Source organism: Alteromonas nitratireducens (assembly GCF_040812025.1).
In the GTDB taxonomy this organism is placed as follows: domain Bacteria; phylum Pseudomonadota; class Gammaproteobacteria; order Enterobacterales; family Alteromonadaceae; genus Alteromonas; species Alteromonas nitratireducens.
Genome location: NZ_JBFNPK010000007.1, coordinates 1 through 115,343, shown reverse-complemented (window position 1 = coordinate 115,343; position 115,343 = coordinate 1). Strand labels below are relative to the sequence as shown.

At 52.5% G+C, this 115,343-nt stretch carries 100 protein-coding genes and 5 tRNA genes (1 of these 105 running past the window's edge); 59 read left to right on the top strand and 46 right to left on the bottom strand.

Translation table 11 applies throughout. The features are described 5' to 3' along the window. The 3 genes from AB1N33_RS08485 to AB1N33_RS08475 form a co-directional block, all read left to right on the top strand. Window positions 1-297: the 3' portion of an RNA polymerase sigma factor gene (locus AB1N33_RS08485; RefSeq protein WP_411271110.1), read on the top strand. 261 nt of this gene lie to the left of the window's left edge; the window shows 297 of its 558 coding nt (coding positions 262-558); the start codon falls outside the window, past its left edge; the stop codon is at window positions 295-297. 2 nt (window positions 298-299) lie between these two features. Continuing rightward, on the top strand, window positions 300-1,361 hold the full coding sequence (locus tag AB1N33_RS08480) for a FecR family protein (protein ID WP_411271109.1): 1,062 nt from the start codon (window positions 300-302) through the stop codon (window positions 1,359-1,361). Between the two features lie 185 nt (window positions 1,362-1,546). Next, window positions 1,547-4,453: a TonB-dependent receptor domain-containing protein gene (locus AB1N33_RS08475; RefSeq protein ID WP_411271156.1), complete on the top strand. Its 2,907-nt coding sequence runs from the start codon at window positions 1,547-1,549 to the stop codon at window positions 4,451-4,453. 16 nt (window positions 4,454-4,469) lie between these two features. Here the strand turns inward: AB1N33_RS08475 and AB1N33_RS08470 are convergent, their stop codons facing one another. Then, on the bottom strand, window positions 4,470-4,664 hold the full coding sequence (locus AB1N33_RS08470) for a bacterioferritin-associated ferredoxin (RefSeq protein WP_411271108.1): 195 nt from the start codon (window positions 4,662-4,664) through the stop codon (window positions 4,470-4,472). Window positions 4,665-4,941: 277 nt separating this feature from the next. On the opposite strand from AB1N33_RS08470, the gene AB1N33_RS08465 reads away from it, so the two are divergent. Next, window positions 4,942-5,547, top strand: coding sequence for a peroxiredoxin (locus AB1N33_RS08465; RefSeq protein ID WP_411271107.1), 606 nt, complete (start codon window positions 4,942-4,944; stop codon window positions 5,545-5,547). Between the two features lie 58 nt (window positions 5,548-5,605). Here AB1N33_RS08465 and rnt read toward each other — a convergent pair whose 3' ends face one another. Beyond that, complete coding sequence (gene rnt, locus AB1N33_RS08460; protein ID WP_411271106.1) at window positions 5,606-6,247, bottom strand: ribonuclease T; 642 nt, start codon at window positions 6,245-6,247, stop codon at window positions 5,606-5,608. A 274-nt stretch (window positions 6,248-6,521) separates the two neighbouring features. On the opposite strand from rnt, the gene AB1N33_RS08455 reads away from it, so the two are divergent. Further along, window positions 6,522-7,328 carry a flagellar protein MotY gene (locus tag AB1N33_RS08455; RefSeq protein WP_411271105.1) on the top strand — a complete coding sequence of 269 codons (807 nt, stop codon included), beginning with the start codon at window positions 6,522-6,524 and terminating at the stop codon, window positions 7,326-7,328. Window positions 7,329-7,333: 5 nt separating this feature from the next. Here the strand turns inward: AB1N33_RS08455 and glpQ are convergent, their stop codons facing one another. From glpQ to AB1N33_RS08400, 11 genes are all read right to left on the bottom strand, one after another. Then, window positions 7,334-8,335 carry a glycerophosphodiester phosphodiesterase gene (gene glpQ, locus AB1N33_RS08450; protein ID WP_411271104.1) on the bottom strand — a complete coding sequence of 334 codons (1,002 nt, stop codon included), beginning with the start codon at window positions 8,333-8,335 and terminating at the stop codon, window positions 7,334-7,336. After that, the gene (gene gloA / locus AB1N33_RS08445) at window positions 8,335-8,721 is read right to left on the bottom strand and encodes a lactoylglutathione lyase (protein WP_411271103.1); all 387 of its coding nucleotides are present in this window, start codon (window positions 8,719-8,721) and stop codon (window positions 8,335-8,337) included. The genes glpQ and gloA overlap by 1 nt, the downstream gene beginning before the upstream one ends. A 79-nt stretch (window positions 8,722-8,800) precedes the next feature. Beyond that, on the bottom strand, window positions 8,801-9,436 hold the full coding sequence (gene nth, locus AB1N33_RS08440) for an endonuclease III (protein WP_411271102.1): 636 nt from the start codon (window positions 9,434-9,436) through the stop codon (window positions 8,801-8,803). 30 nt (window positions 9,437-9,466) lie between these two features. Next, window positions 9,467-10,159, bottom strand: coding sequence for an electron transport complex subunit E (locus AB1N33_RS08435; protein ID WP_411271101.1), 693 nt, complete (start codon window positions 10,157-10,159; stop codon window positions 9,467-9,469). Beyond that, the gene (gene rsxG / locus AB1N33_RS08430) at window positions 10,152-10,799 is read right to left on the bottom strand and encodes an electron transport complex subunit RsxG (RefSeq protein WP_411271100.1); all 648 of its coding nucleotides are present in this window, start codon (window positions 10,797-10,799) and stop codon (window positions 10,152-10,154) included. The genes AB1N33_RS08435 and rsxG overlap by 8 nt, the downstream gene beginning before the upstream one ends. A gap of 10 nt (window positions 10,800-10,809) precedes the next feature. Further along, window positions 10,810-11,892, bottom strand: a complete 1,083-nt coding sequence (rsxD, locus tag AB1N33_RS08425; RefSeq protein WP_411271099.1) for an electron transport complex subunit RsxD — start codon at window positions 11,890-11,892, stop codon at window positions 10,810-10,812. Next, on the bottom strand, window positions 11,889-14,000 hold the full coding sequence (gene rsxC / locus AB1N33_RS08420; RefSeq protein ID WP_411271098.1) for an electron transport complex subunit RsxC: 2,112 nt from the start codon (window positions 13,998-14,000) through the stop codon (window positions 11,889-11,891). The genes rsxD and rsxC overlap by 4 nt, the downstream gene beginning before the upstream one ends. Window positions 14,001-14,002: 2 nt before the next feature. Further along, on the bottom strand, window positions 14,003-14,569 hold the full coding sequence (gene rsxB, locus AB1N33_RS08415; protein ID WP_411271097.1) for an electron transport complex subunit RsxB: 567 nt from the start codon (window positions 14,567-14,569) through the stop codon (window positions 14,003-14,005). Next, window positions 14,566-15,150: an electron transport complex subunit RsxA gene (gene rsxA / locus AB1N33_RS08410; RefSeq protein WP_411271096.1), complete on the bottom strand. Its 585-nt coding sequence runs from the start codon at window positions 15,148-15,150 to the stop codon at window positions 14,566-14,568. The genes rsxB and rsxA overlap by 4 nt, the downstream gene beginning before the upstream one ends. A gap of 212 nt (window positions 15,151-15,362) precedes the next feature. Beyond that, window positions 15,363-15,439: transfer RNA gene (locus AB1N33_RS08405), tRNA-Asn, on the bottom strand. Between the two features lie 28 nt (window positions 15,440-15,467). Beyond that, a tRNA-Asn gene (locus AB1N33_RS08400) sits at window positions 15,468-15,544 on the bottom strand. 1,193 nt (window positions 15,545-16,737) lie between these two features. On the opposite strand from AB1N33_RS08400, the gene AB1N33_RS08395 reads away from it, so the two are divergent. The 3 genes from AB1N33_RS08395 (at window position 16,738) to AB1N33_RS08385 (ending at window position 21,148) form a co-directional block, all read left to right on the top strand. Then, window positions 16,738-18,051, top strand: a complete 1,314-nt coding sequence (locus AB1N33_RS08395) for an MATE family efflux transporter (protein WP_505433567.1) — start codon at window positions 16,738-16,740, stop codon at window positions 18,049-18,051. Next, entirely contained in the window at window positions 18,044-20,059 is a 2,016-nt protein-coding gene (uvrB, locus tag AB1N33_RS08390; protein ID WP_411271095.1) for an excinuclease ABC subunit UvrB, read from the top strand. The genes AB1N33_RS08395 and uvrB overlap by 8 nt, the downstream gene beginning before the upstream one ends. Before the next feature lie 159 nt (window positions 20,060-20,218). After that, window positions 20,219-21,148, top strand: a complete 930-nt coding sequence (locus AB1N33_RS08385; protein ID WP_411271094.1) for a LysR family transcriptional regulator — start codon at window positions 20,219-20,221, stop codon at window positions 21,146-21,148. 36 nt (window positions 21,149-21,184) lie between these two features. On the opposite strand, the gene queC is transcribed toward AB1N33_RS08385, so the two are convergent. After that, on the bottom strand, window positions 21,185-21,841 hold the full coding sequence (gene queC / locus AB1N33_RS08380; RefSeq protein WP_411271093.1) for a 7-cyano-7-deazaguanine synthase QueC: 657 nt from the start codon (window positions 21,839-21,841) through the stop codon (window positions 21,185-21,187). Between the two features lie 124 nt (window positions 21,842-21,965). Here queC and queE point away from each other — a divergent pair, with 124 nt between their 5' ends. Both queE and AB1N33_RS08370 read left to right on the top strand, forming a co-directional pair. Next, on the top strand, window positions 21,966-22,616 hold the full coding sequence (gene queE, locus AB1N33_RS08375) for a 7-carboxy-7-deazaguanine synthase QueE (RefSeq protein ID WP_411271154.1): 651 nt from the start codon (window positions 21,966-21,968) through the stop codon (window positions 22,614-22,616). An 8-nt stretch (window positions 22,617-22,624) separates the two neighbouring features. Beyond that, window positions 22,625-23,518 (top strand): transporter substrate-binding domain-containing protein, encoded by an 894-nt coding sequence (locus tag AB1N33_RS08370; RefSeq protein WP_411271092.1) that lies wholly within the window; start codon window positions 22,625-22,627, stop codon window positions 23,516-23,518. A gap of 52 nt (window positions 23,519-23,570) precedes the next feature. Here the strand turns inward: AB1N33_RS08370 and asnB are convergent, their stop codons facing one another. Then, window positions 23,571-25,241 carry an asparagine synthase B gene (gene asnB / locus AB1N33_RS08365; RefSeq protein ID WP_411271091.1) on the bottom strand — a complete coding sequence of 557 codons (1,671 nt, stop codon included), beginning with the start codon at window positions 25,239-25,241 and terminating at the stop codon, window positions 23,571-23,573. A 270-nt stretch (window positions 25,242-25,511) separates the two neighbouring features. Further along, window positions 25,512-27,182, bottom strand: a complete 1,671-nt coding sequence (locus tag AB1N33_RS08360) for a M28 family metallopeptidase (protein ID WP_411271090.1) — start codon at window positions 27,180-27,182, stop codon at window positions 25,512-25,514. 71 nt (window positions 27,183-27,253) lie between these two features. Here AB1N33_RS08360 and AB1N33_RS08355 point away from each other — a divergent pair, with 71 nt between their 5' ends. After that, complete coding sequence (locus tag AB1N33_RS08355) at window positions 27,254-28,114, top strand: DUF3025 domain-containing protein (protein WP_411271089.1); 861 nt, start codon at window positions 27,254-27,256, stop codon at window positions 28,112-28,114. A 7-nt stretch (window positions 28,115-28,121) separates the two neighbouring features. On the opposite strand, the gene AB1N33_RS08350 is transcribed toward AB1N33_RS08355, so the two are convergent. The 16 genes from AB1N33_RS08350 to AB1N33_RS08275 form a co-directional block, all read right to left on the bottom strand. Then, on the bottom strand, window positions 28,122-28,826 hold the full coding sequence (locus AB1N33_RS08350) for a Yip1 family protein (protein ID WP_411271088.1): 705 nt from the start codon (window positions 28,824-28,826) through the stop codon (window positions 28,122-28,124). A 113-nt stretch (window positions 28,827-28,939) separates the two neighbouring features. Beyond that, entirely contained in the window at window positions 28,940-30,667 is a 1,728-nt protein-coding gene (locus AB1N33_RS08345; RefSeq protein WP_411271087.1) for an SLC13 family permease, read from the bottom strand. 17 nt (window positions 30,668-30,684) lie between these two features. Then, entirely contained in the window at window positions 30,685-32,100 is a 1,416-nt protein-coding gene (gene cysN, locus AB1N33_RS08340; RefSeq protein ID WP_411271086.1) for a sulfate adenylyltransferase subunit CysN, read from the bottom strand. A 2-nt stretch (window positions 32,101-32,102) separates the two neighbouring features. After that, window positions 32,103-32,891 (bottom strand): 3'(2'),5'-bisphosphate nucleotidase CysQ, encoded by a 789-nt coding sequence (gene cysQ, locus AB1N33_RS08335; protein ID WP_411271085.1) that lies wholly within the window; start codon window positions 32,889-32,891, stop codon window positions 32,103-32,105. Then, on the bottom strand, window positions 32,891-33,484 hold the full coding sequence (gene cysC / locus AB1N33_RS08330) for an adenylyl-sulfate kinase (protein ID WP_411271084.1): 594 nt from the start codon (window positions 33,482-33,484) through the stop codon (window positions 32,891-32,893). The genes cysQ and cysC overlap by 1 nt, the downstream gene beginning before the upstream one ends. Beyond that, a complete protein-coding gene (cysD, locus tag AB1N33_RS08325) occupies window positions 33,484-34,398 on the bottom strand; it encodes a sulfate adenylyltransferase subunit CysD (protein WP_411271083.1) in 915 nt (304 codons plus the stop codon). Before cysD ends, cysC begins: the two co-directional genes overlap by 1 nt. A 185-nt stretch (window positions 34,399-34,583) precedes the next feature. Beyond that, the gene (gene putP / locus AB1N33_RS08320; RefSeq protein ID WP_411271082.1) at window positions 34,584-36,095 is read right to left on the bottom strand and encodes a sodium/proline symporter PutP; all 1,512 of its coding nucleotides are present in this window, start codon (window positions 36,093-36,095) and stop codon (window positions 34,584-34,586) included. A 201-nt stretch (window positions 36,096-36,296) separates the two neighbouring features. Beyond that, complete coding sequence (locus tag AB1N33_RS08315; protein WP_411271081.1) at window positions 36,297-37,004, bottom strand: DUF3379 family protein; 708 nt, start codon at window positions 37,002-37,004, stop codon at window positions 36,297-36,299. Then, a complete protein-coding gene (locus AB1N33_RS08310) occupies window positions 36,997-37,554 on the bottom strand; it encodes a sigma-70 family RNA polymerase sigma factor (RefSeq protein ID WP_411271080.1) in 558 nt (185 codons plus the stop codon). The genes AB1N33_RS08315 and AB1N33_RS08310 overlap by 8 nt, the downstream gene beginning before the upstream one ends. A 102-nt stretch (window positions 37,555-37,656) precedes the next feature. Continuing rightward, a complete protein-coding gene (locus AB1N33_RS08305; RefSeq protein ID WP_411271079.1) occupies window positions 37,657-39,528 on the bottom strand; it encodes a DUF885 domain-containing protein in 1,872 nt (623 codons plus the stop codon). A 50-nt stretch (window positions 39,529-39,578) separates the two neighbouring features. Further along, window positions 39,579-41,339, bottom strand: coding sequence for a BatD family protein (locus tag AB1N33_RS08300; RefSeq protein ID WP_411271078.1), 1,761 nt, complete (start codon window positions 41,337-41,339; stop codon window positions 39,579-39,581). Further along, complete coding sequence (locus AB1N33_RS08295; protein WP_411271077.1) at window positions 41,340-43,289, bottom strand: vWA domain-containing protein; 1,950 nt, start codon at window positions 43,287-43,289, stop codon at window positions 41,340-41,342. Beyond that, window positions 43,286-44,308, bottom strand: coding sequence for a vWA domain-containing protein (locus AB1N33_RS08290; RefSeq protein ID WP_411271076.1), 1,023 nt, complete (start codon window positions 44,306-44,308; stop codon window positions 43,286-43,288). The genes AB1N33_RS08295 and AB1N33_RS08290 overlap by 4 nt, the downstream gene beginning before the upstream one ends. Next, window positions 44,301-44,819 carry a DUF4381 domain-containing protein gene (locus tag AB1N33_RS08285; protein WP_411271075.1) on the bottom strand — a complete coding sequence of 173 codons (519 nt, stop codon included), beginning with the start codon at window positions 44,817-44,819 and terminating at the stop codon, window positions 44,301-44,303. The genes AB1N33_RS08290 and AB1N33_RS08285 overlap by 8 nt, the downstream gene beginning before the upstream one ends. Continuing rightward, window positions 44,819-45,775: a DUF58 domain-containing protein gene (locus tag AB1N33_RS08280; RefSeq protein ID WP_411271153.1), complete on the bottom strand. Its 957-nt coding sequence runs from the start codon at window positions 45,773-45,775 to the stop codon at window positions 44,819-44,821. The genes AB1N33_RS08285 and AB1N33_RS08280 overlap by 1 nt, the downstream gene beginning before the upstream one ends. 6 nt (window positions 45,776-45,781) lie before the next feature. Further along, on the bottom strand, window positions 45,782-46,738 hold the full coding sequence (locus tag AB1N33_RS08275; protein WP_411271074.1) for an AAA family ATPase: 957 nt from the start codon (window positions 46,736-46,738) through the stop codon (window positions 45,782-45,784). A gap of 323 nt (window positions 46,739-47,061) precedes the next feature. Between AB1N33_RS08275 and fadI the strand changes: the two genes are divergently transcribed. The 3 genes from fadI to AB1N33_RS08260 all read left to right on the top strand — a co-directional run bounded on the left by fadI (window position 47,062) and on the right by AB1N33_RS08260 (window position 50,904). Further along, window positions 47,062-48,372, top strand: coding sequence for an acetyl-CoA C-acyltransferase FadI (fadI, locus tag AB1N33_RS08270; RefSeq protein WP_411271073.1), 1,311 nt, complete (start codon window positions 47,062-47,064; stop codon window positions 48,370-48,372). 1 nt (window position 48,373) lies between these two features. Further along, on the top strand, window positions 48,374-50,527 hold the full coding sequence (fadJ, locus tag AB1N33_RS08265) for a fatty acid oxidation complex subunit alpha FadJ (protein WP_411271072.1): 2,154 nt from the start codon (window positions 48,374-48,376) through the stop codon (window positions 50,525-50,527). Between the two features lie 179 nt (window positions 50,528-50,706). After that, window positions 50,707-50,904, top strand: a complete 198-nt coding sequence (locus tag AB1N33_RS08260) for a hypothetical protein (protein WP_411271071.1) — start codon at window positions 50,707-50,709, stop codon at window positions 50,902-50,904. A gap of 50 nt (window positions 50,905-50,954) precedes the next feature. Here AB1N33_RS08260 and AB1N33_RS08255 read toward each other — a convergent pair whose 3' ends face one another. The 3 genes from AB1N33_RS08255 to AB1N33_RS08245 all read right to left on the bottom strand — a co-directional run bounded on the left by AB1N33_RS08255 (window position 50,955) and on the right by AB1N33_RS08245 (window position 58,742). Further along, the gene (locus AB1N33_RS08255; protein WP_411271070.1) at window positions 50,955-51,119 is read right to left on the bottom strand and encodes a hypothetical protein; all 165 of its coding nucleotides are present in this window, start codon (window positions 51,117-51,119) and stop codon (window positions 50,955-50,957) included. Window positions 51,120-51,260: 141 nt separating this feature from the next. Then, complete coding sequence (locus AB1N33_RS08250) at window positions 51,261-55,826, bottom strand: EAL domain-containing protein (RefSeq protein ID WP_411271069.1); 4,566 nt, start codon at window positions 55,824-55,826, stop codon at window positions 51,261-51,263. A 168-nt stretch (window positions 55,827-55,994) separates the two neighbouring features. Continuing rightward, window positions 55,995-58,742: an insulinase family protein gene (locus tag AB1N33_RS08245; RefSeq protein WP_411271068.1), complete on the bottom strand. Its 2,748-nt coding sequence runs from the start codon at window positions 58,740-58,742 to the stop codon at window positions 55,995-55,997. A gap of 149 nt (window positions 58,743-58,891) precedes the next feature. Between AB1N33_RS08245 and sixA the strand changes: the two genes are divergently transcribed. Together sixA and AB1N33_RS08235 are read left to right on the top strand one after the other, a co-directional pair. After that, complete coding sequence (gene sixA / locus AB1N33_RS08240) at window positions 58,892-59,404, top strand: phosphohistidine phosphatase SixA (protein WP_411271067.1); 513 nt, start codon at window positions 58,892-58,894, stop codon at window positions 59,402-59,404. Between the two features lie 86 nt (window positions 59,405-59,490). Then, entirely contained in the window at window positions 59,491-59,709 is a 219-nt protein-coding gene (locus AB1N33_RS08235) for a hypothetical protein (RefSeq protein WP_411271066.1), read from the top strand. Here the strand turns inward: AB1N33_RS08235 and AB1N33_RS08230 are convergent. Together AB1N33_RS08230 and AB1N33_RS08225 are read right to left on the bottom strand one after the other, a co-directional pair. After that, window positions 59,706-60,998 (bottom strand): HlyC/CorC family transporter, encoded by a 1,293-nt coding sequence (locus AB1N33_RS08230; RefSeq protein ID WP_411271065.1) that lies wholly within the window; start codon window positions 60,996-60,998, stop codon window positions 59,706-59,708. The two genes, AB1N33_RS08235 and AB1N33_RS08230, sit on opposite strands and share 4 nt — an antisense overlap. A 117-nt stretch (window positions 60,999-61,115) precedes the next feature. After that, on the bottom strand, window positions 61,116-61,907 hold the full coding sequence (locus AB1N33_RS08225; RefSeq protein WP_411271064.1) for a cytochrome C assembly family protein: 792 nt from the start codon (window positions 61,905-61,907) through the stop codon (window positions 61,116-61,118). 236 nt (window positions 61,908-62,143) lie between these two features. Here AB1N33_RS08225 and ffh point away from each other — a divergent pair, with 236 nt between their 5' ends. The 6 genes from ffh (at window position 62,144) to AB1N33_RS08195 (ending at window position 70,754) form a co-directional block, all read left to right on the top strand. Then, a complete protein-coding gene (gene ffh, locus AB1N33_RS08220; RefSeq protein ID WP_411271063.1) occupies window positions 62,144-63,523 on the top strand; it encodes a signal recognition particle protein in 1,380 nt (459 codons plus the stop codon). A 184-nt stretch (window positions 63,524-63,707) separates the two neighbouring features. Next, window positions 63,708-64,610, top strand: coding sequence for a WYL domain-containing protein (locus AB1N33_RS08215; protein ID WP_411271062.1), 903 nt, complete (start codon window positions 63,708-63,710; stop codon window positions 64,608-64,610). A gap of 89 nt (window positions 64,611-64,699) precedes the next feature. Beyond that, entirely contained in the window at window positions 64,700-68,383 is a 3,684-nt protein-coding gene (locus tag AB1N33_RS08210; RefSeq protein ID WP_411271061.1) for an ATP-binding protein, read from the top strand. Next, entirely contained in the window at window positions 68,380-69,015 is a 636-nt protein-coding gene (locus tag AB1N33_RS08205) for a hypothetical protein (RefSeq protein WP_411271060.1), read from the top strand. Before AB1N33_RS08210 ends, AB1N33_RS08205 begins: the two co-directional genes overlap by 4 nt. Further along, a complete protein-coding gene (locus AB1N33_RS08200; RefSeq protein ID WP_411271059.1) occupies window positions 69,012-70,232 on the top strand; it encodes a phosphoenolpyruvate carboxylase in 1,221 nt (406 codons plus the stop codon). The genes AB1N33_RS08205 and AB1N33_RS08200 overlap by 4 nt, the downstream gene beginning before the upstream one ends. A gap of 120 nt (window positions 70,233-70,352) precedes the next feature. After that, on the top strand, window positions 70,353-70,754 hold the full coding sequence (locus tag AB1N33_RS08195) for a TerB family tellurite resistance protein (RefSeq protein WP_411271058.1): 402 nt from the start codon (window positions 70,353-70,355) through the stop codon (window positions 70,752-70,754). A 5-nt stretch (window positions 70,755-70,759) separates the two neighbouring features. Here the strand turns inward: AB1N33_RS08195 and AB1N33_RS08190 are convergent, their stop codons facing one another. The 5 genes from AB1N33_RS08190 to AB1N33_RS08170 form a co-directional block, all read right to left on the bottom strand. Continuing rightward, window positions 70,760-71,974 carry a diguanylate cyclase gene (locus tag AB1N33_RS08190; RefSeq protein WP_411271057.1) on the bottom strand — a complete coding sequence of 405 codons (1,215 nt, stop codon included), beginning with the start codon at window positions 71,972-71,974 and terminating at the stop codon, window positions 70,760-70,762. A 161-nt stretch (window positions 71,975-72,135) separates the two neighbouring features. Continuing rightward, a complete protein-coding gene (locus AB1N33_RS08185; protein WP_411271056.1) occupies window positions 72,136-72,333 on the bottom strand; it encodes a hypothetical protein in 198 nt (65 codons plus the stop codon). Window positions 72,334-72,350: 17 nt separating this feature from the next. Then, entirely contained in the window at window positions 72,351-75,461 is a 3,111-nt protein-coding gene (locus AB1N33_RS08180) for an efflux RND transporter permease subunit (RefSeq protein WP_411271055.1), read from the bottom strand. Next, window positions 75,454-76,467, bottom strand: a complete 1,014-nt coding sequence (locus AB1N33_RS08175; RefSeq protein WP_411271152.1) for an efflux RND transporter periplasmic adaptor subunit — start codon at window positions 76,465-76,467, stop codon at window positions 75,454-75,456. The genes AB1N33_RS08180 and AB1N33_RS08175 overlap by 8 nt, the downstream gene beginning before the upstream one ends. A gap of 152 nt (window positions 76,468-76,619) precedes the next feature. Next, window positions 76,620-78,371, bottom strand: coding sequence for an ABC transporter transmembrane domain-containing protein (locus tag AB1N33_RS08170; RefSeq protein ID WP_411271054.1), 1,752 nt, complete (start codon window positions 78,369-78,371; stop codon window positions 76,620-76,622). 258 nt (window positions 78,372-78,629) lie between these two features. On the opposite strand from AB1N33_RS08170, the gene rpsP reads away from it, so the two are divergent. The 12 genes from rpsP (at window position 78,630) to AB1N33_RS08110 (ending at window position 90,476) form a co-directional block, all read left to right on the top strand. Beyond that, complete coding sequence (gene rpsP / locus AB1N33_RS08165) at window positions 78,630-78,881, top strand: 30S ribosomal protein S16 (RefSeq protein ID WP_411271053.1); 252 nt, start codon at window positions 78,630-78,632, stop codon at window positions 78,879-78,881. Window positions 78,882-78,904: 23 nt separating this feature from the next. Next, window positions 78,905-79,426 (top strand): ribosome maturation factor RimM, encoded by a 522-nt coding sequence (rimM, locus tag AB1N33_RS08160; protein WP_411271052.1) that lies wholly within the window; start codon window positions 78,905-78,907, stop codon window positions 79,424-79,426. 45 nt (window positions 79,427-79,471) lie between these two features. After that, a complete protein-coding gene (trmD, locus tag AB1N33_RS08155; protein ID WP_411271151.1) occupies window positions 79,472-80,188 on the top strand; it encodes a tRNA (guanosine(37)-N1)-methyltransferase TrmD in 717 nt (238 codons plus the stop codon). Window positions 80,189-80,206: 18 nt separating this feature from the next. After that, complete coding sequence (gene rplS / locus AB1N33_RS08150; protein ID WP_411271150.1) at window positions 80,207-80,566, top strand: 50S ribosomal protein L19; 360 nt, start codon at window positions 80,207-80,209, stop codon at window positions 80,564-80,566. A 291-nt stretch (window positions 80,567-80,857) separates the two neighbouring features. Next, the gene (locus AB1N33_RS08145; RefSeq protein ID WP_411271051.1) at window positions 80,858-81,949 is read left to right on the top strand and encodes a 3-deoxy-7-phosphoheptulonate synthase; all 1,092 of its coding nucleotides are present in this window, start codon (window positions 80,858-80,860) and stop codon (window positions 81,947-81,949) included. Between the two features lie 25 nt (window positions 81,950-81,974). Next, window positions 81,975-83,132, top strand: a complete 1,158-nt coding sequence (gene tyrA, locus AB1N33_RS08140) for a bifunctional chorismate mutase/prephenate dehydrogenase (RefSeq protein WP_411271050.1) — start codon at window positions 81,975-81,977, stop codon at window positions 83,130-83,132. Between the two features lie 128 nt (window positions 83,133-83,260). Then, complete coding sequence (locus AB1N33_RS08135; RefSeq protein WP_411271049.1) at window positions 83,261-85,585, top strand: methyl-accepting chemotaxis protein; 2,325 nt, start codon at window positions 83,261-83,263, stop codon at window positions 85,583-85,585. A 74-nt stretch (window positions 85,586-85,659) separates the two neighbouring features. Then, window positions 85,660-86,967 (top strand): pepsin-like aspartic protease, encoded by a 1,308-nt coding sequence (locus AB1N33_RS08130; RefSeq protein ID WP_411271048.1) that lies wholly within the window; start codon window positions 85,660-85,662, stop codon window positions 86,965-86,967. Next, window positions 86,960-87,775 carry an SAM-dependent methyltransferase gene (locus AB1N33_RS08125; RefSeq protein ID WP_411271047.1) on the top strand — a complete coding sequence of 272 codons (816 nt, stop codon included), beginning with the start codon at window positions 86,960-86,962 and terminating at the stop codon, window positions 87,773-87,775. Before AB1N33_RS08130 ends, AB1N33_RS08125 begins: the two co-directional genes overlap by 8 nt. Beyond that, a complete protein-coding gene (locus AB1N33_RS08120; protein ID WP_411271046.1) occupies window positions 87,772-88,320 on the top strand; it encodes a GNAT family N-acetyltransferase in 549 nt (182 codons plus the stop codon). The genes AB1N33_RS08125 and AB1N33_RS08120 overlap by 4 nt, the downstream gene beginning before the upstream one ends. 104 nt (window positions 88,321-88,424) lie before the next feature. Beyond that, complete coding sequence (locus AB1N33_RS08115; RefSeq protein WP_411271045.1) at window positions 88,425-88,634, top strand: hypothetical protein; 210 nt, start codon at window positions 88,425-88,427, stop codon at window positions 88,632-88,634. A gap of 6 nt (window positions 88,635-88,640) precedes the next feature. After that, window positions 88,641-90,476 (top strand): sensor domain-containing diguanylate cyclase, encoded by a 1,836-nt coding sequence (locus tag AB1N33_RS08110; RefSeq protein ID WP_411271044.1) that lies wholly within the window; start codon window positions 88,641-88,643, stop codon window positions 90,474-90,476. Here AB1N33_RS08110 and pheA read toward each other — a convergent pair. The 3 genes from pheA to AB1N33_RS08095 form a co-directional block, all read right to left on the bottom strand. Then, window positions 90,471-91,658, bottom strand: a complete 1,188-nt coding sequence (gene pheA / locus AB1N33_RS08105) for a prephenate dehydratase (protein ID WP_411271043.1) — start codon at window positions 91,656-91,658, stop codon at window positions 90,471-90,473. The two genes, AB1N33_RS08110 and pheA, sit on opposite strands and share 6 nt — an antisense overlap. Window positions 91,659-91,887: 229 nt before the next feature. Further along, entirely contained in the window at window positions 91,888-92,691 is an 804-nt protein-coding gene (locus tag AB1N33_RS08100) for a response regulator (protein WP_411271042.1), read from the bottom strand. A 63-nt stretch (window positions 92,692-92,754) separates the two neighbouring features. Then, window positions 92,755-93,078: an SUI1 family translation initiation factor gene (locus tag AB1N33_RS08095; protein WP_411271041.1), complete on the bottom strand. Its 324-nt coding sequence runs from the start codon at window positions 93,076-93,078 to the stop codon at window positions 92,755-92,757. Between the two features lie 147 nt (window positions 93,079-93,225). Here AB1N33_RS08095 and AB1N33_RS08090 point away from each other — a divergent pair, with 147 nt between their 5' ends. The 8 genes from AB1N33_RS08090 to AB1N33_RS08055 all read left to right on the top strand — a co-directional run bounded on the left by AB1N33_RS08090 (window position 93,226) and on the right by AB1N33_RS08055 (window position 101,777). Then, entirely contained in the window at window positions 93,226-93,531 is a 306-nt protein-coding gene (locus tag AB1N33_RS08090) for an STAS domain-containing protein (protein WP_411271040.1), read from the top strand. 14 nt (window positions 93,532-93,545) lie between these two features. Next, window positions 93,546-95,192, top strand: coding sequence for an ATP-binding SpoIIE family protein phosphatase (locus tag AB1N33_RS08085; protein WP_411271039.1), 1,647 nt, complete (start codon window positions 93,546-93,548; stop codon window positions 95,190-95,192). Window positions 95,193-95,354: 162 nt separating this feature from the next. Beyond that, window positions 95,355-95,750 (top strand): tellurite resistance TerB family protein, encoded by a 396-nt coding sequence (locus AB1N33_RS08080; RefSeq protein ID WP_411271038.1) that lies wholly within the window; start codon window positions 95,355-95,357, stop codon window positions 95,748-95,750. Window positions 95,751-95,785: 35 nt separating this feature from the next. Continuing rightward, window positions 95,786-97,867 carry a putative bifunctional diguanylate cyclase/phosphodiesterase gene (locus AB1N33_RS08075; RefSeq protein WP_411271037.1) on the top strand — a complete coding sequence of 694 codons (2,082 nt, stop codon included), beginning with the start codon at window positions 95,786-95,788 and terminating at the stop codon, window positions 97,865-97,867. A gap of 190 nt (window positions 97,868-98,057) precedes the next feature. Then, window positions 98,058-98,333, top strand: coding sequence for an EF-hand domain-containing protein (locus tag AB1N33_RS08070; RefSeq protein ID WP_411271036.1), 276 nt, complete (start codon window positions 98,058-98,060; stop codon window positions 98,331-98,333). Window positions 98,334-98,437: 104 nt separating this feature from the next. Next, complete coding sequence (locus tag AB1N33_RS08065) at window positions 98,438-99,832, top strand: sensor histidine kinase (protein ID WP_411271035.1); 1,395 nt, start codon at window positions 98,438-98,440, stop codon at window positions 99,830-99,832. 2 nt (window positions 99,833-99,834) lie between these two features. Beyond that, window positions 99,835-100,425, top strand: coding sequence for a YceK/YidQ family lipoprotein (locus tag AB1N33_RS08060; protein WP_411271034.1), 591 nt, complete (start codon window positions 99,835-99,837; stop codon window positions 100,423-100,425). Further along, the gene (locus AB1N33_RS08055; RefSeq protein ID WP_411271033.1) at window positions 100,422-101,777 is read left to right on the top strand and encodes a sigma 54-interacting transcriptional regulator; all 1,356 of its coding nucleotides are present in this window, start codon (window positions 100,422-100,424) and stop codon (window positions 101,775-101,777) included. Before AB1N33_RS08060 ends, AB1N33_RS08055 begins: the two co-directional genes overlap by 4 nt. Here the strand turns inward: AB1N33_RS08055 and AB1N33_RS08050 are convergent. Then, complete coding sequence (locus AB1N33_RS08050) at window positions 101,763-102,647, bottom strand: DUF72 domain-containing protein (protein ID WP_411271032.1); 885 nt, start codon at window positions 102,645-102,647, stop codon at window positions 101,763-101,765. The genes AB1N33_RS08055 and AB1N33_RS08050 overlap by 15 nt on opposite strands. A gap of 128 nt (window positions 102,648-102,775) precedes the next feature. On the opposite strand from AB1N33_RS08050, the gene aspS reads away from it, so the two are divergent. The 17 genes from aspS to AB1N33_RS07965 all read left to right on the top strand — a co-directional run bounded on the left by aspS (window position 102,776) and on the right by AB1N33_RS07965 (window position 115,279). Then, on the top strand, window positions 102,776-104,536 hold the full coding sequence (gene aspS, locus AB1N33_RS08045; protein WP_411271031.1) for an aspartate--tRNA ligase: 1,761 nt from the start codon (window positions 102,776-102,778) through the stop codon (window positions 104,534-104,536). A gap of 4 nt (window positions 104,537-104,540) precedes the next feature. Next, the gene (gene nudB, locus AB1N33_RS08040; RefSeq protein WP_411271030.1) at window positions 104,541-104,978 is read left to right on the top strand and encodes a dihydroneopterin triphosphate diphosphatase; all 438 of its coding nucleotides are present in this window, start codon (window positions 104,541-104,543) and stop codon (window positions 104,976-104,978) included. 2 nt (window positions 104,979-104,980) lie between these two features. After that, window positions 104,981-105,499, top strand: coding sequence for a crossover junction endodeoxyribonuclease RuvC (ruvC, locus tag AB1N33_RS08035; protein WP_411271029.1), 519 nt, complete (start codon window positions 104,981-104,983; stop codon window positions 105,497-105,499). A gap of 27 nt (window positions 105,500-105,526) precedes the next feature. Next, on the top strand, window positions 105,527-106,141 hold the full coding sequence (gene ruvA / locus AB1N33_RS08030) for a Holliday junction branch migration protein RuvA (RefSeq protein ID WP_411271028.1): 615 nt from the start codon (window positions 105,527-105,529) through the stop codon (window positions 106,139-106,141). An 11-nt stretch (window positions 106,142-106,152) separates the two neighbouring features. Next, window positions 106,153-107,160 (top strand): Holliday junction branch migration DNA helicase RuvB, encoded by a 1,008-nt coding sequence (gene ruvB / locus AB1N33_RS08025; RefSeq protein ID WP_411271027.1) that lies wholly within the window; start codon window positions 106,153-106,155, stop codon window positions 107,158-107,160. 370 nt (window positions 107,161-107,530) lie between these two features. After that, complete coding sequence (gene ybgC / locus AB1N33_RS08020; RefSeq protein WP_411271026.1) at window positions 107,531-107,929, top strand: tol-pal system-associated acyl-CoA thioesterase; 399 nt, start codon at window positions 107,531-107,533, stop codon at window positions 107,927-107,929. After that, window positions 107,919-108,602, top strand: a complete 684-nt coding sequence (gene tolQ / locus AB1N33_RS08015) for a protein TolQ (RefSeq protein ID WP_411271025.1) — start codon at window positions 107,919-107,921, stop codon at window positions 108,600-108,602. The genes ybgC and tolQ overlap by 11 nt, the downstream gene beginning before the upstream one ends. 28 nt (window positions 108,603-108,630) lie before the next feature. Further along, window positions 108,631-109,056: a protein TolR gene (gene tolR, locus AB1N33_RS08010; protein WP_411271024.1), complete on the top strand. Its 426-nt coding sequence runs from the start codon at window positions 108,631-108,633 to the stop codon at window positions 109,054-109,056. A gap of 15 nt (window positions 109,057-109,071) precedes the next feature. After that, entirely contained in the window at window positions 109,072-109,854 is a 783-nt protein-coding gene (tolA, locus tag AB1N33_RS08005) for a cell envelope integrity protein TolA (protein ID WP_411271023.1), read from the top strand. A 4-nt stretch (window positions 109,855-109,858) separates the two neighbouring features. Further along, on the top strand, window positions 109,859-111,214 hold the full coding sequence (gene tolB, locus AB1N33_RS08000; protein ID WP_411271022.1) for a Tol-Pal system beta propeller repeat protein TolB: 1,356 nt from the start codon (window positions 109,859-109,861) through the stop codon (window positions 111,212-111,214). Between the two features lie 40 nt (window positions 111,215-111,254). Then, window positions 111,255-111,821 carry a peptidoglycan-associated lipoprotein Pal gene (gene pal / locus AB1N33_RS07995; protein WP_411271021.1) on the top strand — a complete coding sequence of 189 codons (567 nt, stop codon included), beginning with the start codon at window positions 111,255-111,257 and terminating at the stop codon, window positions 111,819-111,821. Then, the gene (gene ybgF / locus AB1N33_RS07990) at window positions 111,821-112,594 is read left to right on the top strand and encodes a tol-pal system protein YbgF (protein WP_411271020.1); all 774 of its coding nucleotides are present in this window, start codon (window positions 111,821-111,823) and stop codon (window positions 112,592-112,594) included. Before pal ends, ybgF begins: the two co-directional genes overlap by 1 nt. Before the next feature lie 250 nt (window positions 112,595-112,844). After that, window positions 112,845-112,920: transfer RNA gene (locus tag AB1N33_RS07985), tRNA-Lys, on the top strand. Window positions 112,921-112,951: 31 nt separating this feature from the next. Then, window positions 112,952-113,027: transfer RNA gene (locus AB1N33_RS07980), tRNA-Lys, on the top strand. A gap of 453 nt (window positions 113,028-113,480) precedes the next feature. Next, a complete protein-coding gene (gene nadA, locus AB1N33_RS07975; protein ID WP_411271019.1) occupies window positions 113,481-114,542 on the top strand; it encodes a quinolinate synthase NadA in 1,062 nt (353 codons plus the stop codon). A 96-nt stretch (window positions 114,543-114,638) separates the two neighbouring features. After that, window positions 114,639-114,729: transfer RNA gene (locus AB1N33_RS07970), tRNA-Ser, on the top strand. Between the two features lie 94 nt (window positions 114,730-114,823). Then, window positions 114,824-115,279: a DUF6538 domain-containing protein gene (locus tag AB1N33_RS07965; protein WP_411271018.1), complete on the top strand. Its 456-nt coding sequence runs from the start codon at window positions 114,824-114,826 to the stop codon at window positions 115,277-115,279. Window positions 115,280-115,343: the final 64 nt, after the last annotated feature.

Below are 115,343 nucleotides of genomic sequence, written 5' to 3'. Positions count from 1 at the left end.
CCACATGAACTGGTGGGATACAGTCTTGACAAGCATGTTGAAAGTAAAGAGCGGTTTATTCATTTTTGCCGTGCAACAGACAAATTGTCACCCGATGTGAAACGGGTTTTTCTGTTGAAAAAAGTGTATGGCATGCGCCAAAAAGATATAGCAGAGCTGGTAGGGATCAGCGAAAGCACAGTAGAAAAGCATGTCGCAAAAGGGCTAATGCAGTGTGCCCGTTTTCTGGCAGAAGTGTCCGCGGAAAATACGGAATCTTCTTCGTCATATGTAGCTCAGGACATTAAAAAGCAGTAACCATGAATAACGTGCATCAGTTTTCTACGAAAGAAGATATCCAGGAGCAGGCTTATCTGTGGATCAGCCGGCTTGACCGTGGCCTGCGCGACGAAGAAAAAACGCAGCTTGATTTGTGGCTGGCAGAAAGCCAGGCACACCGTAAAACCCTGATGGATGCGGCCAGCCTGTGGGATGACATGAGCGTACTCAATGAACTCAGTGGTCTGTTCCCGCATTCATACAAAAAAGCGGATATGAGCCGTGTCAGGCAGCTTGTCAGCCAGGCGCGCTGGAGCGTGGCTGCCGGGTTTTTGCTGATGGCAGTGGCGGTGGGGCTGATGATAGACACCATGATGGTAGGTAAGCCTGACACGCTGGCACATGCCACACAAAAAATTACTACCGGTGTGGGCGAACAGAAAAACGTGGTGCTGGCCGATGGCTCGACCCTCCACCTGAACACCAATACGGTACTGACGGTTGACTACTCAAACAGCATGCGCTCGCTGGTGCTGCTGCGCGGCGAGGCGCACTTTGATGTGGCGCATGATAAAACCCGGCCGTTTGTGGTGACTGCAGGGGATAATACGGTCACCGCGGTCGGAACGGCGTTTAATATGCAGTATGTGGACGATAATGCGTTTGAGCTGGTGGTCACCGAAGGGAAAGTGCTGGTGAAAGACCGTTTCTCTCCCTACGCCGGTGCATCCTCATTGTTCAGTTCAGAGCCGGTCGCGGACGAAGGGTTGCTGATGTTCGCGGGTGAAAAGGCGAAAGTGAAGGGGGATCTTGAGGATCGGGAAAATCTGTCTAAAACCGACATCGATGATGATCTTGCCTGGCAACAGGGCATGATCGTGTTTAAGGGTGAGCCGCTTGACGCAGTCCTCAGTGAAATAGGCCGCTATACCAAGGTGCGCTTTTCCGTCGAGGATGGCGAACTTCGCAATACGCGGGTGGCGGGATATTTCCGTGTCGGTGATATCGAAGGTCTGCTGGCAGCCCTGAAAAACAGCTTCAGTATTGAACACCAGCGCGTGGGTGAAAATCGTATTATCCTGACGCAGATGCATCAGAGCTAAGCACTTGTTCAGCCTGCGTTATTGCAATTATGAGGCTGGCGATGTCAACAGGATTATGACAGTATAATTAAACCGTTTCATCGTCGTCAGCCAGTGATCATCCCTTGTTCAATTTGTCCGTTCTTCGAATTGCAAACAATGCTGACGTAAACCGCGTCCGGACGGGTGCCGGATATCGGGCTGTTATTTTTCTTTCTCTGCTTCTGCTTACCAGCAGTGTTGTTGCCCAGTCTGCTGATCGCGCCGCGGCTTCGGAGAGCACGTCATCAGGCCGTCCGGCTGACACCTTTCGCTTTGTTATTCCGGCACAGGATGCCAATACCGCACTGACAGAGCTTGCCAAACAGGCTGACACAACCCTGCTGTTTCCTTATGACCTTGCCCGCCGGGTGAGAGTGAATCCATTGGAAGGGGAATTTACCCTTAACGAGGCGTTGCAGAAGTTGCTAAAAGGTACCGAGCTTGCTGTTGTGACTGATGCCTCCGGAAAGCTGAGTATTCGCCCCAAACGACGTGTCAGAGCGGCCGACACCGCCCGCAACGACGATACAGCGAACAACGATAATACAGGCAGTGCCGTTGAGCGCATTGCGGTAGTAGGAACACGCAGTACGCCCCGTAGTGTGGCAGAGTCGCCTGTACCGCTGGATATTCTGTCTCAGGATGCGCTCAGTAATCAGGGGGACAGGGACATGCTGTCCATGCTCAGCGCGATGGTGCCATCACTGAATGTGAATGATCAGCCGATCAACGATGCAACCAGCCTGGTTCGGCCCGCCAACCTTCGCGGCATGGCATCTGATCACACGTTGTTGCTGCTAAACGGCAAGCGACGACATCGTTCAGCCGTGATTACGTTTCTCGGTGGCGGGCTGTCTGACGGTGCGCAGGGGCCGGATATTTCGGTGCTGCCGTCCTATGCACTCAAGCAGGTAGAGGTGCTGCGTGACGGTGCCGCGGCACAATATGGTTCTGACGCCATTGCCGGCGTCATCAACTTTGTGCTTAAAGACGCCAGGGAAGGTGGCAGCGTGTCACTAAGCGGTGGCCAGTTTAACGAAGGAGACGGTGAGTTACTGCAGTTCCAGGGCAACATAGGCCTGCCACTGCAAACAGACGGCTTTGCGAATCTGACGCTGGAATACCGGCAACAACAGGCGACGTCACGGTCGGTTCAGCGCGATGATGCGGCCGCACTTACCGCAGCCGGTAATCCGTATATACAAAACCCGGCGCAGGTCTGGGGCGCGCTGGATATCGATCACGATGTGAAATTTGCGGCCAACCTCGGCTGGGATATTACGCCGGACATCCGCGGGTACGGATTTGCCAACCTTGCACGGCGCGATATTCATGGTGGTTTTTATTATCGCCATCCGCACACCCGTCAGGGCGTGTTTAGTCAGGCGCGCGAGAACGATGGCGCGCTGTCGCTGCTGGTGGCCGATCTTGACGGACTGGGGCAGGGACTAAGTTGTCCGACGATTACTATTCGCGACGGTAATGTGCTCGACGATCCTGCCTACCGACTGATAGCCGATAACCAGACGGCGTTAGGACAAAACTGTTTTGCCTTTAACGAATGGTTCCCGGGCGGATTTACCCCGCGCTTTGGTGGCGTGGTTGAGGACGCCGCGGTATTTGTCGGGATGAAAACCGAACTCGACAGCGGCTGGTCGCTGGAACTGAGTGGCGGAGTCGGTTACTCAGGGATCGATTTTGAGCTCGAGGATACCGTCAACCCATCGCTGGGACCGGCATCACCGACGACATTTTCGCCGGGCAGCGTCAGCCAGGTTGAGCGGACGTTCAACCTCGATTTACGCCGCCTTATCAATACCGTCATGGATGAGCCCGTGAGCATTGCGCTGGGCGCAGAGTGGCGTCGGGAAACGTACTTCCAGCATGCCGGTGATACCGCAAGTTATATTGCCGGTCCGTTTGCTTATGATCCGGTCAGCGGTACCTCGCAGGGGTTTAGTATCGGTTCGAACGGTTTCCCCGGCTACCAGCCGCAATCTGCAGGCCACTGGAGCAGAAACAACTGGGCTCTGTACACCGACATTGAACTGTACCCGCAGCCAGACTGGCAGCTGGGCGTCGCGGTGCGCGTGGAGCATTTTACCGATTTTGGCTCGACATTTGACGGCAAACTGACGTCACGTTACCTGTTGAGTGATGCAGTGGCGCTACGTGGCTCTGTCAGTACGGGGTTTAAAGCACCGACGGTAGGGCAAAGTAATGTGATTAACGTGACCACAGCTTACGGACCAAACGGGCTGGAGGACCAGGCGACACTGCCGCCTACCGACCTGATTTCACAGCAACTGGGTGCCACGCTGCTGACCCCGGAAGAGTCTGTCAATGCCAGTCTGGGCGTGGTATTTCAGCCGTCACCGTCACTGTTAGTGACACTCGATTATTTTGCCATCCGTCTGGTTGACCGCATCAGCACGACATCCGCTATTCCTTTGAGCGAGAATGATATTCGCGTGCTCACATTGCAGGGGCGTCCGGAGGCGGCGTCGTATAATGCCGCGAAATTTTTCACTAATGACTTTGATACGCAGACGCAAGGGCTTGATATTGTTGTCCATTATGAAATGAAAACCGACACCTGGACACATCAGCTTGTGGGGGCGTTTAACTGGACGGATACCGAGGTTGAACGGGTGACCCTTTACCCGGCGGTGGTTGACGGTGAACGGGTATTACAGCCTAACCTGACCGCGCAGCGCATTCGAATGCTCGAAGATAATCTGCCGGCCGTTCGGGGCAGTCTGACACTCACGCAGCACCATCAGCCTGTGACGCTGGTCTGGCGACTGAATCATTATGGTGGCTTTTATGAGGATCATCTGGATGCGTCTGCCGGTTATGACATCGAGAGCGGCAGCACGACGACCGTTGATGCCAATCTGTCCTGGCAGGTCAGCCCGTCGTTACAGCTGACAATTGGCGCAAAAAATGTGTTTGATGCAAGGCCGGATGAAAATCCCTATGCCGGGATTGTCGGGGCCAAGTATCCACCAACATCACCGCTGGGTATCAACGGGGCATTTTACTACGCGTCAACGCAGTGGAACTTTTAGGTAAGGGGAAAGGAGGTTAGCAGACTTCTTTAAACAGGCTTTCGTCGATGATGGTGTCGTCGATTATCTGCTGCGCCATATGAATGCATTTACCGCACTGGCTGCCCAGTTCAAGGTGCTGCCGAAGATCCCGCAGATTTCCCACGCCTTCTTCTTTCACTGCCTGCCGGATGGCTTTGTCGGTTACTCCGAAGCACATACAAACGAACATCTTACACCTCATCTTCTTCAGTGATAATGATAATAGTTGTTATTTGGGTTTAATGCAATCGCTGGATCTTTTTTTTGTGTTGGAAATATGCGCAATGTGATGGGTTTTTCGTCATCAGACCAGATTGTGTCAGTATCGACCTTGTTATTCGTAAATAAGCACCAATAATACTCGTGGGGTTACTCCACCAGAGCCGCGTGCTGCCAGCCATGTTGTTGCATTGCGTCGCACGGCTGTGGTGAATCAAAACAATAATGACCATTAATTGGAGTGTAAAATGAGTGTATTAGTTGGCCGTCCGGCTCCCGACTTTACCGCCGCCGCAGTGAAAGGAAACGGCGAAATTGTTGATGAATTCAACTTTGCAGAAGCGATCAAAGGCAAAAAAGCTGTGCTGTTTTTCTACCCTCTGGACTTTACCTTTGTCTGCCCGTCAGAACTTATTGCGTTCGACAAGCGTTACGAAGAGTTCCAGAAGCGTGGTGTTGAAGTTATCGGCGTGTCTATCGACTCTCAGTTTTCTCACAACGCATGGCGTAACACACCGGTTAACCAGGGCGGTATCGGTCCGGTTAAATACACCCTGGTTGCTGATGTGAAGCATGAAATCTGCCAGGCGTATGATGTTGAGCATCCGGAGGCCGGTGTGGCATTCCGTGGCTCTTTCCTGATTGACGAAGAAGGTATGGTTCGTCACCAGGTTGTTAACGACCTGCCACTGGGTCGTAACATCGATGAAATGCTGCGTATGGTTGACGCGCTGGCGTTCCATGAAGAGCACGGTGAAGTTTGTCCGGCAGGCTGGACAGAAGGTAAATCAGGTATGGATGCCTCTCCGGAAGGTGTGGCTAAGTACCTGGCAGAGGAAGCGGACAAGCTGTAAGCGTCCTGTAGATACGAAAAGCCCGGCTGATGCCGGGCTTTTTTATATGCAAGGGGAGTCAGTCTGACTCTGGCGCCGGCAGCGGCCAGCCCCCCAGTGATTTATAGCGATTGACGATATAACAGAATAACTCGGTGGTTTTTTGTGCGTCGTACAGTGCGCTGTGCGCTTCTTTTTGATCGAATTCAATGCCTGCCGCGCGACAGGCTTTAACAAGAACCGTCTGACCCACCGCCAGGCCAGCCAGTGTCGTCGTATCAAACGAGACGAATGGATGGAAAGGGGAGCGTTTGATATTGCAGCGCTCGATGGCTGCATTAACAAATCCCTGATCGAACGTTGCGTTGTGTGCGACGATCACAGAACGCTGACAGTCTGCCGCTTTTTGCGCTTTGCGTACGCCTTTGCACAGTGCTTTCATTGCCTCGCTCTCAGCGATAGCACCGCGCAGCGCGCAGTGAGGATCGATGCCATTAAACTCCAGTGCAGCGGGTTCAAGGTTTGCACCTTCAAAGGGGGTAATATGATGATGAAACGTCTGATCGGGCACCAGAATGCCTTGCTCATCCATTTTTACCGTCACCGCTGCAATTTCCAGCAGGGCATCGGTAGCTGCGTTGAACCCCGCTGTTTCAACGTCAATGATGACCGGGAAATAGCCTCTGAATCTGGCGGATAACGTGTTGGTTTTTTCAGGCATATAACTCTTACGTTGGTGGCTGTGATAACAGGCGTCGTTTACACGGCGCGAGAGCCGGCAATTATTACAGGTTCGTCCGGAAGTATCCAGCCCGCACGGGCTGGCGAACCGGCGCAGAACACATTAAACTTTTCTGACCAGAAGACGATAACCAGAGAGTGCAGGAAAAAAACTGCACTGGTTTCATATCGTCAAGAAGTGAAGGGCTACATCCGTGATAATCAGAACGCTGCTAGTAGGAACCGTAATTTTCAGTACTGCTGTATCGGCCTCCATGCGTCAGTACGCTGCGCCGGTAGAGTCATCTGACTGGGCTGTCAGTCGTGACGGACGTTTGCAGTGTACGTTATCGCACAGTGTACCGGGTTACGGTGACGCCCTGTTTACCAGTGTCGCATCCAAGCAGCTCAACATGGAGTTTGAACTGGATATGCGCCTGTTACCGAAGCGCTTCGGTGTTGCCGCAGTGTATTCGGTGCCGCCAACCTGGATGCCAGGCAAAGTGCCTAAGCCCATTGCCGATATGACGTTACGTACCCAGTACAACGGTGATCTGCCAGAGACCGCCGCCTGGACCATGCTCTCAGAACTGGAAAAAGGCTACTGGCCAACGATTTTCTATCAGGACTGGTATAACCGCTACGACAAAGTCAGTGTCGCACTGAATGCGAGTAATTTTACGCCGTCCTACCGTGCCTTTATAGACTGCGTCTCCAACCTGCTGCCATACAGTTTTGAGGACATCGCCTACACCGTACTGTCTTATGAGAAGAACAGCACGGAACTCACCAAATATGCAGAGAAACGGCTCAGTATGATTGGCGAATACCTTAAACAGGACAGCGATCTTGAACTGGTCCTGCTTGATGGCTACACCGACAGTTATGGTGGTCGCTGGAACAATGAGCAGTTATCCATTCGCCGGGCGAATCAGGTTAAAGACTACCTGACCTCGATGGGGGTGCCTGCAGATCGCATTGAGGTCACGGGCCACGGTGAGAAGCGTCACATCGCACCCAACAACACCAGCGACGCGCGCGCGCAGAACCGCCGGGTTGTGGTCAGACTGTCTAAGTCCTGAGCCAGTCAGGGAGACGGCGCAGAAACCTGCTCAAGCAGAGTCATGATGGGCGGCACCTGATCGGTGAAAATCCCGTCAATACCAAACTGGCTGATAAGCACGCCAAGTAGCGCGCCCGCATCGATATCGGCTGGCAGTACGTCGTGACGATAGGTGTAAGGGTGAAGCAGCAGACCTTGTTTGTTGGCCTCATTCACCCATGCCGGCGGCACAGGCGTCTCGTTTAGCCCTGATGGCAGCATGGTAACTAAAGCCGGTCCAATGCCATTGACCAGCCCGGTCAGGCCCTGAATACCTTCTGGTGTGCGATAGACGTCGTAGTCCTTACCGATGCCAATCAGGAAAACCAGCTGACCGGTATAGCCGAATTCCTGTCGTAGTCGCCTGATCTCAGCAAAATCAAAGCACTGAAGAAACAGCCTGGCATTGGCAGACAGCAGGTCAAAACGCTTTACAGTATCCAGCACTATGGCGCTGATGTCCTGTCCGTGCTTTTTATGGAATGCGGGCGATTTTATCTCAATGTAGAAGCCAATCTCGGTGTTGCGCAGCCGGTTCAGCTCCTGAATCAGCTGAATGTGTTCATCCAGTGTGGCGATGCGCAAATCAACGCCGGTCGCGCTAAAACGGTGAGGGAACACGGGTTTGCCCTGCGGGTTAGTGCGCTCGTGGACGCGCAGGGTTTTCAGCTCGGCGAGGGTAAAATCGATCACATAAAAGCGTTCGTCTTCCCTGGCGCGGTCCGGGAAGACCTCTTCCACGTTAGTCACCGTTTCCAGATGAATGTCATGCAGCACAACGGGTTTACCGTCTTTACTCAGCACCACGTCCTGCTCAATATAGTCGGGCATCTGTGCGTGGGCCAGTGCGGCCGCTACCAGCGTATGCTCTGGTAGAAAGCCTGACGCGCCCCGGTGTGCAATGATGTCAAATGCGCTGGATGAAAAAGAACATACGAGCGCAAAGACGGCAAAAATTTGACCTGCCCTGGTCTTCCTGCCGGTCATTATGCCTTGGTCTCAATCAGCTCAATGGCATAACCATCCGGATCGCGGACAAACGCGATAACGGTTTTTCCGCCCTTTACCGGCCCTGGCTTTCGGTACACATCTGCACCTTTCGCCTCCAGGTGTTCGCAAAACGTATAGATATCATCAACGGCGAAAGCAACGTGCCCGTATGCGTTCCCTTTATCATAGGTATGATCGCCCCAGTTGTATGTCAGCTCCAGTACTGCCTGCTCACTTTCATCCGCGTATCCGACGAATGCCAGGGTGTATTCATACTCGGTATTGTCTGATTTACGCAGCAGTTTCATTCCCATCACATCCGTGTAAAAGTGCAGTGAGCGGTCGAGATCTTCAACCCGCAGCATGGTATGCAACATTCGCATAAGTCTCTCCTCAATGGTGTATTAAATCGGCCTGAGGCGTGTCAGCCTAGCAGATTGATTCAACAGGTGGAAACTGACCTTACAGATCAACTTTGTCTTTGTATTCGCACAGATCTTCAATAAGACAGGAGCCACAACGGGGCTTTCTGGCCAGACAGGTATAGCGGCCATGCAGGATAAGCCAATGGTGCACGTCGACTTTAAACTCTTTTGGCACGACTTTGAGTAATTTCTCTTCTACCTTCTCGACGGTTTTCCCCATCGCAAATTTTGTGCGGTTTGAGACACGGAAAATGTGAGTGTCCACCGCAATAGTGGGCCAGCCAAAGGCCGTGTTTAGTACCACATTGGCCGTTTTTCGGCCAACCCCTGGCAGGGCTTCCAGAGCCTCGCGGCTTTCCGGTACTTCACCACCATGCTTATCCAGCAAAATCTGGCTGAGTTTGACCACATTGCTGGCTTTAGAATTAAACAGACCAATGGTTTTGATGTATTCCTTCAGCCCGTCGACGCCCAAATCGACGATGGCCTGTGGCGTGTTCGCGACAGGGAACAGTTTGTCGGTGGCTTTGTTGACACTGACGTCAGTCGCCTGTGCTGACAATGTCACCGCGACCAGCAACTCGAAGGGGGTGGAAAAATTCAGCTCGGTCGTCGGATGTGGATTTGCATCGCGTAACCGGGTCAGGATCTCTTTGCGTTTCGTGTTATTCATAACAGCTCATGCTCATTGCTTCGGTCAGACTCAGCTTTCGGCCGTGACACGCGCACGTTGTGCTTTTTCTTTGGTTTTGGATTCACGTGCTGCCAGTCTGGCGTCGATGGTATTTTTAACGGCAATCAGTAATCCCATACCGAGAAATGCGCCGGGCGGAAGAATGGCCAGAAGAAACGGGGTATCAGTATGAAACAGTGTGATTGTCCAGTCGGTTGCCACTGCACCGAACAGCCGGTCAGCGCCCGCCAGCAGCGTACCGGCACCGAGAATTTCACGTAGGGCACCAAGGATCACCAGCACCAGGGTAAATCCCACTCCCATCATCAGGCCGTCAAACGCAGCGGCACCAGGCTGATTTTTTGATGCAAATGCTTCGGCACGGCCAATAATGGCGCAGTTAGTAACAATCAGCGGGATGAAGATGCCCAGGGCAAGATAGAGTTCGTAAGTAAACGCATTCATCAACAACTGAATGATGGTCACAAAGGCGGCGATGATCATCACAAACACCGGGATCCGGATTTCGTTGCGAACCAGATTTCTGATCAGCGATACCGTGACGTTGCTGCCGATCAGAACCAGGGTAGTGGCAATGCCCAGCCCGAGTCCGTTCACTACCGTGGCAGTCACCGCGAGCAGAGGACACAGCCCCAGTAACTGGACCAGTGCCGGGTTATTTTTCCAAAGTCCCTGCCAGCTTAAATCTTTAAAGTCACTCATTGGATGCCCCCGGGTTGATGCTGCATGCATTATCGGCCTGGGTGAGTGAGTTCTTATTATCAGACACAAACAGTAATGCATTCTTCACGGCACCGACAACCGCTCGCGGTGTGATGGTGGCGCCTGTAAACTGGTCAAAGTCACCGCCGTCCTTTTTTACCTGCCAGGGGATAAGATTGTCCGGGTCAAACTGCCTGCCAGTAAATCCGGTTATCCAGTCACTGACAGCGAGTTCGATTTTATCACCCAGTCCCGGTGTTTCTTTATGGTCAAGCACGCGCACACCCAGCACGTCCATCGTTTTGGAGACACCGACAATTAGCGCAATATTACCGCTGTAACCGTCAGGTGCCGTGGCCTCTACCGCAAATGCCTGTACCTCATTATTTTTAACTGCCAGATACACACGATGCGAAGCGGAGTTACCCAATAGCGGGTCGCTGACCACGGTACAATGCCGGTAAAGCGGTGAATCAAAATAGGTCGTTGGTACTACTTCGGTGAGCACGCCCAGAAGCCGCGCCTGCTTTTTCTCTTCTATTGTGGCCCGGGTACCGTTATAGGTCAGGCTGATCAGCGCGGTGGTTACAATGGCAAACGCTGCCAGCATGCCCCCATTTTTAGAAATCGTAGTTAGCATGGCTTCCTCATTACCTGCGCCGCCCGGTTTGTGCACGGTGACCGTAAGTCCGGGGACGGGTGTAATAATCAATCAGTGGCACGGCCATGTTCATGATGATGACCCCAAATGCAACGGCATCAGGATAGCCGCCAAAGGTGCGGATAATGACAACCCAAAAGCCAATGGCGGCACCGAATACAAGACGACCTTTTGCGGTGGTTGATGCCGAGACCGGATCTGTGGCAATAAAGAAAGCGCCAATCATGACCGCGCCATTAAACAGGTGAAAAACCGGGGACGCGTAGACATCCGCGTTGATAAGATACAAAAACAGTGAGGTAACGGCCACCCCGGCCAGCATGCTGCCCGGAATATGCCAGCTGATCACCCGCTGTTGCAGTAATACCAGTCCACCCGCAAGCCAGGCCAGACTGAGCCAGCCCCAGCCGGTGCCCATGGCATCGAGCAGACCGCCGTCAAAAGAGGCGGTTCGCAGCAATTCTGAGTAGGTCATGCCCTGCGTCAGCCCGGTTTTTACCGTATCCAGTGGTGTTGCCGCGGTAACTCCATCAGCCAGCGTACGTAATTGTGCAACATCATATCCTTCTACGGTAAAGCCAGTAAAAATCAAAGACAGCATGTCGCTGAAACTGGTCGGATGCAGACTTTGGGACTGCACCGGCAGCCATTGTGTCATCGCCGCGGGGAACGAGATGAGCAGGGCGACATAGGCAATCATGGCCGGGTTGAAGATATTAAACCCAAGTCCGCCATAGACCTGCTTCGCGACGGCAATGGCAAATACCGTACCGGTAATCGTCATCCACCAGGGCAGGGACGGCGGAATGCTGACAGCCAGCAACAACGCGGTCAGGACAGCGGAATAATCACTGAGCGTGCGTTCTACCGGACGTTTTCGTAGCCACACGATAACGCCTTCAGTGACAACGGCGGCGACACACGCAAGTAACGCCTGGATAATCACCCCCCAGCCAAACAGAGCCGCATGGGTGATAATGCCTGGTAGCATGGCGTAAATGACCAGACGCATTATCTGGCCAGTGTCACGCTTAACCCGCTGATGTGGTGAACTTGATAAACTTAGCTTCATGATGATTCGTCGTTGTTATCAGAGGTTTTGGCGGCCTTTTTCGCCTTCGCCCGTGCGACGGCGGCGGCAATACGTTGTCGTTTTTCGTCGTCCGCACTACTTGTTGTTTTGCTGCTTTCAGTGTCAGACGTAGTCTCTGCTGCGGCTTTTTTAGCCTTTGCTCTGGCTACGGCCGCGGCGATTTTTTGTTGTTTTTCATCGTCGGTACTCCCGGCAGAAGCTGTAGTCTGACCAGAATCATCCGCTTTATTTTCCCGCGCCGCTTTTTTTGCCTTAGCGCGGGCTATGGCTTGCGCGACACGGGCTTGTTTATCGTCATTCTGCGCAGTTTCAGTCTGGGAAGATTCGGTCTGAATGGACTCGGTCTGAATGGACTCGGTCTGAATGGACTCGGTCTGAATGGACTCGGTCTGAATGGAGTCGGTCTGAACAGATTCTGGCGTTGATGGTGTTTCATCTCGCTGGGCTTTCTTTGCCTTGGCACGCGCAATCGCAGCGGCGACCTGGGCCTTCTTATCTTCAGGTGCCGGTGCTGCCGTGTCTGCCTGCGCTGCCTTTTTCGCTTTGGCTCGCGCCAGTGCGGCTGCCACTTTATCTTTTGTTTCTGCAGGCGCCTGGGATGCGCTTTTCTGACGCGCTTCCTGAGCACGGCGGTGCCGCGCTTCGCGTTCTTGCTTCTCTTGTTCTAAGCGGGCTTTTCGGGCCTCAAAACGCTGTTTTGCTTTTTCTGCTTTATTTCGTTCATCACGTTCCAGCCTGATTGCCGACTTGGCCTGGCGATAATAATGCACCAGCGGGATCTCGCTGGGGCACACATAGGCACAGGCACCGCATTCGATGCAGTCGAACAGGTTATAGTCCTGCGCCTTGTCGTACTCCTTGGCCTTGGCATGCCAGAACATTTGCTGGGGAAGCAGACTGACCGGACAGGCATCAGCGCAGGCGCTGCAGCGAATGCAGGGTCTCTCTGCATCATCGTCAGCCAGTTCGTGCGCCGCGGGCACCAACAGACAGTTGGTAATTTTGACGACCGGAATTGATACGTCGGCCAGGGTAAAGCCCATCATGGGGCCGCCCATAATCACACGGGGGGACGTTTGCTGACCCGGATGGTAGCCAGCATAGTCAAGCAGGTGGCTGACAGGCGTGCCCAGTCTGGCCCAGACATTCCCCGGACGGGTGAGTGCGTCGCCGGTCAGTGTTACAACGCGCTCAATAAGCGGCTTGCCGCTGATAATTGCGTCTGCGACAGCAAAGGCGGTTCCGACGTTAAACATCAGTACGCCGACATCGGCGGGCAGACCATGGCGCGGCACCTCGCGACCGGTGATAACCTGAATTAACTGTTTTTCACCGCCAGCCGGGTATTTGGTCTCAACATCAACAACCCGGTATGCCGCCTTATCCTGACAGGCAACCTTCATCGCCTCAATGGCTTCGGGCTTGTTATCTTCTATCGCGATAATTACGGCTTTGGGCTCAACCAGATGAGAGAGAATGTCAATGCCCTGGCGGATTTGCCAGGCATGCTCACGCATCAGACGATCATCTGCTGAGATATAGGGCTCACACTCGACCCCATTGATAATGAGAAACTCAACTGGCTTGCTGCTCGAGGTTTTGATATGGGTTGGAAAGCCTGCACCGCCCATACCAGAAATACCGGCATTACAAATTGCTTCGACCAGCGTGGCTTTATCGACATGCTGATAATCCGCGATGGGTGTCAGCTCACACCAGCTATCGTGACCGTCTGGACGAATGCTGATACACATTTCTGTCAGGCCACTGGGATGGGCAATAACGTGCGGTGCAATCGCAATAACTTCACCGCTGGTAGGGGCATGTACCGGCACCGCGTAGGGGTTATTGCCTGCGGTCAGCGGCTGGCCTTTTTTTACAACATCACCCACCTCAACAAGGCATGTGCCTTCGCTGCCAACATGTTGCCGCAACGGCAGCGTGATGAGATCAGGCAAGGGCGGGGTAGTTATTGCTGTGGTATTGGACAGCGCTTTTTTGTCGTCAGGGTGAACGCCACCCGGGAATGTCCCGGTTTTACCCTGATTCAGTAAATCAATGATGTGTTCAAAACTGGGAGATAACACGGTCAGGACACCATCTTAATTGGAATGTCACCTTTCGGTGAAGAGGAGAAGTCCCACTTCCATGAGGCTGTTGTTGGCGTGACAGGGACCATATCAATACAGTCTACCGGACACGGATCGACACACAGATCACAGCCGGTGCACTCTTCTGCGATAACCGTATGCATTTGTTTCGCAGCACCTAATATCGCGTCAACCGGACAGGCCTGGATGCACTTCGTACAGCCGATGCACTCATCTTCCCGGATAAATGCCACTTTTTTTACATCTTCCTGGCCGTGGGCATCGTCGAGCGACTTCGGCTCAACGCCCATCAAATCAGCCAGCTTTTTGATGGTTGCTTCACCGCCCGGAGGACATTTATTAATCTCATCCCCCTGCGCGATTGCTTCAGCGTAAGGGCGGCAACCCGGGTAACCACACTGTCCGCACTGGGTCTGCGGCAATATCTCATCAATTTGATCTACCAGTGGGTCGCTTTCAACTCTGAAGCGGATACTGGCGTACCCAAGCAACAAACCAAAGCCCAGCGCCAGCGCGCCAATTGAAATCAGTGCGAATGTCATCATGAGTGGCTGACCAGTCCGCTAAAGCCCATAAAGGCCAGTGACATCAGGCCTGCGGTAATCATGGCAATGGATGCGCCTTTGAATGATACCGGTACATCGGCCGCGGCCAGTCGTTCCCGCATGGAGGCAAACAACACCAGCACCAGAGAAAAACCGAGTGCGGCACCAAAGCCATAAATCAGGCTCTCGGTGAAATTATGCTGCTCGGTAAGATTCAGCAATGCAACGCCGAGAACCGCGCAATTGGTTGTAATGAGCGGCAGGAATATACCCAGCAAGCGATACAGGGTAGGACTGGTTTTGTGAACCACCATTTCGGTGAACTGGACGACCACCGCAATCACCAGAATAAACGCCAGCGTCCGTAGGTAGCCAATACCGAGTGGTGCCAGCAGGTAAGTTTCGACAAGGTAGCTCGATGCTGAGGCCAGTGTTAATACAAACGTGGTTGCCATCGACATACCGATAGCGGTTTCAAGTTTTCCGGATACGCCCATAAACGGGCACAGTCCAAGGAACTTGACCAGAACAAAATTGTTGACCAGTACTGTACCAATAAGAAGTAATAAAAAATCTGTCATGAAACCGAAATTGCCTTGTCGGTGACGGACTATGCTACAAGCCGGCTCACATTCTGGCAGGCTTTAGCTCGAAGACGGCCACTATTATCGCTTGTTGAGCGAAGATTAACAACTTGATTGCAGTAAGGTTATTTCAGGAAAAAGATCAACCGAAGACGACTTTTCGTCGCAGCAATTTCAAATGAGAACACAAAGAACATGAGAAGAGAGGTTGGCTCCCCCTCCCCGACTCGAACGGGGGACCTGCGGATTAACAGTCCGTCGCTCTAACCAACTGAGCTAAGGGGGAATTGCCTTTGAATTGTTTGTATGAAAGTTGGCTCCCCCTCCCCGACTCGAACGGGGGACCTGCGGATTAACAGTCCGTCGCTCTAACCAACTGAGCTAAGGGGGACCTGACTTTCAACGGTGGCGAATATTAAAGACGTACTGGTTTGCTGTCAACAACCTTATTCGTATTTTTATGCTACTTGGATAAAAAATAACTTTTTAATCGTTTTGTGATGAAATAGTGCTCAAAGCGTCAAAAAACATGGTTAATTTATCAGCTAACTGGCTCGGGCCTGCCTGATTAGCGATATCACGGTGTGCGGAAAATCCCTGAAAAATTTTTCTTGAGTTTAGTTCTAAAAAATAAATTTAAAATAACCAAAAGCTATAAATATTCTTTTGACTACTGGTCAAATGTACAGAATTTCATAAATCTGTAACCTGTATGCTTTCATTGTGAGGTTAGTCATTACTTACATAAAATTGTGATCGTTGAGGCCGATCTCGCGTGGTTACTGGCCTTTGGACAGTTATCCACTAAAACTGTGGATAACTGTGTTGATAGTTGTGTTTTTCACTCTGAAATTGTGGCGATCGTCTGATGCAGTTAAGCTGTCTTGTTTCCAGAAATAAAATTAATTTTCAATTTAATCAATGAGATAATTAATATATCTGTGTTTTTCCCGAAATGGCGAATAACTTCACATAGACACTAAAAACCTTGTGTGTTAATGCACGCTGTTCGTATATAAGATACCCGGAACAGGCTGGATCGGCCTCATGGTATTAACATTTTTTTTACTTCTGTCGCCGGCATTTATTTTATCAATGAGCCGGCGTCTGACGACGTAATGGCCAAATTCTTGTCGTTAGGCTGTCAAAAGATTGTCATAAGCGAAACGCGGGTTCTCCGGAGGTAAAAACGAAGGAGAATTGCGGTAATGCCATCGCGATTTATATATAAATGTCATGAATGGAAGATAAATCTCATTTTCTGCACTTTTACAGCTCTACCACCTGTTTTTGCGGCCAGATACGCCAGATGATGATTAAAAGCAATCCGTTGGCATCTTGAGAAGCCGGTATTATCACCACCTTTTTTTTCGTCGCGTTGAGCGTATTGCCATAGCCATCTGGAGGTGGCTGCCTTAGACTACACCGCTATCACAGTTATCCCTGTTCACAGCGTGATATCACGTGTTCAGGCGAAACCAACAAAAGCGCAGCTGCAAGTTGAGAGTGCGAGTGAAGACAACGACCCCACAGCCAAGAAAATCTGACCTCACCGAAGGTGACATAGCCAGTACGCTGAAGCGAATGACCATTCCCATGATTCTGGGCATGGTGATGATGATGAGCTTCGGGCTGATCGATACCTTTTTTGTCAGCCTGTTGGGCACCGAGCAGCTTGCCGCGATCAGTTTTACCTTTCCTGTCACGTTCACTGTGATCAGTCTGAATATTGGCTTAGGCATCGGCACGTCGGCGGTCATCGGCAAGCTGCAGGGAAAACAGAATCATGATTTGTCACAGCGCTATGCAACCGGTGCCCTGATGATCTCACTGATCCTGGTTACTGTGCTCGCAGCGATTGGGCTTGTCACCATGACACCCGTATTCCGGGCGTTGAATGCGACTGAAAACCTGATGCCGTTTATTCATGACTATATGGGGGTCTGGTATTTTTCGAGCGTATTCCTGTCTTTGCCGATGGTCGGCAATAGCGTCCTGAGAGCCTGTGGTGATACCCGTACACCCAGTATTATTATGGCGGCGGGGGGCGGCCTCAATGCACTGCTTGACCCGCTTTTCATTTTTGGCTGGGGGCCCTTTCCTGCAATGGGGATCCAGGGGGCGGCGCTGGCGACGCTGATTGCCTGGATGGTGGGCGCCAGTTGGATCCTCTATGTACTGGCCGTGAAAAAAGGTCTGATGGTACCTCGTCTGTTAACGCTCAGCGAATTACAGGAGAGTGGCAAAGAGATTTTGCGTATCGGCCTGCCGGCGGCCGGTGCGAACATGCTGACGCCAATGGCGGGCGGCGTACTGACTGCAGTGGTAGCTAACTACGGCGCCGAAGCGGTAGCGGCCTGGGGCGTGGGGAACCGGATGGAGTCTATTGCCTGCATCGTGGTACTGGCATTGTCGATGACACTGCCACCTTTTATTAGTCAGAACATGGGGGCCGACAAGCCGCATCGTGTCGCCAGTGCCTATGCCGCCACAATGAAATTTGTACTGGGCTGGCAATTACTGGTTTATCTGGCGCTGTGGCTGTGTTCCCCGCTTATTGCTGCGGCCTTTGCAGAAGAAAAGGCTGTTGCGGAACTGATTCAGCGGTTTTTAATGATTGTTCCTATCGGGTACGGCTTACAGGGCATCATTATTCTGACCAATTCTGCACTGAACGCGATGCACCGGCCAATGTCGGCACTGGTGCTGAGTGTCATCCGCCTGTTTGTCTTTTACGTACCCATCAGCGTACTGGTCAGCCTGGCTTTTGATCTGACCGGTCTGTTTTGGGGCACCGTGGTTGCGAATACGCTAATGGCGTGTCTGTCTTTTACCATTTTCAAACGTGCACTCGCGCACAACGAAGTAAACGCAGAGGGTAAACAACTTCATGAGTAAAGGTTTTGAACTGGTTTCATCGTATAAACCGGCGGGTGATCAGCCCAACGCGATTGAGAAACTTGTTGATGGGCTGGAAAGTGGCCTGGCGGCACAAACACTGCTGGGTGTTACCGGGTCGGGAAAAACCTTCACCATGGCCAACGTTATTCAGCAGGTTCAGCGTCCGACCCTCATCCTGGCGCACAACAAAACACTGGCGGCGCAGCTATACGGAGAAATGAAAGAATTTTTCCCCAACAACGCGGTGGAGTATTTCGTGTCTTATTACGATTACTACCAGCCAGAGGCGTACGTGCCCAGTACTGATACCTTTATAGAGAAAGATGCGTCCATCAATGATCACATTGAACAGATGCGCCTGTCAGCGACCAAAGCCCTGATGGAACGCCGCGATGTTGTGATTGTGGCAAGTGTGTCGGCAATCTATGGTCTGGGTGATCCGGAATCGTATATGAAAATGCTGCTGCACCTGCGTCAGGGCGACACGATGGACCAGCGTGACATTCTGCGTCGTCTGGCCGAGCTGCAGTATAAACGAAACGATTTGGCGTTTGAGCGTGGTACTTTCAGGGTACGCGGTGATGTGATTGATATTTTTCCTGCAGACTCTGAGAAGCAGGCGGTGCGTGTCGAATTGTTTGACGATGAAATCGATAAAATCAGCTTGTTTGATCCGCTGACCGGTGCCGTTGAAAAATCGGTGGTAAGAGCCACCGTGTTCCCGAAGACCCACTATGTTACGCCGCGTGAAAAGATCCTGAATGCGATTGAAGAAATCAAAGACGAACTGAAAGATCGCAAAGCACAGCTACAGTCAGCTAATAAATTGCTTGAAGATCAGCGTCTGACACAGCGCACACAGTTCGACATCGAGATGATGATGGAGCTGGGTTACTGCAACGGTATTGAGAACTACTCCCGGTATCTGTCAGGACGTGCGCCTGGCGAGCCGCCACCGACACTGCTGGATTATTTCCCGGCTGACGGCCTCATGTTTATCGACGAATCACACGTGACCGTATCGCAGGTTGGCGCCATGTATAAAGGTGACCGGTCGCGAAAAGAAACGCTGGTGGAGTATGGTTTTCGTTTGCCGTCTGCGCTGGATAACCGCCCACTCAAATTTGAAGAGTTTGAGCAAACCTGTCCACAAACCATTTATGTGTCGGCAACACCGGGTGACTATGAACTGAAAAAGTCTGACGGTGATGTGGTTGAGCAGGTTGTCAGACCAACGGGGCTGCTGGATCCGGAAATTGAGGTCAGACCGGTGGCGACCCAGGTCGACGATGTACTCTCAGAAATCCGGTTACGGGTAGAACGCGATGAACGAACACTGATCACCACGCTGACCAAGCGGATGGCGGAAGATTTAAGTGAATACTTAAATGAACATGATGTGAAAGTCCGCTATCTGCATTCGGATATTGATACGGTCGAGCGCATTGAAATAATTCGTGACCTGCGACTGGGTAAATTTGATGTTCTGGTTGGGATTAACCTGTTGAGGGAAGGGCTGGATATGCCGGAAGTCTCCCTGGTTGCAATACTTGATGCCGACAAGGAAGGGTTTCTTCGCGCAGAGCGCTCCCTTATCCAGACTATCGGCCGTGCGGCCCGTCACATTAACGGTAAAGCCATTCTGTACGCTGATCAGATCACCAAATCGATGCGCAAGGCGATGGATGAAACGATGCGTCGTCGCGAGAAACAGGATGCCTACAACAAAGCCAATAACCTGACGCCGATGAAGCTTAACAAGCCGATTACCGACATTATGGATGTCGGCGATGGTGCACATCCTGCCGCGGGCAAAGTCAAACTGCGCAAAGTGGCTGAGAAGAAAAAGCAACAACAGGCTGCCAGTGCAACAGAGCTGATGGATCAGATTGCCGAGCTTGAAAAACAGATGTTTGAATACGCCCGGGAACTGGAGTTTGAAAAAGCCGCGTCGTTGCGTGACGACATTGAGGCGTTACGCAAACAGGTGGTAGCGCTTTCATAATCCAGACTGTATGCCATGAAATACCTGATGTGGGCATGGATGCCTGCAAACACACTAAAAATGCCTGACATATCGAAAAAAATCTGATTGTAATCGCAGGCTGACTTGCTATGATGGCAACATTGAGTATCCATAACTATACCTATAAATGGTGCTGCTATGTTAAATCGTCTGCAGGAATCCGATATCAAACTGCTTCGGGTCTTTTATGCGGTGGCCAGCTGTAATGGTTTTACAGCGGCGGAACCGGTACTACGTATGCAAAGGCCGAATATCAGTGCGGCCATCAAAAAGCTCGAAGAGCGTCTGGATCTCGTGTTGTGTCACCGTGGGCGTGGCGGTTTCCAGATGACAAAGGAAGGCGAGGTCGTCTTTCAGGAAACCAAGCGGATCTTCAACGCGTTCGATAACTTCGTGTTCAATCTTAAATCGCTGCACGATGATTATTCTGGTCACATTACCCTGGTGCTGATGGCGGGCCTGCCGTTATCCGTTCACCTGGCGGTCAGTAAAGCCGTTAAGAGCACCATGAAGAAGTTCGACGATATCCACGTCAACATCCAGACCCGTCTTTACAATGAAGTGGAGCACGTCGCGCTGTCCGGCGAATGTCACCTGGTTGTTTCAACGTATGATATGGTCAAGCCCGAGTCAGTGACGTTCCATCCTATCGGAACGTCATGCGCTGGCCGGCTTTACTGTGCGCCGACGCACCCGCTGGCCAAGTACCGCGACTGTGCACTGCCTGCTGACGTGAAAATTGAAGATTATCCGGCAATTGGTATTTCTGGCTTGTCGTCTGCGAATTACATAGAAGATGATCGTCGGCTGGCAATTCAGACATTCTCTGATTCTTATGACGCCGCTATGTCGGCTATGATGACCGGAGAATATGTGGGTTTGCTGCCTGATTATATGGCAAAAGAGCAGGGCGCGAGCCTGGGCCTGGTTCCGATTGCACAAGGCTCACTGTTTAACTTCAGCCACGAAATGTTCGTCATGAACGGCAAGAACACCCGTCTGAACCCGGTGTTACGGCACTGTATTAAAGAACTCAGCTACTTTATTTCAGAAAGTCAGAAAGGATAGTGGTATACCGGCGTCTGCTAAGCAGACGCCGTCAGCCTACTCATACGCCAGAGGATCTGTGGCGTTGTTGTCTCTGAACGCTTCAAGTCGCTCTTCACACGCACCGCATTTACCACAGGCCTTCTCGCGGCCGTTGTAACAGGTCCAGGTTTGTCCGTAGTCCAGCCCCATGTTCAGGCCGTCAGTCAGGATCTCGGTTTTGCTGTTGTGAATATAGGGTGTGACGATATCAACCGGAGTGTAATTGGCAATATGACAAACGTCATTCATTTTCTGAACAAATTCAGGACGACAGTCTGGATAAATCGCATGGTCGCCTGAGTGCGCGCCATAGTAAACCTGGTTGATGTCCAGGCTGACCGCGTAGCCCACCGCAAGCGACAGCAGAATCATATTGCGGTTAGGTACCACCGTCGTCTTCATACTGGGTTCTTCGTAATGCCCCTCAGGAACATCGATGTCTGACGTCAGTGCAGAGCCGCCTACCAGCGAGTTAATCGCACTGATATCGACCACTTTATGTGAGACGCCAAGTCCGGCACAGACACGGGCGGCATAGTCGATTTCTTTTTTATGGCGCTGGCCGTAATCAAAGGTCAGCGCATGAGGCGTTTTGCCTTCCCGGATAGCGCGGTGCAGGACGGTAAACGAATCCATCCCGCCAGAATAAATAACGACGACGTTTTCTGACATAGTAACCAAAGTATTTAAATAATTTACACGGAATTTTATGTGATCCTTGGTAAAATCCCAAGATGCAATTAGTTTGGAGTCCATCTTGTCAGCGTTACCAACGACAACACTAAAAATTAATGAAATGTTCGAGACCATCCAGGGCGAGGGGGCACATACGGGTATTCCGTCTGTCTTTGTACGTCTGCAGGGCTGTCCGGTTGGCTGTCCGTGGTGTGATACAAAGCATACCTGGACATTGGATCCGACATTTCAGACCAGTGCCGACGCCGTGTTGTCGAAGCGCCAGGAGAGCGAGGCGTTTTTCTCCCTTGATGATACGGCACTGCCTGCGTTGCTGACAAAGCAGGGCTATGTGGCCCGGCATATCGTCATTACCGGGGGGGAGCCGTGCATGTATGACCTGCGCGCCGTCACTACGGCATTACACGAGGCCGGTTACACCACACAAATTGAAACCAGTGGCACCTACGAGGTGTTATGTGACCCACGGACCTGGGTAACCGTATCGCCTAAAGTCAATATGAAGGGAGGGATGCCGGTACTCGACAGCGCGCTCAACCGAGCGAATGAGATAAAACATCCGGTCGCCATGGCACGCCATGTGGAGGAGCTGGACGAGCTGCTTGCCCGACATCAGCATCGTGATGACGTTGAAATTTGTCTGCAGCCCATCAGTCAGCAGCCGCGGGCAACCACGCTGGCGGTTGAAACTTGTATTGCCAGAAACTGGCGGTTATCGTTACAGACACATAAATATATCGGCATTGAATAAGGACAAGCATGATGCGTTCATGGGCTGGTAAGACTGCACTCAGGGTAACCACGCTGGTGTTGTTGTTACCTCTAACGCCCTTACTTCAGGCTGCGACCTGGTCGCTGACCTATCCCAGACCGCTCGATGAGCAGGATATGCGCAACGAGTACCCGGTTGCGTTGTTGCAACTGGCGCTGGAGAAAACCGGCGTCAGCTATTCGCTGTCACCGTCTGATCGCATTTTGTTGCAAGGCAAGGCATTACGACAGTTACGTGAAAATCGTGAAGTCAACGTGGTGTGGAGCATGACTGATGTCCAGCGCGAAAAAGATCTGCTGGCAATTCGCATTCCTATCGCTAAGGGCCTGATTGGCTTACGCCTGCCGGTGATAAATCGCCGCCACGCGTCGAAAATAGCGGCGGTGAATGACGCCGCCGGCCTGCGCCAGTTAACCGCAATACAGGGTGAAGAGTGGCCAGACACCAAAATACTGCAGGCCAACGGGTTCAATGTATTAACGGTGCGCGAGTACAACGACGGTTATCACGCACTGGCGCAGAACCGTGGAGACTTCTTTCCGCGTTCAGTGATTGAAGTGACCAGTGAACTGGCGGAAAAAGGGCGCGATGAAGATCTTATCCTCAACGACCGGCTGGCGCTTTATTATCCTTCCGCCATGTATTTTTTTGTTAACCGGGGAAATCCGACGCTCGCAAGGCTGATTGAAACCGGGCTGAAACGCGCAATTAAAGACGGAAGTTTCGATGTGCTGTTTAACGCCTCATACGCGCCGCTGTTAAAAGAACTGAATATCGACGAGCGCACGGTATTTGTGTTTGAGAATCCACTGTTACCGCCTAACACGCCCCTTGGGAATGATGCGCTGTGGTATCGCACCGAAGGCTTTGAGGAAGAGTAGTATACCGGCCTGACCCGCTCAGCAGGTCAGGCTGTATCAGAGGCCATGATGCTTATGCTTCTCCGGCATGAACCCCTTTCATAGAACGTCCGGATGGATCCGCATTGGCTTTAAAACTTTCGTCCCACTCCAGTGCTTCGGCAGTGCTGCAAGCGATGGACTTTCCACCAGGTACACAACGGGCAGCACTCTCCTGAGGAAAATAGCCTTCGAAAATACTGCGGTAGTAATAGCCCTCTTTGGTATCCGGCGTATTATGCGGAAAACGAAACTCGGCGGTAGCCAGCTGCTGGTCGGTGACTTCCGCGTCAACAAAGTCACGAATTGAGTCTATCCAGGAGTAACCCACACCGTCACCAAATTGCTCCTTCTGACGCCATAACACCTCTTCTGGCAAAGTTTTACCGTCATCAAAAACCTTACGCAGGATCCATTTTTCCATGCGTCCGTCGAGACACATTTTATCCTGTGGGTTCAGGCGCATCGCGACATCCAGGAAATGTTTGTCGAGAAACGGTACACGCGCTTCAACGCCCCAGGCTGACGTTGCCTTGTTGGCCCGGGCACAGTCGAACATGTGCAGGCGGTCGAGCTTGCGCACGGTTTCTTCATGAAACTCTTTGGCATTCGGCGCTTTATGAAAGTACAGGTAGCCGCCAAAAATTTCATCAGAGCCTTCCCCTGAAAGCACCATTTTAATTCCCATCGCCTTGATTTTTCGGGTCATCAGGTACATCGGCGTTGCTGCGCGGATGGTAGTGGTATCGTAGGTTTCCAGGTGATAGATAACATCCCGAATCGCATCAAGCCCTTCCTGAATTGTAAAATGGATCTCATGGTGTACTGTGCCAATCATGTCAGCCACTTTTTTCGCGGCTTTCAGATCCGGGGCGCCTTCAAGGCCAACCGCAAAACTGTGCAGACGAGGCCACCAGGCATCTGACTTGTCTTCATCTTCCACACGTTTGGCGACAAATTTTGCGGCCACAGCGGACACCAGCGACGAGTCAAGACCGCCGGACAGCAACACGGCGTAGGGCACATCTGACATCATGTGGGACTTTACCGCTTTCTCAAATGCGTCTTTCAGCGCGTCGAGGTCACTGGTATTGTCCTTCACGGCGTCGTATTGCATCCAGTCGCGCTGATAATAGCGTGTCAGCTTGCCGGTTTTACTCCACAGATAGTGCCCTGGCGGGAACTCACTGATAGTTTTACAGACCGGGGCGAGGGCCTTCATTTCAGACGCCACGTAAAAGTTGCCGTGCTCATCATACCCGGTGTACAGCGGGATAATGCCAATGTGATCGCGGGCAATCAGATAGGCATCCTGCGTCTGGTCATACAGGACAAACGCAAACATACCTTCAAGCTTATCGATGAAATTTACTCCCTCCTGCTGATACAGCGGGAGAATCACCTCACAGTCTGAACGGGTTTTAAACGGATAGGCCGGAGATAACCCGGCCTCAAGTGCCTTGTGGTTATAGATTTCACCGTTTACCGCGAGGATCTGCTGATTATCTGTACTGATAAGCGGCTGAGCGCCGGTGTCGACATCAACAATCGCCAGGCGCTCATGACAAAGGATGGTATTGTCATTGTTCCAAATTCCCGACCAGTCGGGGCCTCGGTGGCGTAGCAGTTTGGCAAGGTCCAGTGCCTGAGTTCGTAACTCAGACACATCGGTTTTGATATCCAGGATACCGAAAATACCACACATAAATCGGGTTCTCTCTTGTCACTTGTTGAAAAAAGGCGTTTTTTCTGTCGATCTCACTGGGAGACAGCGGAAGGTTTTTATTGTTATTGAGAAATCGCGCAATGCCCGTTTCTGTTGTGACCGCCTGTCACTGAATGTGCCAGTCTGACAATAAATTGCAAGCACATTCTGATGAATTCTGCTGACGATGCTTTCCCCGATGGAAAGTCGCCATGGCACGGGATAACGAGGAATAAAAAAGGCTGACAGAGTCAGCCTTTTCGGGGAGATTTATTGCTGGCGCTGGAACTCGCTGGTGCGGGACCATTCTGGCCAGTGGGTGTCTGTGGCAATGTGGTAGCCTACGTCGAACAGCATTTGCGTGTCCTGCGCAATACCGCTCAGGTCCCAGCTGTCACGGTATTGATCACAGACCTGATGGTAGCAACCGGTGACAATCACGTTCATGCGTTTGCGGTACGTAGCCGTCTCTTCATCGGCCGGCGTGCTGCCGCCTTCCGCGTACAGTGCCGGTACGCCTTTTTTGGCGAAGCTGAAGTGATCCGAGCGGTAATAATAGCCAGCTTCCGGTCTGTCCTCTTGGGTCAGGGTGCGGCCCTGTCTTTTCGCCGCTTCCTTCAGGTAGTTTTCCAGTTCAGACTTACCTTTACCGACCACGGCGACATCCTTGGTTTTACCAAGAATGTTCATGGCGTCCATATTGATATTCGCGACGGTTTTTTCCAGTGGGATGACCGGATTGTCAGCATAGTACTTAGAGCCAAGCAGCCCCTGCTCCTCGGCCGTTACAATCAGGAAAGTCACTGAGCGATCCGGGGCCGGAGAAAGTTTGCTGAAGGCCTGTGCCATGACCACACTGGCAGCCGTTCCGGTGGCATTGTCATGGGCACCGTTGTAGATCTGGTCGCCGTCGAGACTCTCGTCTTTACCCAGGTGGTCCCAGTGTGACGTGTAAATGATGTGCTCATCAGGACGTTTGGCACCCGGCAGCGTGGCAATTACGTTGTGGCTGGTTGATTTTTTAAAGGTGTTTTGTACCGTTACCGAAGCGGTCAGATCCAGCGCCTTGTGATAAGGCCCCTGCATTGCTTTGGCCTTTTCTGCATCAAAGTCGAGCCCCGCATCAGCAAACACTTTTTTTGTCGCATCCAGCGTCAGCCAGCCTTCAACCGCGACACGGCTTTGTCCCTGATCCGGACTGACCAGACCGTACTGTGGTCCGCTCCAGCTGTTCGCCACCACAGACCAGCCATATGAGGCAGGCGCGGTCTCGTGTACGATCAGTGCCCCTGCTGCACCCTGACGGCTGGCTTCTTCATACTTGTAGCTCCAGCGGCCATAGTAAGTCATGGTCGTGCCCTGAAACTTCCCGCTTTTCGGATTTTCAAAGCCTGGGTCGTTGACCAGAATCACGACGGTTTTTCCTTTAACATCCAGGCCCTCATAGTCATTCCAGCCATACTCAGGGGCATTCACGCCGTAACCCACAAACACCAGTTCTGAGTCGGTCAGGGCAACGGTTTCCTGTTCACGCTTGGATGAGGCGACCATGTCCTGCTTGTAGGCAAACTCATTTTTACCAATTGTCATGGTCATGTCCGGATTAGCGGTAATTTCCATGAGTTCGACTTCCTGCAGGTAACTGTCGCCATTACCAGGCTTAAGACCGGCTTCTTTGAACGCGTTGACCAAAAACTCCAGCGTTTTCTTTTCGCCTGCGGTGGTCGGAAGACGACCTTCGAATTCATCTGATGCCAGCGTTTTCAGCGGGCCGCGAATATCGTCGCCGGTAATGCTGGCGTATACTTCATCAAAATTACTTACCCCCGTGGCAGCAGTTTCTTTATCCTGCTCAGGGGCTGTGGTGCTCTGCTCTGCTGGCGTGCATGCAGCCAGACCAGCGAGAATAATCAGAAATCCAGGCAACGTTCTTTTTTTCATTTGTCATCCACGTTTGCTTTACAATGAAGCCTGAGTATAGAGAAAACCCTTTCGCAGTCCAATAGGTAGTCATGGTATCCGCAACACGAATCTGGCACCCCGAAACACTCAGACAGAGCGCCGCGCCGCCGGTCATTACGTTGCTTGACGAGATGACGCTATCAACCTCATCGACGTTCCCCTCCCCACAGCAATTAAGCAGGCTTGCTGCGCAGCAACACCATGGTAAGTGGTGCGGCCCCGAATTCGTTGGTCAGGCCCGGTTAGGTGACGATGAGACACGCTATTATGAAACGATTATCGCCGAAGATGGGGTGGTTCCTACACGTGAGGACAACTGGCATGACTTATTTAACGCGCTGATCTGGATACAGTTTCCAAAAACCAAAGCGCTGTTAAACCAGTTGCACAGGGAAGATATTCTTCATCATGGTTTGCATCCGCGTACCGCAAGGCGAAACCATATCACGCACTTCGATGAATGCGGTGTGGTGCTGGCAGTGCCCCAACAGCATGTGGATGAAGCCAGTCAGATATTGTATCTGCTGGATCAACATTGCTGGTCTGAAGCCTTTCTGGAAGCCGGTAACGCGTGGGGCAGGGTATTGTTGCCGGTGGTATTTGGTCATGCAAACCTGGAGATGATGCTCAACCCGTTCATCGGACTGACTGGCAAATGGCTTGCAGTCACTGTACCCGATAACTATATCGTGGCGTCGGCCGCAGCGAAGCGGGCAATGCTGGATGATGCGCTGACAACGCGCATAGCGTCACTGGACTATCTCCAGCATCGCAATACGCTCAAGCCACTGCCGTTACTCGGGGTGCCCGGGTGGTATCAGTCGCAGTCCCCGGCATTTTATCGTAATACGGATTACTTTCGCCCGAGAAACCCGGCGTTGCCGGTAACCCGGCAGTTACCATTACCCTGAAGAACGTTCAGACAATGACCAGCACTAACCAAATGCCAAGGATGACCGCACACGGTGCCAGAGCAATCGTAGTGGCTTTTTGTGCGTTGAAATGGGTCCACTGGCGAACCCCGACGGTCATCAGGTAGGCGGACCAGGCGACATCAAGACGCAGTGTTTGTGTTAATCCGAACCAGTCGGAGTCCATCGGGATATTAAGCAGATAAGCCAGCGACAGCGGCGACAACGCGGTAGGAGCGATCTCAGCAGTGTCAGCAAGGAACAACAGGGCAATGGCAACAATGCTGTTAAAAATCATCGGCATGCTTACCCACCAGGTAAATCCGTACCAGTCAGTAAAGCCCTGTACGCATTCTTCATCGCTACGGGTTGCGACATTCAGATAGCCGGCAAATACCGCATTCAGTATCAACACGCCCAGTACGGTGCCAATGATGGCAAAGGTGCTCATTGCCGTGCGCGTCATGCTCTGACGCATGGCGTCCCGCTCGGCCGGACTGGCATCGGCGTACTGTGATGACATGATGAGATCCTGATACCAGGTAATATCTACCGTACTGAAGTACAGGTATCCGGGCAGCACTGCCATGACGGTGACAATAAAGAAGGGCAGCCAGGACCAGTTATGCTTCTCACCAACGGCATGAAAAACACCGTTAGGTTTCAAAAAAATATCGTTACAAGCCTGAATGGGATTGGTGACCTGATGCATTCCTTTCTCCTTCACATGCGATCCTGAACCTGCCACTGTATCAGGCGCTGACAATAAAATCTGCCTGATAGCAGGTACAGCGTAAAATCGTAACTAAACGTGTCAGCGTGCGCTTATGACAGGTAAGTCATATTCAGCAGTGTCAGCACAATGGTGCTGTAGAGCAGGGATACCGGCAGGCCAACGCGTGCGAAGTGACTAAACCGGTAATTCACCGCGTTATACACCAGCAGGTTGGTCTGATAACCAAACGGAGAGATAAAGCTGGCACTGGCAGCAAACGCTACAGCAAGGGCAAATGGCATCAGGGGCGCCTGCAGCATCCCGGTCAGTCCGTAGGCAAACGGAAACATCAGTGCGGCGGCGGCATTATTGGTGACAAATTCGGTCAGCAACAACGTACTGACGTAAACGATAATCAGGGCCAGCAGCCAGTCTGTGTCAGCGAGGTAGGGCTTCATTAATCCTGTGGTCAGCGCGATTACGCCTGAGGACTCAAGTGCAGTAGCCAGACTGAGCGCACCAACGATGACGACAATCAGGTTGAGCGGCAGGTTGCGTTTCATTTCGCCATTGCTGCTGACATTAAACAGCAGTAATCCGGCTGCAAAAAAGAGCAATCCAACAGGAAGCGGCACCACGCTGAGTGCAGCCAGCGCCACGGTGAGAAGAAAACCGCCCAGGGTTATCCACTCTTGTGACAGTGACAACGGACGCGCAATTTCCTGCTCGGAAAGTACAAAAAAGTTTTTCGCGACATTCTTGCGACTGGCAAAGTCCGGCCCGACAGCCAGTAATAAAAAGTCACCTGCTTTTAGGCGGATATCCCCAAGTTTGCCGGACAACTGCTCACCGTCGCGGCGAATCGCAACGACGGCCGCGTCGAATAAGGCGCGGAATCCCAGCGCTTTGATCGTCTGATTAATAATTTGTGCACGGTTAGCGACCAGCACCTCTGTGAGGTTTTTGTGCATGATGCCATCGGCTTCAGCAAACGTTGTCAGGCCACGAATATGACTCAGGCTGTCCAGTTTCTGGACATTGCCGGAAAAGATCAGCTTGTCTCCCTCCATGATCATCATGTCAGGCGTGACCGGGGAAATCAGCTGTCCGCTGCGCACAATTTCAAGCAGGAAAAGCTCAGGGAGATTACGCAGGTGGTTTTCTTCAACGGTTTTGCCGATTAACTCAGAACCCGCCTCCACGTCGGCTTCCACCATATAGGCCCGGTAATTGTCGCGCTTGTTTTCAATCTCTGGCAGCAGTCCTGACAGCATAAAAAGCAGCAGGCCGCAGGCCAGGCCGGCAATCAGACCATAGAGCGTGAAGTCCCAAAAATTGAATCCCGGGTGGCCATGTTCCTGCATGAAACTGTCAACAATCAGGTTCGTTGAGGTACCAATCAGCGTCACCGTCCCGCCCAGTATGGCAGAGTAGGAGAGCGGAATAAGTAAGCGTGATGCCGGGTGATGCTGGTTTTGTTTAACCGGCCCGATGAGTGCCGCCACGACCGCGGTGTTGTTAAGCAGCGCGGAAGACGTGAAGGTTAAACCAAACAGTTTCCAGTAGGATGTGCTGAAGCTGGCAGTAACCAGTTTACGGCCAAGACGTTTAACCAGGGCGGTTTTGTCGACGGCACTGCTGACAAGGAGCAGGAGAACAAGTGTAATCAACCCTTTATTGGTCAGGTTGTGTAACACGCCGTCCAGCGATAGCTGGCCACTAACCAGTAACAGTAGTGTGGCAAAAGAAAATACCGCCGACGGTCGCTGGTTACTGAACACCAGCGCCGCGATGGTACTAAAGAAAATGCCCAGTACTATAAACTGGTTAATGTCCATATTGTCCAGCCTGGTGGTTAAAGTTTACTGATATCAACCGCGTTCCAATGTGGAAAATGTTTGCGAACAAGCGCATTAAATTCCAGCTCAAACTCAGAAAACTGCGGTGACGCGTGGTGAGCGTCCGCATCCAGCGCATCGATGATCATGCCGGCACCGACGGTACCATTTGTCAGGCGATCAATCACGATGAACGCGCCAGTAGGCCGGTTACGTTTATACGGGTCACAGGCTACCGGCTGTGTAAACTTGACGTCGACCACGCCAATTTCATTCAGATTCAGATGCATGGCATCGGCTTTTTTGAGCGTATTAACATCAATCTGATAGTCGATGTTCGCAACGGTTCCGGGTGTTGTTTTTGTCGCGAACTTGAAATTATATTGTTTGTTGGGCATCAGCGGTTCTTCTGACATCCATACAAGGTGCGACTTAAACTGCGTTGACAGGAGTGGCTGGTTGTCACTTTTGACAATCATATCACCACGAGAAATATCAATTTCATCCTCCAGCGTTAACGTCACAGCCTGAGGGACAAAAGCGCGCTCCTGCTCACCCTCAAACGTGACGATGGACTTCACCTTTGAGGTTTTGCCAGAGGGCAGCGCTGTGATGGCATCGCCTGGTTTAACCTGCCCTGATACCACGGTGCCGGCAAAACCACGAAAATCAAGGTTGGGACGATTCACATACTGAACCGGAAAGCGGAAATCATCGTGGTTATCGTCTTCGCCAATCTCAATGGTCTCCAGCAGTTGCATCAGTGGTGTGCCGTCAAACCATGGGGTGTTGGCGCTCTTGTTCACCACATTGTCGCCGTCAAGCGCAGAGATGGGAACAAAGCGAATATCCGGAATATCCAGCTGTTTGGCAAACTCCAGATAGTCATCGCGAATTTGGTTGTAAACGGTTTCTGAATAATCCATCAGATCCATTTTGTTAATTGCAACGATAACGTGTTTGATACCCAGCAGCGAAACCAGGAAAGAATGACGTTTGGTCTGGACTTTCACGCCACCGCGGGCGTCAACCAGAATAATCGCCAGATCACAGGTAGAGGCACCGGTCACCATATTGCGTGTGTACTGCTCATGCCCTGGTGTGTCAGCAATGATGAACTTGCGCTTGTCGGTAGAAAAGTAGCGGTAGGCAACATCGATGGTGATACCCTGTTCACGCTCTGACTGCAGGCCATCGACTAACAGCGCCAAATCGACTTTTTCACCGGTCGTACCCATTTTTTTACTGTCTTTGGTGATAGCGGCGAGCTGGTCTTCATAGATCATTTTAGAATCATGAAGCAAACGCCCAATCAGCGTACTCTTGCCATCGTCGACACTGCCGCACGTGAGAAAGCGCAGTAAGTCTTTTCGTTCATGTTGCTCAAGGTAGGACAGGATGTCTTCTTTCAATAAACTGTTTTCGCTATTCATTCCTAAGCGCTCACTAGAAAATAAGGGTTTAACACGGATTCTTTCTGGTTGTAGGTCAGCGGTGACGCGTCTTTATCGAACGGGTCGGCCGGATCGAGTACTGTCACCCGGGCACCAGCGGCAAGGGCGACCGCATGCGCTGCACCGGTGTCCCATTCAGATGTCGGACCCAGGCGAGGGTAGAGATGCGCGCGTCCCTCTGCGACCAGACACAGCTTCAGTGAACTGCCCATGGCGACAAGTTCATGTTCGCCGTCGAGCTTACCCAGGAATGCCTGTATTTCAGGACTCTGGTGTGAGCGACTGCCCACTACCTTCCAGGTTTCACCAGTCTGGTGTGGTGATGCTGCCAGCGGCGTTTTGTTCCCCTGCAGCTCACTCCAGGCGCCTGCACCGACCACGCCCACGTAGGCTTTTTCCAGTGCCGGGGCATAGACAATACCCATCACCGGCTGATGGTTGTCAATAAGTGCGATATTGACAGTGAATTCACCGTTCTTTTTCACAAATTCTTTGGTGCCGTCGAGCGGATCAACCAGCCAGTAACGCTGCCACTGGCGACGCTCATCCCAGGCAATCGATGCGGATTCTTCCGACAGAACAGGCAGGTCGGAGAGTGCACTCAGGCCCTGCATAATAATGTTATGGGCGGCCAGATCTGCTTCGGTTAAGGGACTGGCATCGTCTTTGGTATAAACGTCAAAATCCTGCTGGTAAATCGCCATGATGGCGTCACCCGCCTGCCTGGCAATAGCGAGAACCTGGTCGGCCAGCTTTATGTTTGCGTCCATCACACCAGTCCTTTTTGCTGCAATAACGAGAACAAGCGGTCCGCGGTTGCTTCTGGCGTCTCATCTGCCCACGTGAGGTGAACTTCCGGAGAAACCGGTGCCTCGTAGGCTGAATCAATGCCGGTAAAATCTCTGATTTCACCGCTACGCGCCTTCTTGTAAAGGCCTTTAGGATCACGTGCTTCACACACCTCAAGCGGAACGTCGACAAAGACTTCGACGAACTCACCGTCCTCAAGCAGACTACGGCAATAATTGCGATCGGCGGCAAACGGCGAAATAAATGCGGTCAGCACAATTGTCCCGGCGTCCACAAACAGCTTGGCAACCTCACTGATGCGCCGGATATTTTCAACCCGTTCTTTGTCGCTGAAGCCGAGGTCTCCACACAACCCGTGGCGAATATTGTCGCCGTCCAGCAGGTAGGTGTGTTTTCCCTGGTCAAAAAGTTTTTTCTCAAGCAGGTTTGCGAGCGTTGATTTACCCGAACCGCTTAGTCCCGTCAGCCAGATCACTCTGGGTGATTGCCCGAGCATGCCCGCACGGGATGATTTATTAACCTCATGCTGATGCCACACCACGTTTGTTGTCATCAGAAGTACCCTTCCATTTTCTTTTTCTCCATCGAGCCCGCGCTGTCGTGGTCGATAACCCGTCCCTGACGTTCTGACGTTTTCGTCAGCAGCATTTCCTGGATAACTTCAGGCAGCGTGCTGGCGGTCGATTCGACGGCACCGGTTAACGGGTAACAGCCAAGTGTCCTGAAACGGACAGAGCGCATCTCTGGCGTCTCACCGTCGTTTAACGGCATGCGGTCATCATCTACCATAATCAGAATACCGTCACGTTCTACCACAGGACGTGGTTTTGCCAGGTACAGCGACGGAATTTCAATGTTTTCAAGATAGATATATTGCCAGATATCGAGCTCTGTCCAGTTAGACATCGGGAAGACACGGATACTCTCACCGGCGTTAATCTGGGAATTGTAAATGTTCCATAACTCCGGGCGCTGATTTTTCGGATCCCAGCGGTGGTTGCTGTCACGAAATGAATAGACGCGTTCTTTGGCCCGCGATTTTTCTTCATCACGGCGTGCGCCACCAAACGCCGCATCAAATTTATATTTATTCAACGCCTGCTTCAGTGCCATGGTTTTCATGATATCGGTATGTTTCGCGCTGCCGTGGCTAAAGGGACCTACACCCTGTTCTACTCCCTCCTGGTTGATATGCACGAGAAGATCGAAACCATGTTTTTGTGCCTGCCGGTCACGAAATTCAATCATCTCGCGGAACTTCCAGGTGGTATCAACATGCAGCAGTGGGAATGGAATTTTTCCCGGCGCAAAGGCTTTGCGAGCCAGGTGAAGCAATACCGATGAATCTTTACCAACGGAATAGAGCATAACCGGATTATCAAATTCTGCTGCGACTTCACGGAAAATGTGAATACTTTCCGCTTCTAACTGCTTAAGGTGCGTGATGGACGGGATACTGTCAGTCATTTTCTGATCCGATGAAAACTGGGTTAGACAAAAGAATTATATGATTAGAAGACTATCATATTTGGCGATTCACTGTGTATGCCATTTTTGTCTTTCACATAACCGAATGATGTGAATCGGTCGCGGGGAGGGGAACCATCCACCTGCATGGTTTTCTGTGCAGGTGGATGGGTTAGTGGATTAATTTAGCCCAGCTCCTCTTTCATTTTCTGCTGGAACGCGTCAAAGGTTGCCTCAACGCCTTCTCTTGGCTTGCCGAATCGGCTCAGAATAACAATGGTCAGGCTCGAGAGGATAAAGCCGGGGACAATTTCATACATCCAGCTGCTCAGCGACTGACCGTCAATGGTCACCGGCAGATAAATCCACAACAGTACGGTTACGGCACCGACAATCATCCCACCCAGCGCTGCGCGGCGGGTCATGTCGCGTTTAAACAGACTGAAAATAACCAGCGGACCAAACGCTGCACCAAAACCAGCCCAGGCGTTACTGACCAGCGTCAGGATTGTACTGTCCCTGTCATAGGCCAGATAAATGGCGACCAGCGCGACTGCAACAACCGACACCCGCCCGGCAATAACCAGCTCTTTGTCTGAGGCATCGCGACGCAGGAACGCCTGGTAAAAATCGCTGGTCAGTGAACTTGACGTCACCAGCAACTGCGATGAAATTGTACTCATGATGGCAGCAAGAATGGCTGCCAGCAGGAATCCGCCGATGAGCGGATGGAAGAGGATCTGAGACAGGTAAATAAACACCGTTTCAGGATCTATCGTGTTGTTATTGCCGGTAACGTAGGCGAGACCAAACAAGCCTGTTGCCAGTGCGCCGACAATCGATACGACCATCCACCCCATGCCGATGTTCCGTGCGGTTTTAATGTCTTTAACAGACCGTATTGCCATAAAACGAACAATAATATGGGGCTGGCCGAAATACCCGAGCCCCCACGACATCAGGGAGATAATGCCAATTACGGTGATGGCTTCGTTCGTTGCAGCATCCATAAAGGGTTTGAACAGCGCCGGATTGATGGCATCGAGGGCATCACGGGAGGCGCCAGGACCACCCAGTTCACTGATCACAACGACCGGCACCATAACCAGCGAAATAAACATGATACAGCCCTGCACGAAGTCCGTCATACTCACTGCCATAAAGCCACCAATCAGCGTGTAAGTGACAACCACACCGGCAGTAACATACAGCCCTACTTCGTAGCTGAGGCCGAAGGAGGTTTCAAACAATTTACCACCGGCGACCACACCTGAGGACGTGTACAGTGTGAAGAAAATGACAATAACGACCGATGCGATAACCCGCAGGATGCGACTGTTATCGGCAAACCGGTTTTCAAAATAATCGGGAATGGTAATGGAGTTGCTGGCAATTTCGGTAAACACCCGAAGTCGCGGTGCAACGAGTAAGTAATTGGCCAGCGCCCCTAAGGTCAGACCAACTGCAATCCAGCCTGCGGAAATACCTGACACATACATAGCGCCGGGCAGCCCCATCAGCATCCAGCCGCTCATATCTGATGCGCCGGCCGACAGCGCGGTCACTGCGGGGCCTAATTGACGGCCACCAAGCATATATCCTTCAACGTTGGTGTCAGTCTGGCGGTAGGCGAAAAGCCCGATGCCAAGCATTGCGACAAAGTAAAGCGCCAACGAAATTATCGTACCTGTTGCCATAGAGTTTCCTTGTTTTTTTCTTTAATGCTAACAGGAACGACAGCAGTTCTCTATGTCAGTCTGGGATTTCCTCGCCCGCACTATGAGGGGCTGGTGGCCTGAAAGCAACGTGGCCGGGTTATCAACAAAACAGTGTTTTTACTGTCAGTGTTCACAATGAGATCGCCGGACCCTTAAAAAGGATCCGGCAGGTCGGGGACATTATGCTGAAAAGCGAAGATGCGATTTGACGTTATTGAGCAGGGCGGAGGTGTCGCTTTGTTTGTCACCGACAACCATAATACTGGCTTTTTGCAGTGCAATACCCTGGCCCTTGTAATGCGAGTCAGCAAAATCGAAGCGCTCCCGGGGGCTGTCGTCAGTTGGCGGGACAATAAACACGGACATCTTGCCATACTCGGTATTGACGATAAGGTGAAGGCTGCGGACTGAGCTTAAGTGGCAGTAATTCACCGTTTCCACATCACCAATCATCTCTGAAAATTCCGCGCCGAAACTGGCAAGTTTGGCATTCACCTGTTGCAGGTCAACCGGTAACGGGGAATGCGGGCGCTCAGATTCGGCATGCACCATGTGCGCGAGCGCCTGACCTTCCAGGCTCAATGGCTGTTGTGACCAGAGTGTAAAGCCTATACCAAACACAAACGCAACGGAGGCGGCCATGGCAATATGCCAGCGGCTTCGCCGCCGTTGACGGCTAAATTCTTCAGCCGTTTGCTGCCAGATTAGCTTGTGAGCCAGATCATCCGGCACGTCAACCTTTACCGCCTGCTTCAGTTTCATATCAAACTGCTTCTGCTCGTTCCAGAATGCACGTTTACTTTCATCGGCCCTGGCGGCCTCAATGACATCAGGATCGGTCGTGTCTGGATTGGCGTAGACACGACGCCGAAATTCTAATTCATCCATTTATACGACCTCGTTCAGATTCTTGTCTTTCAAGGGTTTCACGCAACTGATTTCGTGCGCGAAATAACCTTGTCATGACGGTATTTTTGTTCAGATTCAGCTGGGCTGCGATTTCGTCGCCGCTAAAGCCGAATATCAGTTGCAGTACCAGAGGCTCCCGGTACTCCTCGCTCAGCCCGGCGAGCAGCGTCTGCAGCTCGCGCTGGCTGACATCCTGCTCTGCATGACTGATTTCATCGCACACGGACACATCGTCTATGTCTATCGTATCGAACTGCTTGCGCTCGAAACGACGGGCATTTTCACGACGTAAAATGGTGATCAGCCAGGATTTGGCAGCCTGGGTATCCTTAAGTGAGTCGAGCGAGCGCCAAGCCCTTAAAAAGGTTTCCTGCACAACATCTTCTGCGGTTGCCTTGTCTTTTATCAGCCAATAGGCATAGCGGTAAATGTCGGCATGAAAGGCATGGACTAACGCTTCATAACGTTTTTGTTTTGCTTTCATATCCGCTAAGACCGGTGGGGCGCGATGATTATTTCGTTGCCACATAAAAAATCTGGCCATCAGAGAACAGGGAAGGGAGAAGAGTGCCATAAAAAAAGCGGCGCGAGAAATCCCGGCCGCCTTTTTCTTCGGTTAATGCACGTCGTGCTAGCTGCCGCTTTTCACACTGGCAATCCAGTTGTCGATATTTTCTTCTAGAATCGATAACGGCACGGGACCATACTTAAGAACTTCATCATGGAACCCGGCATAAGAGAACTTATCGCCCAGGGCGGTTTGCGCCTTGTCACGCAGTTCCATGATTTTGATTTTGCCAATCATATAGGCCGTGGCCTGCCCGGGCATTGCGATGTAACGCTCGATAGCTTTCACCGCGTCGTTTTTCGGGTTTGGCGTATTTTGAATCAGGTACTCAATGGCTTCTTCGCGGCTCCATTTTTTCGCATGGATGCCGGTGTCCACAACCAGGCGGCAGGCACGCCACAATTCCATGGCGAGGCGACCAAAATCGGAGTACGGATCTTTATAGAAGCCCATGTCTTTGGCGAGTTCTTCAGAATAGAGTCCCCAGCCTTCAGTGTAAGCGGTAAAACTGAGGAATTTCTGGAACTGAGGAACGCCCTCCAGTTCCTGGGCAATCGCGCGCTGCATGTGGTGTCCCGGGATACCTTCATGGTAGGCCAGGGCCTCAAGCTGATACTTGGGCATATCCTGCATGTTATACAGATTGGCATAGTAAGTCCCCGGGCGACTGCCATCCTGCGCCGGACTCTGATAAAACGCCTTACCGGCAGACTTTTCACGGAATGCCTCAACACGTTTAACCACAATCGGTGCTTTAGGCAGAATACCGAAATAGTCAGGAAGTGCCGCGCGCATCTCGTCGATAGCGCGTGTCGCCTCATCCAGGTACTGCTGACGTCCTTCGTCAGTATTGGGGTAATAGAACTGCTCGTCTTCACGCATAAACGTGAAGAACGCCTGCAGGTCACCTTCAAAACCCACCTGTTTCATGATGTCGCGCATGGCCGTATGAATACGCTCGACATTATCCAGCCCAATCTGATGCACTTCGTCGGCGGTCAGGTCGGTGGTGGTAAACCAGTTAAGGCGATTCTGATACCAGGCCTCCGCATCCGGCAGACGCCATACGCCGTCACCTTCCGGTGTCAGTTCACGCTGATGAGCCAGTTCTTCGATGAATTTATCGTAAGCAGGGCGCACTGATGTAAGCAGAGCCGCTTTGGCTTCTTCCAGCAGGCTGTCCTTTTCGGCCCCGTCGATGTCCAGCGCAGCTACCTTGTCCTGAAAATCTTTCCAGATTGTCGACGGTGTGTCTGATGTATCAAACGGCGCTCCGCTGATGACATTCTTTGAGGCTTCAATCATTTGATCGTAAGACCAGTCCGGCGGGAATACGCCTTCTTTTTCACGCAGGCGCATCTGTTCAATCACCTGGTCAAACATGGTGTCGACCTTATCGAGACGACTGATATAGGCCCTGGCGTCGTCCACATTTTTCACGCTGTGGATATTGATGAGGAAACTCGGCACCATGGTGTGGGCGGCACGGAACTGATGAACAATGTAGGTGTGGTGACGGAATTTATCGTTGGCCAAATCCCGTTCTATGCCCAGTTTATACAGGCGAAGACTGAGTTTCTCCTGCTCACTGAGTTTTTCGGTATCAAAGGTGTCTAACGTTTGCAGACGGTTTTTTGCGATGGCGATATCTTCGTCCTGTCGCGCTTCGGTGATTTCGTTCCAGTCACCGTAGTTCCACTTAATACCCAGATAACTCTGGAATAACGGAGAGCGCTCCAGATCTTCTTTGAACGTGCGCTCAAAAAACGCATTCAGGCGTTCTGATTCGGTCATTGCACTCTGCTGCGTCTGAGCCGACTCTGCCTGTGGTGCGGTTGACGCACTCTGCGTTGCCTGGTCGCTGGCTGGTGAGCACGCCGTCAGGCCCAGTACGGCCAGTGCGACAGGTGTCAGCTTCCTCATAACTGTTTTCATGTTGCCTCCCGGATTATGTCATGTGACTTGATGCCACTATTGTTGTTTTGCTACCGCGACGGTTCGCTGTCAGCAAACTCGCGTTGATCAGGGTATAAAGGTTTAAGTGCAAATGCCCGGCCACTTGTCTTGTCAAACAAGGCATTCCGCGCATTTTCGACTGTTTGCTTAAACGTTGGCCAGTCGAAAGCGGACCCTTCTGCATGCGGACTGAATCTCGCTGCCTGCAGCTGGTTAAGGAACGGCTGCAGCGCCTGCGTTGCTTGCAGGTCGCCTGGCTGCGTCGCAGAAACGCTGTTGGGTGTCAGGCTTTGCATCCAGGCCGACAGCGCCCGTGATGCCGCGGCCGCATCGCGCTGGTCAATACAGGCAAGCAGACTGTTGTAATGCGTACGCTCATGGTGATTCGCTGTGCCTCCGGACAGGGGCTGTCGCACTGCCGGTGCGCTGCGCTGCCGGCGATAATACACCACGGTGACCAGCCAGCCCGCCACACAAAACGCCAGCGCAACCGATAACACCAACACGGTTGTGGAGTCTGCCGGCTTGTCACTGCCTGGCTCAGTCAACGGCGATGCTGTGGTATCGGTAGCCGGTTGTGCAGGCGTCTTTGTTTGCGCAATGTCTGTCGGCGCACCGGGCTGTGTCTGGCGCTCCGTGGAAGATGCGGCGGGTTCCACCCGAATGCTGCGTGCTGGTAACGTCGCGTATTCGACCTTTTTCGTCATCACGTTAAACCAGGGAACCGTTACCTCTGGCAATACAAAATTGCCCGCTTTGGTTGGAATAATAGCCAGTGATTCTTTGCGCTGGGCAATCAGGTTATTGTCCTTTTCCACCGTCGTGGTGGAGGCCTGGTCGGGGTAGAGCTTAAAGCCAGGAGGATAATGCGAGGGCAGCTCCGGCAACTGCTCTTCAACGACACCGATGGCAGTGAGTGTCAGAACCCGGGTTACAGGTTCACCAACGCGGTAACGTTCGCCCTTCGGCCATTCTTCATCAATGCGCACCAGTTCGCTGGGCAGCCAGTGTCCCGTAACGTCGTCCGGGATAGGAGCAACATTGACAACAATATCCGGACCTATCCGACTGATTTCGCGTGTGCGGTTGAAAAAACCAAAACGCTGGCCGGGATCAGCACCAAGTACTTCGCCGGTAAATACCGGCCCGCGAATGGTAAATTCGCCAGATGCCTGAGGTACGATAGCAAAACGCCGTTCGATAACCTGATAGCGTTTGCCGTTCTTGATATCGGTATATTGTTTGTCATCACCAAGCTGACGAATGTCGGCGTTTGGCATGGTTGGCGCCTGAAGACTGCCACGCTCAATGCTGGTGGCAAGATAAAGTTTTGCTGTGTAATAAATTTGCTGCTGCAGGAAAACATCCTGCTCAGCGACGTCAGTCTCGACAAAGTAATCGCGCGCTTCTTCCCCCTTACTTTGAGATACCGGGATTACGGTCACGGTGATCGGATCGGTCTGCTTACCTTCAATAGTAAATGGCTCAATGGTAAATGTGCCGGTATTCCGCGGGAACAGGGTGGTGGTCCAGGTGGTGGTTTTGGTCGTGTCAAAGTTAACAATGGAGGTTTGTGTGCTAACCGAGGTTCGCCCAACGACAAAGTCTCCGAGCAGGGCCGAGCTGTCAAATGCGTCACGCGGTGCGTCGCCCTCTGCCGTCACGGTGAGACGAATCGCCTCATCCAGCATGGCAGGATTCTTATCAACGGACGCTGTCAGCGCGGTAATCTCTGCCGCTGCATGCGCTGTTAACAACAGTGTGAGTACGAATACTACGAGCGTTCTCATTTACCAGTCTCTCCGGTTTGCAGGCAGCCGCTGGCGCTGTCGTTTCTGCGCCTCCAACTGCATTTTCCTTTTTAGCAAGAAAGCAGGATCATCAGGCACCCGTCGCATCAGGTTGTCCAGCCGCTGCTGCGCCTCCCGCTCTTCATCTGTCATTTCGGTTCCAGCGGCCGTCGCGTCACGAGGCGCTGCAGCAGAATCATCGTCCAAAGACGGCTCAGTGGCAGCTGGCATGGACTGCGTATCGGCCTGAGCGTCATCTGTGACGGGGTCAGATTCGCTACCCTGCTGTGACTGCGCTGATGACTGAGGAACCTGCTGCCGGTTATCATCAGCAGCTGAAGGCGGCTTGTTGCCTTGCTCAGGCGCCGTGTTATTTCCGTCACTGTTTTGGCTGCCGCTGCTTTGGTCGCCGCTGTTCTGCGAACCACTGTTCTGGGAACCGTTACTTTGTGACGCATTGTCCTGCGACGATCCATTGTCACTGTTATCAGACGGATCCTGCTGATTCTGGTTATCCTGATTATTTTGCTGCTGCGATTTTAATTGTTCGAGCAGCGCTTTGTTTTCTGCGGCTGCAGTGTGGTCAGGCTGTCGGCGAAGGACATCGTCATAAGCTGCAATCGCGTCATCCAGTTTGCCCAGTCTGGCGAGGGCGTTCCCCTGATTGTAGGTGGCCTCAACACTGTCTGACTGTCGGAATGCGTCGAGTGCAGCCTCATAGTCGCCGGCTTCATACAGTGATGCGCCCCGCCAGAGCGGATCTGCGAATGTCGCGGCCGCGTCACGGTACGCCTTCTGGTCATAGGCTGCTTTGCCTGTCTGATCGTCATTCATGAAGGGTTGCTGCCACCAGGTGGGCGGCTGATAGCCTGATTGTGTGTCCGGCGCATTCTCCTGCGCCATGACGGGATCTGCGCTGTTCAGGCCAAGGGTCAGTAGTGCAACACAAAACAACAGGCCGCGTCGAAACCCATATGCTGCCAGTGGCAACAACATCAGCACCAGCCAGGGACCGGCTTCTTTCCATGCATCGCCCTGATTGTCCTCGCTCTCGGTTTCTTCCGCTTCACGGTCGGTCAGTGACAATGCTGTCAGTGCCGTGATGTCGCGGTCGTCTGCGCTAAGCGGGGAATAGATGCCATTACCAGCACTGGCCAGGCGCTCAAGCGCTGACGCCTGCAGACGCGGGATCACAATGCTGCCGGTTCTGTCTTTCAGTAATTCCCCGTTTAACTGTTTGACCGGGGCGCCTTCTGCGGTGCCAACGCCGAGCACGCTGACCGTGTAGGGCAGGCCGGAGATATAATTTTGCAGTTCACTTACCTGGTCGGGCTCAATCCCATCGGTCAGCCAGAAAATATCGCCCTTCTGATAGCCCGCATTGGTCAGCAGTTCGGCTGCCGACTGAATGCCCAGCAGGGGATCGCTGCCGGCAACCGGCATGATTTCCGGGCGCAGCGAAGGCAACAGGGCCGTAATGGTTGCCGCATCTTCGGTCAGAGGGCTGATCACAAAGGCATCGCCTGCGTAAGCGATCAGTCCGGTTTCGCCTTCTCCCAACTGATTAACCAGATCAATTGCCTTGTATTTGGCGCGGGTCAGACGATCCGGTGTTACATCCGTTGCCCGCATTGAAAGCGACATATCAATCACCACCACATGGCCACGTTTCAGTTGAAATACCGGCTGCGGTAACTTCTGCCAGGTAGGGCCTGCCAGCGCCAGAGTTGCGATCAGCCAGCCTAGTCCAAGCAGCCCAAGCGGTGGTTTGCGCTGAACCGACTGTGTCCCTTTGATCATAAACTGATACAGGTGATGCGGGATCACCGACTGCCAGCCAGACTGATTGCGCCGGACAATGAACAGCGCGCACAGCAATAAGGCCAGAGGCAGTAGCGCAATTAGCCAGCCCGGACGAAGAAAGTGAAAGTGCGTCAGAAATTCATTCATGCTGCTTTCCCCCTCCTGAATCTTCCCGCCAGTTGTCGTGTCCATTGTGTCATTACCGGGATAAGCGCAAGCAGGGCGCTAAGCAGCAGGGCAACGCCTAACGGATAATAAAACAGGGCACTTAGCGGTCGCATTTTACGGCTTTCTCCCTCAATCGGTTCAAGCGCATCGAGACGGGTGTAAATGGCCTCCAGCTCGTTAACATCCCGGGCCCGGAAGTACTGACCGCCCGTTGCACGGGCAATCTCTGTCAGCATGGTTTCATCCAGTTCCTGTGAGGGGTTGATTCGCTGACTGCCAAACAGGCTGCGTACGACCATCTGGTCGGCACCTACGCCGATAGTGTAGACCGTCACGCCTTTGTCGACAGCCAATTCCTGAGCCTGCTCTGGTGTGATGCTGCCGGCCGTATTTTGTCCGTCGGTGAGCAGGATCAGCACTTTATTGGAGCTTTCTTTCTGATCAAACCGTTTCACCGCCAGGCCAATGGCATCGCCTATCGCGGTCTGTTCTCCCACCAGTCCAATCACGGCCTCATCAAGCAATGTTGCTACGGTATCCCGATCAAACGTCAGTGGCGCCTGTAAATAGGCGGTATCAGCAAACAATATCAGGCCCAGGCGGTCGCCAACGCGGCGCTGAATAAAGTCGTAAAGCACCTGCTTGGTCATGGTCAGTCGATTAACGCTGCGTCCGTTAAGCTCCATATCATCAATTTTCATGCTGCCGGACAAATCTACCGCCAGCATCATCTCACGTGCTTCACTGGGGATACTGACGGGCTCGCCCAGCCATTGTGGGCGTGCAGCGGCAACCACCAGACAAAGCCAGATAAGCCAGATAATCAGCCCGCGTAGCGGCAATGTTGCCTTCGGTTTTGCGGTCAGTTCGGTATGGTGCGGGTTCAGCGCGGGTACACGCAGCGCGGCGCCGGTAGCACTGTCTCTGGCAGGCAGAAGGCGAACCAGAAAGGGGGCTGGCAGGGCCAAAAGCGCCCACCAACAGGCAAACTCAAACATGCGTACCTCCTGTCTTCGCAGTCGCCGGAGGTGAGGGGAGACGGGCATGTTTAAGCCAGTGTTTGCAGGCCGTCTGACACGTTTCAAACGCCGTCGCTTGTACCTGCGGGCGATAACGCTGCTGTGCAAGAAGGCGCAGGCCGTCCTGTATTTTTTCCCGGTGACGCGCACTGACACTTTCTAACAGGAATGCCTGCCATGCCGGGCCATGCAACGCCGCAGCGTCTGCCTGAGGAAAGTAACTCAGCGCAGTTCGTTTCAGCAACTGGTCAAGCCGTGCCGGCCAGTCCTGACTCTCGGCGCTGACCGATGATAACAACGACAGTGCGGTGCGGCGCGCGCGGTTCATACGGTATTTTCGCCATAACCCGATGGCAACGGCGGCAACAATCACTACCGCGATTACGATCAGTACCCACCATCCCCACGACAATGGCCAGGCGGACACCGTCTGTGGGGTGATAACCGGGTTGAGTTGTGCCAGTGGATCAGTCTGCGGCATACCCTGCATCAGTGCTGTCTCCTCATGACCTGGATCTGTTCATCGAGGGGCAGTCCGGCCGACACCGAAGAAAAACTGATACCGTAGCGGGATAATCTGTCGCGAATGTCTGTCAGCGTCTGTTCCCGCCACGTTGCATACTGCGTTTGCGCACGACTGTCGCCAAGTAACCAGGTTTGCTCTTTCAGACCATCAGTCACGTTCACCGGCTGCAGGGTGGAGGCGTCGGGCAGTGTATGTTCCAGCGGATCACTAATCAGTACCGCCCGCACTTCACAGTGGCGGGCCATATGACTGAGATGCTGACAGGCCATATCGCTCATATGCTGAAAGTCAGAAATCAGATACACCAGACTGCCCGGACGGGCAAGACGCCTTGCCCGCGCACAGGCATCCTCGAAGGCGGCGGAGCTGTCCGACGGGGTGGGTTGTTTCATTGCCGCCGCGTGAATATTAAGCAGTTCATGACAAATCGTCAGTACGGCGCGTTTGCGTGACAATGGACGACATTCACGATGCTGGTCGTTTGCAAACAGCAGTGCGCCCACCTTATCGCCACGGGCGGCGGCTGACCAGCTGATCAGAGCTGCCGTGTGGGCGGCCTGCACTGCTTTTGTCAGCAGCCGGGTGCCAAATTGCATCGACGAAGAGAAATCACAGAGCAGAAACACCGGGCGCTCGCGTTCCTCCCGATACACCTTGGTGTGGGTTTTTCCCGTGCGTGCCGTGACCCGCCAGTCAATGGCGCGAATATCGTCACCCGGCTGGTAGTGACGAGCCTCGTCAAACTCCATGCCACGGCCCTTGTGCCGGCTCAGGTAGCTGCCGGCCAGTTTTGCCTGGGGCTGCCGACGGGGTGACAAGTCAAGCAAACGCGTCAACTGTTGATAGCGCAACAGTTCACTGACCGTCAACGCAACCCCGTTACTTTGTAACAGGCTGAGCTGTTGGGAAATTGTCTGCATCATGGTCTAGGGAACAGCGACATTTGCCAGAATAGTATCGAGGACACTGTTTACCGTGATCCCCTGTGCTTCAGCCTGATACGAGAGAATAATCCGGTGGCGCAACACATTATGAAACACCGCCTGAATGTCATCCGGACCGACAAAGTCACGCCCGGAGAGCCACGCATGCGCCCGGGCACACCGGTCCAGACTGATGGTGGCACGGGGACTGGCGCCAAACTCAATCCACTCAGCCATGTCCTGACTGACCGCGGCAGGTTCACGTGTAGCAACAATCAACTGCACAAGATACGTTTCCAGTTCAGGAGCCATATGCAGCGACAAGGCGGATTGTCTGGCAGAAAAAATATCCTGCTGCGACAGTTGTGGCGGCGATACCGGCGTTGCAGATAACGCCTCATCGCGGGTTAATCGCAGAATGTCCAGCTCGGTCTCGGCGCCCGGATAGTTAATTTCTACGTGCATCAGAAAGCGGTCAAGCTGCGCTTCGGGCAACGGGTATGTGCCTTCCTGCTCAAGCGGGTTCTGGGTCGCCATAACAAGAAACAGCGAGGGCAGAGGATAGGTCTTGTTGCCTACCGTAATTTGACGTTCTGCCATAGCTTCAAGCAGTGCCGACTGCACTTTTGCCGGGGCGCGATTTATCTCGTCGGCAAGCACGAGATTGTGAAATAAGGGACCCTTCTGGAAAACGAACTCGCCGGTTTCCGGACGGTAAATGTCGGTGCCGGTTAAATCCGCAGGCAGCAGGTCCGGTGTGAACTGAACGCGATGAAAATCGCCATCCATGCCGTTGGCCAGTGCATTAATTGCGCGGGTTTTTGCCAGTCCGGGCGGGCCCTCTACAAGCAGGTGGCCGTCGGCCAGAAGGGCGATCAAAAGGCTTTTCGTCAGTGCCCGCTGGCCAATGATTTGAGAATCAAGATAGGCGTGCAAATGCTGAAACTGCTCTGCTGACATGGTCGTTACATCCCGTTACGTCGTAATTATTATTAAAAAGTGAATGCCTTACTGACTTCCAACATCATATATGGTTCCCTGAACAGGATATCAAGTCGACCAAGTTAACCAACCGCACGATAAGTCGCAAACCCCTGGTTTGTCGGCAACGTGCACGTTCAGAACGCAGTACCTGATGGTTTCACCGACAGGCGTATCAGTTATTTCCTATACTCGGGATAGTCGGGGGCGCGGGGAATTTGCTATTTTGTTCATTGTTTGTAAAAATCTCCTCCTACTTTACAGGTCAGACCACTTAGCGGTGGCATTTAATCAGGTGCTTTATGGCGACAAAACAAACTGTTACAACCCGAGAGGGTGATCGCATAGCGATCGTTGCGGGGTTACGAACTCCGTTTGCGAAAATGGCGACGTACTTTCATGGTGTGCCTGCCGTCGATCTCGGCAAAATGGTCGTAAATGAATTGATGGTGCGCCACGGTGTTGATCCTGCCTGGGTTGACCAGGTTGTATATGGTCAGGTTGTACAGATGCCGGAAGCGCCGAACATTGCCCGCGAAATTGTACTGGGCACCGGTATGAACGTGCACACGGACGCTTACAGCGTGTCGCGCGCCTGTGCCACCAGTTTCCAGTCAACGGTCAGTATTGCCGAAGCCATGATGGCCGGGAATATTCAGGTTGGTATTGCTGGCGGCGCAGATTCAACATCCGTCTCGCCCATCAGTGTGTCAAAAAAGCTGGCCCGTGCGCTGGTTGACCTTCAGAAAGCCAAAACCTTTGGACAGAAGTGGAACATCATCAAAAAACTGGGACTGAAAGATCTGATGCCGGTACCGCCGGCCGTGGCAGAATATTCGACCGGTCTGTCGATGGGCGATACCGCGGAGCAGATGGCGAAATCGCATCAAATTACCCGTGAAGAACAGGACAAACTGGCCCATCGCTCACACTCTCTGGCGGCCCAAAGCTGGGAAGAGGGTAAGCTCGCCAATGAGGTTATGACTGCCTATGCCGAGCCGTACAAGGGCGCGCTGGACCGGGATAACAACATTCGTTTTGACAGTAAACTTGAGAGCTACGCCAAACTGCGTCCGGTGTTTGACAAAAAATACGGTTCGGTTACTGCTGCCAATGCGACACCGCTGACCGACGGTGCGTCTGCGGTGCTGATGATGACAGAATCGCGTGCCAAAGCACTGGGTTACACCCCGCTTGGCTACATTAAAAGCTATGCGTTCAGCGCTATTGATGTGTGGGAAGATATGCTGATGGGACCGTCCTATGCGACACCTGTTGCCCTTGACCGTGCAGGTATGACGCTGAATGACCTGACGCTGATTGAAATGCATGAAGCCTTTGCAGCGCAGACGCTGGCCAACGTTAAGATGTTCGCAAGCGATAAATTTGCCAAAGAAAAGCTTGGCCGGGATAAAGCAACCGGTGAGATTGATATGGACAAATTTAATGTCATGGGTAGCTCTATTGCCTATGGACACCCCTTTGCTGCAACGGGAACCCGGATGATCACGCAAATGCTGAATGAACTGCATCGCCGCGGCGGTGGAACAGGCCTGCTTACCGCTTGTGCAGCTGGTGGTTTGGGTGCAGCCATGATTGTGGAGACTGAATAAAATGAGCCAGGAAAAGACTGAAAATGCCGTAGCGGCAAGCTCCGGCGCGTTTACGCTTACCCGCCAGGATAATGGCGTGGCGATTCTGACCATGGATGTCCCTGGTGAATCGATGAATACCCTGAAGCAGGCCTTCGCCGATGAAATCTCGCAGATGCTGGATGAAATCGAGGCGGACCCGGGTATTAAAGGTGTTGTGCTGGCAAGTGGCAAAGCCAGCTCATTTGTTGCGGGGGCCGATATTTCTATGCTGGCGGCCTGTAAAACGGCAGAAGACGCCGAAACAATTGCCGCTGGCGGTCAGGCAATTTTCGACCGTATCGAAGCTATGCGTCCGACCTTTGTTGCAGCAATCCACGGTCCTGCTCTGGGCGGTGGCCTGGAACTGGCACTGGCCTGTCACTACCGTATTTGCAGCGATGCGAGCATTACCCAACTGGGTCTGCCAGAAGTGCAACTGGGACTGTTACCCGGCAGTGGTGGAACCCAGCGTCTGCCGCGCCTGATTGGCATTCAGCAGGCAATGAAAATGATGCTCACAGGCGCACCAGCACGTGCGAAACAGGCCAAGAAATACGGCATTGTTGACGATATGGTGCCTTACAGCGTACTGATGAAAGTAGCCGAGCAATTCGCCCTGAAACCTAAACCTCAGCGTGAAGCTCCGCAGAAAGGGCTGGTTAACAAGTTGCTCGAAACCACAGGCCCGGGCAGAAGCTTCCTGTTCAGGAAGGCGCGTGAACAGACAATGCGCAAAACCAAAGGCAACTATCCGGCGCCAGGTTACATCATTGATGTTATTGAAACCGGCATGAGCGATGGCATGAAAGCGGGGCTGAAAGCGGAAGCACAAGCGTTTGGTAAGCTTGTGATGACGCCGGAGTCGTATCAGCTGCGCCAGATCTTCTTTGCCACGACAGAAATGAAAAAAGAGCGTGGGGTTGAAGGTGTTGAACCGCGCAAAGTGAAAAAGGCCGGTGTGCTGGGTGGTGGTCTGATGGGGGGAGGCATTGCCTTTGTCACCGCCACGAAAGCCGGTATTCCTGTCCGTATCAAGGACATCCAGCCAGAAGGCATTGCCAATGCCATCAAGTACAGCTATGACCTGCTCAATAAAAAAGTGAAACGTCGTTTTATGCGCAAGTCAGAGATGCAAAAGCAGATCTCGCTGCTGACCGGTACGCTGGATTATTCTGGCTACAAAGACATGGATATTGTGGTAGAGGCGGTATTTGAAGATCTTGGTCTGAAGCAAAAAATGGTTGCAGACATTGAAGCGCATTGTCAGCCATCGACGGTATTTGCGTCTAACACGTCTTCTATTCCAATTACCCAGATTGCAGAAAAAGCGGCTCGTCCCGAGAATGTTATCGGTCTGCATTACTTCTCGCCGGTCGACAAAATGCCTCTTGCAGAGGTTATCGCGCACGATAAAACGTCTGATGAAGTGATTTCAACCACAGTAGAGTTCGCCCGTAAGCAGGGGAAAACGCCGGTTGTCGTTAAAGATGGCGCGGGTTTCTATGTAAATCGTATTCTTGCGCCTTACATGAACGAAGCCGCCAGTCTTATCCTTGCCGGTGAGCCAATTGAGCATATCGATAAAGCGCTGGTGAAATTCGGTTTCCCGGTTGGTCCGGTGAAATTGCTGGATGAAGTGGGTATTGATGTTGGCACCAAGATCATTCCGTTCCTGGTGGAAGCGTTTGGTGACCGTTTCACCGCTCCTGGAGCCTTTGACAAAGTGCTCAATGATGGGCGTAAAGGCAAGAAGAATAAGAAAGGCTTCTACCTGTATGAAGGGAAAAAGCCGGGTAAGGAAGTGGACGAGAGTATCTATACCCTGCTGGGTCTCACTCCTTCGTCTTCCCGCAGTGAAAAGGATGTCGCAGAGCGCTGTGTTCTGATGATGCTGAATGAGGCTGCCCGCTGTCTTGATGAAGGCGTGATCAGAAACGCCCGGGACGGCGATATTGGCGCTATCTTTGGTATTGGCTTCCCGCCGTTCCTTGGTGGGCCATTCCGCTACATGGACAGTCTCGGTATTGCCCATGTTGTCGAGCGTCTTAATTACTATGCCGGTACGGTAGGTGATAAGTTCGCGCCTGCGGAATGCCTGGTCAGAATGGCAGAAAATGATCAGAAGTTTTACTGAAGCGTAAATAAATTGTAAAAAACCGGGCTTTGCCCGGTTTTTTTATATAAAACGCTCAAAATTGCTTGTTTATTGACCATCGATAAGTACAATCCATCGCCATCGATGAATATGGCTTGTCATTTTTTTGGCGCTGTATCATCAGCTTGATGTCAAAAAATGCACAAAGAGTGGAAATAATGTTGTTACTGGTGTTCTGTGCTTTTTTAAGCAGCGTTTATTATTATGTCGAAGCCTTTCGCTGGGGGATGAATGCGCGCATGTGGGCGCTTGCCGGTCTTTTAATGGGTCCGTTCCTGTTACCCCTGTTTTCTATCCAGCGCCATGTGCAGTGGCGTCGTGCTGCCGGTTTCAATAACCTGGTCATCCAGGCATAAAAAAAGAGAGGGGCTTCCTCTCTTTTCAGAAAACTGCTGGAAAATCGATATTACCAGCCAGAACCCAGGCCGCCATGACCACTCTTCGGACGGTAACCTTCAGGCTGAGTAACGGTTTCTTTCTGCTTCTCAGGTGCCTTAACACCTTCTTGCTTATCAGCAGCTACCGGCGTAGCGGTCGAAAGTACAAGTGCGACTGCGTATTCTTTTAACATCTTAATTTCCTCTGATTTTTTGAACAAACAAACAAAACCGACTGTCAAGGAATGTGCCGGTTACTGATTGTGTTGCACGTTACGTGCCAAAAAGGAAATATCTTTATTTACAGTGACTTACAGCGCAGTGACGGGATTCCGTCACTGCGGATTGTGGGAGATAAGCGTGTGCAGCTGGTGGTTCTCGTCGAGTAATTTTTCAAAGCGCTCAGCGTTAATAGGTTTGGAGTACAGGAAGCCCTGCAGCATCTCACAGTCATAGCGACGAAGAATGGTCAGCTGCTCTTCATGTTCCACCCCTTCAGCCACCACTTTAAGGCCAAGGTTATGGGCAATATTAATGATGGCTGCCGCCATATGCCGGTCCACACTGCTGTGCGCAATATCATCGATAAAGGCTTTATCTATTTTCAGCGTGTTGAGCGGGAAGCGTTTCAGGTACGCCAATGACGAATAACCGGTACCAAAATCATCCAGCGCCAGGTGAATACCGCGCTCGCGCAGCCGTTCCATCATTTGCAGGCCGGCTTCCGGATTTTCCATCAGCGTGCCTTCGGTAATTTCACATTCAAGATGAAGGGGAGACAGACCCACTTCACTTAAAATTTTCAGAATACGTTCGTCAAGGTCGGGTAACTCAAACTGCTTGGCAGATATGTTGACGGCGACCCGTCCGGTAAACAGTCCCTGACTAACCCAGCGCTTTGTGTCTGCACAAGCCTTGCGCAATACCTGCTCACCAATATCAATAATCTGGCCGGTCTGCTCTGCCAGCGGGATAAATTGTCCCGGGCTGACAATACCCTTGTGAGGGTGTTCAAACCGGACCAGGGCTTCCATGCTGACCAGCTTGCCGGTAGTAATGTCGACTTTCGGCTGGTAATAGACTGTAAACAGGTCGTCTTTGATACCCTGACGGATCAGGTTTTCTATCTGTAGCTGTCTGACGGCATTCTGGTTCATTTCACCGCTAAAGAACTGATAACTGTTGCCGCCGTTGTTTTTTGCGAAGTACATGGCAGTGTCCGCATTTTTCAGCAGTTCCTGCGGCGTCGTGCCATCCTCAGGATAAAAGGCGATACCGATACTGGCTCCCAGCACAAATTCCTGCTTGTTGATCACAAAGGGACGGGACAGGCTGTCCAGCATATTCTGTGCATAGTGGGTGATCGCGTGAATGTCGCTGTATTCTTCCATCAGGATACTAAACTCATCGCCACCCAGACGATAACAGGTAGCATCTTTACCGGTAATGCGCTGCAGGCGTTTGGCAATCTGCTTAATCAGAATATCGCCGGTCTGGTGACCCAGTGAGTCGTTAATTTTTTTGAAGTTGTCCATGTCCAGACACAGCAGAGTGTGTGGTATGGCCTTGCGCACCAGGTTCTGGTGGCTGGCCTGGAAGAACGAGCGGTTGGGCAATTCTGTCAGCGGATCGGTGTTGGCCAGCTTCAGCAGTTCCTTTTCAGTGCTCTTACGTGACGTGATATCAGAGAAGACGCCAACGAAATGACTGATTTTACCGTCTTCGTCATGCACCGCATCGATGTTCAGCTCCATCTCGTAACGCTCACCATTCACGCGCACCGATTCTACTTCGCCCGACCAGTTCCCTTTGCTCTTCAGGGTTTTCTTAATTTCCTCGGTAAAGGCGTCAGGGTACTGATGGAAATACATGTAACTTGCCAGCGCCTGATCGCGGGTTTCACCCGTGTACTTGCAGTAGGCATTATTGACCGAGATAAACTTAAACTGGGTGTTAGTAATGAACACGCCTTCCGAAATGTTTTCGATAGAGCGTTTAAACAGATTCAGTTGCTCTTCGGCTTCTTTCAGGTGATGGATATTTTTCAGGGTGCCGGTCATTCGTACCGGCTGATTGTTATGGTCCCGCTGTACCACCTTGCCGCGGTCAAGCACCCAAATCCATTGGTTCTTAAATGTTTTGGCGCGATAAGCCAGTTCGTAGAAGTCGGTCTTACCGTCAAGATGGGCCCGCAATGATTCCTGAACGCGCACAATATCATTCGGGTGGATATTCGCTTCATACGCGCCGTTAGTCCGGATGTCGTCCTGCGGGAAGTCAATGGTGCCCCAGGTATTCGCGCGATAGACTTGCCCGCGGTACACGTCCCAGTCCCATAACTCGTCACCTGAACTCCACAGGGTCAGTTTAAGCCGTTCTTCTGACTCCTGAATGGCCTGCTGACTTGATTTGCGGATCTGATACTGGCGTATCACATAGATCAGCACCACGGTCAGTACCAGCGCATAGAAGCCGAGTGCCGCCGAGTGCAGCCAGGGTGGGCGACCAATATCAATGGTCAGTGTCCGGCTGTCTGACCACGCCTGGCCGTTCGCCTTGGCCTGGACCTCAAACACATACTGACCAAAACTGATGCTGTTAAACTGCGCAGTGCGGCTGTCCTCTGCCATAGTCCACTTGTCATCATAGCCGCTGAGTCGGTAACGGTACTGAACGGCACTGGGGAAGAGCGGGTTGATTAGTCCAAACGAGATACTAAAACGTGATTCGTTGTACTGAATAGCCCTATTGTCGACGTAGGTAATGTTACTGGTGCGGGTAGAGGTGATAGTGCGGTCCGCTTCCTGATTATTATCGTCTGCCGAGTTTTTCTCACCAAAAATCGTAAACTTGAAAAGTTCCGGGGGGCGAGTTTTCGTCGTGGCGTCATTGGTGACCAATTCGACATCGGTGGAGATACGGTTAAACCCATTGCTGCCGCCGAATATCACGTCACCATTAGATAGACGAAGTACAGCGCTTTCATTTAGCGTGTTGTAATTCAACTGCTCAGGTGAAAAACTTTCGGTAATCATAAGACTAGATAAACTGACCCGGTGAATACCGACGTTATCCCCATACCAGATAGCGTCCCCTACGCCTTCAGACGAGTATATAAAACCGTTATTGTCGTCGCGCACCTGCTTGTCCTCTACCTTTAAAGTGCGCTTGTTGAGTTTGAGTACGCCGTCAGAGCGGGTCGTCAGCCAGTAATTGCTGGCAGTTTCATACACGTTAATAGCGAGCGATTTTATGCCTTGTTCTTCACCCAGTTGCCTCACGATCTGCTTCTTTTGTTCATCGTAAAGGCTAATTTTTTCTTTATCCGTCAGCCACAGGCGGCCATTCTCATCCGTGAATAAAGGGACGAAGATACCGAGATCTGAGGCGACTTCATGGCGGGTAATAAATTGCCCGTCATTTCCAGTATGTTTGTAATCCAGATAAAAGCCGGTCCGTACTGATGTGAGCCCATGCTGGTCATCCCACAACCACAGTTTCTGTCCATCGTAATAAATATAATCGACCAGAGAATCCGGAAAGAATGTTTCAAGATGCGTCAGGTCATCATCGGCAATACTGAATAACTGTATACCACGAGAAGAAGCAACCCACATCCGGTCATACTGGTCAATGATAATGTCCCAATACATCAGAGGGTTACCATCAATATTCAGTGGCGGGAAATAGCGCACAGTACCAGTTTTCGGGTTATATTTTCCAAGTCCATCGTTTTGGGTAACAAACCAGACGTCATTATGTTTATCTTCTGCAAGTCCCCATACCATCGCCCCTGACTTGACCTGTTGAAACTCTTCCTGTGTTGAAAATAAACGAACCATATTCAGAAGCGGGTGATAGCGAAAGACGCCCTGATCTGTCCCAACCCAAACTCCGCCGGTAGAATCCTTTTGCACTTTCTGAATAAATTGCCTTGTCAGCCCGGTTAAATGGGAAAAGTTCGCATTTATCTTTGTAATGAGGGACTCGTCTAATGGTTTCCCGTCGACTATTGATAGAGGGAGCACAAAGAGTCCTTGATCAGAACCGAGCCAAATTTCATCTTTGAATGTAATGATGGATGATACTTTCGGATCTTTTGTCGTCCCTAGAGCAGACTTGCCAATCTGCAAATTGTCTTCAGCATCAACAGAGATAACATGGACACCTTTTTCGCTGCCCAGCCAGTATTTTCCGCCAATAATTTTAATATCCCGGATGTTACCTGCAGACAGATAATATCCCCACGGGTTCACTTCATTGAGAGGGTAAAGAATATCCTCCGTTTTACTGTAGATAAAACCGCCATCGGCACCTTCATTCGCGGTACCAATCCATATACGGTTTTTCTCAGGTAGCAGTGCACGGGTGTTGGCCGGTATGCGGGTTTCGGTTAACAGACTGAGTTCGCCGGTGGCAATATTTACGGTATAAAGATAAGCATTGTCGGCAAGCAGTAAATTGCCATCGGTATCTGTGACAATTTTCAGGATAAAGTTGGAGCGGAGCGCGGAATTTTCTTTGTTATATACCCGAAAATTATCGGTTTCAGGCTGATACAGCGCCAGGCCTTCATAGGTACCAACCCAAAGTTTTCCTTCCCGGTCGATATGCAGGGTCGTGATCAGTCCGCTTGGCAGTGAAGACGAATCAACATCTGAGGGGTAGTATTGCTTGATGTCATAACCCGAGTACCGGTTAAGGCCATTGAGCGTCGCGAACCATAAATAGCCCTTCTCATCCTCAGTGATATCAAAAATAAAGTTTTCTGATAAACCGTCACGCTGGTTTAGCTCCAGAAACCGGATATCAGATATTTCAGTCGCTGTGGCAGGGAGTGTTGCACAAAAAGACAACATCAGCCCTATTACCACAACAAGTTTGGTAAGGGTTGCGCGCACCTAATACACCTTCGGCATTTTGCCTTATCATTATAATTGCTTTTCCTGAGGGTTGCGTCCTTTCAATCCCAATACCCAATATGCCGAATATGACCGCGGCCTACAAGGGATTTTTGGTGGATTTGGACACTGCGAAACGAAAAAATGTGTACGAATGTAACAGGCTGTTCAAAAAAGTGGCGTGCGCTGCTTAAATGCTGAAATTCCGTCCACTGCCTGACTCGCGGGAACACGTAGTGGCTTGAATTTCCCCGACGCATGCAGCACCAGTTCACCAAACAAGCGACGCTGTGCGAGCTGGTTGGCGTAAGCCTGAATATCGGTAAATGATAAGTTGCTGATACGCTGCGCCAGTTGCGCATTGTAATTGAAGGCGTCATCTTTGATGCCAAGGCTTACCCACAGGCGCTGAGATTTCATCGACAGATTCAGATCATGTTCCTGCAACTGTTTCAGCAGGTTTTGCTGAATCACTGACCAGTAATGCTGATAAAAGTCAATTTCTTCCAGTTGCTGATACAGGAAACTGGTCATGGCCTCGAGCAGCGAGCGGGCATCGTGGGTTGGGCTCTGTACATAAAACGCCATGCCCGGATGCTGATTATGCGGCACATAGCCGGTACCGACGATATAGCCAAGCTGCTGTTGGGTGCGCAATACATTAAAAAACGGCGCAGCTAGCATCTGTTCCAGCAGCATGCACATGGCGGTATGTGTCACATCGGCGCCCGGAGCCTGCAGATAAAGAATGACCGCGGCATCATCATGATCGCAGTCGACACGGTGATACAGGGTCTCACCCGCCGGTAACCGGGACACTGAGCGCGGCAGCGGCGACCCGGTCGCATTAGGACACAGCGTGGTAAAGCGCGTGGCAAACTCATCAGCCTGGGCGACTGACCAGTTACCGTGCATCAGTCCCTCTGTGTAATATTCGCTTAAGGCTGCATCACGAACCGATAACAGGTCGGTATAGCTGACCCGGCTGACTGCATCAATGAGCTCGACCGGCGCCTGCGTATTTCGCTGAATCAGAACACTGAGTCGGGAGAACAGCCGGTTAGTTGGCTTGTTCAGCAGGGCATTTTGCAGGTTTTGGCGCTGTGCATTCTGATGATGCTCGAACGCAGCTTCACTGGGTATGTACCGTGCAATGGCGTCAAGCAACTGTTCCGCCAGCAGAGTTTGCTGGTTAGTAAAGCCGCGGGTATGCAGAGTCAGTCCGGCCTGATGGCCATAAATGCGATAATGCAGTCCTGCTATCTCAGCGCGGTAATATTTTGCCTGTAGGTAGTCGTTGATCGCGCCGAGCCAGATACGTTTTAGCGCGATAGCGTCTATAGCTCCGCAAAACGCAGGGATATCAAATGCAATATAAATATCACCCTTTGGCGAATGGAACTGCTGATCCTGTGCAAACCAGAACTGGCGTCCGGGGCTGTCGATAATGCGGCAAGGGACGCCGTAACCGGCTTCTGGAAGCACCAGATGATAATTTTGGCCCAGGTAAGGGTTAGGAGGAGGTAGCGACAGGGCATCTATATCCGGTGCCTGTTCCAGACGGGCCAGCATGTCTTCAGACAAGCGATTCACCCGATAATGGGCGTCATAAAATGCACAAATACGATCGGTTTCAATATCCGGTGCAATCACTTTCAGACGCATATTCTGAGGCGTGAAATACTGCAGCGCATCCAGGATTACGCTGGCATCGAAGCTGTCCATGGCCGTTCTGAACTGCAGAATATCATCCGGCGTGCAGGTAAACAGGTACTGTGCATAGTCGCAGATGAGTGGCAGCGGCTTACTGACTTCATCATACTGCATAGCCAGTGCCGCCAGCTGTGCCTTTTCATGGTAACGCCAGGGCTCGTCAACAGACCGGATAACCAGACGAATGTAGGCGAACAGCGCCAGCAATACCTGTTCGCGAGCGTTCATGCCCCTGGCAGTCAGCTGGAAGCTGACATTGAAGTCTTTAAAGTTATCCCCCTCGATGCCAGAACCGGCAATCAGGTTTGTGGCCCATCCCTGTTTCTTGAGGTACGCGAGCAGGCTGCCTTCACCCTCGTCACCGAGCAGATGACTGATGTAATTCAGCGGTTTGGTGCGAAACTCATTGTGCAGGCCGGGCAGGGCAAAGGTCACAATCAGACGGCGGGCGTTCTGAAGTGGCCTGATACCGATTTCTATTCCCAGCTCATTGCGGGTGTAAAGAGCCGGCCACTGGTTTGCTGCCCGTTCGCCCGGTGTGAAACTGTCGAATCCGTCGCTAATCCACTGCCTGACCTTTGCGGTGGCCAGCGGGCTGACCAGACACAGGCACATGTTACTTGCACAGTAATATCTGTTATGGAAATCAACAAGTTGTGCGCGTAAGTCAGCGGGAGCGTGTTGCCCGAATGTATGCTTATTACCGACTGAGAATTTGACAAAGGGATGCGCAGGATTGCAGGTTTCTTTGTGGATCTGATAAAGGCGTCGCAGATCATCTTTGCGCTTGAACTGAAATTCCGCGTCGATTGACTGAATTTCATTTTCCATCGTTCCCGTGTCAATTAACGGCTTGCGCAGGGTGTCGGCGAACGCGGGCAGAATTTGCGCTACTGCCTCAGGCGGGCACGAAAAGTGGTAGTTGGCGTACTCAGTGCCCGTCCATGCGTTGACGGAACCGCCCTGTTTTTCAATAAAGTCGTTAATACCGTTTGGCCGGGGCAGATGCCGACTGCCCATAAACATCATGTGTTCAAGAAGGTGTGCGAGCCCCTGACAATGCTCAGGGTCATAAAAATGTCCGGCTCTGACCGACAGCGACGCATAACAGGACGTGACGTCAGGCATCTCACACAGCATCACGGTAAGACCGTTCGCAAGGGTGAAAAATGTGGTGTTGTCCTGTGTGAAGCTTGTGCTCAAAGTGCGTGTATTCCGGTTGGCAATGGTTGCTGCCCCCCGAAGGGCAGTGATAAAGCGTCCTCACGACAGTAGCGACAATAGTATAACTAGGCTAAGAGAACGCTCTCTGTTATCGTACTGCTATACCACTTCATAGTATGCGTTAAGTTATGTCAGGTCAAAGTCACGACGGTGAGATATTGCTTTATATTATGCGGCACGGCGAGGCTGAAGCGCCGCGATTTGACGACCGCAGCAGACAACTGACGGCTGCCGGACGCGAGCAGGTGACTCACGCAGCGCAATGGCTAAAGCAGCATTTCTGTGAATCTGCCCGCATCGATCTCGCATTGGTCAGTCCGTATCGGCGAACCCGTCAGACCTTTGACAGTTTGTCGCTGGACATCCAGTTCGACAAAATGGAGGTGCTGGAAGACATTACGCCCGACGGCGATCCAAATCACGTCAGCGATTATTTGCAGGCATTGCTGAGCACGCATCAAACCAGAAAACGGCCCATTCAGCAGGTGATACTGGTCAGCCATATGCCGTTGGTCAGTTATCTTGTTGATACCTTATGCCACTCGTACACCACCAGTTTATTTGCGACCGCTTCGGTAGCCGTGGTTGCTTACTCACCTGAACGGGGCGAGGGCAGACTACTCACGCATTATCAGGGATAACGACCGTACAGGTTGCTACGTTCTCGTCAAAATACCTTCAGATCTCTGAAAAACGACCGATATAACTTTTAGTGAGAAAACAGGGTATGACGGGATCAGAGTTAGGCATTCCGATGAGTGATAAATCCATTCCAGAATTGCTTCGGCGTTCCTTGCAATCGCATATGGAAGCGTCTGATTTGCATGACGATGAGGAGCTACAGGCACTGCTTGGCAAACTGAACGATTTGTCAGGTAAAGTGGCGGCCGCCAAAGCAAAAGTGCTTGCCCGGCGGCAGTTGAGCAAAACCAGCGGCAGCCGTTAGTCCTGCCCGCTACCAGAAGGTGGCTGGTAAAATTCGGGCATCACGCGCACGGTTTTTATCATGTTTTCCGAAATATCCACAATCTCCAACGGATAGCCGGCCAGACGCACACTCACCTTGTTATCAGGAATTTCTTCAAGGTACTCCAGCAGCAGGCCATTCAGCGTTTTTGGGCCTTCAGTCGGCAGATGCCAGTCCATTTCACGGTTCAGGTCGCGAATATTCGCACTGCCGTCAACCAGAACGGAGCCATCCTGCTGAACATGGGCTTCCTTACTGTGGTCCGGCACCATGCTGGTGGTGAAGTCACCGATGATTTCTTCGAGAATATCCTCAAGTGTTACCAGGCCCATGATGTCACCATATTCATCTACCACCAGGGCAATGCGCTCCTTTTCGGTCTGGAATTTATACATCAGGGTATGCAGGGGGGTAGATTCCGGGGTGAAGTAAATTTCGCGCACCGCACGCAGCAGACTGGCCTTAGTGAACTGATCTTTAGACAGCAGGCGTAATGCGTCCCGCACATGCACAAACCCGACCGCATCATCAATACTGTCACGGTAGAGCAGTACCCGCGTGTGCTGAGCATTGGTCAGCTGTTTCTGTATTTTCTTCCAGTCATCATTGATGTCAATTGCCCAGATTTCGGTGCGCGGCACCATGATGTCCTCGGCCGTTACACTCTCAAGGTCGAGAATGCCGACCAGCATATCCTGGTGCTTTTTAGGTATTAGCGTGCCGGCTTCATACACCACGGTGCGCAGTTCTTCACGGCTGAGTGAATCATCATTGCCACCGCGCGGGCTGATGCGAAGCAGCGCCAGAAAACCGTTAGTGATAGCGTTGATCCCCGCCACCAGAGGATAAAGCAGCGTGAGCAGAGGTAACAGGATAAGAGAACTGGGGAACGCGACTTTTTCCGGGTACAGCGCAGCCAGTGTTTTCGGCGTGACTTCGGCAAAGATCAGTAATACCAGGGTCAGACCAAACGTCGTGGCGATAACGCCCCAGTAATCACCAAACAAACGAATACAAATGACCGTGGCAATTGAGGACGCCGCAATATTAACCAGATTATTACCAATCAGAATCAGTCCAATCAGACGGTCAGGCCTGTCAAGCAGCTTTTGTACACGCAGGGCGGCGCGGTTCCCTTCATTTTGCAGATGCTTAAGACGGTACCGGTTGAGGGACATCATCCCGGTTTCAGAACTCGAAAAATACGCAGAAAGTAATATGAGTACGCCGAGCGCGATAAACAGCGTACTCGTTGATATGTCGTCCAACTAGGATTTCCTTTATTAGCCTGGCCGACCAATGTAGTAATTTGGCCGGTCGGATTCAAGAAAAAATTGCGGATTAGGCGTTTGATTGTCGCGATAATCGCGCCGCTATTGCCGGTATTACAGCAGGAATTCTCTGACCACTCGGCTGCCGAAATAACCCAGCGATAACAACACCACGCCGATGACCGTCAGACCAATCACCTGCTTGCCGCGCCATCCCCACAGGCGCTGTCCAATCAGCAGCAGCAGAAATACGGCCAGCGCCATCAGAGACAGCACTGTCTTGTGCGCGTAGGTTTTACTGAACATGTTGTCCAGAAACGCGAAACCGCTTAACTGAGCAACCAGTAACAGGGCGGTACCGACGGCCAGTAATTTAAATACAATTTGTTCCACCAGCATTAACGGGGGGAGTGATGAGTGCAGCAGCGACGCTCCTTTCTGTTTCAGCTTGTGGGTAATGAACGACATTTGCAGGGCATACAGAAAGGCTATCACCAGTACACAGTACGCAAACAGGGATAACGCGATATGCACCACCAGACCTGGGTGCAATTCGATGTGCATAATATGCGATGCCGGAACAAGCCAGGCCGCCAGCACGGTCAGTGCGGTAAATGCAAACACCACAGGCATCAGTACAGTGGTTGGCAACAGCCTGACCGACATCACCATCGCGGCGCTGATGAGCCACGACACCAGCGATAATACGTTGGTCACGCTCATATTCTGCCCCGGGGCCTGCAATATCGCGATAACCAGATATGCGAGGTGAAACGCCACGCCGACAATGGCCAGCATCAGTGCCACGGGCATGTTCGGCCCGTCCTGATGAGCCAGACGGGTAATCAGCCTGATCGAAGCCAGCGCGTAAAAAACGGTAGCCACAACAGCAAACAGCGTTTCCATTAACCTTCCTGTTACGGTGGAGTCGCCGGCCCGATGCATCGTACTCGAGCGGGACGGGATGCCAATATCAGGCGCTATTGATACTGGAAGTTCGGCACAAATTCAACTGTATTCCTGAATCCGGGCCACGAACCGGGTAATTATTGCGTGCAAAATTAATCCGCAGTGAGTGGTAACGTCAGCCTGCTATTTACGTTACAATATTGCCAGTTTACGTCATTAAGAAGTTTCACGATATGTTTGAGAATTTATCCGAACGTCTCGGCCAGACCCTTCGCAACGTCAGCGGTCGCGGGCGTCTGACCGAAGACAACATCAAAGATACGCTGCGCGAAGTGCGTATGGCGCTGCTGGAGGCCGATGTGGCGCTGCCGGTGGTCAAGGCGTTTGTGTCTCAGGTCAAAGAACGGGCTCTGGGCGCGGAAGTCAGCAAAAGTCTGAAGCCAGGTCAGGTCTTTATTAAAATCGTACAGTCTGAGCTTGAGGCGGTCATGGGGGAAGCGAATGAAAAGCTGAACCTGGCTGCACAGCCTCCGGCGGTTGTCCTGATGGCGGGTCTGCAGGGGGCGGGTAAAACCACCAGTGTGGGTAAACTTGCCCGTTATCTGCGTGAGCGCGAAAAGAAAAAAGTCATGGTGGTCAGTGCGGATATCTATCGCCCGGCTGCAATTAAACAGCTGGAAACCCTGGCGGGTGAAGTGGAGGCGGTTTTCCACCCGTCCACCACCGATCAGGATCCGGTTGACATTGTTAACGGCGCCATTGATGCCGCGAAGAAGCAATTCTGTGATGTGTTGCTGGTGGATACCGCCGGTCGACTGCATGTTGATGAAGACATGATGGGCGAAATTAAGGCGCTGCATCAGGCCATCAACCCGGTTGAAACACTGTTCGTGGTTGACGCCATGACCGGTCAGGACGCCGCCAATACAGCAAAAGCCTTCAATGATGCGTTGCCGCTGACCGGGGTGATCCTCACTAAAGCTGACGGTGACGCCAGAGGCGGCGCCGCATTGTCAGTACGTCACATTACCGGCAAGCCGATTAAGTTTATCGGTATGGGCGAGAAAACCGATGCGCTCGAACCCTTCCATCCAGAGCGCATCGCGTCGCGTATCCTTGGTATGGGTGATGTACTCAGCCTGATCGAGGAAGTCGAGCGCAAGGTTGACCGCAGCAAAGCGGAAAAACTGGCGAAGAAAGTGCAGAAGGGCAAGGGATTCGATCTGCAGGATTTCAAAGACCAGCTTGAGCAGATGAAGAACATGGGCGGCATGATGGGCCTGATGGATAAACTGCCGGGTATGGGCGGGATGGCTGATAAGATTAAAGAACAGGCGGGTGATAAGCAGTTCAATCAGATGGAAGCCATTATTAACTCCATGACGCCAGCGGAGCGAGCCAGACCGGATATCATTAAAGGGTCGCGTAAACGTCGTATCGCAGCCGGCTCGGGAACACAGATCCAGGACGTCAATCGCCTGCTTAAGCAATTTACCCAAATGCAGAAAATGATGAAAAAAATGTCGGGTGGTGGCATGAAGAAGATGATGCGCCAGATGAAAGGCATGATGCCTCCCGGCGGCATGGGCGGGGGTATGTTCCCTCCGCGTTAATCGTCGAGCGCTTACCGTGTGCGCCCGCTCAGTCGGGCGCATGGTTTGCGTCCGTTTGTGCTTTCTTTCTTGTACTACTTCCCCTCATAGTCTCCTGTCGGACACCATAAAAGAAACGCTTGACATCATCATAAAGATGCCATCATTATGATGATATAAGAATAAGAAAACCGGTTGTTAAACCATGAAAGACACGCTGGACCTTCCTCTTCGACAGACACTTGATGAACTTCCGCATGCACAACGTGAACGCCTGGCATTCATTGATTTCAGCCTGCAGTATTTTGGTCATGTCACGCGTCAGGATCTGATAAACCGGTTCGCGACCGGTCTGGCTGCCGGCACCCGGGACTTTAGTCTCTACCGGCAACTGGCACCTGACAACATGGTGCTGGATCAGGCGACCAAACAGTACCTTCGGCGTGACGAATTTACGCCATTGTTTGTGCATAATCCCGAAACCATCCTGCATAGTCTGAGCCGCGGCTTTGGTGACGGCTTGTCGGGGCAGATCGTATCGTCAGAGCATTGTCTGAATGCAGTCGGGCTGATACACCCCGATGCCAGTATTATTGCCAGCCTGATGCGAGCGATTCATAACGGCATGGCAGTACGGGCCACCTATGTCAGTCTGACATCGGGAGAAACCGAAAGAGAACTGGTGCCGCACGCGATTGTGAACAACGGGCACCGCTGGCATGTGAGAGCGTTTGACCGAGCCAGCCAGACATTCCGTGATTTTGTTTGTACCCGGTTTGTGCGGGTTGATGCGCTGGCCAGCGGGCGTCGGGAAATTGAGTGCAGTGATTATGATGGTGCCTGGCAACGCCATGTCACGCTGGAGCTGATTGCGCATCCGGGCCTGACCAACCCTGCCGCGGTACACATGGATTATGCGATGAAAGATGGCCGCAAAACGGTCACGGTGCGCGCCGCCCTCGCGGCGTATCTGCTGCGGTACTGGCAGGTAGACTGTTCTGAGAGCGCACGTATTCTCGGGCAGGGTTGTCAGCTGGCGCTGGAAAACCGGGACGTACTTAACGACATTGAAAATGCTCACCTGGCACCGGGTGCCAGCGCGAAGTGATGCATTGCAAACCTATTGACTGTTCGGCCTGACAATACAGCAGCGCTGAAGCCCGCAAGACGGGAAAATCATTAACTAACAGGATGGCTATGGCTGGATTAAAGCGAATTATCCTAATCGACACGCACCTGCCGGGCGTGGTTGAGCTCAAACTGGATGGACACACGAATATCTGTGGTACTAACGCGTCAGGAAAGACCACCCTGCAACGCCTTATTCCGGTGTTTTATGGTGAATACCCGAGCCGGGTTGTGCCGGCAACACGGGACAGCTTCGAACGCTGGTATCTGCCACGTCAGTCCAGTTTCATTATTTACGAATATACCCGCGCCGACGGTGAGTTATGCCTTGCGGTATTAAGCTCAACCGGCAATGGCGTCAATTATCGTCTGGTGGCCAAGCCGTTTGATATCGATGACTTTTTGTACAGGCAGAAAAACGGCAAGCATGCCAGCGTGACCAGTAATGACCTGGCCCGCGCCCTGAAACGCAATAACGTGCTGGTCAGTAGTCTGCTAAATACCAAAGATTTTCGTGCCGTGCTGCAAAATGATCAGGGTGTACTGAATCAGAGCAGCAACGCCCGCGAACTGCTGGGCTATGCCAAAATTTTCAGCCTGTGTGAACCAGGTAAGCACATCCGTCACATCGAAAAACTGGCAAAAGCGGTGCACTCGAAAGAAGGCAAGATGGAAACCATCAAGGCCATGATTGCCGCTATTCTTGAAGAAGACGGCGTACAGCCGCCGGCATCAAGTCTCAGTCGCCAGCGGGTCGATGACTGGATCCGCGAATGTCATCTCATCAAACAATTCGACACGATCCGTCCACAGTTTTCTAAACTCGAACAGGCCAATATGGCGCTGACAACGACGGAGCAGACCCTGTCCCGGCTGAAGCAGCAGTTTGAACTGGATAAAAGCCAGCTGAATGCAAAAATTGAGCGCAGTAAAACGGCCCTTGAGGATGTGCGCTTTGAAACCAAGCAAAATGATGCGCAGTGGCAGGACAGCCGCGATCATCTGAATCAGGTTGTCTCATCAGCCCGGGCCGATGTCGACAAATACACGGCAGAGCTGGATGCGGTTGAGCGGGAATTTGAAAAATGGCAGGACCAGGACATTGAACAGCTTAAGGAAGATGTCGCTAACCTGCCACAATGGGAAAACCAGTTAGAGACTGCGTCGGGACGTTATCAGTTACTGACCGAAAAACATCAGGACATCGAATCTGCCTATAACCGCCGGGTTGCTGAGCTTGGCGAACGCCTGAGCGTCACCCTGGAACAGCTGTCAGCAGCGCGTCAGGAAGCCGCCGACACACGCAGTGAACTTCAGCAGAAAGAACGTGATGCACTGCAGGCCATCCGTGATGATTTCAATCAACAGTTGCAAACACTTCAGGCGTCGCATCAGACGCAGCTAAGCGAACTGAAGATTGCCGAGGCGGAGCTGAATGCGTCACAGGGCAACGCAGGCTATAACGAATTTGAGCAGTCTCAGCTGGAGCTGATGGATGCGGCGATTAAAGAAGCCACCGTCAAAGAAGACGCGGCGCGCAGCGAGCTGCGCAAAGCCCAGCAACACCACAGCCAGACGCAACAGGCGCGCCAAAAAGCGTCAGAAGCGCTGGATAAGGCCCGGGCGGCATATCGTAAGCAGGAAACTGAGGCAGAGCAGATTAATGCACTGCTGTACCCGGGCGAAGGTACGCTGCTGGAGTTCTTACGTGCCAACGTTGATAACTGGGAACAGTCTCTGGGTAAGGTGCTGCGCGAAGAGTTGTTAGCACGTACCGACCTGTCTCCGCAGATGACAGACAGCAGTACGTCATTGTGCGGCATGACACTGAAACTGGACGGCGTAGAGGAACCCGCCTCCGCGCGCAATGAAAAAGCCCTGCGCGCTGCGCTGTCCGATGCGGAAAAAGCGCTGGAGGTTGCACTGGCAGCGCATAATGAGTGTGAAACCCAGCTCGCCAAGGCGAATGAAGACGTGCGGGCGGCGGAGCTTGTCGTTACCCAGAAAGACAATGCGGTAAAAAGTGCGGAAGCTGCGCGTAAGCGCGCCCAGCAGGACCGTGACAGCCTGCTGAGTGAATACCAGCAGGCATTGTCTCAGCGTAAGCAAAAGGCCAGAAGCAAACTGGATGCGAACCGTCAGGCACAGAAAAAGCTGAGTGCACAGTTTGAGCTGGACCGGGATGAGGTGCGTGATCAGCAGCGCGAGGCGGAGACTGAGCACCGTTTCCACTGGCAGCAGTTGATTGCAGACACGGACGCACGTATCAGTCAGCTCGACAGCGATATGAAAAAAGCACGCGATACCGCGGCGACTGAACGTAAAGAAATGGATGTCTGGCTGGATAACGAGCTGAACAACCGCGGCGTGGATGTCGATGAGATTGGACAGCTGAAAAAGCAGATCAAGTCGCTCAAGGAGTCGATTACCCGCACGCAGTCGGTCCGGCACAAGGTGACAGACTATGAGCGCTGGTACCAGAACGTGTTTTCTACGCAAAAAATCAGCTGGCAAAAGGCGCTGGCCGATGCCCGTAAAGCGTTCAGTGAAGCACAGCGCCACCTGGCGCAGAAGCAGGCTGAATACAAAGACAAACGGGAAACGCTCAGCGAGCAGCAAAGTAAACTGGAGTCGGAGTATAAGACCGCCAGCGAACAGGCTGAACAGGTGACAGCGCTGTCTAAGACGCTGGTTAAACTGGCGTTACCTGCGGTGACCGATGACGTGGCTCCGGCGGATGACACAACCATTGCCCAACGTATTTCCCAGGTCCAGGCATTGCTGCAGGAACGTGACACGCTGCAGTCTGATGTCCGTAATTACGTTGAAAGGTTCGATCAGCTTATCGCAGCCCAGGCAGGTACCGGGTTGTCAGATACCTGGGAACGCGCCCGTGAAGAGTGCAGCGTGATTAACGCGCATGGCGTGAAAGGAATGGATCATCGTCGTATGGTGTCGCATCTGGCACAGCTGCTCAATGTGATTGTGCCGCAAAAACTGCAGGGACTGCGTGAGCAGGGCCGTATTTTTGGCGCTGATCTCAGCCAGTATTACTTCGTGCTGGCCGACATTGATAAGCGCATTGTCGCGCAAAGTCGCCGAATTACCCAGGAAGTGGACGGTGAACTGTTCCTCGACGGGGTGTCGGATTCGGCGGTGAAGATCCGTTCCCGCATCAGCGAGCTTGAATTCTGGCCAGAGCTGGAAGCGTTCCGCAAACACTATGAACAGTGGATGGAGGAGGGTGCCCGTGAACTGCCGGACGATGAGTACGGCCAGTGCATGCGCCGGGTTCTGGATATTCTTGGCCGCGCTGCACTCGGTGGCGGTATCAGTAAATTACTCGATATCGAACTGCATCTTCGTGAGGGTAACAGCGACCTGGTGATCAGAACTGACCGTCAGCTCAATGAGTCATCCAGTCATGGTATGGCCTACCTGATCCTGTGTAAGTTCCTGCTGGCCTTTACCCGCCTGCTGCGAGGCGAGGCGGACGCGACCATCCACTGGCCTATTGATGAGCTTGGCACGCTGCACCAGAGTAATGTGAAGAAGATTTTCGATGCCTGCCAGAACAACAATATCAGTGTGGTCGGCGCGTTCCCTAATCCTGAATCTGATGTGCTGACGCTGTTTGAAAACCGTTACCTGATAGACAAGGTCAGCCGTCAGTTGCAGGTGGTTGAGCCCAAAGCCAGTACCATTGCAGAGCGAATTAAAGCGCGCCGTCAGGCCGAGGAGGAAAGCGTATGATGACCGAACAGGGCAGAGTGCTGAGTAAACTGCTGGGAGGCGCGTTTATTTGTCAGGTTACTGACGAGGATGGCTGGCGCTACCTGAAAACCACCGGTAATGCCCAACAGCTTGAGCCGCATCTGAATTTGCTCAACCGCACGCTGGCAACCACGGCCGAGGGCGATGTGTTTTTTGCGGCCTATCAGACCATCACCGAAGACGAACGCAAAGTACTGACACAGCAGTTTCAGGAAACCACATCAGGGCTGGTGCCACTGGTTGAATGGTTACTGCTTGTGCAGCAGGCCAGCGAATCTGATGTGCCCGTGACAATGGGCAGTGCGATTCGTCTGAATGAACTGCAAAGTGTTATTGAAGATACGCCGGCGTACGCGGAACAACTGGAAAAAATTTCCCGCTATCGGCTATTCGGATCAACCAGCGTTAACCTTGACGGGCAGCTTAAACAGGTATTCAAGCGTCTTACTGACATGGGTTACCTGATTAAACCCAATCCGGACAAGCAAATCTATCTGGCAACCGGTAAGGTCGAGCACCTCTATGACATGATCCGCTTCATCGATGAAACGGAGTCGCTGTCATTAGCGGAACAGGCTGATGCAGCCATTCAGCAGGGGAGCCTGCTATGAGTCAGGCGCTGATCCAGGCCGGAACCCGGCTGCTCAATGCGTTGGGACGTCACAGCGAGATCATCATGGAAGCTTATATTAACGGATCCGTGGTGGCTCACGAGCACAGTCCCAAGGTGCTGGAACAGCTTGTTCAGTTAGGCGTGCTGTGGCGGCCCGATCCGGACAGTGAATTACGCCTCAAAGGGGCGGTGCGCACGCTGCTTGAGGGCAGCCTGCAGGATGAGCGCAACCGCACCATCAGCGCCAATATTGGCGCAGCACTGGCAAGCCTGAAGACCCTGACTGAACACTATAAGGAAGCACTGCATTACGCCCGTTATGCGGAAGCCGCGTCCTTTATGAGTGATCTGACCGAGCATGTCTATCAGTTGTCCGAGTCGCTGGCGAACAGCGTGCGGGTTGTGTTCAGCCGGATTAACAACGAATTTGGCTATGTGTCCTCGGTAGAAGCGAAAATTCGTGAAAATGAGCTGGCACAGGGGCAGGTGACAGAACTGTTGTCCCAGCTTGAGTGCTTCCGGTTTGACGAGCTTAGCGAAATTGCCGGCAGTAACCGGGAGTTGCGTCACCTGCTTGTGGTGTCGCTACAGCAACGGTTTTCCAAAGCCGCGCAGGAACTGTCGGTAGCCCAGGCCCGTCTGCTTGACCTGATGGGACGGTTTCGTGAGTTTCAGGGCCGTACCCGGCTGCTTAAAGGGTTCCTGCTGCATATGGAGCAGCACCCGGATTTCACGCCAGGTAACTATGCGAATTTAAGCCGGGTTCCCGTGTTGTTCAATCAGGCAGACAATCTGATACAGGACGCTGCGCCTGATGTGAACTGTGTCGAACATGAAGCCGACTATCAGCAAATCGTTGCGTCACTCAGTCATGTGCACCGTCGCAGCCAGCGCGATGAAGAACGCACGCAGTCGCAGGATATCGACGTAGCCGAACAGACACGTGTGGCACTGGAAAAGGATCCGTTGCAAAAAGCCGTCGAGGACTTTTTCTGCGATGTGATTGACTCTGGTCAGGCTATGTCAGCGCTAACTTACTATGCCGGCAAGTCTCTCGAGTTTGATCCTGAGGTTTGGCTGTATCAGGTGATCGGAGGCTATCAGTCGCTCAATGACACGGATAAACAATTTTTCGCACTTGACGCGGAGGGTGAACCCGATGCCGTCTTCAGTGGTAACTTCTACATAAATGACGTGACACTGGGTTTGCGCTGATGGCGTGTTATTGGCTGCAGGAAAAAGGAACCAAGGCGACGTAACGCAGTCCAACTGATGTCGTTTCCGTTTATGACGGAACCTTGTTGTTGCGCCACGCGCAAATAAGAGGATGTAACTATGCAGTTATCCGCAATACAGTCGTTTAATCAGGCGCTGATAAAAATGGCAGTGCTGCTTTATCAGGTCGACAAAACCGTCACGCTGACAGAACAGGATTACCTGGAATCACTGGTCGCTGAACTCGACTGGCAAAGTCCTATCTGTCCGGAAGCCTTCCTCAATGACGCCATTTTTCAGGCCAGAAAGGCGCTCGATACCGGCAATGAAACCGACTATCTGCGCGCGTTGCGTGACGATTTACTGTTTGATGCAGACAGGGCGCTGGAGGTGGCGATGGCGATAACGGGGGTGGATGGTGAGCGCAGTGAAGAAGAAACCGAACTGTTGGCCCTGCTAACACACAAATACCTTGCCAAGGCGCTGGTTTCAGGAACACGGGATCCAGCGGAGACCTTATAACTTTTTCAGCCGGTGAGGTTGCCGCTGTCATCCGACACGCAGTTTCTGCCGGCATGTTTTGCGTGATAAAGTGCGTTGTCTGCACGCTTCATCACAGCGTCTATACTGCTGTCGTTTGGTGAGGCTTCGCTGATGCCGGCACTGACCGTGATTGCAATCCCCGACAGTGCGCCAGATGAGTGCGATGCAATATAATGGCGTACTTTTTCTGCCGCCTGTCTTGCCCCTGATTTGTGGGTATGTGAAAGCAATAAGGCAAATTCCTCACCACCAATGCGTGCTGCCCAGTCACTTTCTCTCGACTGCTCTTTCAGCACGGAGGCAACCCACTGTATTGCTTTGTCTCCTGCATCATGCCCGTGCGTATCGTTGAGCTGTTTGAAATGGTCGATGTCAAACAGCACCAGTGACAAACCATGCTGATACCTGCGGTTACTGGACAGCAGCGTTGTTGCAACCCCGTTGAAAGCGCGGCGGTTCAGTAGATCAGTCAGTACGTCATAGTTGGCTTCATACTGCAAACGTGCAGCGTATTCGCTGATCCGTTTTACCATAGGCCGGAAGATAAACAGCGCTTCTGCAAGAATGGTTAAGATAATAATGGCAAGTACAATGCGCTGTGCCTGTTTTAGTTCAGTAACGCGGTTATTACTGGCGTTCTCATAAAGCTTGACCACTTCGTTGAAACCATCAAGCAGCGCGGTCTTGGATAACTGCACAAACTCATCGGTATAATAGTTGTGCGTGTTGTAATCTTCTTCTTTAATGCTGAGTGCTTCGTCAATAAGGGCAGTGAAGCGGGCAATGTGCATCTGAATGTTCATTGGCGGTGAATAATAAAGGTCAGACAGTGACGAATACAGCAGCGGATCTTTTCCTTCCAGCGTTGTCAGATTGCCCAACAGCACCGTATTATTCTGACGCATTCTGGTCAGCGCGGCTTCTGCGGTCTGTCTGGCTTTTGGATTTCCGGTTTGCAGGTACTCCAGGGTAAACAGGCTGACACGTTGCGACAGCATGCGTTGTTGACCGCTGATATTTATCAGATGGCCACTTTTATCCTGCTGCTGGATCACTTCGTCGAGCATAAAATGCACACCAAACGACAGCAGCGCGATCACCGACAGCGACACAACATATGTCCATGTCATGTATTTCGACGGATCTCTTACGGTCAGATACTGACGTGACTCAATAAGTGCGATGTCCTGTTTGTTCATGAAATGCCCCGGGTCTGCAGTGCCGCGATAAAACGCGATTAAACGGCCTGATTAAACAGTAGCCAACCGAGACAAAAAAATCATGGTATTACGCCCCCGGCTTGCCGGTTTTTTTGATACAGATTCAGCAAACCGGGTAATGTGTGCCGATTGGTACGTGATTAAGGAAGAGGGATAAATTCGGCATCATCGCCGGGGATCGAGGGGAAATTACCCTGGCGCCAGCGCGCTTCTGCCTCACGAAGCTTTTCTTCGCTGTAAGCCAGAAAATTCCATTTCAGCAACGGGGTGACGGGCAGTTTCTCACCGCCCAGCGGGAAACAGCTGTTTTTTTGAAGGGAGATAAAAAAGCGCCGCAAATTGCGGCGCTCCTCGTTTACCCTTGCTGCGCGGCCGCCATCTCACGCTCGAGACGTTGTGCCTCGTCGGCTCGTGGCTTGGTGAAGCGGGCCAGTGCGAGGTACAGCACCGGCGTGAGGTAAAGCGTAAATACCACAGCAATGCCCAGGCCACCAAACACAACCCAGCCAATTGCGTTGCGTGATTCGGCGCCGGCACCGCTCGACAGGATCAGCGGCAATCCGCCAAGAATTGTCGAGACCAGCGTCATCATAATGGGGCGCAGTCTGACTTTGCCGGCTTCCATGATGGCGTCGTAGACGCTGTAACCACGATCACGAAGCTGGTCAGCGAACTCAATCAGCAGGATGGCGTTTTTCGCCAGCAGACCAATCAGCATGACCAGACCTATCTGCGAATAAACATTGATGGAAGTGCCGGTCAGAAACAGTGCGTAAATCGCCGCGGCGATACCAAACGGCACTGTCAGCATCACAACCACAGCGCTGTTCACACTTTCAAACTGTGCGGCCAGCACCAAAAGTACTATCACAAATGCCAGTACATAGGTCATCATCACCTGACGTGAGGTTTCCTCGTAGGTTTGTGCCTCGCCCAGAAAAACCAGACCAATACCATCGGGCAGCGTGTCTTCGGCAATACTTCTGATGCTGTCTACCACTTCACTGAGCGCCACGTCTTCCGGCAGTTCCATATCAAGCTCGATAGCGCGGCGCTGCGCCTGGCGCTCGAGCTCCGCGGCAACACCTTCTTCGGTAATGTAAGCCACGCTGGATAACGGCACCAGATTGCCGTCCACCGACTTAACATACAGGCTGGTCAGGTCAGACGGGTTGCTGGTAGAGCGGTTGTTGGTCTGCAGCATGATCGGAATTGCCTGGTCACCAACGTTCAGATCAGCAATGTCAAAGCCATTGACGGCCGCACGCAGGGTACGTGAAATGTCGTTCAGGGGGACCCCCAGTTCTTCTGCACGGCGTCGATCAATGTTTACACGCATCTGCGGCTGTGTCGGCTCATAACCAATGCGGGGACGCCCCAACGCTGGCAGGCGGGTTTCAATTTCGCGGGCGAAGTCTACCGCTGCATTGTAAATGTTGGGATAGGTATCGCCGGTCAGCGCCAGCTCCAGCCCGCCGCCCTGTCCACGCAGGTTCAGACTGTTGCCGCCGAAGGCATTACCTGGCGCGCCGGGTATGGACTGCAGTTTCGGGCGTATTTCGGACACCACATCCTGCAAAGACTGATCACGATCGTCCCAGTGTTCCAGCGGTGCAGTAATAAACACAATATTAGGATCCCACTGGCCAACGACAGTGTAGATAGAATCAATGGTGCCATTTTCTACATACGGCATCAGGATCTCTTCCATCTTCTCAGCCTGACGATCCATAAAATTCATGCCGGCACCGTCAGGGCCCCGGGCAAAAATGCGGATGGTTCCGCGGTCTTCACTGGGCAGCAATTCATTATCAATGTGCTGCGCGGTGAAGTAAGCACCACCACCGGCCACCAGGCACAGCGCAAATACCAGCCAGGCGTACTTCAGCGACCAGCGCAGGCTCGACTCGTACGCGTGCAGTGCTACTATGCCAATGCGGCCAAAGGTGCGTGAGAATAGTGTTTTGCTCTGTTCTTTGGCAGATTTCAGCGGCAGACGCGCAGTCAGGGCAGGGACCAGTGACAGCGCGACAAAGGACGATATGATTACCGCTCCGGCCAGCACACCGCCAAATTCCCGGAACAGCCGGCCCGCTGTTGACGGTAAGAATGCGATAGGAATAAACACAGACGCCAGTACCGCTGTCGTCGCGACCACGGCGAAAAACACTTCCCGGGTTCCCAGTACCGCCGCTGCGCGGGCACCCAGACCCATTGCGCGTCGACGCTGGATATTTTCAGATACTACAATGGCGTCATCGACAATCATGCCGGTGGCCAGCACCAGTGCAAGCAGGGTAAGGATATTGATCGAGAAGCCCAGCATCCAGATAATCGCCAGCGCGCCAGCCAGTGATACCGGTATTGACACCGCCGGAACGATGGTAGCGCGCCAGGAGCCAATAAACACCAGCAGCGTAAAAATCACCAGCAGTACGGTCAGGCTCAGCGATACCACCACTTCCTGTACGGAATCGCGGATAAACTCCGCGTCATCTGCGGTTACCACGATGTCCATGTCGGTAAAGCGCTTGTCGAGGTTTTTCACCATCGCCAGCACTTCATCAGAGATTTCAATGGTGTTGGAACTGGCCTGACGGATGATGCCAAGGCCAATCACCGGGCGTCCGTCCAGACGAACCACGCTGGAGGTGTCTGCCGGACCAAAATAGACGCTCGCGACGTCGCCAACCCGGATATCGCCTGAGACAACAATCCGCTCAACATCCTCGGCGCTGACCGAGGTCGCATCTGCGCGCACAATCAGTGCCTGGTCGGCCGACTGGATACTGCCTGCCGGAACGTCAAACGGAGCAAGCTCGAGTGCCGCAGCCACGTCGGTCATTGACAGACCAAAGCTGGTCAGGCGCAGCGGATCAACAGAGACACGCAGTACCCGGGCCCGATCACCACGAAGATTGACATCGGCGACCCCCGGAATACTCAGGAACAGCGGGGCAAGGTCGGTTTCGACCCGTTCGGTCAGGGTTTCCATATCCAGTGTCTCACTGGAAACGGCAAGACTGACGACGGCCTGGGCGTCATTATCGGCACGAATAATGGCAAGCTGCTCGACGTCTTCCGGTAACTGACGCTGAACCCGGCTGACAGATTCCCGAGTTTCGTTAGCTGCATCTTCAAGGTTAATACCCGGACGAAATCTTACCCGTACCCGCGCGGAGTTCTCTTCACTTTGCGCAGAAATATTCTCCACACCACTGACCCGGGCAACGGCGCCTTCCAGGCGACTGGTCACCTCGGCATCGACGGTTTCTGGCGACGCTCCGGGATAATTGGCGGTCACAGTAACAGTGGGGCGGTCGACATCAGGCAGTTCCCTGACTTCAAGCCCGTACAGGGACGACAGGCCAGCGATCGCGATAAGCAGGTTCAGAACAACAATCAGTATTGGACGTCGAATTGCCAGTGAGGGCAAATCGCTGGTCATCGGGTTTAACTCACTCATTACCGTTGCTCCGCGCCAGTTCTGTGGTGATCGCCTGACCATTTCTCAGACGCTGGATCCCTTCGGCGATAAGCGTATCCCCTTCTTTTAAATCACCAGAGACCAGAATAATGCCGCGCAAGCGCTGGTGAACCTGAACGTCCACTTTTTTGGCTTTGCCATTTTCCGCCATCCAGATGTAAGCGCCGGTCGCGCCCCACAATAATGACGCTTCAGGAATAGCGGCGTAGCGCTCACCTTCAACAGACAATGTCACCCGGAAGCTCATACCCGGACGGTAGTTATCCTTGCTGTTATCCAGCAGGGCACGTGCACGCAGGGTTCTGTCGGCTTCGTTGATACGGCTGTCAACTTCGGCAATGTTCGCGATCAGGGAAGTGTCGCGATTGGTCCAGGGTTCGAGCGTGACCGTGGGATTCCCCAACAGCACACTGAGTGACGCTTCCGGCGCCCGGAAGTTAATAAAGAGTTTACTGCGGTTATCCAGTGTAGTGACAACGGTTTGTTCATTAATCCGATCACCGACTTCGATGTCGGTCAGACCAACAACGCCTGCGAAGGGCGCTTTGAGGTGACGATCGTCTAAGTCGGTACGCGCGTCCTCTACCGCGACTTCGGCCAGATCGCGCAGGGTCCTGGCGTCATCCAGTTCACTTTTCGGAACCGCCCCCTTGGCATGGCTTTCCTTTAATCTGTCATAGGTGCGCTGGGCGTCGTCACGCTGCAGGATAGCGCGGCGCAGGGCAACCTGTTGCTTTCTGTCGTCCAGTCGCAGCAAAATCCGGCCTGCCTCAACCGCCTGGCCCGGCACAAAATTTACCTCGACCACTTCGTCTGCAACCGCCGGATACAATACTACCGAGCGCACAGCCTCGGCCGTACCGACCGCTTCAACATTTTTTACTTCATGCTGAAAGCGCACGGGTTCGGTCACCACCAGTTTGGCCCGGTTGTCACCGGCCCACTGCGCAATCACGCCCGAAGAAGGAATAAAAAATAACGTCATCCAGCCAAGTAGACGCACCATACGTGCCAGTTCGATACTCATCGCTTTCTATGTGTCCTGTAAAAACCCGAGGGTTAATGCCCTATTTATGCTTTAACCGCCTTTAGTTATGCGGCATTAACGTATTGGTACGCAATATCAGCACAAGTGGGTTAGGTGAGCAATTGCAGTTCGGCGTACTCTCTGTACAGCGCATCGCTTTCAAGCAGTTCGTCGTGTGTCCCGATATTTTCAACGTGCCCGTTATCCATGACGATGATCCGATCGGCATGCTGTACGGTCGCCAGACGATGCGCGATAACCAGTGTCGTGCGCCCCTGCATCAGAGTGGTTAGCGCCTGCTGGACCATTTTTTCGCTCATCGCGTCAAGGGCGCTGGTGGCTTCGTCCAGCAATAGCACGGGACGATCAGACAGAATAGCGCGGGCAATCGCGATACGCTGTCGCTGTCCTCCTGAAAGCGTCACGCCGCGTTCACCCAACTGGGTATCAAAACCGTGTTCGAGCCGATCGATAAATTCATGCGCAAAAGCGGCTTTGGCGGCGCGTCTGACGTCATCATCGCTGGCATCAGGGCGACCATAACGAATGTTTTCCATGACGGTAGTGGCAAACACCACCGGCTCCTGAGTCACAATGGCGATGTGACGGCGAAGATCAGTCAGTGGCAGCTGCTTAATATTGACGTCGTCAATACAGATTTCACCGTGCTGGACATCATAAAAACGCATCAGGAGATGAAATAATGTGGACTTGCCTGCGCCACTGGGGCCTACCAGTGCCACGGTCTCGCCGCTGTTAATATGTAATGACAGGTGCTCAAACAACCAGGGTGCATCGTCATAATGAAACCCGACATCACGGAAGGTCAGACATGGCGGCGTGTTTTTGACTGGCAATGTGCGCGGCTGCTCCGCCACTTTGAGCGGCGAACGCGCCGCCAGTAGTTCCAGCAAACGCTCGCTGGCGCCCACGCCACGCTGGACCTCACCAATCACTTCACTCACGGTGGCAATACTGCCGCCTGCCATGATGGCATAGAATAAAAAGGCCGATAGCTCACCCAGCGTAATGCTGCCTTCAAACACCTGCCGGGCACCGAGCCAGGCAATCAGTGATACGGCGACCAGGCTTAACATCATAATGCCGCCGATCAGCAGCGCCCGGTAATGGATACGGCGCTGCGCTGCCGCCATCGCAGCCTCAACATGTCGTGAGAAAAACTGTGCTTCCTCCCGTTCCGCAGTGAATGCCTGTACGGTGGTAATTTCATGCAGTGACTGGTCAACCTGGGCACCAATATCTGCCACCCGGTCCTGGCTCAGGCGGGCATAGTGGCGGACACGCGGTGCCAGGATCCGCACGGGAATAAGCAGGGCGGGGACCGCCAGCATAACACCCAGGGTTAGTAACGGACTGGTAATCAGCATCAGTATCACAGCCCCGATAAAGGTGATGGTGGCGCGAATGGCCATTGACAGGCTCATGCCAATGACGGTCTGTAACACCGCGGTATCACTGGTAAAACGGGAAATAACTTCACCGGTTCGCATTTTTGAAAAGAAAGAAGGGGGTAGCGACAACAGGTGGCTGAAGACATGCTGGCGAATGTCCGCGCTGATCCGTTCGCCCAGCCAGGTCATCAGGTAAAAGCGGGCATAGGTAGCCACGCAGGCTACCACGCTGATAAGAATGACCATTGCTGTCGCACTGTTAAGCATGTCCGGGTTACCTTCAACCAGACCGCTGTCTATGGCATAGCGGATCCCCTGGCCAAGCACCAGCCAGGATGCGGCAGCAACAAGCAGCGCCAGAACAGCGCCAACAACCCGCAACCGGTATGGATGCAGGTAGGAAGCGAGCCAGTGAATAACCTCGCGGGAAGAAACGCCAGATGGTGTCATCCTAAGTCCGTGACAGTACGATGTATTTTTAAAGCTTACCGCGTTTTACAGGCTTTGGATGCGCATTTGGGGTATGTCAGACAAAAAACGCGACGCACGCCAGTGTACCCTGCCGCCAGACAGGGTTTTTATTCCCATTTTTACTTGCATTAGGGGCTCAACTACGTATAATTCTGCGGCCTTCTATCTGGCGTCTTACAAAAGATAACCGGACGGAAGGTAAGTTAACGGTAACGCTACAACGAGTTTGAGGCATTTATGGTTACTATTCGTTTACAGCGTGGTGGCGCGAAAAAGCGTCCATTTTATCAACTAGTGGTGGCTGACAGCCGTCGCGCGAGAAACGGACGTTTCATTGAAAACGTTGGTTTCTTCAACCCGACCGCTCAAGGTCAGGCCGAGCGTCTTCGCATCGACCTGGACCGTATTGAGTACTGGGTTGGCGTAGGTGCGAGTCTGTCTGAGCGCGTATCTAGCCTGGTAAAAGAAGCAAAAAAAGCGGCAGCGTAAGCTGTCACTAACGGTGGGTGTAGATGAGTCAAGCGTCTGACAAAGTGGTAGTTGGCAAAATCGGCGCGCCTTATGGCGTTAAAGGTTGGGTCAAAATCAACAGCTATACCGAAACACCGGAAGGAATATTTGATTATGCGCCCTGGATACTGGGGGATAACGCAGAATATTCAGTTGACCAATGGCGTCCGCATGGTAAGAGCCTGGTAGCCAAGCTGGAAAACATCGATAACCGTGATGATGCGGAACGCATTAAAAACCGGGATATCGAGATTCTTGCTTCGCAGTTGCCCGATTTGGGTGATGAAGGTGTCTACTGGCGGGAGCTGACCGGGATGAAGGTAGTGACAACCGACGGGTATGACCTTGGTGTTGTCCGTGACATCTTCAATACCGGTGCGAATGATGTCATTCAGGTGAAAGCCAATGTGAATGATGCGTTTGGTCAGAAAGAGCGGTTGTTGCCGTTTGTATTCGACAGTGTCGTGCAATCGGTAAACAAAGAAACACGGGTAATTACCGTTGATTGGGACCCGGGGTTCTAAGTGACTCCGGCAAAATGGTTCGGCGTAGTAACGCTGTTTCCGGAAATGTTCGCGCCGTTTACCGAGCAGGGTGTAACAGGGCGGGCAGTGAAATCCGGACGGCTTGCACTGGAAACCTTCAATCCGCGGGATTACACCCACGATCGTCATCGTACCGTTGATGATCGCCCCTATGGTGGCGGTCCCGGCATGCTGATGATGGTCAGGCCGCTACAGGACGCAATAATGGCTGCCCGTGAAAAGGCAGGCGAAAAAGCAAAAGTGATTTACCTGTCTCCACAGGGCAGGCCACTTGACCAGTCGGGCGTAAAGCGCCTGGCGCAAAATGAGCGCACAATTTTATTGTGTGGTCGTTATGAAGGAATTGATGAGCGTGTAATTGAACGCCATGTAGACGAAGAAGTCTCCATTGGTGATTACGTGCTCAGCGGCGGCGAATTGCCGGCTATGGTCCTGATGGACGCGGTAGCCAGGCTGGTTCCGGGTGTACTCGGACACAAAGCGTCTGCTGAGGAAGATTCTTTTTCTGACGGCCTTCTGGATTGCCCGCATTACACGCGGCCGGAAGTACTTGATGGTCAGGCGGTACCGGCTGTACTGCTGAGCGGGGATCACGAAAAAATTAGGCAGTGGCGATTAAGACAGTCCATTTTACGGACCTGGCAGCGTCGCCCTGAGTTGTTTCAACACCTAGCTCTGACTGAGGAGCAGCAGCGAATACTGAATGAGGTTAAGTCGCTGCAGCAGCAAGATGACAGTTAACTAGGACGAGAGGATATGATGAGTAAAGTCAGTCAAGATATCATCAAAAAAATTGAGCAAGCACAGCTAAAATCTGATGTGCCTGAGTTTGGTCCAGGTGACACAGTAAGTGTTAAAGTGCGCGTTACCGAAGGTGACAAAGAACGTCTTCAGGCATATGAAGGTGTTGTTATTGCTAAACGTAACCGTGGCCTGCACTCGTCTTTTACCGTACGTAAAATCTCTAGCGGCGAAGGCGTTGAACGTGTGTTCCAGACACACAGCCCGGCAATCTCTTCTATTGAAGTGAAACGTCGTGGTGCGGTTCGCCGTGCTAAGCTTTACTATCTGCGTGAGCGTTCAGGTAAATCTGCACGTATCAGAGAAAAGCTTAACTAAGATTACTAATCCCTGCGTTATCGTTAACTTCTTAAAAGCCCGCAATTTTGCGGGCTTTTTCGTTTTTGCTGTCTGGTGCAGGTAACGCACTGGCGTGATTGGAAAGCTATACTGATGCATGCAGGAAAAAATGCCGTGTATCATCGCGATTTGCTTGCACTGATAGGTTTAAATTGTTAGAAAGTCAAACTTATAAAAATAATTACATCTCGCTTTGTGTAAATAAAGTATTACATTTCACGCCGGCACCCATCGACACCCTGAAACGACGCAGTAAAACAGAGAGAATTTATGATTAAGGACACCGTTAATAACATCCACATCAGCGCTGAAGACGTGCTGGTGACGCCGGACGCGCTCAGTCAGGAATTGCCGGTTTCTGATAAGGCACTGGCGGCAATCTCGCAAGCCAGACGCACCATCTCAGACATTATTCATCGACGCGATCATCGCATGCTGGTGGTCTGTGGACCCTGTTCCATTCACGATGTTGATGCAGCGAAAAAATATGCCTTACGGTTAAAAGAGCTGCATGAGTCGTGCAAAGATACCCTGTTTATTGTGATGCGCGTCTATTTTGAAAAACCACGCACCACCGTGGGCTGGAAAGGGCTGATTAACGACCCTCATCTGGATGGTACCTTTGATATTGAAGCCGGGCTGCGAAAAGCGCGCGAATTGCTGATCTGGCTGGCTGAGCTCGAATTGCCGGTGGCTACCGAAGCGCTCGATCCTATCAGTCCGCAGTACCTGGCTGAATTGTTCAGCTGGAGTGCCATTGGTGCACGCACATCCGAATCACAAACTCACCGGGAAATGGCCAGTGGCCTGTCTATGCCGGTAGGGTTTAAAAATGGCACTGACGGCAGTCTTGATATTGCCATTAATGCATTGAAGTCTGCCGCCTCGGGTCACCGTTTCATGGGCATCAACAAACAGGGCCAGGTGAGTATCATTGCCACCAGTGGTAACCCTGACGGCCATATTATTCTGCGTGGTGGTAAACAGCCTAATTATGACTCGGTGTGTGTCTCAGAGTGCGAGGAAGAGCTGCATAATGCGGGGCTGGCTGCATCGCTGGTGGTGGATTGCAGCCATGCGAACTCGTTCAAGGATTATCGCCGTCAGCCGCTGGTCGCGCAAAATGTGGTGAATCAGATTCTCGAGGGAAACCAGTCTATCATTGGTATTATGCTGGAAAGCCATCTGCATGAGGGCAACCAGAGTGCTGATGGAAAAACGCCGGATGAGCTGACCTTTGGCGTGTCTATTACCGATGGCTGTATTGACTGGAACACCACCGAAAACCTGATCATGCAGACACGGGATAAACTGATTACGGTACTGCCGATGCGACAAAATAAGCGCAGTGATGTTGCCTGAATAAACAGGCTGAACAGAGGCGACGATGACGGATTATTCGCAGAAACTGGATGCTGAAGCGCTCGCAAAACTGCGCGAAGGCATTGATGAAGTGGATGCCGCGCTGGTTGACCTGCTCGCCAGACGCAGCGCGCTGACAACCAAGGTCGGTGAACTGAAAGCCAGTGCCGGTATGCCTGTTTATGTGCCGGAGCGTGAGCGTGCGCTGATTGCACAACGCCGGCAACAGGCCGACCAGGTTGGCGTGTCGCCGGACCTTGTCGAAGACCTGCTGCGCCGCATCATGCGCGAGTCATATCATACCCAGAATAACCGTTATCGCTGTATTAACCCCGACATCCGTCATGTTGTAGTGGTCGGTGGGCGCGGTGCGCTGGGACAGGTGTTCGTCAAGCTGTTTGAGCGCAGCGATTATACGGTACATATTATCGAGCCGGAGGACTGGCAGTCTGGCCGTGCCGCCACGGTACTCAGTCAGGCCGATGTGGTGATCGTCGCGGTCCCGATTAACGTCACCCCTGATGTGATCAGTCAGCTGAGCATGCTGCCGCCGCACTGTGTGCTGGCGGACATTACCAGTGTTAAGGTCAGACCGCTGGAGGCGATGATGGCAGTGCACAGTGGGCCGGTCGTCGGACTGCACCCGATGTTCGGGCCGGACGCACCTGGCATGATCAAGCAGGTGGTTGTGGTCTGTGATGGCCGGCATCCTGCTCAATATCAGTGGCTTGTCGACCAGATGATTATCTGGGGCGCCAGTATCCACAGAAGTACGGCGAAGGAACACGACGAAGCCATGGCGTTTATTCAGGTCATGCGGCATTTCAACACGTTTGTGTATGGTGAACACCTGCGTGAAGAAAATCCGGACCTGGAGACGCTGACGGTTTTCAGCTCACCTATCTATCGGCTTGAACTGGCAATGGTAGGGCGTCTTTTTGCTCAGGCGCCAGAACTGTATGCCGATATTATTTTCAATAATCCTGACAACGTCGCATTGCTGAAACGCTTTCATGCGCGTTTCGGTGACGCGCTGGTAATGCTTGAACGACGCGATAAAAAAACATTCATAAAACAGTTTTTGCAGGTAGGGCAGTGGTTTGGCAGTTATGCAAAAACCTGTCTGACTGACAGTAAGCAGTTGTTGCTAAAGGCAGATGATGGTCATCTTCTGAGAAAGTAACGACGGTAAAATTAGCATAAAGTGGTAAAGACAACGGCTGATTTACACGATAGCGTAATACGTGGTGGTAAGTGTCTTACCGGTCACAATGAAGCGCTGAGTGCCAACTCAGACGCAAGGAATCGCCGATGTCCCTTAAATTGCGTTTATTGATTGCTGTCCTTTCACTGGTCGCTGTGGTTATTTTTGCCCAGGCCTTTATCACGACGACGCTGACCGTGTCTCATTCAACCGAATCCCTGACATCTCAGGCTCGTGAACAGCTCATCATGCAAAGTGTGCAGACCCGCGAGGCGGTGGATGATTACATTAGTACTGCACAAGCGCAGATTAGCAACTTTGCTGACAGTTCGCTGATCACGTCAGCATCGCAGGCACTGCTAAAGGCGTACCGCGACTATGACGGGCAGCGCAGTGCGCTGACGGCCTCTGAATCCAAACAGCTGAAAGACTACTACACCGACAGCTTTGCATCGCAGTACAAGGCGATTAATGATCGCATGCTGACGCAGCCGGAGCGGTTGCTTGCCCCGTTGTCGCCGGTCGCAAAAAAGCTGCAGCAGGATTTTATTGCTGGCTCGCGCTTTCCGCTGGGAGAAAAAGACAGTCTTGCCGATCTTTCGAATGGCACCGATTACGCAGCAGCACACTCGCGCTATCATCCCGAGATTCGCCGGTTCTTAAAAACATTCGGGTATTACGACATCTTTCTGGCCGATCCGGTTACCGGCGATATTGTCTATAGCGTGTATAAAGAGTTGGATTTTGCCACCAACCTTAAAACAGGCCCTTATGCCAATACCGGGATTGGCGAAGCGTTTTCACTGGCCTCGCGCCTGACTGATGACAGCGCCGTTGTGGTCAGCAAGCTCGACAGCTATTTACCCTCCTATGATGCCATGGCCGGTTTTCTTGCCAGTCCTGTGACCGATCCGCAAGGGCGACGGATTGCCATACTGATTTTCCAGATCCCGCTGGATGTGGTCAGTGATATTCTCACCCACGATCAGGCCTGGGGAGAACGGGGATTTGGCGCATCAGGTGAAACCTACCTGGTTTCACCTGACGGGCTGCTGGTTAGTGAGAGTCGCTTCTTTATCGAAGACCGTGACGGCTACCTTAGTGCCATTCGCGCCCGCTACCCTGATGCGGCAGAGACCATTGAAGATGCGGGCACATCGGTTGGCCGTCAGCCGGTTGACAGCGAGTCTGCGCGTGCCGGACTGAACGGGCAGTCTGGCTTCAAGGAAATTACTGATTACCGTGGGGTGCCGGTATTCTCCTATCACTCGCCGTTAAAAATCGGACAGTATACCTACGCGCTGCTCGCTGAGGTCGATGTAAGTGAGGCGCTGGCGCCGGCTTATGAACTACGCGGGACGATTTTGTCGTCTACCTCGGTGACGGCAGTTGTGATCCTCGCACTGGCCGGTGGTCTTGCCGTCTGGATGGCGGCATTGCTGGTACGTCCGTTGCTCACCCTGGGCGATGCCTGTCAGGATCTCAGCCGTGGGGAAGGGGACCTGACCGTTCGTTTGCCCGCCTCGGGTATTCCGGAAGTGAACCGGATTGTGCGCCCGTTCAATGATTTCGTCGCGCAGATCAATGACGTGGTAGGCAGTATCCGCACCAATGCGGATACCGTAGCGTCAGCATCGGAAGAGCTGAGTGCTGCGATGGCCCAGAGTAAGCTGACCGCGCGTCAGCAAACCGATGAGACCCACATGGTAGCCAGTGCAGTCGAAGAGCTCTCGGCGTCAATTGGTGAGGTTGCACGGTCGACCGTTGAAACCCGGGATTATGGGATGTCAGCGATGGGAAGCCTGAAGGAAAACATGGAACGGGCAGACCTGGCGGCACAGAACATTAAAATGCTGGTGGGGCTGTTACAGCATTCCAGTGAGGTCATTCATGCGCTGAAAAGTGAAGTGGGCCAGATCACGACATTGCTTAACGACATTACCTCCATCGCTGATCAGACAAACCTGCTGGCACTGAATGCGGCCATTGAGGCGGCACGCGCCGGTGAGGCCGGACGCGGCTTCTCGGTAGTGGCCGATGAGGTCAGAGCGCTGGCAACTCGTTCACAGGCCAGTACCGTGGAAATTGCCAAGATTGTTGACAGCATGAACACCACGTCAGATGAGTCAGTCAAAGAGATGGAAAAAGCCGTGGCCGCTGCCGATGGTGGTATTCACCTGGTTGATCTGGTCAGTGTCGCGATGAATGAATTGTCGGAAATTATCAATAAAGTGCAGCAAATGACCGACAGCGTTGCGGCCGCCGCTGAAGAGCAGAATGCAACATCGGAAAGTGTGAGCAGTAATGTCACGCGGATTGCTGAGATGGCCTCTGAAATTGACGTTGCATCACAGCAGTCTACTGTGGCGGCAGGCGAACTGGCGAAGGTTGCCGCAGAGTCCCGCGATTTGGTGTCCCGGTTTAAACTCTGACGGTACGCGTTTCATCTTGCACCTGACAGGATAAGCGGGCAAGGTATGGGGTTTCGTCCGTACAATGACCAGTAATGACCTCAGTTCGCATCCCCATTTCGAATTTTTACGCCAAAGGCGGGTATACCGCCCGCCTGCTGGCTGGCTCGCAACAGACCCCGGTTAATCTGATCCTCGACTCCGGCAGCAGTGTGATGGCACTGCGGCACTCACGGTATGACGCCCGCGCTGATACGTCGCTGTCTGCGACCTCATTGTTGCAACATGTCCGTTACGGTAAAGGCGGCTGGCACGGCCCGGTCGTTACCACCGAGATTGCTGTCGGGCAGCACGAACATGGTGCCAGACTGCGTGAGGTTTCACTGGCTATTGCTGACGAAACCGACACCGGCTGTTTTCTTGATGCTGATGGCATCATCGGCCTGGCCTATACCCCGCTGGATCATGGTGTTGATGTGTCTCAGCTACTGGCTGATGAGGTGGGAACCCATGGGAAAACCTACCCGTTGTGGTTTGAGCGACCAGCGCTTGCCGGTACGCTGACCGACGAGGCGCTGAAAACCTGTCCCAGCGTGCCCATTACCCCGTATTTCACCCAACTGGAAGAACAGGGCATTGTGGCGAACCAGTTTGCGCTGTACACCCACCGCTCCAGTATTTATCACTGTGAAGCCACGCAGACCGGAAGCCATTATGCCCATCATCTGAATCATGGTCTTTTTGTGGTGGGCAAACCGCATATTCACCAGGATTTGCATACCGGCCGGACAGGCAGTGTTGAAGTGTTATCTGACAACTACTACAACACAGAGGTGACTGGTATCCGGGTGGGGGATAACCCGGTCAGGCTGGTTGCATCGTCAGTTGACAAGCCCACCGGTCATAAGTCTGGCAACGCCATCATCGACAGCGGCGCGAGTTTTCTGGTGTTGCCAGAGCGTCTGTTTAAACTGGTCCGTCAGGACTTAGCTGCGGGGCATCCGGATTTTGCCGCAGCGCTTGCCGCTTTTGATGCGTTTACCGGCCAGGAAACGGGCGTGCCGCTGGCTGACCTGAACATAGACGCATGGCCCTCCATCGAGATTTTGCTTAACGGCTGTGATGGCAATACCGTCACACTGACATTGTCGCCCCACACTTACTGGCAGGTACACGCGCCAAAGCGCGATCAGGCAACCTTTAAACTGTGCTGGCTGCCTGAATGGGGAGACACGCTTATTCTGGGGCTTCCGCTGCTGAATAATTATTACACAGTGTTTGATCGCAGCGCAGGACCGTCGGGCCGGGTCGACTTTTATGGCAAACGTGATCTGGCTGAATCCCTGCGTCAGGGTCTTCATCGTATTTTTCATCCTGCTTCCAAAGAGTCTCGTTATGGATAAACACCCTGAACCCGCCAAGGCGGGTCACATAGTCTGTGTTGGCGTTGGTATGACACTCGGTGCGCACATTACCCCTATTGCACGCAGTTACATTGAGTCAGCCGATATCGTTTTTTGTAATGTCTCCAACCAGTATGTTGAACAGTGGGTGAGCGGGATGAACCCGACTGTGCATTCTTTGCAGCACTTTTATCAGGAAGGTAAAAGCCGCACCCGGACGTATCGTGAGATGGTGCGGGTCATGCTAGATGCTGTGCGCGATGGACTGCGCGTGGTTGGCGCGTTTTATGGGCATCCCGGTGTGTTTGCGTGGGCGCCTCATGAAGTCATCCGACAGGCACGTGAACTGGGCTATACAGCGTCAATGCTGCCAGGCATCTCTGCCGAGGATTGTCTGTTTGCTGATCTGGGCATCGATCCGGGTCAGTATGGCTGCCAGCAGCTGGAGGCCAGTCAGTTTTTGCTCTACCAGCGTCAACTTGACACAGCTGGCTACGTCATCTTGTGGCAGATTGGTGTTGTCGGCGATATTTCGCGGGGCAAGTTTGTCACCGAAGCCCGCTACCGGGCGCTGTTGGCTGAGCAGCTCGGCCACCTGTATCCGAAGGACCATCCGGTTATACTGTACGAAGCACCGGTGCTGCCGGTGGATAAAACCCGTGCTGACACACTGCCACTGTCAGCGTTGGCAAACGCGAACGTACATCAGCACACAACCCTTGTGATCCCGCCGCATAAGACCATGCAGAGGGATGAGACCATGTGGGCGCGGTTGGTGGCGCTTGCCCAGTCAGAAGACACCCAATGACGTTTGCTGGCAGCGCCTTCGCCTGCAGGCTGTTAACACCGCAGGACGCCGGGTTTTATGAGGCGCTGTATACCAGTCGCCGGGTCATGCAGTTCATTGCGCCGCCACTGACAACAGGACAGGCGCGAGAGAGTCTGGCGCAGGTACTGAAAGCGCATCAGAGCGACAGCGCCGGACTGCGGGTCTGGCTGATTGAAGACCATGCCGGACAGGCGGCAGGAATACAGATGCTAAAGCGTGCACCTGCCAACGCAGACCGGGCCGAAGCCGGCATTATGCTGGCGCCGCACGCACAAAAAAGCGGCATTGCTCAGGCCGCACTAACGGGGATGCTCAGATTCGGTTTTGATAATCTGGGCTTTCGAACCATCGAGGCCTATTTTGATCATGCCCATAATGCAGCAAAGCAACTGGTCAGCGTAGCTGGTTTTCGAATTCATAAAGACACCGTGCAGCGCGCCGGGCGCCAGTGCTGCCATGCCGACATCAGGGCCGAGAGCATTGTGCTAGGTGAGGCCGGTCAGTCGCCCTTTGCTGTCGACTAAACAAACAGTTTTCAATCTGCCGGAATGATAGTAGGCTTTGACAGGTCCTGTTATCAGCAGGCCGCAATTCATAACAATAAAAACGACTTTTTCAGGGGAACGCAATGGATAAAATAAAAGCACTGGAAATGCTGGGTGCCCAGGCAGCTTTGCAAAGTGGCAGCGCCCGCGAGATGCTGCTGGCTGAAGCGGACATTCAGGATATTGCCGAAACAGGACAGCTGTGGTGCCTGATGGTACCGGAAAAGGATGATGATGAAGAGCAAACACCTAAGAAAGAGGACGATGCCGGTAGCTCACCACAGTGGCATTGATTGGCGATGAAAAACGCTCCCCGCCAGTGGTTTATTACGCTTGCCGGTATGCTTTTTATGCTGCCTGCACTCCCGGTTGTGGGCAGCGTTGCGGCGGCCGATGGCGGGGCACCTGTGACGGTTTTACCTGTTGTCACTGCGCAGGATATTGATGCGCAGCTCGCGAAGGCCCAGGCCTTAAAAAGTCAGGATCCGACCGCTTTTGCGGCATTGCTGGATAGTCTCGCAAGCGTTCAGAACGCCTTTTCTGCGGAGCAACGTTTTCGCTATACCTACCTCAACGGATACCGTCTCGGCTTCAGTGGTGATCCCGAGGGAGCTATCGCCCAGTACAATCAGGTGATTGAGGGCACCCGTGACAGTACATTACGGGTGGAAGCCACCACGGCACTGCTTAACATCTATGCGCTGACGCGTAATTACACGGAGGGGTATCTGGTTGCTGCACGCCTCGCCGCTCTGCTCACTACTGTATCGAATGAGCCTTATGCCCATGCGCTGATTGGCAGCGCAATTTTTTATAATCAGGCTGTGGATTATAACAATGCGCTTGATGCAGCTAATCGGGCGCTGATCGCGACCACGTCACCCAGGCTGGCCTGTTTTGCCCGTAACCTTATTGTGGAGGCCCGGTTTCATCTCAATGAGATAGGCAATGGCGACGTATTTGACGCCGCGATTGATGCCTGTGAAGAGGCCAATGAGCCTGTCGCTACGTTGCTGACCCGCATTTTTCAGGCGCGTTACTTAAACGCGGAAGGTCGGAATGATGAGGCACTGGCGGTACTTCAGCAGGAAGCGCCTTTGCTGGCATCGCTCAGTTACCCCAGAGCGGAAGCGGATTTTTCTGCTGCGCTGGCATCTGTTTACCTGTCCCGTGGTCAGGTCAGCGAGGCCGGCGAAGCCGCACAAACGACCATACGTCTGTCTGCGGAAATGGGGGCAACCCAGCCCAGGGTAGAAGCCTTTGAAGTGTTGTACCAGGTCTATGAGCAGCAGGGCAACAGCGAGCAGGCCTTTGCTGCTTACAAACAATTTGCGCAACTTGAAAAGGCCTACCTTGATGCGTCGCTGGTCACGCAACTGGCCGCGCTGAGAGCGAAAAATAACGTACAGGCAAAAGAAAGTCAGATTGCAATACTGGATAAACAAAACAGCCTGCTGCGTACCCAGTCGCAGTTAGACAAAGAAGAGTTGCAAAACAGTCGTCTGCTGATTGCCGTGTTACTGCTGCTCGGGGTGATTGTGGTTGGCTGGGTGCTGATTAACCGGCGTATGCATAACGAATTGCGGATCCAGGCGCAAACAGACAAACTTACCGGTATTGCTAACCGCCATTATTTTACTTCCGTAGCGGAATCAACACTGGCTCATCATCAAAAGACCGATCAGCCCCTAGCCTTTGTAATCTTTGACCTTGATTTATTTAAGAGCATCAACGACAACCATGGGCATCTGGTGGGTGACTGGGCGCTGAAAGCGGTGGTGGATGCCATTCGGTCGGTTTGCCGTCAGCAGGATGTGATAGGGCGTATGGGCGGCGAGGAGTTTGCGCTGCTGTTGCCGGGCTGTACCATCGGGAAGGCTCACACGCTGGCTGACAACTGCCGACAGGCCATTGCAGCAATTGATACGCTGCCGAGTGGCGCCTGCTTTACCATTACCGCCAGTTTTGGGGTAACTGATACCGCTCAGTGTGGTTACGTTTTTGATGAACTTTATGCCAAGGCTGATATGGCGCTGTATCGCAGTAAGGAAGAAGGGCGTAACAAAGTATTCTGTTATTCGCCCTCCATTGAACCCGGTGAGAGCCCGGGATTCAGTCGTCAGCCCGCACTATAAGTCATCTGCCAGTGCATTGGCGGCGGCCACTTTGGTGGGGCTGATTTCTTCGCTGGGGTAGCAGCCCAGCACCTTAATGTAGCGGGTCATGCTGCGCAGTGCATCGAGAGCTGCCTGAACTGGCCCGTCAGCCACGTTCCCCTCCATATCAATGTAGAACATTTCTTCCCACGGGTTCCCGGGGATCGGGCGTGACTCAAGCTTGGTCATATTGATATTGTTTTCTTTCAGTACCAGCAGCGCTTCCACCAGAGCTCCGGGCTTTTGTACCGTGGACATTACCAGGGTCGTTTTGGCCGGGATCTGCAGCGGCACATTCACAGGGTGGCGGGCGACAACAATAAAGCGGCTGTGGTTCTCTTTCTGGTTTGCCAGGTTAGACTTGATTGCAGTGAGCCCATACAGGTTACCGCCGGCTTCACTGCCGATTGCGGCCACGTCTTCCCGCTTCAGTTCACTCACCGTCAGCATGGCTGACGATGTACTGTCCATGGTTTTTACTTCAACGTTACCCAACTCAGCCAGAAAGTGGCTGCATTGTGTGAACACCTGCGGATGGGCATACAGCGTCTTAATTTTATCCAGTGATGTCGGCACTGCGGTAAGCAAGGTGTGACGAATAGGATGCGTGAGTTCGCCGATGATGCTCAGTTCGGTGTGCTGCAACTGGTCATAGACCTCGTTGATACTGCCCGAGGTGGTGTTTTCTATCGGCAGCACGGCATAATCGGCTTCGGCATTCTCCACTTTATGGACCACGTCGGCAAAACTCTGACAGCCGATTTCAAGCAACTCGCCACCACGGCGCGAGAAGTATTTCTGGGTAGCCAAGTAGGAGTATGACCCTTTATCACCGAGAAAGGCGACCCGGTTCAGCGGCAGCGCACTGCCAGGATTAGCCCGGGCAGCCAGCATCGCCTGCTGGTTGAGCACAGAATCTTCGATAATCACATGGAATAGCTGGGTGACGTAGTGGGGATCCAGTGACAGCGCTTTGCCCTTCTTAATCAGATTGATCAGTAACTGTTCTTCCCGTTTCTGGTCCCTGACCGGAATATGGTGGGTGATTTTCGTTTCCGCGACCTCATTGGTCAGCATACGGCGCTGTGCCAGCAGGGTTAGGAGCTGATCGTCCAGCGCAGTAATTTTTTCTCGAAAAGTGTCTAGTGCATGGTCAGGCATGTTGTGTCACCGCAATTGTTAGGCAAAAAAAAACCTCCCGGTGGGAGGTTTTCAGATACAGCCGCGCCTCCCTCATCAAGTGTGGGTAAAAGTAAAAAACAGCGCAGTTGAGAATTTACGTTCTTTCATATCCCTGACTCTAAGCCTGCCAGCCAGGGCTGTCAATTCTTTTATACAGTGTCAGCGTGACAAAAATTCACGCTGACTTTACATAATCAAAATTATGAACTTAGTCGTTGCCCAGCAGTGCCGCCAGCATCACGCGCACTTCGGTTGGCTCAAACGGCTTATCACACAGTGCATTCACGCCGGTTTGCTGAATATTCGCCATATGGGCACTGTCGGCAGACTCTGACGTTACCATGATGATAGGAATATGGGTGGTTTCCGGGTTAAAGCGGATAAATTCAGACAGTTCCCGGCCATCCATCTCTGGCATGTTGTAATCCGTCACAACCAGATCAAACGCTTCGTCCTTTATCAGCGTCAGCGCCATCGCGCCATTTTCAGCTTCTTTAATTTTTTTCAGGCCCATACCCTCAAGGACCCTTCGAATATGGTTTCTGGCCAGTTTGCTGTCATCCACTAGCAACACCCGCACGTCCTGAACGTCGAACAGGTCCAGTTCCAGTTCGTCATGGTTGATAAGATCGAGGCTGGCGTTCAGTGCCCGTGACAAATGCAGTGGCTCAAAGGGTTTGGGTAAAATGGCTGCCACACCCGCTTGTTTGAATTCCTCCAGTTTAGCCAGGCGGTTTTCACTGGACACCAGCATGAACGGGATGCTGTTGAAGTCGTCAGACTCTTTAACAAATTTCAGCAGGTCAAGGGCGGTGCCGTCCTCAAAATACATGGCACTGACAATCAGATCCGCGCCATGGGATTTGATGGCTGCCTTTGCTTCGGCCACGGTACTGACCGGGTCAATCTCCTTCACTTTCTCTTTCAACAGCAGCGTCGTTATGATTTTGCGCTGCGTATCTGAAGGCTCAATCAACACTATATGCAGGTCGGGAATAGACAGCTTTTCCATGTTTCACTCTTTTTTCGTTAATGGTGTAAGTAGGGCAGTGCGAAGACGGTAATGCTGCGCAGATCAGCCTCCTGCAAGTTTAGCGGTGATCCCCTTTTCTTGCAGCAGCAGTTTGAGTTTTTCTCGGTCGTCTGTCTGAATCTCAATCGTACCGTTTTTTACTGCGCCACCGCAGCCACACTTTTTCTTCAGAAAACTGCACAAATTTTTGCATTCATCCGGCGCCATGTTAAGTCCGGTAAGGACTGACACGCCTTTACCCTTACGCCCCTTGGTTTCACGCTGAATGCGGACGACGCCGTCCGCCGATACCGACCGCGCGGCGTCGGGTTTAGGTGCATCAATTTTTCCGCCGTCGGTTGAATAGACCAGCCGGTTGTCAGACATGTTCTCTCCTGAAAAACAAATAAAAACAATTTAAATTGTTAATAACACGGGTGAAGTGTATTTATGCGCTACTATAGTAAATGCATCATATCGTAAATAATACTGACGCGTGAACAACAGGTCGAAAAACGGACTCGGGGTGACCAGATGGGTATTGAAACAAAACTGAACAGCGAAGAAACCGCGCTGACCATTGTGATGGATGAGCGCTTTGACTACGCGAAAGTCCAGGATTTTAAAGAAGCCTACAGTGGTTTACCGAACAGTGTCTCCCACATTGCGGTGAATCTGGCAAAAACCGAATACATGGACAGTTCGGCACTGGGGATGCTGCTTAACATGCAAAAGGTGCTGTCAGACAGAAAGCTAACATATTCCATCGAGCAGTGTCGGCCACGCGTGGAGCGTATTCTGCAGATTTCCCGTTTTGATAAAAAATTCACCATAAGTTAAGCAGGCCAGTCAGCATGAAAATTCTGGTTGTTGACGATGAGTCAATAAACCGCACATTACTGGTGCACATGCTGATGCAGGCCGGTTATGACGATTGTCATGAGGCGGCAAGCGGTGAAGAAGCCATTGCCAGCGCTGTAACACTTGCACCGGATTTGGTACTGCTGGATGTGCTGATGTCAGGCATGTCGGGCTTCGAAGTTGCACCGGTGCTTAAACAACAGGCCGGTGGCAGCTATCTTCCTATTATTTTTATTACATCGTTAGACGATAAAGCCAGCCTGGTACGCTGTCTTGAGGTTGGCGGTAACGACTTTGTCACCAAGCCTTTTGACAGTGTTATTCTTACTGCCAAGATACGCGCTCATGAGCGTATCCGTGCCTTGTCTATGCACGTCGAGCAACAAAATCGCGAATTGCGCTTTTACAAACAGGGCGTTGTCCGTGAACACAGTATCGTCGAACATATTTTCAATAATGCGCTGGTCAATCAGTCAGACGTTCAGCAGTACTTTGACTATCATATTTCTCCTGCCACGCTGTTTAACGGCGATGTATTCCTGTGTGCACCCAGTCCGAAAGGCGGTCTGTATTTTCTTGTCGGTGACTTTACCGGTCACGGACTGGCGTCAGCCATCGGTGCCTTACCTGTGTCACAGCGTTTTACTGAAGCAACTGAAAAGGGCATGTCGGTCGCTGAAATTGCGACAGATCTGAATGAATTGCTGGTGAGGTTTTTACCGGTAGATATGTTTTTTGCGGCCATCATTGGTGAAGTGGATATTGAAGGGACCCGCTTTACGGTGTGGAGCGGTGGCATGCCACAGGTTCTGGTCAAATCCAGTGAGCTCGGTGATGTACGTGCTTACCCCTCCGGCCATATGGCGCTGGGGATCCTCGATACGGATGAGTTTGACGCACAGTGTGACAATTTCAGTATCAGTCCGGGGGATACTGTCGTGATGTACACTGACGGCCTGCCCGAAATCAGCAACAGCGACGGGGATATGCTCGACGAGGCTGGGGTGAAATGCTGGGTAAGTCGGGCGTCAGAGATTCGGGCAGATGGACTGTTCCAAAACGCGAAGGCATTTGCCGGTGACGCGGCGTTTTCCGATGACCTGACGATTGTCACCTTCACCAGTCAGCCGCTGCATGCGCTCAGGGCTGACAGCGCGATGTCACCAGTCCCCTTTGATATTCGTATTTCCCTGGACGCCAGACGTATTCGCGAGGTCAATCCCATCGATACGCTGCTGGATCTCGTCAACAACCAGCCCGTACTGAGCGCGGTGCGTTCCGACCTGTTCACCGTGCTGTCTGAAATGTTCAACAATGCTCTGGAACATGGTCTGCTGAAGCTTGATTCTACCCTGAAAAGTGAGCCTGAGGGATTCATTGAATATTACGAAAAACGAGAACGTCTGCTGGCTGAGCTGAGTGAGGGACACATTGATATTTCGCTCTCCTATGACCCTGATACCGCGTCGGTGTGTGTGTCAGTCAGTGATTCCGGCGACGGCTTTGATGTCGATGCGGTCAGGCAGTCTTCGCTGGACAATCCGTTTGGCCGTGGTTTATCACTGCTGGAAGATATCGGGTCTGAGGTATGGCACGATAATGACGGCAGTACGGTTTCGGTCAGGCTAATGCTTACCTGATACGGCGGGATCATGGCGTTCAGGCTTCTCACATTCCTTTAAAGCTGCTACTGTTTTGCCTCTTTTAGCCAGTTATTATCGGCTGGCACGTCTGAATCAGTATCATGGGGTATCGCTATGCTACGCGTTGTGCTCGAATTATTTACGCAGACAAAAACGACAATGTCGTTATCTGCTCACTCGCTGGAACTGGCCACCGCTGCGCTGATGAGTGAAATTATTCGTGCCGACAACAAGACACAGGATGATGAACTGGCCGCATACCGCCATGTGCTGAGTCGTCAGTTTTCCCTGACGGATGACGAACTGGATGCGCTGATGTCTGACGGGCAGGACACAGCGGAAGAAGCGGTCGATTTGGTGCAGTTCACCAAGGTGGTCAATGACCAGTGTCATCAGGATGAAAAACGCACCATTCTGAAAGGCTTATGGCAGGTCGCCTATGCAGATGAAGAGATCGCGCCCATCGAAGAACACACTATTCGTCGAATTGCTGATTTACTGTATTTGCCGCATAGCGTATTTATAAAAACAAAACTTGAAGTAACCGGGGAGTAGCCCTCGCTGCAGATTGCACGGGGCGGAAATAGCGGGTGTTTAGATCAATCAGAAGTGCAGTTGGCGCCATTATCAGTATGGCCGTCATCACCACAACCGCTGTCGTACTGACGGTGTTGGTGACCGAGCATGAAGAACGTTTTATTGTACTGGCAAAACAGCGCGCGCACACCGTGTCGACCACGCTGGTCAGTGAACTTCGGCCGCTACTTGAAAAAGAAGCCTGGAGCGAGCGTGACGTAAGAAACGTGATGTCGCTGGCGGCCAGTGACACCAGCCTTATTGGCATTACCCTGCTTGATGAGGCTTACCAGACGCTAATTACGGAAGACGGTAAGCAGGCTGCGCTGAAAGCACAGGTAGGCTATGACCAGTTAAAACCATCACGCTTTGTGTCAGGCAACGGCATTGAAAATGGCGTACTGGTGTCGGTAGACCGTATTGGCAGCACCGTGTATCCGCTCGGTCATATTATGCTGGTGTTTGATATTGAGGGGCCATTGTCGGCCAGTACCCGTGCACTGGTTATTCGCAGTCTGCCGTTTATCGGCTTGTTCCTTATTCTGAGCCTGCTGGTCTATCTGTATCTGGTCCACCGCTGGTTGTCATCGGTCAATGCCCTTTCAGGTTTTCTGCGCAATGTGAACGATTCAAAAGACTATACCCTGCGTTATCCGGAAAATAAGCAGCGGGAAATTTCTGCGCTGGCACGCAATGTAAACAATCTGCTGGAAACCATGGAGACCGAGCTCACGATAAACTATGAGCAGAACCAGACCCTGGTTGAGCAGCAGCAAACGATGACGCGGCTGGCGAACTATGACAGCCTTACAGGCCTGCCAAACCGGCAATTTGTGATGGATAACCTGAGGCTCGAACTGGCGCGCGCACGCCGGCATCAGGAAGATCTGGTACTGATGTTTTTTGACCTTGATGGTTTCAAAGGCATTAATGATTCGCTGGGCCATGAAACCGGCGACTTAATTCTGATTGAGGTCGCAGACAGGGTAACCACGTTACTGCGTGAGGGCGATTTGATTGCCCGTCTGGGGGGCGATGAATTTATTGTGTTGCCCGACCGGGATACCAGCGATGCCAGTATTCACAATATGGCTGACCGACTTATTTCTGCGTTCAGCGAACCGTTTCAGCTGCGTGGGCTGGCACTGAATGTCGGGATCAGTATGGGGGTGGCCAGAGCCTCAGACGCTGACTATGATCTCAGCCAGCTGATGAGTAACGCCGACCTTGCCATGTACCGCTCAAAAGCCAAAGGGCGAGGGATCTACACTGTCTTCACGCCGGACATGGTCGAGTCTTACAAGCGCAAGCTGTCGATTGCAAACAGTATCGATCAGGGGCTGATGAACAGCGAGTTCATCGTTTATTATCAGCCGAAAATTGGTGGTGATGGTCACATCGTCGGATTTGAGGCGCTGTTGCGCTGGTATCACCCTGAATTTGGCATGGTGATGCCCGGCGAGTTTATCCCCATTGCCGAGCAGGGCGGAAAAATCACTGCGCTGACTCGCTACGTCATTGAGCAGGTCTGCATTCAACTTCCGCTGATTAAACAATGGATGAAGCGACGCTTCAAAGTGGCGGTCAATCTGTCTGGTCACGATTTGCGTGATGCGGCACTTTTTGACTCCATTCATGCACTATTTTTGCAGCATGGTATTAATCCGGAATATATCGAATTTGAAGTGACAGAGTCGGCCTATCTGGAGAACTTTGCGCTGTCCAATAAATTTTTCCGGCGGGTAAGCAACATGGGGTGTGCTATTTCACTGGATGACTTCGGCACCGGTTATTCGTCGCTGAGTTATCTGACACAAATCAGCATTGATACCCTGAAAATTGACCGTCAGTTTATCAGTGAAATTGAAACCTCTGAGCGCAGTCGTCTGGTTACTGGTGCCATTATTGACCTGGCAAAGCGCTTATCCCTGAGTATTTGTGCAGAAGGCATCGAGCATATTGCGCAGTGGGAGTACCTGCTTGATCACGGATGCGACCATGTCCAGGGCTACCTGTTCAGCCGGCCGGTTCCGCTTGAGGAATTGCAGACGCTGCCTAACGTGTTTGATAAAACACAGTTACTGAGTATGCATTAAATCTGTCGTTAATTTGCTACACTAATGCGACGTCCATGGGCGTCGCATTTTTTATTCTATTGAAAAATATAGGGAAAATGTATCTGGTATGGTTCTGGCAATGGACATGGGCAGAGTAACAACGACGCGTGTCGTACTGCTTCGGGATGCGACATGTTTCAGACAGACGGAACACTGAAGGAGCCATATCATGGCACGAATGAACACTCTATATCGGCATGTGCTGCTTGCAGGCAGCGTGCTTTTGCTGTCAGCACTGGCGGCGCGGGCCAGTGCGGGAACTGACCTGATTACGTTGTTGGACAGTGACAAGGACGGTAAGATTTCACTCAAGGAAGCAGTACGTGACGCGGACTTGTTGCAGCGCTTTGGGCATATTGACGAAAATGGCGATGGTTTGCTGACCCGCGATGAGCTTGACGCCGATGACCGGGCGACCGGTAGTGATGTGCAGCAAACAGGCTGAACGGTAACTGTCCCATGTTGCACTACGGTAAACCGGATGTGCGGTTTTCCGGTAAAACGAGGCGAAGTCCGGCATGGTTTCGCCCCCAATTACGAGAACGATACTTGCGAATAGGATCACTTCGACAACTTACCCTGATCAGCTTTGTGCTGGCGCTTATCCCGTTGATCGCGCTGCTCTGGCAAAGTCAGCGTGACCTCACGCTGGTGGGTAACATGACGTCAACCGATACCCGTTATGTGGTTGATGTAGTTGAAAATATGCGTAGTCTGGATGCTATTGCGCTGGACCTGGAACGCAGCATTCGCCAGTATCAGGTGCTTGGCGCCGACCAGGCCGCAGTACTTGCAGACAACGCGCTGGAACAGTTCAGGACAGAGACACAACGTCTGTGCGATGCCGTTGACGCTGACAGTGTCTGCCAGCAGATAAACAACCAGCTTGATACGCTTAGCGCATTCAGGAATCTCGAAGATAGTTTGTTGCTCAACGCGTATCTGGCCACCCTGAATCGTCTGCAAAGCGGACTGCGTGCGGATGTTGACCGGGCTATTCAACGCCGGCTGGATGAGCAGAAAGACGACCTGGCTGCAATGCAGGCAAAACAGGCATGGTCCACAGCGCTGCTGGTTACCGTATCGCTGTTGCTGATTTTGCTAGGCAGCCAGCTTATTGTGAATCCGGTAAAAAAACTGAAAACCATCATTCATATTCTTGCTCAGCAGCAGGGCGAGCTGCCACCTTTGTCAACACAGGCGCCGTCAGAACTGATAGATGTAGAAAAAGAACTGCACTGGCTTTCCGATCGTCTGAACCAGCTCGAACACATCCGCACGGCCTTGCTACGGCACGCGGCACATGAGCTGAAAACGCCACTGGCAAGTATCAAGGAAGGGTGCAGCCTGCTGTCTGAGGATGTGGTGGGAAAACTGAACGACCGTCAGAAAGAAGTGCTGTCCCTGCTGACCGGCAGCACCCAGCGCCTGAGTGTGCTGGTAGAGAAATTACTCGATTACAACCTGCTGCTCCAGCAGGCGCAGCCGACCATGACCGAGGTCAGGCCCGCCGCCATGATTGCTGACTGTCTCGAAGACTACGCGCTGGCCCTGCAGTCGCGCGACGTGATTGTCGACGTGCAGGCCGACACCATTCGGGCTGACGAGGAGCTGCTCAGACGTGTGCTGGATAATCTGGTTTCTAACGCGGTCGCACACGGCGCCCCCGGGCGTCCGATAAATATCTCGGTTTACCTTGCACAGGGGATGGCCGTTGTGGATGTGGCCAACCGTGGTAAGAAAATTGCGCCGGAAACCGCTGACAGTCTGTTCGAGCCATTTATCCGCGGCAGCGAGCCGCGCAACGATAATGTCATTGGTACCGGACTGGGGCTGTCGATAGTGGCCGACTGTGCAAAGTTGATGAAGGGATCCGCCTCGATTGTCGATGTAGACTATGCCGACGTTTGTTTCAGGGTAACAATCAGTCAACAGGAATCTTAAGCATGCGAATTATCGGGCCAGCCATGCTGGCTTTACTGGTGTCCGGCTGTGCGTCATTTCTCTCACCGGGCAATCAAACCACAACGAACTTGCCGGAGAGCCCCACTGACGTGGTGGTGCTGGATGACAACGCGTTTTGTCTGGTGGCAGACGAAACGATGCTGCCTCACAACTGTGATGCCCGTTACTGGGTTGCCTTGTGGGTGAAGGCCGACAATACGGCCTGGCCCGAGCGCAAACGGGCGCTGTCAGCACTCGGTTCAACCCTCAGCGATAAGCTGCACCGGATTATTCTGAGTATACCCGTGGATACGCCTTATCAGGACAGGCTGCGCGCACAGACACTGCTTAACGAAGTGACATCGTCGCTGACACCGCAGGCGCAACGCGTCGCGACCACGTTGCTGGCGCAACCAAACCAGCAAATGCTGGAGTTTGAGTCGGCCATTACGTTACTGAGCCGGGTGAATACCCGACAGGCTAACAGTATTGATGTACTCAAAAACGAGCTGGAACTGCAGCAAAAGAAGCTCGAAGAGTTGTTGCAAATTGAAGCAACGCTGATGGATAAAAGCAGGAGTAATCAGCAATGACAGAACGACAGGCGCCCCATCTCTTACTGGTTGATGATGATAACAGTCTGTTAAGGCTGCTGACCATTCGCCTGGAAGGTGAGGGCTTTCGCGTGACCGCCGTCGAAGACGGTCAGAGTGCACTGAAAAAGGTTCGCAGTGAGTCAATTGATGTGGTGTTAAGTGACTTGCGTATGCCGGGTCTTGACGGGCTTAGCCTGTTCGAGGAAATCACCGGCTTACGACAGGATCTGCCGGTGATTCTGATGACGGCGCACGGCACGATTTCTGACGCAGTAGCGGCAACCCAGCGAGGGGTGTTTGGCTTTCTGACCAAACCGGTTGATCATGATGAGTTGCGCAGCATGCTGAACAAGGCGCTGAGTCAGTCGCAGGCCGCTCAGCCTGGTGACTGGGCGAGCGACATCATCACCCGCTCTCCTGAGATGCTGAACGTACTGGATCAGGCCTACCGGATTGCCCGGCGTGAAGTCAGCGTGCTGATTTCCGGCGCCAGCGGAACGGGGAAAGAGCTGCTGGCAAAAGCTATTCATCAGGCCAGCGACCGTCGCGACAAACCGTTTGTGGCCATTAACTGCGGTGCGCTGCCCGAAAACCTGCTTGAGTCCGAGTTGTTCGGGCACGCGAAAGGCGCGTTCACCGGCGCTGTTCAGGCCAATCCTGGTCTGTTCCGTGAAGCTGACGGCGGCACCCTGTTTCTCGACGAAATCGGGGATATGCCGATGACGCTGCAGGTAAAACTGCTGCGTGCCCTGCAGGAACGGCAAATTCGTCCGGTCGGCAGTGCCAAACATGTGGATATTGATGTTCGGGTAATTTCTGCCACCCACAAAGATCTGCAAAAAGAGATGGAGTCGGGGGCATTCCGGGAAGATCTCTATTACCGGCTGAACGTGGTGAACCTGAAGCTGCCGTCGCTGAAAACCCGCAGCGAGGATATTCCGCTGCTGGCACGTACACTGCTGCAGCAAAGTGCACAGCGTCATAAAGTGAATGTCAGCCAGTTTTCTGATGATGCTATGCAGTTACTGGTGAAGTCAGACTGGCCGGGTAATGTGCGTCAGCTGGTTAACGTAGTGGAGCAGTGTGTCGCGCTGACGCAGACTCCCGTCATTCCGCTGCATCTGGTGGAGCAAGCGTTGTCGTCATGCCGTCAGAGCTGGCCGACACTGACAGAAGCGCGGGATGCCTTTGAACAGCAGTACCTGCACAAACTGCTTAAAATGACAGACGGTAATGTTACCCGTGCAGCTGAACTGGCCGGCAGAAACCGAACCGACATGCACAAGCTGATGAAAAAGCATGAGCTGGAGGCGGGCGATTACCGCGAAAGGGCGTCAGAAGAGAGCTGACTGATCGGGCTGTTGCGGAAAGGTCAGGGCGGGCAGCGCCGCAGTGGGGTAGGCGCTGTTGTACTGACGAATGAACTGGTCTGCCAGCCATGGCGCATCACGGTTATCGGGGCGGTGAAAAAAGATAAACGGCGTGCGGCCTTCACACCGCCACTGGTGAATTTTATCTATCCAGGGTGACAGGCAGCGCAGGTTGTCGTTGTCATTATTGTTGCCGACAAAACGCACGACCGGACGGGAGCCAGTGGCAATGACGTTGACCGGCACCCTCGGTTTTTTAGTCCGGACCTCAGCCGTCAGTGCACTGTCCGACCGGCCACTGAACAATGCCCGCGTATCCATAATAATGCGGTTCGCACCGTGCTCAGCGAGCAGACGGTTGAGGGCGCGTTCCTCATCACCTTTCATAAAAAATGCCAGATGCCGGACTTCCACGGCAACATGCAGATCATCGGGGAGATGGTTCAGAAAACCGGCCAGTGCGGGCAGGTTATCGGGGCCAAATTGCGCGGGTAACTGCAGCAGCATAACGCCGACCTGATGGTACATGGGCGCAAGTAAGTTCAGTTGCTGCGCAATTTCATCCTCACAGTGAATCAGCGCTTTGTGGTGTGAGATAGCCTGATGAAATTTAAACGTGAACAGGAACGACTCGCCGACCGCCTCAGACCACTGCGACAGGGTGGCAGCAGAGGGCAACGAATAGAACATGGTGTTGCCTTCGACACTGTTCATCTGGCGCGCGTAACGGGCCAGTTGCGCACTCTGGTTGCCGCCGAACCAGCACGCCGGCCAGTCGGGATGCTGCCACATTGGCAAGCCAATATACACCGCAGGCAGGGCGGCGGAAGGTTCATGCATTTTTGTCATTGGGCTTTCAAACGCATTTGTTTATACTATGCGGCCTTTATCGTATCACTCAGTTGTTGTGGGCCTGTTTTTACCAGTGATAACCGCACCCCGCAACATCAAGCAAGAAAAATCAGAGGTCAGCGACCATGCGCACGGATTACTGTGGGAATATTGATTCATCCTATATCGGACAAACCGTTACCCTTTATGGCTGGGTAAACAAACGCCGCGATCTTGGCGGTGTGATATTTATCGATCTGCGTGATCGTGAAGGCATTGTCCAGGTGGTGTTTGACCCTGATTTGCCGGAAGTGCTTGAGGTGGCCAACACACTGCGCAGCGAGTTCTGCGTTAAGTTGTCGGGTAAAGTTCGCGCCCGTCCGCAAGGACAGGTCAATAAGGACATGCGCACAGGTGAAGTTGAAATTCTGGGTACTGAACTGGTAGTGATTAACCGGTCTGACGTACTGCCACTTGACTGGAACCAGGAAAACTCCGAAGAGCAGCGCCTGCGCTACCGTTACCTCGACCTGCGTCGCCCGGTTATGACCCAGCGCCTGATGTTCCGTGCCAGGGTTACCGCCGCCGTTCGCCGTTATCTGGAGAACGAGGGTTTTCTGGACATTGAAACCCCGATTCTGACCAAAGCCACACCGGAAGGCGCGCGTGATTACCTGGTACCAAGCCGTACCCATAAAGGTGAATTCTTTGCACTGCCGCAGTCGCCGCAGTTATTTAAACAGCTGCTGATGATGTCCGGTATGGACCGCTACTACCAGATTGTTAAGTGTTTCCGTGACGAGGACCTGCGTGCCGACCGTCAGCCTGAATTTACCCAAATCGACCTTGAAACCACATTCCTGGACGCAGACGGTGTGATGGCCATTACCGAAGGCATGATCCGGGAACTGTTCAAAACCATGATGGACGTGGATCTGGGTGAGTTTCCGCGCATGACCTATGCAGAGGCGATGCGTCGTTTCGGCAGTGATAAGCCTGACTTACGTAACCCGCTGGAGCTGGTGGATGTGGCTGACCTGCTCGAAAGCGTTGAGTTTAAAGTTTTCAGTGGCCCGGCAACAGACCCGAAAGGCCGTGTTGCGGTTATTCGCGTTCCCGGCGGTGCGGGTCTGTCGCGCAAGCAAATCGATGACTACACCAAGTTCGTGGGGATCTACGGTGCGAAAGGACTGGCATGGATCAAAGTGAACGACATCCAGCCTGGTCAGGAAGGCCTGCAGTCGCCGATTCTGAAATTCCTGAGTGAAGACATTACCGATGCACTGATTGCGCGCACGGGGGCAGAGGCCGGCGATATTCTGCTGTTCGGTGCCGATTCAGCGACCGTAGTGACAGAGGCCATGGGCGCGCTGCGTCTTAAGCTGGGTGAAGACTTTAATCTGCTGCAGGGCGACTGGAAGCCGCTGTGGGTAGTCGACTTCCCGATGTTTGAGGAAGTTGACGGAGAGCTTTATGCACTGCACCACCCGTTCACGTCACCGCGCGGAATGACGCCGGACGAGCTCAAAGCTGATCCGGTTAACGCCCTGTCTGACGCTTATGACATGGTGTTAAACGGGGTCGAGCTGGGTGGCGGCTCTGTGCGTATCCACGACCAGGCGATGCAGTCTGCGGTATTCACGATTCTGGGTATCGATGAAGAAGAGGCTCAGAACAAGTTTGGCTTCCTGCTTGATGCCCTGAAATTTGGTGCGCCACCGCATGCTGGTCTGGCGTTTGGTCTGGACCGTCTGGTGATGCTGATGACGGGGGCCAGCTCTATTCGTGACGTGATGGCGTTCCCGAAAACCACCACTGCTGCGTGTCCGCTGACCTCGGCACCAAGCCCGGCTAATCCGCAGCAACTGGAAGATCTGGCAATTGCCACGGTGAAAAAAACGTCCTGATTGTATGGCCTATAAAAAGCCTGAATCCGTGCTGGTGGTGCTGTATGACGACCGCCAGCGCGTTCTGATCCTGCAGCGCCAGGACGACCCGCAGTTCTGGCAGTCTGTAACCGGCGCCCTGGAAGAGGGGGAGTTGCCAGTGGACGCAGCCTATCGTGAAGTCAGAGAAGAAACGGGCGTGCTGCTGAGTCCTGACACCCTGCCGCTGACTGATTGTCAGACAACCAACACCTATGAAATCCGCCCACGCTGGCGACATCGCTATCCGCCCGGTACCACGCACAATACAGAACATGTGTTTTGTGCCTGTATCGACAGTGCACATCCGCTGACGTTAACTGAGCATCTGCGAGCAGAATGGGTCACGAAATCCGAGGCCATCGCGCGATTATGGTCGCCGTCTAACCGCGATGCGGTTGCGCAGTTTGTGCCGGGAGAATAACTATGGTTATACTGGGTATAGATCCAGGTTCGAGGGTGACAGGCTACGGTGTGATTGCCCGTCGACAGGGTAAACTGGTGTATGTCGCGAGTGGCTGTATTCGTGTCGGTACCCAGGATTTAAGTGCCCGTCTGAATAATATATTTATCGGTGTTGGCGACATCATAAAACAGTACCAGCCAGCCCAGTTTGCCATAGAGCAGGTATTCATGGCCCGTAACCCGGACTCGGCACTGAAGCTTGGTCAGGCGCGTGGCGCCGCCATTGTGGCAGCGACACAGTCGGGTCTGGACATTGCCGAGTACTCTGCCCGCCAGATAAAACAGGCGGTGGTAGGAAAGGGCAGCGCAGACAAGACGCAGGTACAACACATGGTCAGGCATTTGCTTGAGCTGAGCGGTACGCCTCAGGCTGATGCTGCTGACGCGCTGGCGGTGGCACTGTGTCACGCAAATACCGAACAGAGCCTGATAAAAATGGCCGGACAGGCGAAGAAAACCGTACGCGGTCGCTTACGCTGAGGCCGGTTAACAACAGAGAAGTAATGCATGATTGGACGAATTCAGGGACAACTGATTGAAAAGCAGCCGCCGGATGTGCTGGTGGACGTAAATGGCGTGGGTTACGAAATCCAGATGCCGATGACCAGTTTTTATCAGTTGCCGGCGGTCGGTGAGACCGTAACGCTGTATACCCATTTCGTCGTACGTGAAGATGCGCAGCTGTTATTTGGTTTTAGCGAAAAAGTAGAACGTGCATTGTTTCGTGAACTGATTAAGGCGAATGGCGTCGGGCCCAAACTGGCGCTGACCATTTTATCCGGCATGTCAGCCTCACAATTTCTTGCAAGCGTGCAGAATGAAGACGTGAGCGCGCTGGTCAGTATGCCCGGCATCGGAAAGAAAACCGCAGAGCGACTGGTGGTTGAACTGAAAGATCGGCTGGAAAAGTTTGGCAAGCAGCAGACCGTGGTGATGCCGGTGGATGGCGAGAAGCCCGGCAATACCCTGGTAGCCGTTAATGATGTACGCGAAGACGCCATGGGCGCGCTGCTGGCACTTGGTTATAAGCCGGCACAGGCGAGCAAGCTGATTGACAGCGTGTATGATGACAACATGGACAGCGAAACCGTTATCCGGGAAGCGCTTAAAGCCGCCATTTAGCAGGTAGCGAGATGATTGAAGCAGACAGACTCATAACCCCGTCAGCCAGCCAGGAAGATGAGGTTATCGACCGGGCGATACGCCCAAAGATGCTGGAAGACTACAGTGGTCAGCCTCATGTGCGCGAACAGATGGAAATTTTTATCCAGGCTGCGCGCAACCGTGATGACGCGCTGGATCACCTGCTGATCTTCGGACCGCCGGGACTGGGTAAAACCACGCTGGCAAATATCGTTGCCAATGAAATGGGCGTGAACATTAAAACCACGTCCGGCCCGGTGCTGGAAAAAGCTGGTGATTTGGCCGCGCTGCTGACGAACCTGGAACGTAACGATGTGCTGTTTATTGACGAAATCCATCGCTTAAGTCCGGTTGTCGAAGAGATCCTGTATCCGGCGATGGAGGATTACCAGCTTGATATCATGATTGGCGAAGGTCCTGCAGCACGCTCTATTAAGCTCGATCTGCCGCCGTTCACTCTGGTTGGCGCGACCACGCGGGCGGGCTCGCTGACATCACCGCTACGTGACCGTTTTGGCATTGTTCAGCGTCTGGAGTTTTATTCGGTAACCGATCTCACGCGAATTGTTGCCCGCAGCGCCAGTTATCTGAATCTGGATTTGGCCGAGGAAGGCGCACAGGAAGTCGCCAGACGGGCGCGTGGAACGCCGCGTATTGCAAACCGGCTGTTACGACGGGTTCGCGATTATGCACAGGTGAAGTCCAGCGGCACCGTGGGTGCTGACGTTGCAGCCAAAGCCCTCGATATGCTGGATGTCGATAAAGAAGGTTTTGACTACATGGACCGTAAACTGCTGACTGCGATTATCGAAAAATTTGACGGTGGTCCGGTAGGGCTGGAGAACCTGGCAGCAGCCATCGGCGAAGAAAAAGAAACCATTGAAGACGTGATTGAACCGTTTCTGATTCAGCAGGGTTTCCTGCAACGCACTCCCCGTGGGCGTATTGTGTCACAACGCGCCTATCTGCATTTCGGGTTTACCCCAACCGATCCCTGATTGTTCTGAAGGCACAAATAAAAAAGCCCGCTCAAAGTGAGCGGGCAAAACAACAAGTGTTGAAGGAAATAAATCCAGGGAACTCATGTCTAACAGGAGATGAATCTCGTGCACATCCTCATCGGAGGTACATGCTGTATGACTTGATGGCGCGTATTATAGAGATAACCTGATCGCTGACAATTGAGGAAAATTGTTTTTTCAGATTAGAAAAAATAATGTGTATAGCGAATGTTAATAATATGATTTTTTCTGGTTAACATCCGCATCTGTCCAGTAAAAACGTGGCGCTCAGTGTGGTTGGGTTTTCCTGTTTTTGCGTTTTTTATGACATCTTTAATTAATTATTTTACGTCGCAAGGGAATATCTATGCATCAGCTCCAGGTCCGGGTTTATTATGAAGATACCGATGCAGGTGGCATCGTCTATTACGCTAACTATCTGAAATTCTGTGAAAGAGCGCGCACAGAATGGCTCAGAGACTTAGGCTACGAGCAGGATAATCTGATGGAACAATCGGTCGCCTTTGTCGTCAAACGCGTTGAGATGCATAACTATGCGCCCGCCCGGTTCAATGAGCTGTTGAGTATTCATAGCCAGGTTGTAGAATTGAAGGGCGCTAGTATGCTGTTCAAACAACAAATAAAAAATAAGGCAGGCGATACCCTGGTTGACGCCGAGGTACTTATCGCCTGTGTCGATCCGGCTACCATGCGAGCCAGACGATTACCAAAAACTTTGCTAGGGGATTTAACGCGTGTCATCTGATCTCACCTTTATCGGGTTATTTTTACAAGCCAGTTTTATTGTGCAGCTGGTCATGCTGTTACTGCTTTCTGTATCCGTGGCGTCCTGGACCTTTATTTTCCAGCGCAGTAAAGCATTGCGCCGCGCGCGTGACGAAATGGTCCAGTTTGAGGATCGCTTCTGGTCAGGCGCTGATCTGAATAAGCTGTATCAGGAGTTATCTGCCCGCGCCAACCTAAGCGGCCTGTCGAGTATCTTCTGTGCCGGATTTAAAGAATTCGTTCGCCTTCGAAAGGGGAATACCAGCACCAATGGCATTGTCGACGGCACTTATCGTGCGATGCGGGTGAGCATGTCGCGTCAGGTCGAAGAGCTGGAAAGCCATTTACCATTCCTCGCTACCGCTGGTTCCATCAGTCCGTATATCGGTCTGTTCGGTACGGTATGGGGTATCATGAATGCGTTTATTGCGTTAGGTGAGGTGCAGCAGGCCACGCTTGCGATGGTGGCGCCGGGCATTGCAGAAGCACTGATTGCCACGGCGATTGGTTTGTTTGCGGCTATTCCGGCTGTGATTGCATATAACCGCTTCAGTCACCAGGTGGAAAAGCTGGAAAACAGCTACGGCAACTTTATGGAAGAGTTTTCGGCTATCCTTCATCGCCAGGCGCTCGCTGCGCAGGCGCAGCAGTAATCCGCACGCGACGCCGCAGGAGGAATCGATGTATATCAGAAAACGCCGTCGTCCGGTGTCAGAGATCAATGTGGTGCCGTACATTGATGTCATGCTGGTGCTGCTTATTATTTTTATGGTTACCGCGCCGCTGATTTCCCAGGGCGTTAAGGTCGATCTGCCAAAAGCCAGTGCCAATCCGATTGAACAGGAAGACACACCACCGCTGATTGCGTCTGTGGATGTGAAAGGCCGCTATTATCTGAATGTGGGCGATAATCAGGACAGTCCGCTGGAACCTGATGAACTCGCCGCGCTGGTGCAGGCTCAGCTACAAAAGTCACCGAAAACCCCCGTGGTTGTCAAAGGCGACGGTCAGGTAGCCTATAACGAAGTGATTCAGCTGATGGTGCTGCTGCAGGGCGCAGGTGTGCCGTCAGTGGGCCTGATGACGGATCCGGTTGACCCTGAATAACAGGAAGTAGCGTTTATGACCGAGTCAGCCGCGTCTGTTTACAAGTCACTGGGCTTACATGCTGTTGTTGCACTGGTGTTGCTAATTAGCGTCAGTTTCTCTGCTGATCCGCTTCCGGCACCGGCAACATCCGCGCCCGTGATCCAGGCAACCTTCATTGATGCGCAGGCTATTGCTGATCAAAAGCGGGCGCAGGCACAGGCCGAAGCGCAGGCCCGCGCAGAGGCTGCAGAGCGGGAACGTAAGGCTCGGGAAGCGGCCGAGCGAAGACGCCAGAAAGCGCTGGCAGACAAGCGTGCGCGCGAGAAAAGAGAGGCCGAGGCGGCTGAGCGTAAGCGTCAGCAGGAGCTGAAGCAACTGGCCGCGCAGAAAGAGAAAGAACGCAAAGAACGTGAAGCGCGTGAGAAAGCCGAAGCCGAGCAAAAACGCAAAGAAGCCGAGCGAAAAGCCGAAATGGACAGAATTTTGCAAGAGCAGCTAAAAGCGGAACAGCAGGCGCAGGCGGCAAGGCGTCGACAGCAGGTGCTGACGGAAGTGGAACGGTATCAGGCGCTGATCCAGCGAAAAATCCAGCAGAACCTGTATGATTATGAAAGCTTCAAAGGCCAGCGTTGCAGAATACGGATCCGTCTGGCGACGACCGGCTTTGTAACAAGCATACGTATTCTGGGTGGTGATGATGCGCTTTGCCGGTCGGCCGAGAGTGCAGTAAGACGGGCAGAAACCATGCCCATCGAGGGGGCTGCGCCGGACGTATACGAAGAAATCAAAGACGTTACAATAATAATGGAACCTTAGCAGTATGACAGATTTCAAAACATGGCTCGTTGCACTGGTCCTGGTCTTTAGCAGCCGGGCATTTGCATCACTGGAAATTGTAATCACTGAAGGGGTGGATTCTGCGCGGCCTATCGGTATTGTGCCCTTCAAGTGGCGCGGAGAAGGTCCGTTACCCGGTGAGCTGTCTGACGTGATCATGGCGGACCTGATGCGGAGCGGAAAGTTTAATCCGATGGACCCGGCAGACATGCCGCAATACCCGGCGACTGACGCTGACATTGACTACACCGCCTGGGCAAGTACCGGCGTCGATACCGTGCTGGTAGGGTCTATTGAGATGCAGTCGGTTGACCGTTACCTGGTGTCATACGAACTGATAGATGTACTGAAAGGGCAACTGACCGGTGGTCAGTCACGCGTATTAAAGGATGGCCAGCTGGTAGAGGCCCGTGATCACGTGATTGCGTCGCGCCAGGCTGTCATTAACGGTAGTGACTTTCGTCAGTATGCGCATCGCATCAGCGATGTAGTGTATGAAAAACTGACCGGAGTTCGCGGCGCGTTTCTTACCCGGATTGCCTATGTCATTGTGCGTGATCGCAAAACCCACGACTTGCCTTATCAACTGGTCATTGCTGATTACGACGGTGAAAACGAGACCCGGCTGTTGTCCTCTCCGGAACCGCTGATGTCGCCGTCGTGGTCACCGGACGGTGAAAAGCTGGCGTATGTGAGTTTTGAAAACCGTCGGCCGCAAATCTATATTCAGGATATCTATACCATGGAACGTACGCGCATGACGGACTTCCCCGGTATTAACGGTAGCCCTGTGTTCTCGCCGGATGGAAAACAACTGGCGATGGTGCTGTCCAAAGACGGCAACCCTGAGCTGTATATCATGGATATTGCGACCAAAAGTTTGCGCCGGATCACGCGAAACCGTGCCATTGATACCGAGCCAGCCTGGACGCCAGACGGCAAGAGTCTGATATTTAGCTCGGAACGGGGTGGTAAACCACAGATTTATAGCGTAAATTTAGCATCAGGGAAGGTGAGACGTGTCACCTTTGTTGGCGAACAAAATCTGGGTGCTACGGTAACACCCGATGGAAAAGAACTGGTACTGGTGAACCGCACTAACGGGGATTACCATATTGCCCGGCAGTCGCTGGACGACGGCGCACCCCAGGTACTGACCAGAACTTATCTGGATGAATCGCCGAGCGTGGCGCCGAATGGAAGCATGATTATATACAGCACGTTGCACGGAGATACTCAGGTATTATCGCTGGTATCCCTCGACGGGCGTTTTAAAGCCAGGTTGCCAGCAGCCAATGGACAAGTGAAGTCGCCAAGTTGGTCACCATTTTTGTTCTAAAACACTTACGTAACGATAAATAAATATAAGGATTAAGAGGATGCAAATGAATAAAGTAATGAAAAGCTTCATTATCGCCTTGCCAGTGGTGACCATGATGGCCTGTTCTTCAGGTCCGAGTGAAGAAGAACTGGCGGCAGAACGCAACCGTATGGCGCAGGAGCAGGCAGAAGCCGAGCGTAAAGCGCAGATGGAAGAAGAAGCACGTGTGAAAGCGGAAGCTGCTGCACGCATGAAGCGTCAGGAAGAAATGGTTCAGCAGGAAAAAGCTGCTCTGCAAAACGAACAGACTGTTTACTTCGACTTTGACCGCTCTAACATCAAGCCTGAATTCCAGGCGCTGCTGGACAAGCACGCTGAGTTCCTGGTTAAGCAGCCGGGTCAGACCGTGGTTATCCAGGGTCACACTGACAGCCGTGGTACGCCAGAGTACAACATCGCGCTGGGTGAGCGTCGTGCACAGTCAGTTGAAACTTACCTGATGAATGCGGGCGTTAGTGCGAGCCAGATTTCAGTTGTATCTTACGGTGAAGAGAAGCCTGCCGTAACCGGGTCTACTGAATACGCCTTTGCTCAGAACCGTCGCGCAATTATTGTTTATCAGTAATGGCTAAACGGGTGAAGAAAACCACACAGGGCGTCGCCGTTGGCGCCGCCCTTGTTGTTTCAGCGGCGGTATTTGCGCAGGCGCCGGTTTATGATGTGAACGGTGGCGGCGAACTCGAACAGCGTGTTGTCGTGCTAGAGCGTATGGTCAAGAGCCGTACTGAAATGCAACACCGGTTACAGCAGCAGCTGGATACCATGCAGGCCGAAATCGATCAGATTCGGGGCGCGGTTGAAGTTAACACCAACGAATTGCAAAAGGTGCTGGAACGTCAGCGTGAACTTTACCTGGAAATCGATAAGCGGGTAGAGGCACTGAAGCAGAGCGGCGTGATGGTTGAGCAGCCTGTATCAGGCCAGACTCAGACCAGTACGCAGGTTACGCCAGCAGCGCCGGCAACGGCTGCCAGTGAAAGCGAGGCGTACGACAACGCGGTGAATCTTATCCTGAAGTCGCGCGAGTACGACAAAGCCATTCCGGCCTTTCAGTCGTTCATTGAGCGATTCCCTGACAGTGAGTATGCTCCTAATGCGCACTACTGGCTGGGGCAACTGCTGTTTAACAAGCAGGCCTGGGATGATGCGAAAGTGCAGTTCGAGGTGGTGGCGAATCGCTTCACCGATTCGAGCAAGCGCCCGGATGCCCTGTTAAAGCTTGGTGTGATTGCCGAGCGCCAGGGGAACAGTGCGCAGGCACGAGCATTATTTCAGCAGGTGCTGTCTGAATATCCGGACTCATCGGCAAGCCGGCTTGCAGAATCGCGATTAAATTAACGTTTTAAAAAACCTCTCTGACGAGAGGTTTTTTATTTTGGGCTGTTTTTTGCTTTCTAAGCGTAATTTACGTTGATTTTACATTCTGAGTGTTGCTGAACTGACCGTCTTGGTCTAATTTTGAGCGTTCAGGCTTTTTTTGACATAAAAGTGAAAATAAAACGTCTTTTTGGGTTGCACGCGGCGAGGAAATAAGTAATATATGCCGCCGTTGCCGAGGCACTGGCAACACAGAAAAACAAGAGATTGTGGGTCGTTAGCTCAGTTGGTAGAGCAGTTGACTTTTAATCAATTGGTCGCTGGTTCGAATCCAGCACGACCCACCACTTTCTCTCTTCTGTTTTTCACCATTGGTGCGGGTCGTTAGCTCAGTTGGTAGAGCAGTTGACTTTTAATCAATTGGTCGCTGGTTCGAATCCAGCACGACCCACCATCTCCTCTCAATGCACCAATTTACTCCAGAACTTATACAAACCGATATGCTTGCGCAGGATTTGAACCAGCGAGGCTGTTCGACAATGGCGCGCATGCGACATTGAACGCGCTTCAGCGCGGCCCGCAGGGCGAAGGGCGCCGCAGGCGACCGAGTAATCCAGCACGACCCACCATTTCCTCCCAATGCACCGATGTACCCCAGAACTTATATAAACTGATATGCTCGCGCAGGATTTGAACCAGCGAAGCTGTTCGACAATGGCGCGTATGCGACATTGAACGCGCTTCAGCGCGCTGTACTTGCCCTATCTTATTTCTGATCTGTCGCAGGGAATTTTTGGTACTAAACACCGTCTAACATCCAACCGTTACTGATGCACCTGTGAGTGTGTAATTTTTATGACAGTTGGGTATAATTCCCGCCCTTATTATTGGTCTAGTAGGTATCCTGATGTCTGTAGCACGTAGAGTGGATCAAATTGATTACCCGTTTCCGGCCAAGCCAGAGCCGTTGTCGTCTGAGCGTAAGCAGGAACTGAAGTCTGAAATTAAAGCCCTGCTGAAGGCCAACAATGCGGTAATGGTGGCGCACTACTATACCGATCCCGAAATTCAGGCACTGGCAGAAGAGACCGGAGGCTGTGTTGCTGACTCACTCGAAATGGCGCGTTTTGGCCGCGATGCCAAAGAGCAAACCCTGATTGTTGCAGGCGTGCGCTTCATGGGTGAAACAGCGAAAATCCTCAGCCCTGAAAAAACCGTGCTGATGCCAACGCTCGAAGCAACCTGTTCACTCGACTTAGGCTGCCCTGTGGATGCCTTCAGCGCGTTTTGTGATGAGCACCCTGACCACACTGTGGTTGTGTACGCGAACACCTCTGCCGCCGTTAAAGCGCGTGCAGACTGGGTGGTTACATCCAGCATCGCGCTGGAAATCGTTGAGCACCTGGACGAGCAGGGCAAAAAAATTATCTGGGGGCCAGATCGTCACCTGGGTAGCTATATTGCCAAACAGACCGGCGCTGACATGCTGATGTGGCAGGGTGAATGTATCGTCCATGACGAGTTCTCTGCACAGAAGCTTAAAGACATGAAGGCACTTTACCCGGACGCCGCTATTCTGGTGCATCCTGAGTCACCGGCCAGCGTAGTAGAAATGGCCGACGCAGTGGGCTCTACCAGCCAGTTGATTAAGGCCTCTCAGACCATGGATAACGATACGTTTATCGTGGCAACAGACCGCGGCATTTTTTATAAGATGCAACAACTGACGCCATCAAAGACGTTCATCGAAGCGCCAACCGGCGGTAATGGTGCCACGTGCCGCAGCTGTGCGCACTGTCCGTGGATGGCTATGAATGGTCTGGAAGCAATAAAGAGCGCCCTGACAGAGCATGCCAGCGCGCACGAAATTCATGTGGATGCATCGCTGCGTGAAAAGGCATTAATCCCATTGGATCGTATGCTGAGCTTTTCAGCGGCGTTAAAACAGAAGCAGGTACAAAGCGCCTAATAATTCGACAGTTGTTGATTTTTTCCTGCTTACTTCTTGATAAAGCGCGCGGGTTTACCTACTATACGCGCGCTCGGGAGTTTCCCGACACAATCCGGAGAGATGGCTGAGTGGCTGAAGGCGCACGCCTGGAAAGTGTGTATACGTTAATAGCGTATCGAGGGTTCGAATCCCTCTCTCTCCGCCAAATACCTTAACTACCTGATAGTTAAGAAAAAGACCATAAAACAAGTAGTTATGTCAGCCCCACGTTGTGCAGGTGGTACAGTGGGGTGGTACAGATGAACCTTATGGCTCAACCTTGGAAACATCCTAAAACTAAAGTTTACTACTGTAGACGTTCAGTACCTAAAGACATTAGAAAGGCATTCGGCAAAACCGAAGTTAGGCGCTCACTTGGAACAAAAGTATTGTCCGAGGCTAGGCGTTTGTACCCATCTGTCTATGAATCCATATCCTTAGAGTTTGAGAGTTGTAAGCGACAACTTGACGTTGAGCGTTCTCTTGTTGAACGTAAGTCCTCAAATCCAGACTCTTTGACTCGAAAAGACATTAGTGTGTTGAGTGCTCGCTATTACAATAGAGAGCTTAAACGTATGCACGAGTCTGGTTCACTTACAGGCTTTACTGACATCGCTAAGTACGACCTCATGCTTGTGAGGCTAGGGCAGTGGTCAGAAATAGGGGTTCTACCCAGATTTTACGGACACATCCATAAAGAGGCATACTATGCCTAGAAGGAGTGTCTATGACCAAGCGAAGAAAATATTCCCCAGAGTTTAAGCGCGAAGCCGTTGCTTT

Coding starts and splice junctions, on each gene's coding strand:
- AB1N33_RS08480 (WP_411271109.1), top strand. CDS start 300: ATGAATAACGTGCATCAGTTTTCTACGAAAGAAGATATCCAGGAGCAG.
- AB1N33_RS08470 (WP_411271108.1), bottom strand. CDS start 4,664: ATGTTCGTTTGTATGTGCTTCGGAGTAACCGACAAAGCCATCCGGCAG.
- AB1N33_RS08465 (WP_411271107.1), top strand. CDS start 4,942: ATGAGTGTATTAGTTGGCCGTCCGGCTCCCGACTTTACCGCCGCCGCA.
- rnt (WP_411271106.1), bottom strand. CDS start 6,247: ATGCCTGAAAAAACCAACACGTTATCCGCCAGATTCAGAGGCTATTTC.
- AB1N33_RS08455 (WP_411271105.1), top strand. CDS start 6,522: ATGCGTCAGTACGCTGCGCCGGTAGAGTCATCTGACTGGGCTGTCAGT.
- glpQ (WP_411271104.1), bottom strand. CDS start 8,335: ATGACCGGCAGGAAGACCAGGGCAGGTCAAATTTTTGCCGTCTTTGCG.
- gloA (WP_411271103.1), bottom strand. CDS start 8,721: ATGCGAATGTTGCATACCATGCTGCGGGTTGAAGATCTCGACCGCTCA.
- nth (WP_411271102.1), bottom strand. CDS start 9,436: ATGAATAACACGAAACGCAAAGAGATCCTGACCCGGTTACGCGATGCA.
- AB1N33_RS08435 (WP_411271101.1), bottom strand. CDS start 10,159: ATGAGTGACTTTAAAGATTTAAGCTGGCAGGGACTTTGGAAAAATAAC.
- rsxG (WP_411271100.1), bottom strand. CDS start 10,799: ATGCTAACTACGATTTCTAAAAATGGGGGCATGCTGGCAGCGTTTGCC.
- rsxD (WP_411271099.1), bottom strand. CDS start 11,892: ATGAAGCTAAGTTTATCAAGTTCACCACATCAGCGGGTTAAGCGTGAC.
- rsxB (WP_411271097.1), bottom strand. CDS start 14,569: ATGATGACATTCGCACTGATTTCAATTGGCGCGCTGGCGCTGGGCTTT.
- rsxA (WP_411271096.1), bottom strand. CDS start 15,150: ATGACAGATTTTTTATTACTTCTTATTGGTACAGTACTGGTCAACAAT.
- AB1N33_RS08395 (WP_505433567.1), top strand. CDS start 16,738: ATGACCATTCCCATGATTCTGGGCATGGTGATGATGATGAGCTTCGGG.
- uvrB (WP_411271095.1), top strand. CDS start 18,044: ATGAGTAAAGGTTTTGAACTGGTTTCATCGTATAAACCGGCGGGTGAT.
- AB1N33_RS08385 (WP_411271094.1), top strand. CDS start 20,219: ATGTTAAATCGTCTGCAGGAATCCGATATCAAACTGCTTCGGGTCTTT.
- queC (WP_411271093.1), bottom strand. CDS start 21,841: ATGTCAGAAAACGTCGTCGTTATTTATTCTGGCGGGATGGATTCGTTT.
- queE (WP_411271154.1), top strand. CDS start 21,966: ATGTTCGAGACCATCCAGGGCGAGGGGGCACATACGGGTATTCCGTCT.
- AB1N33_RS08370 (WP_411271092.1), top strand. CDS start 22,625: ATGATGCGTTCATGGGCTGGTAAGACTGCACTCAGGGTAACCACGCTG.
- asnB (WP_411271091.1), bottom strand. CDS start 25,241: ATGTGTGGTATTTTCGGTATCCTGGATATCAAAACCGATGTGTCTGAG.
- AB1N33_RS08360 (WP_411271090.1), bottom strand. CDS start 27,182: ATGAAAAAAAGAACGTTGCCTGGATTTCTGATTATTCTCGCTGGTCTG.
- AB1N33_RS08355 (WP_411271089.1), top strand. CDS start 27,254: ATGGTATCCGCAACACGAATCTGGCACCCCGAAACACTCAGACAGAGC.
- AB1N33_RS08350 (WP_411271088.1), bottom strand. CDS start 28,826: ATGCATCAGGTCACCAATCCCATTCAGGCTTGTAACGATATTTTTTTG.
- AB1N33_RS08345 (WP_411271087.1), bottom strand. CDS start 30,667: ATGGACATTAACCAGTTTATAGTACTGGGCATTTTCTTTAGTACCATC.
- cysN (WP_411271086.1), bottom strand. CDS start 32,100: ATGAATAGCGAAAACAGTTTATTGAAAGAAGACATCCTGTCCTACCTT.
- cysQ (WP_411271085.1), bottom strand. CDS start 32,891: ATGGACGCAAACATAAAGCTGGCCGACCAGGTTCTCGCTATTGCCAGG.
- cysC (WP_411271084.1), bottom strand. CDS start 33,484: ATGACAACAAACGTGGTGTGGCATCAGCATGAGGTTAATAAATCATCC.
- cysD (WP_411271083.1), bottom strand. CDS start 34,398: ATGACTGACAGTATCCCGTCCATCACGCACCTTAAGCAGTTAGAAGCG.
- putP (WP_411271082.1), bottom strand. CDS start 36,095: ATGGCAACAGGTACGATAATTTCGTTGGCGCTTTACTTTGTCGCAATG.
- AB1N33_RS08315 (WP_411271081.1), bottom strand. CDS start 37,004: ATGGATGAATTAGAATTTCGGCGTCGTGTCTACGCCAATCCAGACACG.
- AB1N33_RS08310 (WP_411271080.1), bottom strand. CDS start 37,554: ATGTGGCAACGAAATAATCATCGCGCCCCACCGGTCTTAGCGGATATG.
- AB1N33_RS08305 (WP_411271079.1), bottom strand. CDS start 39,528: ATGAAAACAGTTATGAGGAAGCTGACACCTGTCGCACTGGCCGTACTG.
- AB1N33_RS08300 (WP_411271078.1), bottom strand. CDS start 41,339: ATGAGAACGCTCGTAGTATTCGTACTCACACTGTTGTTAACAGCGCAT.
- AB1N33_RS08295 (WP_411271077.1), bottom strand. CDS start 43,289: ATGAATGAATTTCTGACGCACTTTCACTTTCTTCGTCCGGGCTGGCTA.
- AB1N33_RS08290 (WP_411271076.1), bottom strand. CDS start 44,308: ATGTTTGAGTTTGCCTGTTGGTGGGCGCTTTTGGCCCTGCCAGCCCCC.
- AB1N33_RS08285 (WP_411271075.1), bottom strand. CDS start 44,819: ATGCAGGGTATGCCGCAGACTGATCCACTGGCACAACTCAACCCGGTT.
- AB1N33_RS08280 (WP_411271153.1), bottom strand. CDS start 45,775: ATGCAGACAATTTCCCAACAGCTCAGCCTGTTACAAAGTAACGGGGTT.
- AB1N33_RS08275 (WP_411271074.1), bottom strand. CDS start 46,738: ATGTCAGCAGAGCAGTTTCAGCATTTGCACGCCTATCTTGATTCTCAA.
- fadI (WP_411271073.1), top strand. CDS start 47,062: ATGGCGACAAAACAAACTGTTACAACCCGAGAGGGTGATCGCATAGCG.
- fadJ (WP_411271072.1), top strand. CDS start 48,374: ATGAGCCAGGAAAAGACTGAAAATGCCGTAGCGGCAAGCTCCGGCGCG.
- AB1N33_RS08260 (WP_411271071.1), top strand. CDS start 50,707: ATGTTGTTACTGGTGTTCTGTGCTTTTTTAAGCAGCGTTTATTATTAT.
- AB1N33_RS08255 (WP_411271070.1), bottom strand. CDS start 51,119: ATGTTAAAAGAATACGCAGTCGCACTTGTACTTTCGACCGCTACGCCG.
- sixA (WP_411271067.1), top strand. CDS start 58,892: ATGTCAGGTCAAAGTCACGACGGTGAGATATTGCTTTATATTATGCGG.
- AB1N33_RS08235 (WP_411271066.1), top strand. CDS start 59,491: ATGACGGGATCAGAGTTAGGCATTCCGATGAGTGATAAATCCATTCCA.
- AB1N33_RS08225 (WP_411271064.1), bottom strand. CDS start 61,907: ATGGAAACGCTGTTTGCTGTTGTGGCTACCGTTTTTTACGCGCTGGCT.
- ffh (WP_411271063.1), top strand. CDS start 62,144: ATGTTTGAGAATTTATCCGAACGTCTCGGCCAGACCCTTCGCAACGTC.
- AB1N33_RS08215 (WP_411271062.1), top strand. CDS start 63,708: ATGAAAGACACGCTGGACCTTCCTCTTCGACAGACACTTGATGAACTT.
- AB1N33_RS08210 (WP_411271061.1), top strand. CDS start 64,700: ATGGCTGGATTAAAGCGAATTATCCTAATCGACACGCACCTGCCGGGC.
- AB1N33_RS08205 (WP_411271060.1), top strand. CDS start 68,380: ATGATGACCGAACAGGGCAGAGTGCTGAGTAAACTGCTGGGAGGCGCG.
- AB1N33_RS08200 (WP_411271059.1), top strand. CDS start 69,012: ATGAGTCAGGCGCTGATCCAGGCCGGAACCCGGCTGCTCAATGCGTTG.
- AB1N33_RS08195 (WP_411271058.1), top strand. CDS start 70,353: ATGCAGTTATCCGCAATACAGTCGTTTAATCAGGCGCTGATAAAAATG.
- AB1N33_RS08190 (WP_411271057.1), bottom strand. CDS start 71,974: ATGAACAAACAGGACATCGCACTTATTGAGTCACGTCAGTATCTGACC.
- AB1N33_RS08180 (WP_411271055.1), bottom strand. CDS start 75,461: ATGAGTGAGTTAAACCCGATGACCAGCGATTTGCCCTCACTGGCAATT.
- AB1N33_RS08175 (WP_411271152.1), bottom strand. CDS start 76,467: ATGACGTTATTTTTTATTCCTTCTTCGGGCGTGATTGCGCAGTGGGCC.
- AB1N33_RS08170 (WP_411271054.1), bottom strand. CDS start 78,371: ATGACACCATCTGGCGTTTCTTCCCGCGAGGTTATTCACTGGCTCGCT.
- rpsP (WP_411271053.1), top strand. CDS start 78,630: ATGGTTACTATTCGTTTACAGCGTGGTGGCGCGAAAAAGCGTCCATTT.
- rimM (WP_411271052.1), top strand. CDS start 78,905: ATGAGTCAAGCGTCTGACAAAGTGGTAGTTGGCAAAATCGGCGCGCCT.
- trmD (WP_411271151.1), top strand. CDS start 79,472: ATGTTCGCGCCGTTTACCGAGCAGGGTGTAACAGGGCGGGCAGTGAAA.
- rplS (WP_411271150.1), top strand. CDS start 80,207: ATGAGTAAAGTCAGTCAAGATATCATCAAAAAAATTGAGCAAGCACAG.
- AB1N33_RS08145 (WP_411271051.1), top strand. CDS start 80,858: ATGATTAAGGACACCGTTAATAACATCCACATCAGCGCTGAAGACGTG.
- tyrA (WP_411271050.1), top strand. CDS start 81,975: ATGACGGATTATTCGCAGAAACTGGATGCTGAAGCGCTCGCAAAACTG.
- AB1N33_RS08135 (WP_411271049.1), top strand. CDS start 83,261: ATGTCCCTTAAATTGCGTTTATTGATTGCTGTCCTTTCACTGGTCGCT.
- AB1N33_RS08130 (WP_411271048.1), top strand. CDS start 85,660: ATGACCTCAGTTCGCATCCCCATTTCGAATTTTTACGCCAAAGGCGGG.
- AB1N33_RS08125 (WP_411271047.1), top strand. CDS start 86,960: ATGGATAAACACCCTGAACCCGCCAAGGCGGGTCACATAGTCTGTGTT.
- AB1N33_RS08120 (WP_411271046.1), top strand. CDS start 87,772: ATGACGTTTGCTGGCAGCGCCTTCGCCTGCAGGCTGTTAACACCGCAG.
- AB1N33_RS08115 (WP_411271045.1), top strand. CDS start 88,425: ATGGATAAAATAAAAGCACTGGAAATGCTGGGTGCCCAGGCAGCTTTG.
- AB1N33_RS08110 (WP_411271044.1), top strand. CDS start 88,641: ATGAAAAACGCTCCCCGCCAGTGGTTTATTACGCTTGCCGGTATGCTT.
- pheA (WP_411271043.1), bottom strand. CDS start 91,658: ATGCCTGACCATGCACTAGACACTTTTCGAGAAAAAATTACTGCGCTG.
- AB1N33_RS08100 (WP_411271042.1), bottom strand. CDS start 92,691: ATGGAAAAGCTGTCTATTCCCGACCTGCATATAGTGTTGATTGAGCCT.
- AB1N33_RS08095 (WP_411271041.1), bottom strand. CDS start 93,078: ATGTCTGACAACCGGCTGGTCTATTCAACCGACGGCGGAAAAATTGAT.
- AB1N33_RS08090 (WP_411271040.1), top strand. CDS start 93,226: ATGGGTATTGAAACAAAACTGAACAGCGAAGAAACCGCGCTGACCATT.
- AB1N33_RS08085 (WP_411271039.1), top strand. CDS start 93,546: ATGAAAATTCTGGTTGTTGACGATGAGTCAATAAACCGCACATTACTG.
- AB1N33_RS08080 (WP_411271038.1), top strand. CDS start 95,355: ATGTCGTTATCTGCTCACTCGCTGGAACTGGCCACCGCTGCGCTGATG.
- AB1N33_RS08070 (WP_411271036.1), top strand. CDS start 98,058: ATGGCACGAATGAACACTCTATATCGGCATGTGCTGCTTGCAGGCAGC.
- AB1N33_RS08060 (WP_411271034.1), top strand. CDS start 99,835: ATGCGAATTATCGGGCCAGCCATGCTGGCTTTACTGGTGTCCGGCTGT.
- AB1N33_RS08055 (WP_411271033.1), top strand. CDS start 100,422: ATGACAGAACGACAGGCGCCCCATCTCTTACTGGTTGATGATGATAAC.
- AB1N33_RS08050 (WP_411271032.1), bottom strand. CDS start 102,647: ATGACAAAAATGCATGAACCTTCCGCCGCCCTGCCTGCGGTGTATATT.
- aspS (WP_411271031.1), top strand. CDS start 102,776: ATGCGCACGGATTACTGTGGGAATATTGATTCATCCTATATCGGACAA.
- nudB (WP_411271030.1), top strand. CDS start 104,541: ATGGCCTATAAAAAGCCTGAATCCGTGCTGGTGGTGCTGTATGACGAC.
- ruvC (WP_411271029.1), top strand. CDS start 104,981: ATGGTTATACTGGGTATAGATCCAGGTTCGAGGGTGACAGGCTACGGT.
- ruvA (WP_411271028.1), top strand. CDS start 105,527: ATGATTGGACGAATTCAGGGACAACTGATTGAAAAGCAGCCGCCGGAT.
- ruvB (WP_411271027.1), top strand. CDS start 106,153: ATGATTGAAGCAGACAGACTCATAACCCCGTCAGCCAGCCAGGAAGAT.
- ybgC (WP_411271026.1), top strand. CDS start 107,531: ATGCATCAGCTCCAGGTCCGGGTTTATTATGAAGATACCGATGCAGGT.
- tolR (WP_411271024.1), top strand. CDS start 108,631: ATGTATATCAGAAAACGCCGTCGTCCGGTGTCAGAGATCAATGTGGTG.
- tolA (WP_411271023.1), top strand. CDS start 109,072: ATGACCGAGTCAGCCGCGTCTGTTTACAAGTCACTGGGCTTACATGCT.
- tolB (WP_411271022.1), top strand. CDS start 109,859: ATGACAGATTTCAAAACATGGCTCGTTGCACTGGTCCTGGTCTTTAGC.
- pal (WP_411271021.1), top strand. CDS start 111,255: ATGCAAATGAATAAAGTAATGAAAAGCTTCATTATCGCCTTGCCAGTG.
- ybgF (WP_411271020.1), top strand. CDS start 111,821: ATGGCTAAACGGGTGAAGAAAACCACACAGGGCGTCGCCGTTGGCGCC.
- nadA (WP_411271019.1), top strand. CDS start 113,481: ATGTCTGTAGCACGTAGAGTGGATCAAATTGATTACCCGTTTCCGGCC.
- AB1N33_RS07965 (WP_411271018.1), top strand. CDS start 114,824: ATGAACCTTATGGCTCAACCTTGGAAACATCCTAAAACTAAAGTTTAC.